At 45.4% G+C, this 88,529-nt stretch carries 85 protein-coding genes, 4 tRNA genes and 2 pseudogenes; 55 read left to right on the top strand and 36 right to left on the bottom strand.

Annotated features, from left to right (window positions below):
* Positions 1–201: 201 nt before the first annotated feature.
* The 5 genes and pseudogenes from A3773_RS14560 to map all read left to right on the top strand — a co-directional run bounded on the left by A3773_RS14560 (position 202) and on the right by map (position 4,164).
* Positions 202–858 carry a hypothetical protein gene (locus A3773_RS14560; RefSeq protein ID WP_067987362.1) on the top strand — a complete coding sequence of 219 codons (657 nt, stop codon included), beginning with the start codon at positions 202–204 and terminating at the stop codon, positions 856–858.
* 85 nt (positions 859–943) lie between these two features.
* A pseudogene (locus A3773_RS14550) lies at positions 944–2,123 on the top strand (IS3 family transposase).
* Positions 2,124–2,213: 90 nt separating this feature from the next.
* Entirely contained in the window at positions 2,214–3,008 is a 795-nt protein-coding gene (locus A3773_RS14545; protein ID WP_067987353.1) for a DODA-type extradiol aromatic ring-opening family dioxygenase, read from the top strand.
* A 183-nt stretch (positions 3,009–3,191) separates the two neighbouring features.
* A complete protein-coding gene (locus A3773_RS14540; RefSeq protein ID WP_067987350.1) occupies positions 3,192–3,398 on the top strand; it encodes a ParD-like family protein in 207 nt (68 codons plus the stop codon).
* Entirely contained in the window at positions 3,391–4,164 is a 774-nt protein-coding gene (map, locus tag A3773_RS14535; RefSeq protein ID WP_067987346.1) for a type I methionyl aminopeptidase, read from the top strand. Before A3773_RS14540 ends, map begins: the two co-directional genes overlap by 8 nt.
* Before the next feature lie 125 nt (positions 4,165–4,289).
* Here the strand turns inward: map and A3773_RS14530 are convergent, their stop codons facing one another.
* The gene (locus A3773_RS14530; protein WP_067987344.1) at positions 4,290–4,589 is read right to left on the bottom strand and encodes a type II toxin-antitoxin system RelE/ParE family toxin; all 300 of its coding nucleotides are present in this window, start codon (positions 4,587–4,589) and stop codon (positions 4,290–4,292) included.
* Between the two features lie 7 nt (positions 4,590–4,596).
* Positions 4,597–4,839, bottom strand: a complete 243-nt coding sequence (locus A3773_RS14525) for a type II toxin-antitoxin system Phd/YefM family antitoxin (RefSeq protein ID WP_067987341.1) — start codon at positions 4,837–4,839, stop codon at positions 4,597–4,599.
* 791 nt (positions 4,840–5,630) lie between these two features.
* Here A3773_RS14525 and A3773_RS14515 point away from each other — a divergent pair.
* From A3773_RS14515 to A3773_RS14495, 5 genes are all read left to right on the top strand, one after another.
* Complete coding sequence (locus A3773_RS14515; RefSeq protein ID WP_067987380.1) at positions 5,631–6,032, top strand: GFA family protein; 402 nt, start codon at positions 5,631–5,633, stop codon at positions 6,030–6,032.
* A gap of 370 nt (positions 6,033–6,402) precedes the next feature.
* A complete protein-coding gene (locus A3773_RS14510) occupies positions 6,403–7,074 on the top strand; it encodes a hypothetical protein (RefSeq protein WP_067987335.1) in 672 nt (223 codons plus the stop codon).
* A gap of 491 nt (positions 7,075–7,565) precedes the next feature.
* The gene (locus tag A3773_RS14505; protein ID WP_067987333.1) at positions 7,566–7,991 is read left to right on the top strand and encodes a hypothetical protein; all 426 of its coding nucleotides are present in this window, start codon (positions 7,566–7,568) and stop codon (positions 7,989–7,991) included.
* A 206-nt stretch (positions 7,992–8,197) separates the two neighbouring features.
* Positions 8,198–9,121 carry a zinc dependent phospholipase C family protein gene (locus A3773_RS14500; RefSeq protein WP_067987330.1) on the top strand — a complete coding sequence of 308 codons (924 nt, stop codon included), beginning with the start codon at positions 8,198–8,200 and terminating at the stop codon, positions 9,119–9,121.
* Positions 9,118–9,516, top strand: a complete 399-nt coding sequence (locus A3773_RS14495) for a hypothetical protein (RefSeq protein WP_067987326.1) — start codon at positions 9,118–9,120, stop codon at positions 9,514–9,516. The genes A3773_RS14500 and A3773_RS14495 overlap by 4 nt, the downstream gene beginning before the upstream one ends.
* Before the next feature lie 132 nt (positions 9,517–9,648).
* On the opposite strand, the gene A3773_RS14490 is transcribed toward A3773_RS14495, so the two are convergent.
* Entirely contained in the window at positions 9,649–11,496 is a 1,848-nt protein-coding gene (locus A3773_RS14490) for a methyl-accepting chemotaxis protein (protein WP_067987324.1), read from the bottom strand.
* 342 nt (positions 11,497–11,838) lie between these two features.
* On the opposite strand from A3773_RS14490, the gene A3773_RS14485 reads away from it, so the two are divergent.
* The 3 genes from A3773_RS14485 (at position 11,839) to A3773_RS14475 (ending at position 14,595) form a co-directional block, all read left to right on the top strand.
* On the top strand, positions 11,839–12,336 hold the full coding sequence (locus tag A3773_RS14485; protein WP_075109586.1) for a YqiA/YcfP family alpha/beta fold hydrolase: 498 nt from the start codon (positions 11,839–11,841) through the stop codon (positions 12,334–12,336).
* Between the two features lie 176 nt (positions 12,337–12,512).
* The gene (locus A3773_RS14480; protein WP_067987318.1) at positions 12,513–13,364 is read left to right on the top strand and encodes a transglutaminase family protein; all 852 of its coding nucleotides are present in this window, start codon (positions 12,513–12,515) and stop codon (positions 13,362–13,364) included.
* 895 nt (positions 13,365–14,259) lie between these two features.
* Complete coding sequence (locus A3773_RS14475) at positions 14,260–14,595, top strand: hypothetical protein (RefSeq protein ID WP_067987314.1); 336 nt, start codon at positions 14,260–14,262, stop codon at positions 14,593–14,595.
* Between the two features lie 72 nt (positions 14,596–14,667).
* Here A3773_RS14475 and A3773_RS14470 read toward each other — a convergent pair whose 3' ends face one another.
* Entirely contained in the window at positions 14,668–15,993 is a 1,326-nt protein-coding gene (locus A3773_RS14470; RefSeq protein WP_067987310.1) for a Na+/H+ antiporter NhaC family protein, read from the bottom strand.
* Positions 15,994–16,475: 482 nt separating this feature from the next.
* Here A3773_RS14470 and A3773_RS14465 point away from each other — a divergent pair, with 482 nt between their 5' ends.
* Entirely contained in the window at positions 16,476–17,270 is a 795-nt protein-coding gene (locus A3773_RS14465; RefSeq protein ID WP_067987307.1) for a transglutaminase domain-containing protein, read from the top strand.
* A 95-nt stretch (positions 17,271–17,365) separates the two neighbouring features.
* Here the strand turns inward: A3773_RS14465 and radD are convergent, their stop codons facing one another.
* The 3 genes from radD to A3773_RS14450 form a co-directional block, all read right to left on the bottom strand.
* Entirely contained in the window at positions 17,366–19,126 is a 1,761-nt protein-coding gene (gene radD / locus A3773_RS14460; RefSeq protein ID WP_067987304.1) for a DNA repair helicase RadD, read from the bottom strand.
* A 128-nt stretch (positions 19,127–19,254) separates the two neighbouring features.
* Positions 19,255–20,409, bottom strand: coding sequence for a DUF5610 domain-containing protein (locus tag A3773_RS14455; protein ID WP_156473542.1), 1,155 nt, complete (start codon positions 20,407–20,409; stop codon positions 19,255–19,257).
* 433 nt (positions 20,410–20,842) lie between these two features.
* The gene (locus tag A3773_RS14450; protein ID WP_067987298.1) at positions 20,843–21,400 is read right to left on the bottom strand and encodes a DUF2058 domain-containing protein; all 558 of its coding nucleotides are present in this window, start codon (positions 21,398–21,400) and stop codon (positions 20,843–20,845) included.
* Positions 21,401–21,580: 180 nt separating this feature from the next.
* On the opposite strand from A3773_RS14450, the gene A3773_RS14445 reads away from it, so the two are divergent.
* Both A3773_RS14445 and A3773_RS14440 read left to right on the top strand, forming a co-directional pair.
* On the top strand, positions 21,581–22,573 hold the full coding sequence (locus tag A3773_RS14445; RefSeq protein ID WP_067987296.1) for a serine/threonine protein kinase: 993 nt from the start codon (positions 21,581–21,583) through the stop codon (positions 22,571–22,573).
* Positions 22,574–22,781: 208 nt separating this feature from the next.
* On the top strand, positions 22,782–24,737 hold the full coding sequence (locus A3773_RS14440; protein WP_067987293.1) for a DNA topoisomerase III: 1,956 nt from the start codon (positions 22,782–22,784) through the stop codon (positions 24,735–24,737).
* Positions 24,738–24,751: 14 nt separating this feature from the next.
* On the opposite strand, the gene A3773_RS14435 is transcribed toward A3773_RS14440, so the two are convergent.
* Positions 24,752–26,098 carry a DASS family sodium-coupled anion symporter gene (locus tag A3773_RS14435; RefSeq protein ID WP_067987290.1) on the bottom strand — a complete coding sequence of 449 codons (1,347 nt, stop codon included), beginning with the start codon at positions 26,096–26,098 and terminating at the stop codon, positions 24,752–24,754.
* Between the two features lie 144 nt (positions 26,099–26,242).
* Between A3773_RS14435 and A3773_RS14430 the strand changes: the two genes are divergently transcribed.
* A complete protein-coding gene (locus A3773_RS14430) occupies positions 26,243–26,398 on the top strand; it encodes a hypothetical protein (protein ID WP_156473541.1) in 156 nt (51 codons plus the stop codon).
* 10 nt (positions 26,399–26,408) lie between these two features.
* Here A3773_RS14430 and A3773_RS14425 read toward each other — a convergent pair whose 3' ends face one another.
* On the bottom strand, positions 26,409–27,581 hold the full coding sequence (locus A3773_RS14425) for a YbfB/YjiJ family MFS transporter (RefSeq protein WP_067987286.1): 1,173 nt from the start codon (positions 27,579–27,581) through the stop codon (positions 26,409–26,411).
* Positions 27,582–27,692: 111 nt separating this feature from the next.
* Here A3773_RS14425 and A3773_RS14420 point away from each other — a divergent pair, with 111 nt between their 5' ends.
* The 3 genes and pseudogenes from A3773_RS14420 (at position 27,693) to rimK (ending at position 30,062) form a co-directional block, all read left to right on the top strand.
* Entirely contained in the window at positions 27,693–28,556 is an 864-nt protein-coding gene (locus tag A3773_RS14420) for a LysR substrate-binding domain-containing protein (protein WP_067987284.1), read from the top strand.
* Positions 28,557–28,637: 81 nt separating this feature from the next.
* Positions 28,638–29,036: pseudogene (locus tag A3773_RS17995) on the top strand (ATP-dependent zinc protease family protein); the annotation flags it as partial.
* Between the two features lie 87 nt (positions 29,037–29,123).
* A complete protein-coding gene (gene rimK, locus A3773_RS14415) occupies positions 29,124–30,062 on the top strand; it encodes a 30S ribosomal protein S6--L-glutamate ligase (protein WP_197462801.1) in 939 nt (312 codons plus the stop codon).
* Here rimK and A3773_RS14410 read toward each other — a convergent pair.
* Positions 30,054–30,944 carry a LysR family transcriptional regulator gene (locus A3773_RS14410; protein WP_067987277.1) on the bottom strand — a complete coding sequence of 297 codons (891 nt, stop codon included), beginning with the start codon at positions 30,942–30,944 and terminating at the stop codon, positions 30,054–30,056. The genes rimK and A3773_RS14410 overlap by 9 nt on opposite strands.
* Positions 30,945–31,001: 57 nt before the next feature.
* Positions 31,002–31,403, bottom strand: coding sequence for a hypothetical protein (locus A3773_RS14405; protein WP_067987275.1), 402 nt, complete (start codon positions 31,401–31,403; stop codon positions 31,002–31,004).
* A gap of 352 nt (positions 31,404–31,755) precedes the next feature.
* Between A3773_RS14405 and A3773_RS14400 the strand changes: the two genes are divergently transcribed.
* Positions 31,756–32,022 (top strand): hypothetical protein, encoded by a 267-nt coding sequence (locus tag A3773_RS14400; protein WP_067987272.1) that lies wholly within the window; start codon positions 31,756–31,758, stop codon positions 32,020–32,022.
* 68 nt (positions 32,023–32,090) lie between these two features.
* Here the strand turns inward: A3773_RS14400 and A3773_RS14395 are convergent, their stop codons facing one another.
* The 8 genes from A3773_RS14395 to arsC all read right to left on the bottom strand — a co-directional run bounded on the left by A3773_RS14395 (position 32,091) and on the right by arsC (position 38,827).
* Positions 32,091–33,680 carry a GDYXXLXY domain-containing protein gene (locus A3773_RS14395; RefSeq protein ID WP_067987270.1) on the bottom strand — a complete coding sequence of 530 codons (1,590 nt, stop codon included), beginning with the start codon at positions 33,678–33,680 and terminating at the stop codon, positions 32,091–32,093.
* Entirely contained in the window at positions 33,673–34,680 is a 1,008-nt protein-coding gene (locus A3773_RS14390; protein ID WP_067987265.1) for a DUF2157 domain-containing protein, read from the bottom strand. Before A3773_RS14390 ends, A3773_RS14395 begins: the two co-directional genes overlap by 8 nt.
* A 153-nt stretch (positions 34,681–34,833) precedes the next feature.
* Complete coding sequence (locus A3773_RS14385) at positions 34,834–35,085, bottom strand: FmdB family zinc ribbon protein (protein ID WP_067987261.1); 252 nt, start codon at positions 35,083–35,085, stop codon at positions 34,834–34,836.
* A 58-nt stretch (positions 35,086–35,143) separates the two neighbouring features.
* On the bottom strand, positions 35,144–35,614 hold the full coding sequence (locus A3773_RS14380) for a nucleoside triphosphate pyrophosphohydrolase family protein (protein ID WP_067987259.1): 471 nt from the start codon (positions 35,612–35,614) through the stop codon (positions 35,144–35,146).
* Positions 35,615–35,671: 57 nt separating this feature from the next.
* Positions 35,672–37,369 carry a SufS family cysteine desulfurase gene (locus A3773_RS14375; protein WP_067987256.1) on the bottom strand — a complete coding sequence of 566 codons (1,698 nt, stop codon included), beginning with the start codon at positions 37,367–37,369 and terminating at the stop codon, positions 35,672–35,674.
* Between the two features lie 39 nt (positions 37,370–37,408).
* A complete protein-coding gene (locus A3773_RS14370; protein ID WP_067987252.1) occupies positions 37,409–37,846 on the bottom strand; it encodes a DUF2069 domain-containing protein in 438 nt (145 codons plus the stop codon).
* 28 nt (positions 37,847–37,874) lie between these two features.
* Positions 37,875–38,474 (bottom strand): NAD(P)H:quinone oxidoreductase, encoded by a 600-nt coding sequence (wrbA, locus tag A3773_RS14365; protein WP_067987249.1) that lies wholly within the window; start codon positions 38,472–38,474, stop codon positions 37,875–37,877.
* A 2-nt stretch (positions 38,475–38,476) separates the two neighbouring features.
* Positions 38,477–38,827: an arsenate reductase (glutaredoxin) gene (gene arsC / locus A3773_RS14360; RefSeq protein ID WP_067987247.1), complete on the bottom strand. Its 351-nt coding sequence runs from the start codon at positions 38,825–38,827 to the stop codon at positions 38,477–38,479.
* Between the two features lie 144 nt (positions 38,828–38,971).
* Between arsC and A3773_RS14355 the strand changes: the two genes are divergently transcribed.
* The 3 genes from A3773_RS14355 (at position 38,972) to A3773_RS14345 (ending at position 41,682) form a co-directional block, all read left to right on the top strand.
* Positions 38,972–40,237, top strand: a complete 1,266-nt coding sequence (locus A3773_RS14355) for a YihY family inner membrane protein (RefSeq protein ID WP_067987244.1) — start codon at positions 38,972–38,974, stop codon at positions 40,235–40,237.
* Between the two features lie 40 nt (positions 40,238–40,277).
* Complete coding sequence (locus tag A3773_RS14350) at positions 40,278–40,553, top strand: acylphosphatase (protein ID WP_067987242.1); 276 nt, start codon at positions 40,278–40,280, stop codon at positions 40,551–40,553.
* Positions 40,554–40,614: 61 nt separating this feature from the next.
* Positions 40,615–41,682: an HDOD domain-containing protein gene (locus tag A3773_RS14345; protein WP_067987239.1), complete on the top strand. Its 1,068-nt coding sequence runs from the start codon at positions 40,615–40,617 to the stop codon at positions 41,680–41,682.
* Positions 41,683–41,743: 61 nt separating this feature from the next.
* Here the strand turns inward: A3773_RS14345 and A3773_RS14340 are convergent, their stop codons facing one another.
* The 4 genes from A3773_RS14340 to A3773_RS14325 form a co-directional block, all read right to left on the bottom strand.
* Positions 41,744–43,468: a proline--tRNA ligase gene (locus tag A3773_RS14340; RefSeq protein WP_067987237.1), complete on the bottom strand. Its 1,725-nt coding sequence runs from the start codon at positions 43,466–43,468 to the stop codon at positions 41,744–41,746.
* 82 nt (positions 43,469–43,550) lie between these two features.
* Entirely contained in the window at positions 43,551–44,390 is an 840-nt protein-coding gene (locus A3773_RS14335) for a mechanosensitive ion channel family protein (RefSeq protein ID WP_067987234.1), read from the bottom strand.
* A 25-nt stretch (positions 44,391–44,415) separates the two neighbouring features.
* The gene (locus A3773_RS14330; RefSeq protein ID WP_067987232.1) at positions 44,416–44,895 is read right to left on the bottom strand and encodes a 2-thiouracil desulfurase family protein; all 480 of its coding nucleotides are present in this window, start codon (positions 44,893–44,895) and stop codon (positions 44,416–44,418) included.
* Positions 44,896–45,132: 237 nt separating this feature from the next.
* Positions 45,133–45,564 carry a MaoC family dehydratase gene (locus tag A3773_RS14325; protein ID WP_067987229.1) on the bottom strand — a complete coding sequence of 144 codons (432 nt, stop codon included), beginning with the start codon at positions 45,562–45,564 and terminating at the stop codon, positions 45,133–45,135.
* A gap of 271 nt (positions 45,565–45,835) precedes the next feature.
* Here A3773_RS14325 and fabV point away from each other — a divergent pair, with 271 nt between their 5' ends.
* The 4 genes from fabV (at position 45,836) to A3773_RS14305 (ending at position 50,501) form a co-directional block, all read left to right on the top strand.
* Positions 45,836–47,029, top strand: coding sequence for an enoyl-ACP reductase FabV (fabV, locus tag A3773_RS14320; RefSeq protein WP_067987226.1), 1,194 nt, complete (start codon positions 45,836–45,838; stop codon positions 47,027–47,029).
* Between the two features lie 116 nt (positions 47,030–47,145).
* On the top strand, positions 47,146–47,883 hold the full coding sequence (locus A3773_RS14315; RefSeq protein WP_082800642.1) for an META domain-containing protein: 738 nt from the start codon (positions 47,146–47,148) through the stop codon (positions 47,881–47,883).
* A 94-nt stretch (positions 47,884–47,977) separates the two neighbouring features.
* Positions 47,978–50,200 (top strand): YgiQ family radical SAM protein, encoded by a 2,223-nt coding sequence (locus tag A3773_RS14310; RefSeq protein ID WP_067987222.1) that lies wholly within the window; start codon positions 47,978–47,980, stop codon positions 50,198–50,200.
* 115 nt (positions 50,201–50,315) lie between these two features.
* Positions 50,316–50,501, top strand: coding sequence for a hypothetical protein (locus tag A3773_RS14305; RefSeq protein ID WP_067987219.1), 186 nt, complete (start codon positions 50,316–50,318; stop codon positions 50,499–50,501).
* Between the two features lie 49 nt (positions 50,502–50,550).
* Here the strand turns inward: A3773_RS14305 and A3773_RS14300 are convergent, their stop codons facing one another.
* The gene (locus A3773_RS14300) at positions 50,551–51,177 is read right to left on the bottom strand and encodes a DUF5610 domain-containing protein (RefSeq protein WP_067987216.1); all 627 of its coding nucleotides are present in this window, start codon (positions 51,175–51,177) and stop codon (positions 50,551–50,553) included.
* Between the two features lie 267 nt (positions 51,178–51,444).
* On the bottom strand, positions 51,445–52,773 hold the full coding sequence (locus A3773_RS14295; RefSeq protein WP_067987211.1) for a diguanylate cyclase domain-containing protein: 1,329 nt from the start codon (positions 52,771–52,773) through the stop codon (positions 51,445–51,447).
* 140 nt (positions 52,774–52,913) lie between these two features.
* Here A3773_RS14295 and A3773_RS14290 point away from each other — a divergent pair, with 140 nt between their 5' ends.
* The gene (locus tag A3773_RS14290; RefSeq protein ID WP_067987207.1) at positions 52,914–53,825 is read left to right on the top strand and encodes a hypothetical protein; all 912 of its coding nucleotides are present in this window, start codon (positions 52,914–52,916) and stop codon (positions 53,823–53,825) included.
* Positions 53,826–53,908: 83 nt separating this feature from the next.
* Positions 53,909–55,294: a cysteine--tRNA ligase gene (cysS, locus tag A3773_RS14285; protein ID WP_067987205.1), complete on the top strand. Its 1,386-nt coding sequence runs from the start codon at positions 53,909–53,911 to the stop codon at positions 55,292–55,294.
* Between the two features lie 56 nt (positions 55,295–55,350).
* On the opposite strand, the gene folD is transcribed toward cysS, so the two are convergent.
* Positions 55,351–56,211, bottom strand: a complete 861-nt coding sequence (folD, locus tag A3773_RS14280; RefSeq protein ID WP_067987202.1) for a bifunctional methylenetetrahydrofolate dehydrogenase/methenyltetrahydrofolate cyclohydrolase FolD — start codon at positions 56,209–56,211, stop codon at positions 55,351–55,353.
* 360 nt (positions 56,212–56,571) lie between these two features.
* Between folD and A3773_RS14275 the strand changes: the two genes are divergently transcribed.
* The 8 genes from A3773_RS14275 (at position 56,572) to A3773_RS14240 (ending at position 62,134) form a co-directional block, all read left to right on the top strand.
* Positions 56,572–56,648: transfer RNA gene (locus A3773_RS14275), tRNA-Arg, on the top strand.
* Between the two features lie 23 nt (positions 56,649–56,671).
* Positions 56,672–56,747, top strand: a tRNA-His gene (locus tag A3773_RS14270).
* 28 nt (positions 56,748–56,775) lie between these two features.
* Positions 56,776–56,860, top strand: a tRNA-Leu gene (locus A3773_RS14265).
* A gap of 67 nt (positions 56,861–56,927) precedes the next feature.
* Positions 56,928–57,012, top strand: a tRNA-Leu gene (locus tag A3773_RS14260).
* A gap of 278 nt (positions 57,013–57,290) precedes the next feature.
* Positions 57,291–58,616 carry a trigger factor gene (tig, locus tag A3773_RS14255; protein WP_067987199.1) on the top strand — a complete coding sequence of 442 codons (1,326 nt, stop codon included), beginning with the start codon at positions 57,291–57,293 and terminating at the stop codon, positions 58,614–58,616.
* 248 nt (positions 58,617–58,864) lie between these two features.
* Complete coding sequence (clpP, locus tag A3773_RS14250; RefSeq protein ID WP_067987193.1) at positions 58,865–59,491, top strand: ATP-dependent Clp endopeptidase proteolytic subunit ClpP; 627 nt, start codon at positions 58,865–58,867, stop codon at positions 59,489–59,491.
* A gap of 130 nt (positions 59,492–59,621) precedes the next feature.
* Positions 59,622–60,911, top strand: coding sequence for an ATP-dependent protease ATP-binding subunit ClpX (gene clpX / locus A3773_RS14245; RefSeq protein WP_067987189.1), 1,290 nt, complete (start codon positions 59,622–59,624; stop codon positions 60,909–60,911).
* Between the two features lie 83 nt (positions 60,912–60,994).
* Positions 60,995–62,134 carry an Hpt domain-containing protein gene (locus A3773_RS14240; protein ID WP_067987186.1) on the top strand — a complete coding sequence of 380 codons (1,140 nt, stop codon included), beginning with the start codon at positions 60,995–60,997 and terminating at the stop codon, positions 62,132–62,134.
* 81 nt (positions 62,135–62,215) lie between these two features.
* Here the strand turns inward: A3773_RS14240 and A3773_RS14235 are convergent, their stop codons facing one another.
* Positions 62,216–63,283: a 3-deoxy-7-phosphoheptulonate synthase gene (locus A3773_RS14235; RefSeq protein WP_067987184.1), complete on the bottom strand. Its 1,068-nt coding sequence runs from the start codon at positions 63,281–63,283 to the stop codon at positions 62,216–62,218.
* Between the two features lie 327 nt (positions 63,284–63,610).
* Between A3773_RS14235 and dsbD the strand changes: the two genes are divergently transcribed.
* From dsbD to A3773_RS14215, 4 genes are all read left to right on the top strand, one after another.
* Positions 63,611–65,485 carry a protein-disulfide reductase DsbD gene (gene dsbD / locus A3773_RS14230; RefSeq protein WP_067987181.1) on the top strand — a complete coding sequence of 625 codons (1,875 nt, stop codon included), beginning with the start codon at positions 63,611–63,613 and terminating at the stop codon, positions 65,483–65,485.
* 98 nt (positions 65,486–65,583) lie between these two features.
* Entirely contained in the window at positions 65,584–65,937 is a 354-nt protein-coding gene (locus A3773_RS14225; protein WP_067987178.1) for a hypothetical protein, read from the top strand.
* A gap of 631 nt (positions 65,938–66,568) precedes the next feature.
* Entirely contained in the window at positions 66,569–67,630 is a 1,062-nt protein-coding gene (locus A3773_RS14220) for an SPM autocatalytic domain-containing protein (RefSeq protein WP_067987176.1), read from the top strand.
* 110 nt (positions 67,631–67,740) lie between these two features.
* Positions 67,741–68,220, top strand: coding sequence for a paraquat-inducible protein A (locus tag A3773_RS14215; RefSeq protein ID WP_075109585.1), 480 nt, complete (start codon positions 67,741–67,743; stop codon positions 68,218–68,220).
* Positions 68,221–68,539: 319 nt separating this feature from the next.
* On the opposite strand, the gene A3773_RS14210 is transcribed toward A3773_RS14215, so the two are convergent.
* Entirely contained in the window at positions 68,540–69,508 is a 969-nt protein-coding gene (locus A3773_RS14210; RefSeq protein WP_067987174.1) for a transposase, read from the bottom strand.
* Between the two features lie 231 nt (positions 69,509–69,739).
* Between A3773_RS14210 and A3773_RS14205 the strand changes: the two genes are divergently transcribed.
* The gene (locus A3773_RS14205) at positions 69,740–70,546 is read left to right on the top strand and encodes an endonuclease (protein ID WP_082800641.1); all 807 of its coding nucleotides are present in this window, start codon (positions 69,740–69,742) and stop codon (positions 70,544–70,546) included.
* Between the two features lie 65 nt (positions 70,547–70,611).
* Positions 70,612–70,779 carry a YqaE/Pmp3 family membrane protein gene (locus tag A3773_RS17610; RefSeq protein WP_075109584.1) on the top strand — a complete coding sequence of 56 codons (168 nt, stop codon included), beginning with the start codon at positions 70,612–70,614 and terminating at the stop codon, positions 70,777–70,779.
* Between the two features lie 42 nt (positions 70,780–70,821).
* Here the strand turns inward: A3773_RS17610 and A3773_RS14200 are convergent, their stop codons facing one another.
* A complete protein-coding gene (locus A3773_RS14200; protein ID WP_067987172.1) occupies positions 70,822–71,475 on the bottom strand; it encodes a pseudouridine synthase in 654 nt (217 codons plus the stop codon).
* Between the two features lie 126 nt (positions 71,476–71,601).
* On the opposite strand from A3773_RS14200, the gene icd reads away from it, so the two are divergent.
* Positions 71,602–72,858, top strand: coding sequence for an NADP-dependent isocitrate dehydrogenase (gene icd, locus A3773_RS14195; RefSeq protein WP_067987168.1), 1,257 nt, complete (start codon positions 71,602–71,604; stop codon positions 72,856–72,858).
* 86 nt (positions 72,859–72,944) lie between these two features.
* Here the strand turns inward: icd and cspD are convergent, their stop codons facing one another.
* A complete protein-coding gene (gene cspD, locus A3773_RS14190) occupies positions 72,945–73,157 on the bottom strand; it encodes a cold shock domain-containing protein CspD (protein WP_067869571.1) in 213 nt (70 codons plus the stop codon).
* A 247-nt stretch (positions 73,158–73,404) separates the two neighbouring features.
* Between cspD and clpS the strand changes: the two genes are divergently transcribed.
* Both clpS and clpA read left to right on the top strand, forming a co-directional pair.
* Positions 73,405–73,755, top strand: a complete 351-nt coding sequence (gene clpS, locus A3773_RS14185) for an ATP-dependent Clp protease adapter ClpS (protein WP_067987367.1) — start codon at positions 73,405–73,407, stop codon at positions 73,753–73,755.
* 12 nt (positions 73,756–73,767) lie between these two features.
* On the top strand, positions 73,768–76,023 hold the full coding sequence (gene clpA, locus A3773_RS14180; RefSeq protein ID WP_067987166.1) for an ATP-dependent Clp protease ATP-binding subunit ClpA: 2,256 nt from the start codon (positions 73,768–73,770) through the stop codon (positions 76,021–76,023).
* 103 nt (positions 76,024–76,126) lie between these two features.
* On the opposite strand, the gene infA is transcribed toward clpA, so the two are convergent.
* The 4 genes from infA to trxB form a co-directional block, all read right to left on the bottom strand.
* Positions 76,127–76,345, bottom strand: a complete 219-nt coding sequence (gene infA / locus A3773_RS14175; RefSeq protein WP_027853708.1) for a translation initiation factor IF-1 — start codon at positions 76,343–76,345, stop codon at positions 76,127–76,129.
* A gap of 136 nt (positions 76,346–76,481) precedes the next feature.
* Positions 76,482–77,198, bottom strand: coding sequence for an arginyltransferase (locus tag A3773_RS14170; RefSeq protein WP_067987163.1), 717 nt, complete (start codon positions 77,196–77,198; stop codon positions 76,482–76,484).
* Positions 77,199–77,201: 3 nt separating this feature from the next.
* Positions 77,202–77,903, bottom strand: a complete 702-nt coding sequence (gene aat, locus A3773_RS14165; RefSeq protein ID WP_067987160.1) for a leucyl/phenylalanyl-tRNA--protein transferase — start codon at positions 77,901–77,903, stop codon at positions 77,202–77,204.
* A 59-nt stretch (positions 77,904–77,962) separates the two neighbouring features.
* The gene (gene trxB / locus A3773_RS14160; protein WP_067987157.1) at positions 77,963–78,919 is read right to left on the bottom strand and encodes a thioredoxin-disulfide reductase; all 957 of its coding nucleotides are present in this window, start codon (positions 78,917–78,919) and stop codon (positions 77,963–77,965) included.
* 309 nt (positions 78,920–79,228) lie between these two features.
* Here trxB and A3773_RS14155 point away from each other — a divergent pair, with 309 nt between their 5' ends.
* Genes A3773_RS14155 through serS form a run of 5 tightly spaced genes read left to right on the top strand, consistent with a single transcriptional unit; the run spans position 79,229 to position 85,536 of the window.
* The gene (locus tag A3773_RS14155; protein ID WP_067987155.1) at positions 79,229–81,814 is read left to right on the top strand and encodes a DNA translocase FtsK; all 2,586 of its coding nucleotides are present in this window, start codon (positions 79,229–79,231) and stop codon (positions 81,812–81,814) included.
* A gap of 31 nt (positions 81,815–81,845) precedes the next feature.
* Positions 81,846–82,499, top strand: coding sequence for an outer membrane lipoprotein periplasmic chaperone LolA (gene lolA / locus A3773_RS14150; protein ID WP_067987152.1), 654 nt, complete (start codon positions 81,846–81,848; stop codon positions 82,497–82,499).
* A gap of 49 nt (positions 82,500–82,548) precedes the next feature.
* Positions 82,549–83,850, top strand: coding sequence for a replication-associated recombination protein A (locus A3773_RS14145; RefSeq protein ID WP_067987365.1), 1,302 nt, complete (start codon positions 82,549–82,551; stop codon positions 83,848–83,850).
* Between the two features lie 11 nt (positions 83,851–83,861).
* Complete coding sequence (gene crcB, locus A3773_RS14140; RefSeq protein ID WP_067987150.1) at positions 83,862–84,233, top strand: fluoride efflux transporter CrcB; 372 nt, start codon at positions 83,862–83,864, stop codon at positions 84,231–84,233.
* Positions 84,234–84,261: 28 nt separating this feature from the next.
* Complete coding sequence (serS, locus tag A3773_RS14135; RefSeq protein ID WP_067987147.1) at positions 84,262–85,536, top strand: serine--tRNA ligase; 1,275 nt, start codon at positions 84,262–84,264, stop codon at positions 85,534–85,536.
* A 225-nt stretch (positions 85,537–85,761) separates the two neighbouring features.
* On the opposite strand, the gene A3773_RS18605 is transcribed toward serS, so the two are convergent.
* A complete protein-coding gene (locus A3773_RS18605) occupies positions 85,762–86,016 on the bottom strand; it encodes a tyrosine-type recombinase/integrase (RefSeq protein WP_269454506.1) in 255 nt (84 codons plus the stop codon).
* Positions 85,959–86,732, bottom strand: a complete 774-nt coding sequence (locus A3773_RS14130) for a phage integrase N-terminal SAM-like domain-containing protein (RefSeq protein WP_156473540.1) — start codon at positions 86,730–86,732, stop codon at positions 85,959–85,961. Before A3773_RS14130 ends, A3773_RS18605 begins: the two co-directional genes overlap by 58 nt.
* Before the next feature lie 251 nt (positions 86,733–86,983).
* Between A3773_RS14130 and A3773_RS14125 the strand changes: the two genes are divergently transcribed.
* From A3773_RS14125 to A3773_RS14115, 3 genes are all read left to right on the top strand, one after another.
* A complete protein-coding gene (locus A3773_RS14125; RefSeq protein ID WP_067987143.1) occupies positions 86,984–87,409 on the top strand; it encodes a DUF1761 domain-containing protein in 426 nt (141 codons plus the stop codon).
* A 104-nt stretch (positions 87,410–87,513) separates the two neighbouring features.
* Complete coding sequence (locus tag A3773_RS14120) at positions 87,514–87,780, top strand: hypothetical protein (protein ID WP_067987140.1); 267 nt, start codon at positions 87,514–87,516, stop codon at positions 87,778–87,780.
* A gap of 94 nt (positions 87,781–87,874) precedes the next feature.
* The gene (locus tag A3773_RS14115; protein WP_067987139.1) at positions 87,875–88,378 is read left to right on the top strand and encodes a hypothetical protein; all 504 of its coding nucleotides are present in this window, start codon (positions 87,875–87,877) and stop codon (positions 88,376–88,378) included.
* Positions 88,379–88,529 lie beyond the last annotated feature (151 nt).

Raw genomic sequence — 88,529 nt, 5'->3', positions numbered from 1 at the left:
GATATAAATCGCTATGGATGGTGACCTTCCTACAGAGGACTTTCACCTCATTAGTTCATGCCCATGCTGGGCGTACACAAGCGGCAGCAGTCGGACTCGGCAAAAGCTGTCACAAATTTTGCTGGCGCAAAATTGGCGCCAGTTTTACCTCGCCGCTGTGCCGGGCGTTATGCCTAACGAAACTTAGTAAGGATACAATGAATGAAAATTTTACTTTCGATTGCTTTTATCTCTTTGTTATATGGGTGCACAGCAGCTGCCCCGGTAAAACCCAAAGAACCAATCCAAGGCTATGTTGAGTTCAATGAAGGAATATCTTTCAGTCTGAAGGATATGCGAACGCCTGAAAGTAAAATGAGAGACCAAGGCTCTAATAACCCTCTTAGTTGTGAGCTTGGAATTTTGCGCTTTGAAGATTCAATAACTATTCCTGACCGCATTACCTACCTCAAAAGCCGGTTAGAGCAAGAAGCGAATAATCTTAATTTAAGCGGTAAAGAAATTGAGATTTTAAAATTTTCTGCAAGCGTAAATACACAAGTTTTCATGAGATCGCGCTCAAAGGGTGTTTCTTTTAGCTCTGACGCAGACGCCATCGTTGCCCAAGAAGTATTCCATTCTTTCATAAGTAAGTACGAGTGCTGGAAAAATGAAGAGGAGATTGGTGGATACGACCTATCTCTTAACACACAATTACAACCTGTAGGAGTAGTAGATTTTAGTGCCAGGGTGGAAGGAAAAGTCTACGATTTCAAAGAGGTATTCGTACCACACTCGGATGAAATGAATCTGCCAATAATTGAAACAGCTATTTTCCGAGCAACCAATACCTTTCTCCAGAAATTGGGCGTGAACTAAATATATTGGGCATAACAAGGAGCTATAGCGGATCGTGAACTTCACCCGATAAAACGGACACCTTAATCTAACGAGGAGTCCAGAAATGCCAAAGTACACCCAGCTAAGAAAAACATGGCAATACAGTAATGAATTCAAAGCTAAGGCGGTCCAATTAACCTACTTAGATGACGTAAAAGTTAAAGATGTCGCAGCAACCTTAGATATCCATCCATTTATGTTATCGCGATGGAGAAAAGAATTTCGAGAAGGGAAAATTGTGGCGGATAAAAGAAAAAAAGTAACTAGCCTCACTAATGAGAAAAAGGAAATGGATCGCCTTAAAATGTTAGAAAAAGAAAATGCGCGCTTAAAGCAGGAGAATGATCTGTTAAAAAAGTGGCAACGGTATCTAGCGGAACAACATCAGAAAGATTTGGATTCATCCAGAGACACGGACGAAAGCTAGGTATTAAGTACTTGTGCAAGTGGTTAGGCGTATCGCGGAGTGGTTATTACGACTGGGCCAAACGTACACCAAGCCCACGGTCCGCTGCGGACTGTAGTTTGATGAAAAAATTACTTACATACATGCTCAAAGCCGCAGGACCTACGGTAGCCCACGTGTTTATAAAGCATTAAAGCAACAAGGGATTAATGTCGGACAAAAGCGTGTGGCACGGCTGATGCGGGAAAGTGGGCTTAAAGGGCGAGTGGTTACAGTTACACGCCGCACACCCAATTTAAGACGTTTTCAGCAAGCCGGGGAAAACCTGCGGCTTAATGCTCCGGCTCCGCAAAAATGTGATGAGCAATGGGTAGCAGACCTCACTTATATAAAAGTAAATAAGCGGTATCAGTATTTAATAACCATTATGGATGTTTATTCTCGCAAAATTTTAGGATGGTCATTATGTGTCACACGAACAGCAGATGATGTATTACCGTTATTAAGACGAGTGATAAGAAAGAGAAAACCAAGGCCCGGTCTAATATTTCATACTGATAGAGGCATTGAGTTTATTGCTAATGTGGTTCAGTCTGAACTTAAAAAGCACGGTTTAGAAAGAAGTCATAACCGTATAGGGCATTGTACAGATAATGCTCATATGGAATCTTTTTATCATAGTCTTAAAGGTGAGATGGTAAGGGGAAGAAAATTTAACAGTACAGGGGAGCTGAGGTCGGCTTTATCATCGTATATTGATGGTTTTTATAATCGATCCAGATTACATTCGGGTATTGGGTATACCAATCCCATAGACTATGAAGCAAGAGCAGCATAGGCGTGTCCGTTTTATCGGGTGAGCATCACCGCGCTAACGCGCGGTAGGTTAGCTTAAACGTTATCAGACAATGATCAGAGGCTATTTTCCATGAGTAATTATCAAGTGCTCTTCCTCTCACATGGTGGCGGACCGATGCCTCTTCTCGGCGATAAGTCACATTTAGAAATGGTTGATTGCTTAAAGAGCATTGCGGGTAAGATTAATGAACCGTCAGCTATTCTTGTTATCAGTGCCCACTGGGAGGAAAACATTCCTACGATAACGGCAGGTAAAAAACCGCCCCTGATTTATGATTATTACGGGTTTCCTGAAGAGTCATATCAAATAGAATATCCCTGCCCGGGTTATCCCGAACTGGCAAAAAATATCTACAGAAAATTAAACCGTGCGGGGATTCAGGCTAATCTGGACAAAAACCGTGGCTTTGATCACGGGCTATTTGTTCCTTTGAAGATCATGTTTCCTGACGCCGATATACCCTGCGTCCAACTTTCACTTCTCAACAACCTGGATCCAGAGCAGCATATAAAGATTGGCGAGTCTCTTCACGATTTGGATTGTGACAATCTTCTGGTTATTGGTTCTGGGTTCTCTTTTCATAATATGAAGCAGTTCTTTGCACCCGAAGCTATCGATTCAAAATTGCAAAATGAATCTTTTGATTCATGGCTCATAGAAACATGCAGCAGCTCAAATATAGACGAAAAAGATCGCAGGCTACGCTTGATTAATTGGGAGAAAGCCCCGGCTGCACGGTTTTGTCATCCAAGAGAAGAGCATTTGTTGCCGCTTCATATTTGTTATGGAATGACGCAGGATAAGTGCAAACAATATTTTCAGCTAGAAATTTTAAATAAAAAATCCAGTATGTATCTATGGTGATTAAACTGCTAACAAAGCGCTGTACCGGATAAACCGGTAAGCGCAGCGTTAAATCCCTCGCTGACCATATTGCCAGTCAGGCATCAGTGATATATGATTTGCATACATATTGCTACATATTGCATACATATTGATACATATCGCATACATATTGTATTCGTTTTGTGTATTAAGGGGGTTGCTATGGGAATTGTTAAGATTGACGACGAACTACATGGAGAGGTTCGCAAGGCGAGTTCAGTTATGGTTCGCTCTATCAATGCTCAGGCTGAGTATTGGATAAAGATTGGCATGCTCGCCGAGGCGAATCCCAGCATGACTTTTTCTGACATTATGCGAGACCAAATGAAGTTGGCCGAAGTAGACCTAAGGAAGGTTGTCGGTGGCTAGCATAAAACTAAAAAGTGCTGAAGAATTAAGTGTAATGCGGGAGTCCGGACGGCTTCTGGCAAGGGTTTTTGATTACCTTGATGGCCGTATCGAAATTGGTGTCTCAACGATGGATATCAACGATTTGGCGGAGAGGTTCATCATTGATCAGCTACATGCTCGACCAGCGAGTAAAGGTCAGTATGGGTATCAGTATGTTCTGAATAGCTCTGTAAATCGCGTTGTATGCCATGGTGTTCCTTCAACCACTCAAAAGCTGAAATCCGGTGATATTATCAACGTTGATATAACGTTGGAGCAGGGCGGATTTATCGCTGACTCGAGCAAAATGTACATGATCGGTAACGTGACTCCGATCGCTAGGCGTTTGGTCGATAAAACCTATGAGGCAATGTGGGAAGGGATCCGAGTTGTAAAGCCTGGCGCGACCCTTGGTGATGTTGGTCATGCCATTCAGAGCCACGCCCATAAACATGGCTATTCTGTTGTTCGCGAGTATTGTGGGCATGGGATTGGGCGAGAAATGCATGAAGAACCACAGGTTCTTCATTATGGTCTGCCCGGTAAAGGTTTGGTTCTGCAGGAAGGGATGGTGTTTACAATAGAACCCATGATTAACCAGGGTAAGGCTAAGGTTAAGTTGAAGAAAGATGGGTGGACCGTCGTCACCAGCGATAAAAAATTATCTGCACAGTGGGAGCATACGGTCGCCGTTACCTCCGATGGTTACGAGGTTCTGACGCTCAGAGCCGAAGAGCGAATTTAACAATCGCAGGGTCGGCGATGGCTTTTTCGTTGCGGCTTCGCCTTCACTGCAAAGGCGCGTGTGCTGCGGGCGTTAGTTTATCAGTCAAAATTATCACCCTAACTCAAAATGCTAGGGTGTGATAATTATCGTAGATGATTTTGCGGCAATTGTGATTGTCCAAGGACCGCAACGACCAAAATAAAACCGTCTTCCTTGGTAAAGTATGCCGTGTGCTTACCAACAGGGAAGTAAAACCCTTTGGGGTAAATGTTATCGCAACTTCGACCAACTTCTGGATTGTCAGCAAGCATTTGAAACCCAGTTAGTAGCGTACCTTTGTAGTGATGCCACTGCATCTCGGAAAAGTTTGTAAGGGTATGATTTTTAATTTTGTGTAAATGAGTCTGTACTAATTTACTTAGTTTATATTTACTCTTGTGCATACTTTACTTACAACGTGTTGAGGAAGTTTTCACCGTCAACTACATTGCCTTGCGCGAGGTCTTGTTTGGCTGACTCGAAGCAATGTTTAAGGTAATCAGCTTTCATTGCTTCTAGCTCTTCAAAATCTTTAATAGACATGACGACTACGGCGTCTTTGCTGTTTTTGCTAATCTTTACTGGCTCACGTTGGGCGCTAAGAAGTAACTCACCAAAATTACGTTTCGCATCATTTGCTGTTAATGTTTGCACGGTTCATCCCCAAATCTGGAATTTATAACAACATTATAGTTGGTCGCACGAAATGATCAATCTAATTAAATCGTGCGATTTTTTTGCGAAAGTTAAACTAACTAAGTGTTTAAGGTAGGTTCGCAACGCTAGGCATTTTCGGTTTGCTTTGAATTTAGTGTTTACAGCACAATGGGTTAGGTGGCAGTGTTGCCACTACTTAATGCGGTATTAGCCAAGAATATGACAACAACGATATCGATCATCTCGCTTTTGCTACTGAGTTTCGTGGTTTTCCTGACTACATTAGTAGAGGTGACTACGTGTACCCAGGGCAGTCTCGATGTTTGGCTTGTATCATTATTCGTGTTCGTGCCAGCAATTGTAGGTCTTTCTAGCGTTGCTCTCATTGGGCGAGCGCGAAGAGCTTTTATACGCTGGTTCACATTGCCTGTGTTATTGGCGCTACCGTTGTCCAGTTATCATGTAGTCCGCTATATTATCGGCATTAATTTAAAAGGTGAGCATCCTTGTAGCATTGCAACGGGAACGGATTTCAAATCTTTTCCTCTGGAGCCATGGGTACCTTATTGGGCCCCCATCCATTTTGCGGCGCTTGCTTTTTGCAGCTGGGTTGTCATCCAATTTTGGTTCGGCAAGAGAAAAGGCTAACAAGGTTATCAACTTGATGCACCATACTCCGCGCCTTTTTGGGGTGGCTACGCCACCTTACCCAAAAAGCCACTCCATATGTGGCACAGATTATCATGGCGTTAGGTGTGTTTCATCTAAAGACCAAGGAGGAGGTTCTGATGACTGATTATGTGGGTTCTTGTCTGTGTGGCACTGTGGGTTTTGAGATAAAGGGTGATTTTGATAGTTTTTACCTGTGTCATTGTCAGCATTGCCAAAAAGATACGGGTTCGGCTCATGCGGCAAACCTATTCTCACGGTCAGCAACATTGGTCTGGCGGTCGGGTGCCGATGCTGTGACGTCCTTTACGCTTCCTGGCAGTCGTCATAACAAAAGCTTTTGTAAGGTCTGTGGTTCAGCACTGCCAAATACTCAGATCGAAGGTTTGCTCGTGGTTCCCGCAGGGTGCTTAGATACTGAAATTTCTATAGCGCCAACAGCGCACATCTTTTTGTCCAGTAGAGCTGCTTGGGATGAGGAGTTAGGGGAAGTACCAAAGTTCGAGGGGCTGCCTGATTGAGCTACTATCACACAGGGAACCAAGGGGCAGGTCTTGTATCGTGCATGTTGGTTACTGGTACTTAACTAGGCCGTATTCTTTTCAGTTGATTATTGTTATTTTTGACAGACTTTCACACGGAGTGTGAATTACGCCACGACCACTAAGAATTGAATTTTCAGGTGTGTTATATCACTTAACGTCCCGTGGTAATGCGCACAATGCAAGGCCTGACCCTTAAGTTATTGCTTTAAGTGTCATATTCAAGACACTAACGCTACGGATACGTCATGAACCCGCTAAGAAGAGATGATAAAGAGAGGAAAAAAGGAAGGCGAGTCAATGCGCTTACCTTAGGTTTATCTTCCAGCGTTGATAAGGGGCTAACTTCATGGAAATAATCCTCATCATCTCTCTGCTTCTCGTATTGACCGGCATATTATTTTTTTTAATTAGGTTAAGTAAGTGGGTTTTACGCAATAAAATGCGGTCGCGTGCATGTTTGGCGTTGTTGGTCGTTGCTCTTGTTGGGCTGAGTGTTCACCACCTCTTTTTTAAAAATATGCAGTTCATACAATCCGAGGTCTATCCTGACCTTTATCTAATAAAGTACCCTGAAAAGGACCAGAAGGTTCTTCATCAAGCCATCCGTGAAAACGTAATAAAACACTTAAACAGTGGGGTTCTACGGGGTAAAAAACTGGCTTATATAAAAGGAAATTCTATTTTCTTTTATAAATATTATAAGGCGTTGCCTTTTAGTATTTTTCAAGATGCAGGTACAGCGTACTTTTTAGAAAATGAAGAAGACCTTGGTGGGTTTGTTACTGAAGAATTGGGGATGTATAGCAAGTACAAGTTGGCTGAATTTTATTATGCTCCCTGTAAAACAGATGGAACTCTGTATTGTGGCGAAATCCGTTATTCCAATGAGGGGGATTTCGTTAAATCTGAGAGCCTTTTCAATCTTGCTATCGCAAGTAAAACAGCTAAAGACGTTAATGCCCATGTTATTAATCCCGCGTTTGACGATCCTACCGGTAGTGATATGTCTACCGATTAATACCGTTGGTCTTTTGCGCACAATGGAAGCAATACCCAATGAAAACGAATGCTAAAAAGATAACCAGACGATCCAATGGATTTTAGACGCCATAGGGCTTAGAGAAACCCGTATAGACACCGCACGCTACCACCTTACTAAAGGGGTTCGGGCTTTCGGCGTTTGAGTACACCGCTGAGGTAACTCGCGAGCGACTTAACGTGATTTATACGCGAGGTATTGAAGCATTATAGGGACGCTTGTAATCTTTTTTGCCTTGGTTGATGATATACCGATCAGATAGATGTCTGACATAGGCCGCTTATGTGTACTGATAATAGGTTTATGTAGATCAGCGGTTAATACCGGCTGGCTTTGTCACGGAAGATGACGATTGAATTCTTTAGTTCCTCCTTCCTTTTCAAGTGATTACATCTGTTTTTAACAAATAGCGGTGTGGGCAGATACACGGACCCCCGTATATACAAATGTTAGGCGTACAAAGGAGCAACATGCCAGATTCAGGAGTCAATTATATTGCATGGTGGGGTGCGATTTTATCAACCTTACTTGCCTGTATAAAAGTTTGGGAAATTTGGAGTAATCGCTTCCGTTTAGATATCGGTCATAACTTTACTTCTGATCCGATTCAAGGCAACGACATCCTTATTAGAAATTTATCTTCGAAACCAATCATTCTGGAATATTGGGAGCTTCACTACTGTTCAAGATGGTGGCTACTTCGTAAATTTGAAGAATTCGAATCACCTGGGCCTGATGCATGTGATTCTAGGATTGAAGCTCATTCAAGTAAAACATTATCCTTTAGAGAACAATATCATTTCAGTTGGAGTGATAAGGCTTTGAAAGGCAGAAGCATTTATATAAAAATATATATTGCAGGACGCAAACCTTTTTATAGAAAAGTATTTGGGTAATGTACGCCTAACAAGTCAATTCAGCAGGACAAAAAACAGTTGGTTTTGCTCCTGCGTCGCTAATTTTAACCAACTGTTTTTTGTCTCTGATTGAGGCGTTAGGCATTCAAGTTACCGACGGACAGTTTCCAAATTGGAAACGAATTTATTGGCCTCAGGTTAAGCCAGTAACATAACGGATACATTATTAATAATAAGGACGAACCATGCCTGGTGCATTTGCACATATTACCGCGGTTAATTTCGCACTCAGTAATGCAAGCCTCAAGAAACTGAACATGCCTAAGAAGGCAAAGTTAATCCTAAGTAGAAATCAAAAGTTTGTTGAGCTGGGCTGTGTTAGCCCTGACTATCCCTATTTGATGTTAGCAAGCCCAACTCAAACGGCGTGGGCAGATAAGATGCATTATGAAAAGGTAGGGGTCTTAATCAAAAAAGCCATTCTACTTGTAAAGGCATTGCTGGGTGAGGAGCAAGAGAAAGCGTTTTCTTGGCTGTGTGGTTTTGTTGCCCATGTTATTACTGATATTACAATCCACCCTGTGATTGAGCTGAGAGTTGGGCCTTATAAGGAGAATGCAAAAGAGCACCGGATCTGTGAGATGAACCAGGACGCACATATCTGGCCAACGCTAAACTTAGGTAAAATCGGCTATGCCGATAGAGTTAGAGGTAATATTGGTGCCTGTAATGATGCTCATAATCCATCGGATTTAGATAAAACCATTACAACGTTATGGGGGCATTGTTTAACGAAGATCTTCCCTGACACAGCAAAGGCTACACCGCCAGATATTAATGGTTGGCATAAAGGTTTTCAGTTCATCGTTGATAACGTCGATGAGGGGTATCGGCTTTTTCCTTTTGCTCGGCATGTTGCGGCGAAACAAGGGTTAGTTTATCCCAGCAAAGATGCCATTGATCCGTCTTATATTAAAGGTTTAAAAACGCCTGTTGGAATCGCCGATTACGATGCCATTTTCGAACGGGCCGTTGAAAACGTGAGGGAATATACCTGCTGTTTGGCTAATGCTGTTTTTGATGGGGGGCGGGTTGATATGTTTTTAAACTGGAATTTAGATACGGGTCTTTGTGAAGACGGAAATTTAACGGCTTGGAATAACGCATGAAACATCTACTCTTTATCATTGTATCTATGCTTATCGTTGGGTGCTCTGCCTCTAATCCCTATAACGATGAGAAAATGTATGACTTAGCCTCTCAATTTAAAGACCTATCGCAAACGGTTGATGGCGCGATTAAATTTGGCGAGGTCACGATTGAAACTGGTCAGCAAGCTTTAGAGCGTGTTTCGGTCGAGCAGCCGGATAAGGTTGCCCCTTTTGCTGAATATGTGATCAAAGTTGAGCTGCAAGGTGATAATGCGGTGCTTCTATTGTGCGATGATAATATTGCCCTGATAGAAGATGCGGGCTGCAATGCCGTACTTGATAAGGTGTATTGGCAAGTGCTTAATCCGAATAGTTGTGTGATCACATTAGATAGTCACCAGCTCTGCAAATAGAGAGTGGGGCGAAAGGCTCTGTGTAATGAGCTCTTTTTTTAACTAATGGCCGTTTTAACTGCGGTGTAGGGTATATCGATTTTATTTATGTTGGTCGATGACGTTTGCTCTAAAGCCTTTCGGTTGCACCGGTTATTGGGCTTTTAAGGGTTTAGGTTCTAAATTGAATTTGTGACAGTGGGCCTCATAACGTGCTTTTAGCTCGGATTCGCCTAATAGATTACCGGGCTCGTCGCGATAGGAGCCGTCGCCATTAAGAGCGCTACCTTGCCATGTCTGTTCAATCGCGGTGCGTTCTCTTTGTTGCTTAAACCAATGGATGAAACGGTTTGCTTGGGCTAATAAGCGATAGCTGGAGGCGCTGCTATTAACGACCATAGTATAGAAAAATGGTCGGGGCGCTAAGTTGCCCGGTATGATTTCAATTTTATCGTACCAAGGGCTTGCTGGGTTTTTACATGCCCAGTAGTAGATGGGTAGATCAATACCAAATGCATCGACAATACCATCGGCAAGGCAGTGGTGTATGCGAGATTGATCGGAGTATGCGATTAGGTTATTCAGCGTGATGCTGCCCCCCGGTTTTTTCTCGTTACTACTCCAGCGGATGCCTAGGTCCTCTAAAATCATCAGGGCTGCAGGGTCGTTGATCACACCGACAACTTTATCTTGTAGATCTTGGATGCTGTTGATTCGATGGTCGCCTTTGCGACGGGCCAAGACCCAAGGTAAGTAGGTATACGCTTCAGAATAGGCAACATTGTCATATTCGGCGGAGGGCGGTAAGGCACTGATAACGATATCGGCGGGTGGTTGGCCGAACTTTTTGCCTGATGTTAGTAGTTCTGTACACATATCCCATGGCGCTTCGATAAATTCGCATTCGACTCCGAGGTAGCGGGCAAATGCGAGTGCATAATCAACATCTAAACCTTTAAGCGGTTCTCCCAGTTTTTCACGGAATGATAAGCCAACAAAACTAGGTTCAATGGCGACGCGTAGTTTGCCTCTACGGAGTACGTCGTCTAATTGGTCATGTCCTGCATCAGCAACTAAGTGTAATTTATTTAACGTTTGATTGATCGCTCTAGAGGCTAGATGGATATCTGTACTATGAATATCGACTTGATCTAGTCCTTTCGACATATCTTCGACAACGTGATTAATCAGCTGGTTTTTATTGCTGATGCGTTGCATTGAGCCGTTGCTCATTTCTAGGGTTTCAAAGATGACCGCAGTATTCTCCATGACGGCACTGAGTTGTGTGGCTATCGAGTTGAATAGCTCGGTTAATTGCTCTGTCGCTGATTGGGTGACTTGGACGAAATTGTCCAATTTTTCGGTATTGGCTGCGCTGATATTACTTAGCTCAGCATTCACTTGAGAGAAGTCGAGCTGTTCGGCTGCTTGATTGGCTTGCTCTGTCGTAACGTTTGCTAAGCGTCTTACTTCATCGGCAACAACAGAAAATCCGCGACCATGTTCACCGGCTCGAGCTGCCTCAATCGAGGCATTAAGTGCTAAAAGGTTAATCCCTTTACCTATCTTAAGAATGCCATCAAGCACCTCGTTTACATTGCTAGATTTATTAGCAAGGGCGCTGCTGATCTCATCTAATGATTGGCTAATTGAGCTGTTTACTTCATCGACTTCTGTTTTGATCTGTTGCTGCAGTGAGCTTACTTGAGCGTTAGAGCTATTTAAGTAATCGTTGGCGACGTTGAGTTCGGTGTCTAACTTTGTGGCTCGCTGGTTAATCTCTGAGAGGAAGTTTTCCTGTGCCTCTAAGGCTCTGAAAATTTGTCGGGAGAGTTGTGCCGTTTGGTTGCTAATCAGTTGTAATGCGCGATAGAAACGCTTTTCATCATCAGAGAAGCGAGGAATGTCGATGGTCTGGGAATCTGGCGCATAGGTAATAGATGCTTGGGTATCCCAAGTTGCGTTCTGTGATCTGCCAAAGAGTTTATTAAATAGTGTCATCGCTCATTCCAAAAGGAACCTAGTAAGCAATGTCTATAAGCAAATCTTGTTCCATATGAATATAAAATTCATATCAGGAATAAAATCGACCTGTTTTCACGATATTATGTCTATTTAGTGAGCGGTTATAGCTCAATAGAGGGGAATAACGTTGAGAGACAGACGATAAGATTGGCTATGGGTGAGTCTCTTTGCACTAGCGTTGTGCTTCGTTTGTTACATAAGTGTGCGTGAAATGCTTTAAGCGTGCCTGTCCCATATAGCCGGTCATATCATGATAGAGTGTGGTCTCTAACAGCGTGCTACCCGCACCACTTCACAGGATAAAAGGGATAAGTGTCTATGAAAGTTTATTTCTCACATGGTAAAGAGAGTGGGCCGTGGGGCAGTAAAATCAAACGATTGGCGGGTATCGCTCAGCAGAAAGGTTACGCTGTCGATAGTATTGATTATTCCGATATTTTAGACCCTGATCTGAGAGTTGAGCGCTTGCTGGGTGTACTGGGTAAAACCGGCGAAGCGTTTGTATTGGTTGGTTCCAGTATGGGCGGTTATGTGTCATTGGTTGCGGCCGAACAGGTAAGCGCACAAGGTGTTTTCTTATTGGCACCTGCGCTATATATTGAGGGCTATCAGCAGCAAAACTATCATCCCCGTGGGTATGTGGAAGTTGTGCATGGTTGGTCGGATGATGTTATTCCCGTCGACAACTCGATTCGCTTTGCCAACGCTGTGGATTGTTCATTGCATCTTATTTCCGGTGATCATCGGCTTAATAGCTCGATTGACGTGGTTGAATCGTTGTTTTCGCAGTTTCTCGTCTCGGTTGACCTGCATTAAGGCTTATTGTATTTGTAAGGCATGCGTCCTGGCCACAATAAGCATCAAGCTTTAATTCACTTTGGGTTGTCTATGAATTGATGTAACGCTTATTTAGGTCGGTGAGTTTTATATGATCTTTTAGGTTGGCTGTAAGGTTCTCTTATGTAAGTTTGAACTGTCATTTTTGGGGCATTATGAAACGTTATAAAATTATTCATCGTACCTACTACAACTATACAGACTGGGTGACCTTGGGCGCGCACCATCTGCTATTGCGACCTCGAGAAGATCATGAACTGCGTATCGAGTCTTTCTCGCTGCAGGTCACGCCCGATGCAAAAATATATTGGCATCGAGATGTAGAAGGTAACTCGGTAGCGATTGCCAATTTTAGCAACCCAACGCAACAATTGACGATCGAAAGCGAGGTGGTGATTCAGCAATATAATGAGTCCCCCTTAGATTTTTTGGTGGCAGATTATGCGATTAATTATCCTTTTTCATATCACGAAAGCGATCAGTTTCTGCTGTCACCTTATCGCGTGCTGCCCGATGAAAACACCCGAATCCTGTTAAACAACTGGATCTTCGATGTTTGGCAAACTGGCGAGGCGGTACAAACCTATACCTTATTGCAGCGGTTGACGGAGACTATCCATAATACCTTGGAGTATAAGGTGAGAGAGGAGCCGGGTGTGCAATCCGCCGAGGAGACCTTATCGCTCGGGTCGGGCTCTTGTCGTGATTTCGCCTTGCTCTTTATGGAAGCGGTTAAGTGCCTCGGTTTTGCGGCGCGATTTGTCAGTGGCTATCTGCATGCGCCGTTGATGTCTAATCAGGTGGGTTCGACCCATGCCTGGGCCGAAGTCTATTTGCCGGGCGGCGGCTGGAAGGGCTTTGATCCAACCATCGGTGATATTGTCGGCACGGATCATATTCCTGTGGCCGTATCACGTTTGGCTGAAGCGGTGCCGCCTATATCTGGCTCATATGCGGGCGCAGCTGAGTCAAAAATGGACGTGGGTGTTTGGGTGAGTGAATGTTAAAACGGTGTAAATTGCTAACAAGGAAAGCGGAGGGGGTTCCATAGGCATTTTCCAGACTTGTCATGATCTCTTTGAGCGCATCTGTTTCATGTTCCGTGGCAGATGAATAAAGAGAGGTGCAAGCGAGCATTATGGTCAAAACAAAGGGGAGTACGCCATTCATTACAATAGTCATTAGTGTCCCTCTTATTGCGCTTCCTTGGTCGTACGTATTGATGGGAATGCGTTGAGTTAAATTTTTCGATCTACCGAAACCACTAATATAAAGACAGAATTGGCGCGGTGGGTACGCTGTTTTAGAATCGATTAATTACCCTTTTTAGGTGATATTACCATTAGTTTTTAATTACTGGGACTGCTTAATTATTGGGACAGGCATGCTTAAATAACCTAACGTTAAGCCCCGCATTCTCTATTAACCTTTCGCTCACTAATTATTGGGACAGGCATGCTTAAATAACCTAACGTTAAGCCCCGCATTCTCTATTAACCTTTCGCTCACAGGCTGGCTTCATGCATTAGGGAGTTCTTGTAGGAAACCCGTCTTTGTCCAAAGGCCGAATTAAAGTCTACCTGGGGTGATATGAGGCTGCACGCTTTATGTAGCTTGTTATCGACTGAATCCAAAAAACAATAACACCGTAGCTTTATTGCTACAGCTGTTATATTCGTTGTGGCGGAAGTGGAACAGACTTCGCGTTACTCTTCTTTTTGTGGGAACTAAACCGTTTTTAGGGTTTATTTGTAACCAATTGATTTAAATAGTGAGAAATAGTCATTATTGGCTACCAGTTTTATTTATGAACGAATTGGCACTGTCCCTGCACCTTCATACCGAAACGCTTTTTACCTTGTAAAAAGGGCAATCGACCATTAACCGTATGCAGGCTGTGTTATGAATATAAAAATAGGAATAGGTTGTTTTTCGGCGCTGATTTTTTCGTTATCTGCTGCTGCAGATTCAGGGGCTGCTTCTACTGAATACAAAGGTGGCTTTTATGATATGGCTGGCTATTTGAACAAGACCGCGGTTGTAGGGTCTGTTCAGTCGAGACAGGAGCCTAGGGTTATTAAGGGAGGGCCATTTGATATGAATGGTTATTTAAACCTCGCTGCTGCCGCTACCTCTTCAACCTTGAGCCATAACAACCCCACTCAGGCTGGCAGCGTAAACCTGCATGCCAACCCAAATTTGCTGTTTGTACCTAGTACCTTAAGCCGCCGTTTGTAGGCGGCTTGCCCCCTACAAGCTCGCTGATTGATCAGACACACCTTAGGCCAAAGGTTAGCCTCCTTAGGGAGGTTAACCGGTACGGGGTTGTGTCGTTGCTGAGTATTTGCCAAAGATAATCGTGCCTATAGCGATAATGGCTAATAACCACGTGTAGTGGATGTTGCCAATAATGATCAGTGGCGAAAGCCCCGCAATGGAGCCTGCTAATAATATTTGGGCGCCATAAGGCAATAGCCCTTGTACTACGCAGGAAAATATATCCATGAGGCAGGCACTACGGCGGGGGTCTACCTGCTGACGTTCGGCAATATCTCTCGCCAAGCTACCGCAGATAATAATGGCAATGGTGTTATTGGCGGTGCAGATGTTTGTGAGTACAACCGCCGCGCTAATGGCGGCTTCACCTGCTTTTGGATTAACGGCAGTATGATCACCTTTAGAGGTGAGTCGCTCGATCTGGCGACCTAAAAACTCTAACCCTCCCTGTGCTTTCATGAGTGCGCCTAGACCACCGATTAGCATCGATAAAATCATGATCTCTTGCATGCCGGTATAGCCTGCATAGATATCTTTGGAGTATTGAGCAATTGAGTAGGTTTCTAGCTCGCTTAGGCCGATGGCGCCGGCAAGTAGAATGCCGCTAAACAGTACCAAAAATACATTAAAGCCGGTGAGTGCCATCGTAAGTACGATCAGATAAGGCAGCACTTTAAGTAGTTGATAATCGGTGCTTTGGTTAATGTTGGCATCGGTTCCCTGCAGGTAGAGCCAGATTAATGTGATGAGTGCGGCGGGCAGGGCGATTTTAAAGTTCATGCGGAATTTGTCGCGCATGTTACACCCTTGGGATCGGGTTGCTGCGATGGTGGTATCTGAGATGATCGATAGGTTGTCCCCAAACATTGCACCCCCGACGACAGCACCGACACAAAGGGGAAGGGATAGATCACTGACCTCTGTTAGTCCTAAGGCGATAGGCGTCATTGCAGCAATGGTCCCCATTGATGTGCCCATTGCGGTGGCGATAAACGCGGTAATAACAAACAGGCCGGGGAGAACAAGTTGTGCAGGAATAAAACTCAGGCCAAAGTTAACCGTTGCATCAACACCGCCGACCGCTTTGGCAACGCTAGCGAAGGCGCCCGCTAGCAGGTAGATAAGGCACATGGTAATAATATTGCTATCACCCACACCTTTGATAAAGGTGTCTAGGCGTGCATTGAGTGCCCCACGGCCAAGCAGTAACGCCAATACAATTGCGGGTAAAATCGCGACGGGCGCGGATATTTGATAGAAGGCGTAATCTACATTAATGGACTGGTAATAGACGCCGCTGCCAATAAATAAGGCAAGAAAGAGTAGCAGAGGGAGTAGTGCGAGCGGGTTAGCTCTCATTTCAGGCTCCAAGATAATGAAACTCGTTACGGATTAGCGTCTGTTAATTAAGCTAACCAGTAAGGAAAAAACCTACGGTTCTTTTGAAATGCAGGTTGATAAATGGATAGGGCGTTACCGGGTAGGGAACCCCACTAAATTTAGAGCAGGATTATACCGATTCTCAGGAGCAGTTCTAAGATTGATTTGCCCTATAAAGGTTGTTTTAGTTATAAGGGGTTTTCTTTTAATAGCTTGAGGAAATAAATATTATTGCGAATAAAATAGCATTACTTGCTCGTCAGCGTTCTATTCGTCTATTTATAAGCGGTTCTAGGCTTTAACGTGCACTTTTCATCCATAGTGCTAGCGGCAGTGGAGGTGATGTGCTAGATATAATTAGGTACTTAAAGAACGAAGGGCGATGTCTAATAGGATCGTGCCGTTGTGAAGCAGTTTAGAGTATAGAATTCCTTTGACTTAACTTTAATCAGGATTTTCTCATGTGGTTACATGTTTCGTGTGTTCTTGACTTCAATATCCCTGTAGCTACCCCCTTTTTACTCATGCTTCGTCCTCGCAGTGGGCGGCAGCAGTGGGTCGCCCGTGAGCAGTATGAGTTTTCACCGAGTGTTATGGCGGTGGAGTTTACCGACCCCTTTGGTAACTTATGTCAACGGGTAGTAGCACCCGCTGGCCCTTTTTCTGTCTATACATCAGTTAATATCGAATGTGCGGATGCCTTCGATGTAGCGCAAGGCGCCCCCTTTGTTGAAGTGCAAAACCTACCTGAAGATACACTGCCATTTCTACTCCCCAGCCGATTTTGTGAGTCGGATCGTTTCATCCAATTAGCGCAATCACTCGTTGTCGGCGTAGCGCCGGGATATGATCAGTGCACGGCTATTATTGATTATATTCGCCAAACACTGCGCTACTCGCCTGGGAGCGGCCAGGAGATCATTAGTGCTTGTGAAGTGAATGAAAAATCAGAAGCGGTTTGCCGGGACATGGCCCATTTAGGTATCGCCTGTTGTCGTGCTTTGTCGATCCCCGCGCGCATGGTTGTTGGTTATCTTGAGGGGCTGGAACCTATGGACCTTCACGCTTGGTTTGAAGCGTATGTCGGAGGGCGCTGGTATGCATTCGATCCGACTCAGACTAGCCGGTATGGTGGACGTGTCGCGATCGCTTATGGTCGCGATGCTGCTGATGTGGCGATCTACAGCCAATTCGGTGATCCAGTGGATCTAATGCGTATGGATATCAGAGTTGAACGTATGTTATCGCCGCTTTAGTGATAGATGGTTAATACACGGCCTAGTCGCTCGCTACCGGGTTCTTTACGTTTCGGTTTAAACCGATAAACGTCGATAGTGGCTGAACGCCTATTTTAAAGCTGGTTTGCTTTACGGTGTCGGCCTTCGTAATCAAAGATCCGTTCTTGAACGCGCCAGTAGTGTTTCTGTTTACGAGCGATGACAAAATCCGGTGCGGTCAGTTGTGGTTCGATGGCGAGTACATCGGCAACACTTTGTAGGGCTTTAGGTGTTTGGGCATTGGCGATACGTTTACCAAATTGCGTGTTAAAGATGGCTTTTTGTGCGGGCTTTGTGAAATCAAAATATTCGTTTAGCTCTTCACCCTCTTCACCGTGATAGGTGACTTTTAAGCGTGCTTGTTCGGTGCTGAGTACCATACCCGAGCAGCGAATCACCATGGCATCTTTGAGCTTTAATGCGTTTTTTAGTTGATCATCGGGATCAATGATCGCCATTTTACAGCGGTGACAGTTGCGTGCGGCTATATCATTTTCCGCATTACAGTGGGGGCACTCCTTAAACCTAAAGCGATAGTCACATTGTTGGGGTTCCTGTTGTATGGTTTGGCTAGGGTCAAATTCGAGCAGGCCTTGGCAGCGACGACCATAATGTTCGATGACGTTTCCTTCTGCGTCGGTTTTTCCCCAGAATATATTGGCAAAACCGCAGCTGGGACAGAATACTTGTACGGGGTCTGTATCGGGATTCGGCTTTTTTTCCCCCACTTCAGGGTGGTGTAGATTAAAATGATTACCCGCATAATCAATCACTAGGCAATCGGTTTTTCCTTCGGCGAGGCGAAGACCCCGGCCCACAATTTGCTGATACAGGCTCACCGATTGGGTTGGGCGTAAGATGGCAATAAAATCTACGTGCGGCGCATCAAACCCTGTGGTTAGAACCGATACATTGACCAGAAATTTTAGTTTTTTCTGCTTAAAGCGTTGTATCAGTTGATCACGCGCTTTGTTGTCGGTAGCCCCTGTAATTAAGGCGGTTTGTGCTGCGGGCAGGTAGCCGCAGATTTCGTTTGCATGCTTTACGGTCGCCGCAAATATCATTACCCCTTGGCGGTTTTCGGCCAGTTCATGTACTTGTTCAATAATGGTTTCTGTAACACGGGGGTGTTTGCCGAGTAATTGATTAACGTCGGTTTCGGCATAGTTGCCAAAGCGGTTAGTCGTAAGGGCGGAGAAGTCATACTGGGTGATCGTGGCATCAACGCAGTTAGGTGGTGTGAGGTAGCCTTTACGGATCATAAAGCTTAACGGCAGTTCGTAGATACAATATTTAAAGGGCTTTGCCTCACTGCTACGTGCGAATCCCCGGTAATGGTATTGGTAGATCCATCCCATCCCCAATCGGTAAGGTGTGGCGGTTAGGCCCAATACTTTTAAGCGGGGGTTGCGCGAACGCAGTTGACCGATAATTTTACCGTATTGGCTGTTTTCATCATCATTTAAGCGGTGGCATTCATCAATAATCAGCAAGGAGTATTCCGTTGAAAAACGGTCAAGGTTTGCTGAGGCCGATTGAATGCTGGCAAAGGTGACTTGTTGGTCGTTTTCTTTGCGCTTTAAGCCCGCTGAAAAAATACCGCCGCTGAGTCCGTAGCTTTCATATTTTGCATGGTTTTGCTCGACCAGTTCTTTAACGTGGGCGAGTACCAGTATTTTTCGTTTTGCGAGGTTGGCTAACTCAGCGATCACTAAGCTCTTTCCTGCACCGGTTGGCAGTACAATGACCGCTGCATCATCGGTTTTACGAAAGTGCTGTAGGGTGGCGTCTACGGCGTCTTGTTGATAGGGGCGGAGCTTAAAAGGGGCGGACATAGGTATTAATCAAATGGCGATGAATATAGGGCCGATCATATCAGCCCTTGCCTATGGATGGGAGGCTAAAAAAAACCGGCCTTAAATAAGACCGGTTTAACGTATAGTGCAGCGATTAAGAAGGGGGGTTAACCGTCTGCGTTGTCCTGACCAAACTGGGTCATAATCTCTTGTAATAAACCGAAGTTATTATCCAGTTTGCTCTGGGATTCTTGGTCAGCATCTTTGTAACGTACATCTTGATGGAGCAGGTTTTCTAATAGGCCAGCGCTGAACAGGTTGCTGTCTTCAAGGAACCCAAGTGCCGGGTTGCTCATGATGCGATCCATATTTTGGATCATCTGACCTAAATGACGTCCATTATCACCCAGTGGGTTATCTAACTGTTGAACTTGCTCGTAAGCAACCGCAGCAGAGTAACTTGCCGACTGGGTCATCGTTACATTTAAGTTCATCAATTGAGACTTGTCCATTTCTAATTCAGCGGCTTGGTTAAACGCATCTTGAACGTCACCGCTGTAAAAATCTTCTGCAATCAGGTTAATGTCTTGCATCAGAGAGGTGAGGGCGTCTAACTCCTCGGTATTGAGGTCGCCCTCTACACTAAAGCTAAAGTTGCTGCTGGCATTACGGTCAACGCCAAAGGATACCGCGCTGGTTTCTCCGTCGGTATAGGCACCAAGAGAGGCGGTAATGCTGGCTTCACTATCAAAGCTGATTGATACCTTGTCGCCTTCTTTCGTCATCACTTCCATTGAGAACGACTCCGCTTTGGCATAACGTTCTGCTGCGGAGATCGATGTTTGGCTGGTCGATGCTGTGGTGTTGGCTGTGGTATTGGTGGGTGCGATACCGGCTAATGCATCAAACGTAAGGTCTTTTGTTTGATCGATCGTGGCTGATATATCATCGGTCAGCATATTGAGATCATTGAGTATCTTGGTGGCTTCTTTAAAGCCTTTTTCAACACCGGATACGGCGGCTTGGTACATGCGATCTAGATCTGCATCAGATGCTCCGCGTGAACGGGCTTGCTCTAACCCTTGAGCAACAAAGTCTGAGATTCTAGCGGCTACTTTTTCGGGTGAGTAATCATTAGCATCGAGACCTTTCATCTCGGCTGCACTCATTCCTGGGATGTTTTCTGCTAGTTTGGTGACTAACTTATCTGCCGCAGATGCAGAACGACCACTGCTGTCTTTGCCATCAGCAAATCCACCGGTCACCAAGGTTTCTTGGCGCACTTGAGAATAGGCTGCTTGACTGCTTAATAAAACTTGCACGGGTAATTCCTCCACAGACAAAAATTAGGCCCCTATGACCCAGATTTGTTTATTTCCATAGCATAGCAATAAACGGGTTATCGACAGTTGTGCGCTTCTCTTTAATACAAACCGAGGTATATGAATTCTTTTCATAAGCCAAGGGGGCCTATATCAGTCGAAAAGCCCCGTTAACATGCCGATTAACAGAAGAGATGTGATGCATAACTGACGATAGTGCTCATCATAAAACAACGTGCACATTATGAATATAGTTCCTAGGCAGGTATAGAGCTATGGGATTATGGGAGGTTAGTGAAGTTGATAGGGGGAGTTAGGGCGGCAGGTAAGCACCGTAAGTAAAAATCGGTGGTAGACAGTATTGTTGATCTTGTTGCTACGCTGTCTATACAACGGGGTGTATAGACAGCGGTTTGCTATTCAGCGCTGCCTGTTACCACATGAGGTCGTCAGGTATTTTGTAATCCGCATAAGGGTCGTCTTCATCCGGCTCTTCTTCAGGTTGAACACGGATAACATAGTCAGGAATGCGCTGCTCAATTTTTTCTGCAAACTTATCTGGAATTAAGTAAAACTTTTCATCTAAGGTTGCAATGGCGACTTGCCCACGAATTAATTGTGCTTGCAGGTCGCTTGTAACGTACATGGTTTTAACTTTTTTATCGTAAACAAAGTTATATGTGAGCTCTGCGTTATCGGGCAGGTTGATCTGTTGCTGCATGATCATTTGTCGGCACTGGGCTTCAATCTCTCGATTCTGGCGCTCTTCATCGCGCTGTAGATTGAGTAAGCGGTCGCGCTCTTGCTTCTCTTTTCGTTGCTGTTCGAGCGCCTGCTGTTTAGCTGCTTTTTCATCAACCACTGCTTGGCCGGATTTGCGGGCTTTATTGGCTTGTTTCTTTTGCTTTTTCTTTTCTGAATCGGCCTTTTTCGCTTTCTTCTGATCAACAAGGCCGATGTTTAGTAGTTGGTCTTTCAGTGAACCTGCCATAACAATCTCTTAGTACTCAATATAGATATTGCGAAACTATATCAAAAACTGATCATAGCGCCTGCATTTAATCGTTTTTAATGTGGTAAATCGTATTAAAAAATAGCGCTTTAATGGCTTGCAGGCCTTCAGGCTTAAACGTAATCTTCAGTAACTCTATAATTTATAGTTGGAAATTCCATGTCTGAGCATGATACGAGCCACCCCTTTGAGCGATTGACGCCTGCGTTTTTGATGGATGCTGTAGAGACACAAGGTTTTTGGTGTGATGGTCGGACATTTCCATTAAACAGCTATGAAAACCGTGTTTATCAGGTCGGCATCGAGGAAAAAGAGCCACTGATTGCTAAGTTCTATCGACCTAACCGTTGGCGTCGTGAGCAGATTTTAGAAGAGCATGAATTCTGTTTTGAATTGGCCGAGCAGGAACTGCCAATTGTTACCCCTTTAGTCAATGAGGCGGGGCAGACGTTGTTTGATTATCAAGGGTTTATGTTTTCACTTTTTCCTCGGCGTGGGGGACATGCGCCTGAACTGGACAATATGGATAACCTGTTTGTATTAGGTCGACTACTTGGCCGTATGCATCGGGTGGGGGCGGTTAAACCTTTTGCCCATCGCCCCGAGATTACGACGCAAAATTTTGGTTATGACAGTGTTGAATTTATTCGCGATAGATTTATTCCTGCGGACCTTAAACCTGCCTATGAATCTGTATCGGCGGACCTGCTGCAAGCGATTGATGAAATTACCCAGCAGTGCGGTGAGATAAAGAAAATTCGTGTTCATGGGGATTGTCATACGGGCAATATGTTGTGGCGTGATGATGCGCCTCACTTTGTTGATTTCGATGACGCGCGTATGGCTCCGGCTATGCAGGATATCTGGATGCTCCTATCGGGTGATCGTTTTGAGCAGACAGCTCAGTTGTCTGAAATTGTGGACGGGTATAATGAATTTAATGAGTTTAGACATACCGAGCTTCGTCTAATTGAGGTACTGCGTAGTTTGAGAATTATGCACTATAGCGCGTGGTTGGCTAAACGCTGGGAAGACCCGGCGTTTCCCCATAGCTTTAGTTGGTTTAACACGGAGCGGTATTGGGGTGAGCACATTTTAGAATTAAGAGAGCAGATGGCGATGCTTGATCAAGCACCGTTGAAGCTATGTTAATTTTTCTTCATTGATATGATCGTTGATAACGACACCGTTGCGGTCTGTGCTTTTGCTGTTGTCATAGGGACGCCCCGCCTGAATGATCAGCAGGTTACTATCTAAGGTTTTTATTTACCCTCAAGTCCTATCCTAGACGGTTTTTTACTGGATTGCGGGGCTAAATTCCTATACTGTTGATTACTGTTTTTATATACAGTTCTTTTCGATGATTTTATATATTGCTGAAAAACCAAGCCTCGGCCGCGCCATCGCGGATGTATTGCCTAAGCCTCACAAAAAAGAGGAAGGGTGTATTCGCGCTGCTAATGGAGACGTTGTCAGTTGGTGCTTTGGGCATTTGCTCGAACTGGCTGAGCCTGATCAATATGACCCGCTCTATAAGCAGTGGCGTTTAGAGCACCTGCCCATTGTTCCCGATAATTGGCAGATGCAACCTAAGCCTAAAACGCGTAAACAGATCGCGTTACTGCGTAAATTAACTAAAGAAGCGGATCAAATTGTCCACGCGGGTGATCCTGATCGTGAAGGCCAACTTTTAGTTGATGAAGTGATTGATTATTTAAAGGTGCCAAAGCAGAAACGCACAGCGATTAAACGTTGCTTGATCAGTGATTTAAACCCTAAATCGGTTAAACGTTCCCTGCAGCAATTACGCGATAATAGTGAATTTATTCCCTTAGCAACCTCGGCTTTAGCCCGTAGCCGTGCCGACTGGCTTTATGGTATTAACCTGACCCGTGCCTATACATTACAAGGGCGGCAGGCGGGTTATAACGGTGTTTTATCGGTAGGCCGCGTTCAAACGCCTATTCTGGGGTTAGTGGTTAGACGTGACCTTGAGATTGAGTCGTTTAAATCTAAACCTTTTTATGAGGTACTTGCCCATTTAAAAACCGAGCAGGGTGAAGGGTTTACGGCTAAATGGCAGCCAAGCGCCGCCTGTGATAAATGGCGCGATGAGGAGGGGCGTGTCCTTTCAAAGGCGCTCGCTGAAAATGTCGTTTCTCGTATTAGTGGCCAAACGGCTTATGTTAAAGATATAGAGAAAAAACCGAAAAAAGCCACACCCCCTCTGCCTTATAATCTTTCAGCCTTACAGATTGATGCCAATAAACGGTTTGGTTTAAGTGCACAGCAAGTACTGGATACCTGTCAGGCTCTTTACGAAAAGCATAAGCTATTAACCTACCCGCGTTCAGATTGTCGCTACCTCCCCGAAGATCATCGTGCTGAGGCGCCTCAGATCGCGGCTAAAATCCAGGCCCATTGCCCTCATTTTTCAGCGTACCACACTGAGTTCGACTTCAGCCGTAAAAGCAAAGCGTGGAATGATAAAAAGGTCGAAGCGCATCATGCGATCATCCCCACTGACCGACAGCTCGATTTAACTAAACTAAGCCGAGCCGAACAACAGGTTTATGAGCTGGTGGGGCGGCAGTATTTGGCACAATTTATGAGCGATCATCATTACGCCGAAACGCGTGTTGATGTTGTGATTGCGGGAGGGGACTTTAAAGCAACGGCTAAGCAAATTTTGTCTTGGGGCTGGAAAGCCCTGTATCAAAAAAGCCAAAGCCGCTCACATGATCAAGCCAAGGTGGCTAGCGACGATAATGAGGTGTGTTTGCCCGCACTGGCTAAACAACAGGCACTCCACTGTATCAAGGGTGAATTGTTAGATAAGTTGACTCAACCCCCTAAACCGTTCACTGATGCCACGCTGCTTTCAGCAATGACCGGCATCGCACGTTTTGTTGAAGACCCTGCGATAAAAAAGATTCTAAAAGAGACCGATGGGTTGGGGACGGAGGCAACGCGGGCAGGTATTTTAGAACTGCTTTTTAAGCGTCAGTTTTTGGTTCGGCAGAATAAAACGATTCGCAGTACGGAAACAGGGAGAGCATTGATCTGCAGCTTACCCGATCGTGCCAGTAAACCGGATATGACAGCGCAGTGGGAAGCCTCATTGGACGCCATTAGCCAGCAACAACTCAACTATCAGGCGTTTATGCAGCCCTTAACCGATGTGTTGGGTGACATGATCAACCAGGCAAAAGTGCTGGATACCTCTCTGCTTAAACGTATAAAGCAAAAACCCGCTGCGGCCTTTAAAAGGAAGACACGCAAGCGGGTTTCAAAGCCTAAAATGGCTAAAGGTTAAGTTGTAAATTTAACTTACATACCGGCCCAAAACAGCTTAGCGTACGCGGTGATCACCGCGATGCAGCCTAGGTTTATCCAAATACCAACGCGCATCATCTCCCGTTGCTGAATAAAGCCCGAGCCAAATACAATCGCATTAGGCGGCGTTGCAACCGGTAGCATAAACGCACATGAGGCTGAAATAGCGATAACCGTAGAAAGTATGATGGGTGACATCCCTAAGCTTTCTGCAATGGCGGCAAAGACCGGTATTAAAAGAGCGGCACTGGCTGTATTACTCGCAAATTCTGTCAGTATCACCACAAAAGCGACGATACTTAATAGAGCAAGTAAGGAGCTGGCGGTGTGTAGGAAATCGCCAATAGTGTGAGCGAGAAAGACACTGGTGCCGGTCGCTTTAAGCACAGCACTTAGGCATAAACCGCCACCAAATAGTAATAAAACACTCCAATCTGTTGTCTGTTCAATCTGTTTCCACTCAACAACGCCGAAAAAAGCTAACAGAATAATGGCAGCAATCGCGATGAGACTATCAAAACTAGACAGACCACCGAGTAACGCATTAAGCGGGCCACTAAAGATCCAGCACAACACGGTAAATAGAAAAATACCGAGTGTTGTTATGCGAGAAGAGGTTAATACAAAGGGGTCATGTTCTACGCTAAAACGGTGTTTAAGGTTTGGTCGCAAGGCCAAATATAAAATACCAATGGCCAGCGGTAATAAAATCACAGTTAAGGGCGCTGCGAGCTTCATCCAACCGATAAAGTTGAGCCCTGTTTGTGCGGCGGCAATAGCATTTGGGGGGCTACCCACTAAGGTTGCGATACCACCAATACTGGCGCAATAGGCGACCCCAAGTAAAACAAAGACATAGGTGTGACGCTCTTTTATGGGATCTAGCTGGCGCAGTATGCCGAGGACTAGGGGAAGCATCATGGCAGTCGTCGCAGTGTTACTGATCCACATGGATAGCATGGCGGTTACAACAAAGATAAGGAGTACCGCAACACTGAGTCGGTTCCTAGCGATATCAAGTACCTTACTCGCGATCGCTTTATCGAGGCCTTGTGCGTTGAGGGCCGCAGCCAGTGCAAAACCGCCGAGAAACAAGAAGATAATAGGATTCGCAAAATTCCCTAGTGCTTGTTTGGCGTCAAATACGTCAAGGGCGACCGCTAATATAGGAACGAGCAGCGCGGTGATACTGACGTGTAACGCTTCAGTTAGCCAGAGAATGGCAATAAATAGCAGAATGCTCAGGCCTTTTACAACGGAGGGTTCAAAGGGTAAAAATGCCATCATTAATGCAAATAATAGGACATTGCCCAACACGATGAGATGCTTATGGTTAATCATTGATTGAGTATCTTTTGTTGTTATCAGGCACTGAGTGGCAAGAGCACCGCCCTGATGTGAATGGTTGCTGTTAGCGTGTGTCGATTAAATCGGCGACAGTATAAAAGGATCGGTGGGATTCACAAAGAGGGGAAGGTCATTATTATGGATAGGGATCAAATAAACGCTAAAAATGAGAGAAATCTGTACGATTATTCTCGCCCTGATGCAGTGCCCGTGCTTGAAGGTCTATTGCTGGATGGGACTTTACCGGTGCAAGCCCCATGGGCGAAAAAAGCCGGCGCTTTCCCACCCCTGTAAGCCTATGGTTTTAGACCGCATCCCGCTCCGTAAGCATCAAGACCGTTGATATGATCGCACCGAGTAGAACCATGGCCGCCGCGATCCATAAGCCTAAATTGTAGTCACCTAAACGTTCAGCTAAATTGCCGGTAATTGCAGGGGCGATGATTTGTGCGACACCATAGGTTAAGGTCATTTTACCCATAAGTTTTGCCGGTTTTGTTGGGTAAAAGCGGCCAGCCATGGTGAGTACTAAGCTCACAATTCCGATAAACGTGCCGCCAAAAAGTACGGCACTTATGATAACGGCTGCGGCTGAATCGGTAAGCGCGGGAAGGATAATGCCTAATATTTGTATGAGATAAGCGATGAGCAGAGCGGTTAACACGCCTAGCTGTCGAGCGATTAAGTCCCAGATAATACATGCCGGTGCAGCAGCTAAACCAACAATAAGGAAAACAATGGGGCCTAGCCCTTGTAGTGCTTCCTGCCTATCAACAATGGCGACAATAAACGTGGCGCTGATAACATAACCGTATCCCGCGCAAAAGTAGGCGGATAGCATGAGGAAAAGAAAACGTCTGCTGGGAGGATTATCCACCATTTCAGCGCCTGAAATAGTCGTACCTGAGGTGTCAGGGCGTGGAAGCCAAGCCCACGCAGGGATCGCCAAGAGTACGCCTAGACCGGCGAACAACCACCAGAGCTCTTGCCAGTTAAGCGTTAGATCCATTAATGCCACAACGGAGGAGCAGAAGACAATACCTAAGCCCATGCCGGCAAAATGAATCCCGAGTTCACTGCGAAAGTTGTGCCTAATGAGCCAGTTTAAGATTAAACCTGAACCAATCAATAGTCCCGCTGCACTGGTTAGCCCTGCGAAAAAACGCATGATTCCCCAGATGATGACATTGTCAGTGACAGCCATACCTGCGGTTGTGAGGATGGCAACAATAAGCCCCAACCTATAGAGTTTGTCTTTTAATACTAAGTCACTGATTGAGGCGGCGATAAAAGCGCCAGCCATATATCCCATATAATTAAAGGTCGCTAACCAGCCACCAATGGCATCACCAATCCCTGCTTGTGCTTGCATGATCGGTAGCATAGGGGTGTAAGAAAAACGTGCAACGCCAAGCATCAGCATCAAACTAAAGATGCCAGCAACGAGTACTTTATATTTTTGTAATTGAGTCGTCATAGTATTGGGTTCATAAATAACTGGTGCTGAGAAGATTAACTCGCTTAAACTATCACTACAAATGAATTAATAAGAATAGTTTGTTCGGTTTTAGAGAAGAGTGGCAGGATTATGGAATTAATCTCATTAAAGACATTTAAAACAGTTGCAGAGCAAGGTGGTGTGTTAGCGGCTTCACGCTTATTGCATACGGTACAGTCTAATATTACCGCTCGGATTAAGCGTCTGGAAGAGGAGCTGGGTTCTGAGTTGTTCTATCGTAAAGGGCGAGGCTTAGAGTTAACGCCTACGGGTCATACCTTGTTGGAGTATGCCAATAAACTGCTTCACCTTGAGCAGCAGGCGTGTATGGCGGTTAAGCAGGTGGGTGAGTCAGTCGGTGAGATTAGAATTGGCTCAATGGAGTCGTTTGCAGCCACTCGAATGCCTGGGCTTATACAAATGCTGCGTAAAGCGCATCCTAAGTTGCTGCCGAGAATAACGACCGAGACCAGCAGTGAGCTGATTCAACATATACTGAACTACCGGTTGGACTGTGCGTTTGTGGGCGGGCCGATTGAACATGAGCAGTTGATCTGCCAGCAGGTGTTGGTGGAGGAGTTGGTGCTTGTGTCGGCAAAAAACATGGAGGTTCCTGATTCATTAATCCTTTTCCGTGAAGGTTGTGCGTATCGTGAAAGAGCGCTGGATTGGCTAAAAGCGAACGGCCGTATCGATACCGAAATTATGAACATGGGGACGCAGGAGGGCATTTTAGGCTGCGTTGCCGTTGGGCTTGGGTTCACATTAGTACCGCGCAAAGTGGTTGAAGAATCACGTTATGTGAATGATCTGACTATGGTGCTTTTAGCACCGGAATATAGTCAGGTTCCGACCTTATTAGTGACCCATAAAGATGCGGCACCGATGTCAGGTATTCACACGTTGCTGGGTTTATTTAAAGATGACCTTCCCGAATGGGAATCGGCAGCCTAATATTAGTATTTATTGCTTGCACCTAGGGCGCGTTCAAGTTTCAATGGCGCAAATTTTTTATGGTACTTTTCGGGTATTGGTATGGGACTTAGTAAACTATTAGTTGGTGCTGAAGAGTGGTGTCGTTTTCCCGACTTAGCGTTGCCTGCTGTTAAGGCACGCGTCGACTCGGGCGCAAAAACATCCTCGTTGCATGCGTTTAATATTCAGCCTTTTAAACGGGGTGGTGTACCTTGGGTTCGTTTTAATATCTGCCCGATACAAGATAACCGTAAAACCTTGGTGTCCTGTGAAGCTCCGGTTCATGATCGTCGAAAGGTTAAAAGCTCAAGCGGTACATCAGAAACCCGGTATGTCATTAAGACAACCTTAGGTATTGCTGATTCTAGCTGGGAAGTGGAAGTCACCTTAACAAACCGCGATGCCATGGGGTATCGCATGCTGTTAGGCCGTGAGGCGATGTCGGGTCGTATTCTGGTGGATCCTGAAGGGCGTATGCTGCTAGGTGGATTGTCCGATACTGAGCTTAAAGCTCTCTATCAAACTAAAAAGCCGTCAGTGGGCGGTTTGAAGATCGGTTTGCTGGCCAGTAATCCTAATTTGTACAGTAACCGACGTATTATTGAAGCGGGTGAACAGCTCGGTCATGAAATGGTGTTTTTAAATATTAAGCACTGTTACATGAAGATGGATGCGGAAGAGCCTGAAGTTCATTACCGCGGTGGGCGTGTTCTCGATGATTTAGATGCGGTTATTCCACGTATTAGGCCGAGTATGACCTTTTATGGTTGCGCATTAACACGTCAATTCGCTTCCATGGGGGTTTATTGCCTGAATACCGCGGCGGCGATTACACAATCACGAGATAAGCTGCACTCTTTACAGTTGCTGTTTGAAAATAATATTGATATTCCAATTACGGGCTTTGCGAATTCGCCATTAGAAACGGATGACCTTATTAGCATGGTGGGTGGTGCACCGCTTATTGTTAAACTGTTGGAGGGCACGCAGGGTAAAGGCGTGGTACTGGCAGAAACCAATAAGGCTGCAGACAGTGTTATCAATGCTTTTAAAAGCTTGAATGCAGATATTCTGGTACAGGAGTTCATTAAAGAAGCGCAAGGTAAAGATGTTCGTTGCTTTGTGGTCGATGGCAAAGTGGTATCAGCGATTCAGCGTGAAGCGGAACCGGGCGAGTTTAGGGCCAATATTCATCAAGGGGGTACGGCGAGCGTGATTCGTCCAACACCTGATGAGAAACGGATCGCTATTAAAGCGGCGAAATGTATGGGCTTAAGTGTGGCGGGTGTCGATATTATCCGATCCGCTAAAGGACCGTTGCTGCTAGAGGTGAACTCATCTCCTGGATTAGAGGGGATTGAAGGTGCAACGGGGAAAGATATTGCCCGGATGATGATTCAGGCGATCGAGAAAAAGTTGCAGTGGCAGCAAGGTGATACGCTGTCTACAGCGAAGAGCGAGGTTAAGAGCAGTTCGCTAACTTAACCAAGGATGCTCTTTAAGGCTTTCAATCATAAAGTCTATAAATAGGCGTACTTTAGGGTTTAAATGCCGTCTACTTGGGTAGAGGGCATGTATGCTCACACTTGGTGCTTGATAGTCGGAGAGCACCTCCTTTATCAGTCCCGCTTCAAGGTCATCTACACAGAAGGTGACCGGCAAGCGGGCAATTCCTAAGTTTTTGATCAGTAGCTCTCGGCAAAAACTGATGCTATTTGCGCGAACCTTAAAGTTTGTTGGAACCGGTTTGCCACCGTTCCAATTATTAAAGCCCCAGCCTTGATCGGATAGAGCGCCGCCTAAGCAGTGATGGGTAAGTAGGTCATTAGGGGTTTTAGGTTCGCCCTGTTCTTGTAAATAACCTGTTCCCGCATACAGTTTGATATTTACATCTGCGATTTTTCGTCCAATTAAGCTGGAGTCGGTTAGCTCACCGACCCTTAATGCGAGATCGATACCCTCTTCAACTAAATCCACCAAACGGGAACTCAGTTCAATGTCGATCTGAATGAGGGGATACATCTTCATGAAACCGGCGATGACGTCGTTCATGATAAAAATGCCCATTTCAGGGGGCATTGTGATGCGTAAGCGCCCTTTAGGAACCGCTTGTTTAGATACGACACGATCTTCAACGGCTTCCAGCTCATCGAGAAGCGGTTGGCAGCGTTGAAACAGGTCTTGTCCCTCTGAGGTGAGGCTTAGCTTGCGGGTTGTTCTTTGTAGAAGCCTTACGCCCAGTTCATCTTCGAGCTGAGCGATACGCCTACTGATCGTTGATTTTTGTATACCTAGTTTATCGGCTGCCGCGGTAAAACTGTTATGTTCAATTACACGGATAAACAGCCGTACATCATTTAGGTTCATAATGATTCTATAAGATCAGTAAAGAAAGGGGCAAAACAACCAAGCTAAAAACGAGACTTAGGAGCAGTTACCACGGGTTGTTAAAACAACAGAGGGTGTTGTAGTTTTAACAGCTTCGAAACTCATATCTGTTTTGTTGATGGTCAACGTAGTGGTGTCCATACCGCCCATTATAGGGTCTTTTGCGGTTCGGCTTAATGTAACTGTGCTGTCGCTTTGTTCAACATTAAAACCGCTTACACCATTGATGCTGCCCGATGCGCCGGAGATGAGAATTTCATACTTGCAGTGGCTTTCTGGGCAGTTTCGAGTGCCAGGCGTTTTCATGAAAGGGGCGGTGAATATAGCGTGAGTATAGGTGCATTGATAACGGCTATCGTCTGCATGAGCAGCCATGGGTAATAATGAAAAAACAGACAGTCCAGCACTCGCTATAATCAATTTTAATGTACGGTTCATATTCCTTCCCCTTAAATTTCCTTGTATGAGTTTAGGCCAATTTTTTGATCGCTTAAACCTTTTTTTGTTGAGTTTTGTTTTTATCGAATGGTTAAGTTACGCCTTGTTTATATGAGTAAATCTTAAGTTGTGTTTTTTTGTAGATCTATATTGCTCAATATTTGTCCATTTTCATCTCGCATATTCACCATGGAATGGTTAATATGCAGCCACTGACGATCATCAGGGTACGCTCTGAGGATAGACAAGTAGTATTCCTGAGCTGGATATACCGGCTGCAGTCAGGCTGCGTAGCTCAATATTTATTATTTTGGCGCTTCTGGCGCTTCTACTTATCAAGGAGTCACCGGTTATGAAAAAGCAATTGATTACAACCGCACTTGCGGCGATGTTAGTTCTTGCTCCTACATTTGCAGCCCATGCAGATGATGCGGCTGCAGATCGTGTACAAGTGCGTAAGCTTGTTTCCGTTCAGGAGCGCGCTGCGCATCGTACTGAATTGAAAAATGCTAAATCTCCCGAAGAGCGTGAAACTATCAGATCTGAGTACCGTGCATTAATTCAGCAACGTGCTGATGAAAAAGGCATTACGCTACCTGAAAACTTTAAGGCAGACTAAGCCCTAATACGCCGGGGAACGGATCTTTCTCTGTTCCCCAGCTTTCGTGGTTGCTTACACGTCTGTTATTAGGGACTATTTGTACCTAGTAGAGTGTATTGGTCGTCGCGCAGTCCTACCAGTAGCATCTCCCCAGTAGGGCTTACCTTGAATTCACCGTACCGCGCTTTCTCATAGATTTTGGCACTACCTTCTTGGAAGAAGAACGCGTTAGTGGCAAATTTTAAGACACCATCACGGATCCTATAGTGCAGTTTGTGCTGTTGAGGCGATAACTCAGTATCCGGGTTGAGTGTAATAAACTGAGCGACATTGTGTTGATCGAGCTGCACAATGGCAAACCCATCTACGGATTCACTGTCGCCGACCGCGTACTGAATTGTTTGACTCATTGTATAACGAAGTCGCATGTAATCCCCCTGCATCAGTGAACGTGGATCAACTGGCGCCAGTTTGAGTAATACGCTTTGCCCTTCGCGAATTAACGATTCCTTTTGATAAATATTGATATTGATACAGGCTAATACGATTAAAATGGTGGCTAAGGCGATCCATTTTTTCCCCTTCACCGGTGCGCTGTTTGCTGGGTCTAAGGTAGGTTGAGCCTTGCTGAAGTAATGCAGGGCTCCGACAACCGTCAGGCAGACTGCGCCGATGGAGAGTAGATAGATCGATTTAACCAGCAGTGTTTCCGATAGGCTGTAGTAGTACCAAGATATAAAGCTGATTAAGGCAAGGATGCCTAACGCCATTAAGATAAGGCGTTGTCTAAAGAAGCCGATCAGCAGAATTAAGAGGGCACTGCTAACACCTGCAATATTAAACGATAGCCCGAGTAGCATGAGGGTTGCGATAACGGCGATAGAGCCAGATGGCGAGGCCAGTTTGATTTTCTGTTCTGACAGAATAGCAAAGACAAGATAGACACATGTGCCCGCCAGTACCAGGCTCCCAATCAAGGGGCTGTATTGTTGTAAAAAACCCACCTCTGCTCTAGAGAGATAGTGTGATAGTTCATGTTGGAAGAGGAAATGTCCGCTAAATTGCAGAAGTGAGATCGCAAGACCGAAGCTGATAGGCAGTAGATGTGAACGGTATTTATACCAGTGTTCTTCTTTGATCCAAATCAAGGTGAAAAGCGCTGCGGCGAGTGCGCTATCTAAGCCAAAAATTCCCTGTTGGTTTAAGCCCCAAAAGAGCGCAACCATGGCGAACCAGCTACTGAAAACTCGATGCAGGAAGTTCGGCATAACCAAGGCCAGAGCCCCTTGAAATAAGGCTAAGATCAAAAATGCGGAGGAATCTGAAATCGAAAAAACGGTGAAAATTCCCCAAGCCACCATAAACTGGCCGCACAAGCTTATAGCTAAACCGAGCTGCTCTAAAAAAGGGGTTTTATCATTACGAAAGATAAAATACGCGGCAGTACAGCAGACAAGGCCGCAGAGGGCCAATAGCACTTGGTTATCGTAGATAAATAAGCTACCAATAATGGTGCCGACAAAAGCGAGTAAAAACAGCGCGGCTATCCAACCGGCAAAACCCTGCATTGTTTTTATATACCAAGGGCTTAAATCTAATTCGTTTTCCGGATAGTCAGCGCGGGTCAGGTTATTTCTCTGTAATTCAAGCCATAGCTCATTCCCAGAATTACGCATCGTGATGCTCCTTATCGCTCGCGATTGGCTGATCGGCTGCATGTTCTTTACTTAGTTTTTTTAACCAGATGCCCGCCGATGAAGAGAGCCCGATAATAAATATTGCGATAATTAAGAAGGCGTCGCTCTCTAATGCATCATTAAATATATAAATTAATAAGCTACTCGCAATAACAATAGTGCTGGTTACACAGCCAGAAATAATGAAAAGGTCGAAGAGGCGGTAGCGGTAGTAGAGATAGGTGCAGAGGATCCAGACTAAATAGCAAGGGAGCCCCCATTGTAGTGTGGCCTCATCAAATATTGCCCAAATCGCCAACCATGTTGCGGCTATGCCGGACGCTAATAAGCAGGTTTGAACGACCAAACGGTTATCTAAACAGCGTGTTTTACCCTGTTGAAGTACTTCAAAGGCGATGGCTAATAACGTATTGAATAGCAGGAAAAGGCCCACTAAATCGTCATAGTGCAGCAGAATGCCAAAGACACCGCGGAAATCATAATAGTAGAGATAACAGGATAAATTGATTAAGAGGACCCACAGGAGCCACAACGTGCTGGCGCGGTTGATGACGGCAATGGGGGTCATAAATAAAGCCCAAATGGCAAACAGCTGCCAAGGGTCAGCTCCCGTTTGGTAAACTTGTCCACTTAACGCAAGCAGGGCGCCGATCAACATTACCATAAGGAAAGCGATGGCGGTGCTTGGTAGCGTGAACGGTTTGAGCTTGGTATAGACCAGGGTGATGACCACGAGAGTGGTTTGCACTAAAGCGAATTTAACGAGGTTGCTCATCTCATCCCAGTTAAATGCAAAGAAAAATAAAGTCCCCGCCGCCAGAGCGATAACACCCAGCCATAGAAAAAGGTTTTTTATAAACTGAAACCATTGCTGGTTATCGGGGTTTGCATGGGAGAGTGAGAGGGCGGCATCTACGTCATCAGGGCTGATGTAGCCTTGCTCGGCCCAATGGAGTATATGTTGGCGTTTTGAGTTCATAAACGGGCTTCCTGCCGATCAGTGTAAGAAAATTAAACAGGTTTGTTGCGAGTGTAACAATCTATGGCGTGCTTTTCTGCCGACGCGGTCCTTTTCGACGGATGAGTGGTGATAACAACGACTCAGGTGGAGGGGAGCGCTTTTGTGCGCTCGCTACTCACAGCCGCCGCTTGGGCAGTCCCCACCGTGGGCGCAGGGCCGTGTGTCTGGGGTGTTAAGCGTGTGGCTTTTAATGATCCCCGCCGCAGTCAACAGTTTAGTGACTTTGCTTTCTGGGGGGATATTCAGCAAGCTAATATTGGCTAACTGACAGAGTTCACCCCAGTTTTTTGGGGTGAGGGCCATGGTATGTTTAACTTCAATCACATCACCTGTAGCTTCAATGCGGTAATCGTAGGTAGGCATCCGTTAATCCTAATGTAAAGTAATGCTCATGAACGGGCGTGTGCGTTAATCCGTTGTGTTAGTCGAGTACCGGTTCATGCCAGTTAGTGTTTTTTAAGAATTTGTGAGCTGGGTAGAACTTACCATCACTGCCGGTTTGGTCTTTTGTGGATTTTACATAGGCTTCTGGAAGTTCACCGCCGGCATAAACATCTAGGCCTTTTTCATCTCGGTAGAAGGCAAGCGTTTTGTCGATCTCTGCTTGGGTTTTACATAGCTTTGATAAGTTGCTTGCTTGGACCGCTGCCATATCTTTATCAGCATCGATGCCCATAATATGTGCCATACCGTATGTTACGACAAGGATATCAGCAACCGCGTCACGGATCTCAGACATATCTTTGTTTTCAATGCCCTCAACAAGCTCGGCAAGTTCTTCTTGAATAAGGTGGAGTTGCTTTGCTGATTTCTCCCAGTTTGGGTTTTGCATATCCCCTTTTTCGTTGCCGAAAACCGTATTAAGGTAGGATACATCAGTAAAATTGCTCATCTCTACTCCATTGCTGTTATTTAATGTAATTAAAATAGTTGAATCATTAAAGCGTGTTTATGACGTTAAGCTATCTTCAGCTATTTGATAAATTTTATCTACTATCGCCCGAATGCCGTTGCCTCTCGATGGGCTTAAATGACGCTGCAAGGCGAGTTGATTAAAAATCGATTCGATATCGGTCGCTTGGATCTCTTGGGCGGTCTTATTATCAAATAGATCAAGAATTAAGGCGAGTAGGCCACGAATAATACGTGCGTCTGAATCAGCCCTGAGCCGTATCGTTTCTCCTTGCTGGCATTCGTAGACTAGCCAAGTATTACTTTCGCAGCCTTTCACTAAGTGTGCATCAGATTTTAATGTCTCTGGCAGGTGGGCGAGTTGTTTACCTTGCAGCATGATTTCACGATAACGGGCGTTCCAGCCATTTAATGCCAGTAGCTTGTCATGTAGCGAGGTCTGGGCGCTTAGCTGCGACCTGTCATCGTCTGTTTGTGGTTGATGAGTGGGGATCGATACTTGCTGGGCGTGACTGATCCTATCTAACGCCTCGACTAAACGGTTGACCTCGTCGCGGGTGTTATAAAAAGCAAATGACGCACGGGTTGTGCCGGCTAAGTTCAGTGCTTGCATAAGTGGCATGGCGCAGTGATGGCCTGTGCGAACGGCGATCCCTTGTTGGTCGAGAATGTAACCAATATCCTGTTGGTGCTGATCGGCTAATGTAAAGGAGAGAAGGCTCACCGATTTTTCAGGCGAGCCTATACGTTGCCAGCCCTTGATCTGTGAGCAGCCATCCAATGCTAGGTTAAACAGGTGAGCTTCATGTTGTTCAAGCAGACGCCTATCTTGTGCTTGTAGCCACTTGATCGCTGTTGCAAAGCCGATAGCTCCACTAATATTCGGTGTACCCGCTTCAAATTTAAAAGGCAGGTCGTTAAAGGTTGTCTCTGTAAAACTGACCTTGGCTATCATCTCGCCACCGGCCTGCCATGGGGGCATTGATTCTAAAAGCGCCTGTTTTGCATACAAAACACCGATGCCGGTAGGGGCATAGAGTTTGTGGGCAGAGAACACGTAAAAGTCAGCGTCTAAGTCGGTTACATCAACGTTAAAGTGGGGCAGTGCTTGTGCACCATCGATCAGTGCTAAAGCCCCTGCAGCATGTGCTAATGCGATAATCTGTTTAACCGGATTAATGGTGCCTATGGCGTTAGAAACGTGAGTCACGGCGACTAAGCGGGTTTTAGTGGAAAGTAATCGCTTATAGGCTGCTAGATCAAGATCACCGTTATCCTGCAGAGGGATGACGTTGATCACCGCCCCTGTGCGTTGTGCTAATAACTGCCAAGGGACAATGTTAGCGTGATGTTCAAGTGTGCTCAGGATAATTTCGTCGCCGGGTCTAAGAGTGCTACCCCAGCTATGGGCGATGAGATTAATGGACTCTGTTGTACCGCGGGTCCAGATAACCTCTTTGCTATGACCTGCATTGATAAACTGTGCGAGGGTTTCTCGGGCTTGCTCAAATTGCAGTGTGGCCTCGGCGCTTAATGTATGACTCGCGCGGTGAACATTGCTGTTCGTCATTGTGTAATAACGGTTGAGGCTATCAATAACCCTCTGCGGCTTTTGTGTGGTGGCCGCATTATCTAAATAGACAAGAGGCGAGTTGTTCGCCTGCTGGTCTAAAATCGGAAATTGTTTGCGCACTTGCTGTAAGGCTTGTTGTTCAGCGCGATACTGAGCTGTCATAGGGGTCTACATATTTACCGAGTGAGTGACGGGCTGGGTCTAATTGTCCGAGTCATCGGCGTTTGCTTGTTGTGCCGCTGATCTATGCGCTAACTGTTTGTTGTAGCGGCTCTGCCAGCGTGCATACATCATTGAGCTGGTGAACAGCGTGCCGACTAACAGTGAGTAACCTAGCCCATAGATAAACGTATTGGGGTTGGTTGCAGCTAAGACCGACTGGATAAACGGCAGTAGTAAAACGAAACATAGCCAAGCATGGCCACGGGGATTGCCGGTGATGATGACGTGAATAAATACGAGTAAGGGGAGCATATGGATTAGGCTGATCACCCACGGATTAGCGGTGGGTACGGGGATTAAAAAAACATGCCATAAGATAAACCAGCCCAAGAGGGTGACATAACTTGATACGGTCACTATTCGGCCAAAACGGGCTTTAGCAGCGTAGTTATGATCGTCAGGTATATATGCTTTCAAAAGAGAGTTCTCAATGTAGTCGTTAGGTTTACAGTTTAGGGTGGAGCTTACGTGCGAGTTGGCCAAGGCGTTTGCCTTGCGCGACACAGAGTGATAACTCATTATCATCAAGTGGGCGGTTATCTTGGCCTGAAACATGAGTCGCCCCGTAGGGAGTGCCGCCGGTTGTCGTTTTTAGCAGGGCGGATTCACTGTAGGGTAAACCGGCTAAAATCATGCCGTGGTGGAGCAATGGAATCATCATAGAAAGCAGCGTAGTTTCTTGTCCGCCATGTAGGCTTGAGCTGGCGCTAAATACTGCGGCCGGTTTATCAATTAATGCCCCCGACAGCCATAACGCACTGGTGCCATCGATAAAGTACTTTAAGGGGGCTGCCATATTACCAAATCGAGTTGGGCTGCCTAAGGCAAGACCTGCGCATTCCTCGAGGTCCTGCTCAGTACAATAGAGGGCGCCTTCATCAGGGATGCTGGGCTCTGTCGCTTCACATACGGTTGATATGGCGGGGACTGTACGTAACCGTGCTTCTATACCCGCTTGTTCGACTCCGCGTGCAATCGAGTGCGCCATTGTGCGTGTTGCGCCATGACGGCTGTAATACAGCACCAATACATAAGGCTGTGACATGTTTACAGAATGTCCAAAACAGACTCAGGCGGGCGCCCAATACGCGCTTTGTCGCCTTTAATGACAATTGGGCGCTCAATGAGTTTGGGAACCTTTGTCATGATGTTTATAATCTGTGCTTCTGATAGCGCGCTATCATCTAAGCCATTCTCTTTAAACTCGGGTTCTTTTGTTCTTAATAGATCACGTGCAGATAGCCCAAGCTGTGCTAACACTTGTGTTAGTTCATCCGCTGAAGGGGCATCGTCAAGGTATTTACGGATTTCGGGTTGAACGCCATGCTCTTCTAACAGGGCTAAGGTTTGGCGAGATTTGGAGCAACGTGGGTTGTGGTAGATAATTACTTCACTCATTGTGCTATACCGTACTTATTAATTATTAATCAATCCGTGTCAAAATAGGTGATTGATTGAAGATGTTAGGTTACTTTGCATCATTGTATACGGCTATAAGGTAGATTTCATTTTGTATTTTTTGGCACTGTTTGAAGGAGTGTTATGAACAGATTGTTTAACCATCCCTATCTACTGTTTTTGAGGTATCTCTTTACACAGTTTCGACATAACCAAGGGGTTTTAAATTCGGCGGCGTTAACCTACACCACGCTTTTTGCCGTAGTGCCCTTAATGACAGTGTCTTATGCCATGCTGGCGGCGGTACCTTCGTTTCAGGGCGTTGGACAGGAGTTACAAGGCTGGGTGTTCCAGAACTTTGTGCCGACGACCGGGGCTGTGGTGCAAGATTACTTAACTGATTTTTCCTCTCAGGCGCGTAAATTAACAGCGGTGGGTATTGGTGTCTTAGCGGTAACATCCATCATGATGATGAAAAATATTGAAGCTGCATTTAACCGGATCTGGCGTGTATCGGAACCACGTAAAGGCTTATCCAGCTTTTTACTTTATTGGGCTATTTTAAGCTTAGGCCCGATTTTAATTGGGTTAGGCTTGTTGCTGACCTCTTACATTGCGTCCCTGCCTTTTATTTCGTCAGCCACGGAGTTGGTGGGCAAAGGGCGTTTATTGAGTTTGCTCCCGATGCTATTTTCTGCTGCTGCCTTTACGCTTATTTATGTGGCCGTACCTAACTGTCGGGTTCCCTTTAAAAGTGCGCTGCTAGGTGGTGTGGTGGTAGCGCTGCTGTTTGAGTCGGCTAAGCGTGGCTTTACGGCGTTTGTTACCCAGTTCCCCTCGTATGAGCTTATTTATGGCGCCTTTGCGGCGGTCCCGCTGTTTCTTCTTTGGATATTTATCAGTTGGGTAATCATTTTGATGGGAGCTGAACTGACCCGTTGTATTACTGTGTACCGGCCGATGGATAAAGGTAAAACGATACCGCACTTATACACGGTTGTTGCTGTATTGCATCGATTGTGGAAAGCGCAGAATCGGGGCGAAGCGGTGACGGATCAGTGTTTATTGCAAGAGGTTGATACCTTAGATCAGGGGCGTTGGGATACCTACCTAACTTTGTTAGTTGAGGAGGGGATTGTTAAACGGAGTGATCAAGGTGAATATCTATTGAGCCGGAGTATGTCGAGCTTATCGCTGTATGAGCTTAATGACCTGTTGCCTTGGCCAACCCCCGCACCGTTGAGTACATCGTCTGTGGTGGCGTGGGAGCGTGAGCTGGAACAGCGTTTAAGTGATGTACATGCGGTTGAAAAGGATACGTTGAGTGTGTGTTTAGAGCAGTTGTTTTCAAAGGGTCTATCGGATGCAACGGATGATCAGGGATCGGATAAGCGTACAGAAACACGGTAGTGAATAGCCAAGGGTCTTAGATCGTAAATTTGGGGGATATATGGCAAAGATTTGTCTTCATGCATATGTGATAGGTCGTGTGCAGGGTGTGTGGTTTAGAAAGTCGACTCAAGCGCAGGCGGAATCATTAGGATTAAGCGGCTGGGTTAGAAACTTGCCTGATTTTAGCGTTGAGTTAAAAGTGTCAGGTGAAGAGTTAGCGGTCAGACAGTTGGAAGCGTGGCTGAGTCAAGGCCCTGAATTGGCGGTAGTGGCGGAGGTTAAGAGTAAAGTGATTCCAGCGGAGGAATTACCGTTTCCTTTTGTGATTGTATAAATTAAGTGAAATGGACAGGATGCTTTAGGTAGCGGTGAGCGGGTAAACCGAGGATAGGTATATGTTTGAGCGATTGAAGGGCTTTTTTCGCGGGAAAGGTAAAAAGGTAGCGTCGCCGATCGATAAAAAGGGTAGCACGGATCGACCATCTGGCGGTCAGACCCATGCGCAAGAGACACCCGCCTTCGATCCAGCGGCCAATGAGCAGTATGGCCACCAGTCGTTGGATAATGCTCGGGAACTTAGCTTAACGTTTATTAGTAGCTTGCTCGGGGTTAGGGCGCTCGATAATGAGGACTCTAAAGCACAAGAGCGTTTATTAAGAGCGTCCCTCGATGAGGCGCTGATAGGGCTAAGTGACGAGTCGATTCCTAAGCTGTCAAAAACAGCATTAGCGCTGATGGCGGATCTGCTGGACCCTAATATGCTACAAAGTAAAGTGGTTACGGCGATTCAAGCGGACCCAGCATTGGCGGGAAAGGTCATATCAATTGCGAACTCGCCGTTGTTTATTTCGCCTGATATGGAGATTAAAGACCTGAACCACGCACTTAGTATTTTGGGCGTTGAGCGTTTAAAAAGTGTGGTTATGTCGTCGCTGGTGGCGGATAAGTTTGAGGTGAATAGCTATTATTTTGATACGTTTGGTAAGGCGTTATGGCTTCATTCATCTGAGGTTGCTTCCAACGCACGCCGTTTGGCTGAAAAGCTCGGTGCCAATCCTAACTTGTCCTATTTCGTTGGTTTAATTCACGATATAGGTAAGTTAATGATCTTTAAAACCTTAGTTGAACTGCATAGCAATGAAAAAATAGAACCCCACCCCCAAGTCTTTAGCCGGTTATTAAATGATTACTCCCATGCGTTAACGCGTCAGGCATGTGAATTTTGGGCGCTTCCAGCGAGTTGGTACCAGCCTATATTGGAATGTCAGACCGCTGAGCCAGGCGACTTAAAACGACCTGAATCTATCGCGCTGTTTTTAGGGAATCGCTTTGCGGAGTTGCATAGTCTGCATCGGGCGGGAGAGATTACTGATTTCGAGCTGGTATGGCGGTTAACTGAAATAGGTTCCAGTATTAATGAGTATCACTGCTTATATCCCGAGGAAGAAAAGCCTGCGGATTGATCACTAAAAACGGGCCAATTGGCCCGTTTTTGTTGTCATCGCGTTAGTTGCTGACGCTGACTCAGAGGTTAATGCGCTCAGCAAGAAGGGACATAAGGTCTTCGACCTTCACATCCTGTTTATCTGTGTCACGACGCCCTTTATATTCAAGGGTACCCGCTTCTAAGCCGCGTGGCGAAATAACAACACGGTGGGGAATACCCATTAGGTCCATGTCCGCAAACTTCACGCCAGGGCTTGTCTTTTTATCACGGTCATCAAGAATGACATCATACCCAGCGCGTTGAAGGTCTTGATACATCTGATCAGTTAAGGCTTTTACCTCATCGGACTTATCATATTGAAGAGGGATAAGCGCAATGTGGAACGGCGCAATGCTTTCTGGCCAGATAATGCCGCTCTCGTCATGGTTTTGCTCAATGGTTGCAGCAATAACACGTGAGACACCGATGCCGTAACAGCCCATATCCATCACGACGGACTTGCCGTTTTGATCAAGTACTTTGGCTTCGAGTGCTTCCGAGTATTTTTGACCTAGCTGGAAGATGTGGCCCACTTCGATGCCGCGTTTAATTTCGATAGAACCTTCACCGCATGGGCTAGGGTCGCCTTCGATCACGTTACGGATATCCGCTACTTGAGGAAGCTCTACATCACGATTCCAGTTGATACCGAAGTAATGTTTACCTTCTATATTCGCGCCTGCGCTAAAATCAGATGTTTTCGCGACAGTACGGTCGGCAATCACAGGGATCGTTAATCCGACTGGGCCTAAGGAACCGGGGCCTGCACCGATAAGGTCACGAATCTGCGCTTCGTCGGCAAACGCTAATGGTTCTGCTACTTCAGGTAGTTTTTCTGCTTTGATCTCGTTGAGTTCGTGGTCACCACGAACAAGGAGCGCAACAAAGTCGGCTTCGCACTGCTCAGAGGCGACAACAAACAGTGTCTTGACTGTTTTTTCAATCGCAACATCAAACTGCGTAACCAGTTCATCAATGGTTTTAGCGTTAGGTGTATCGACTAATGTCATTTCGAGAGTTGGCGCGGCAAGGTCACCTTCAGGCGAGAGTGCTTCAGCCAGTTCTACATTGGCTGCATAATCACTAACGTTGGAAAAGGCGATATCATCTTCGCCAGATTCCGCTAACACATGGAACTCGTGGGATGTTGCACCGCCAATAGAGCCTGTATCCGCTAATACTGGACGGAAATTTAAACCTAAGCGGTTAAATATCGCGCTATAGGTTTGGTACATTAGGTCATACGTTTGTTGTAACGATTCGGTACCTACATGGAAAGAGTAGGCATCTTTCATGATAAATTCGCGTGAGCGCATCACACCGAAACGTGGACGTATCTCATCACGGAACTTTGTCTGGATCTGATAAAAGTTAGCCGGTAGCTGCTTGTAGCTTTTGATTTCACGGCGGATAAGGTCGGTAATAACCTCTTCGTGGGTAGGGCCTACACAAAACTCGCGATTATGACGGTCTTTAACGCGTAATAATTCAGGGCCGTACATCTCCCAGCGACCTGATTCTTCCCAAAGTTCGGCGGGTTGAATAGCGGGCATGAGTACTTCCATCGCACCAGACTTGTCCATCTCTTCTCGCACGATTCGTTCCACTTTCCGTAGGGCGCGTAGTCCCAGCGGTAACCAGCTGTATAAGCCTGAAGCAACTTTTCGAATCATACCTGCGCGTAGCATTAGCTGATGGCTAATAACTTCTGCGTCAGATGGCGTTTCCTTAACCGTGGAAATGAGATATTGGCTTGTGCGCATATTATTACTCAATCAAAGAATTCATTAAAAAACGAGGCACATTGTAGGTGCCAGTGATTGAACTGCCAAGTAAAAATGAAAGTTATGGGGCTGCGTGGGTCAAAGTGACTTCCCGCTGCGGGAACGGAATGACTATTTTTCCGTCTTGTAATGCGTTGAATACCGCTAAATTAACTTGGTACTGAACTTGAAAATAACGCTCAGTAGGGACCCAATAACGGTAGCCTATATTGATAGATGAATCGGCGAAGGCTTCAACGCCAACTTGAGGCGCAGGGGTACGTGGGATCTCATCAAATTGTGAAAGGGCATTATTGATTATCTCAATCGCTTTTTCCGGCACACATTGATAACTGATGCCCACCGATGACTCGACAACCTTGTACTGAAAGGAGTTGACGATAACCTCGCCAACAATGTGTTTGTTGGGGATTGTGATCACCTCCCCATCTTCAGTATCGAGGATAGTGTAGGCCAAACGTATTTCTTTAACTATTCCGGATATCTCATTGATACTAATGGTATTTCCTACTACGAAAGGGCGCGTGATTATAATGGTGAAGCCAGCGCCATAATTGGAGAAGACCCCTTGTAACGCGAGACCTAAACTTAATGAGATCGCACCGATGGCGGCAACAAATGGCGCAACGCTAATGCCAAATTTACCAAGGCACACGATAAGCACCATTGCGATCAAAAAGAGCTTAACGCAGCTCGATATGAATAGACTTAAGGTGACATCAACATTCTTTTTTTGACACAGGCGGAGGACCATTTTCCCTATCCAGCGGGCGACAAAAAGCCCTAGAAGGAAAATGATAATGGCGCCAATCACTTGAAAACTGTAGTTGACGAAAAACTCGATAACCATGTTGCTGAGCTTTGTAATTGTTTCTAGCTCATTCTGAAGTTCTTGCTCCATTATCACTCTCTGCGGATAAGTATTATTAGGCGGTTATTCTTTCTGAATCTTCGATAAAAGCAAAGAGTTCGGGTAATTGTTTTTCGTTAAAAACAGGAATTCCGTTTCTTAATAGCTCGGCTGCAGCAACACCCGCACCATCGGTTAAGGTGTTTGTGAAGTTACCATCATAGATTTGGTTATTACCACAAGAGGGGCTTTTTGCTTTCATTAATGCACAGACGACCCCTTCTCTTTGAGCGACTTCGAGAGTTTTTTCAGCCCCCCTTAAAAATTGTGGCGTTACATCTAATCCCTCTTTGGTAGTGATTAGAATCGGGAACTTGCATTGGGTTTCCGCCGGTGGGCGCGGGGTGGCCAGTCCGCCTGATATTTCTGGGCAGATCGGGACTAAACGCCCCTCTTTATGCCAGCGTTTTAAGATAGGGTGGTTAATCAAATGGTGTCCGCCATCAAAGCGAACCTTTTGACCAAGCATGCACGCACTAATAAGAATTCGTTTCATATCCATATATCTTGTTGTTATTTTTTGCGCACATTCTACGGCACGAAAAAAACTTATCAATGAACTTAAGTATGAATTAGAAGATTGATTTGATGCAGGTCAGCTCTCAAAGGGGCGGGTATTGTATTTTGCTGGGGGCTGTTTTAAAGGGCGTAAAGGACACTGTGGCGGGGCTACGGTCGCAATAACCAAAGTGAAGCACCCTCGCTAAAGGGTGCTTTATGGCCTACCTATCGGCTAGGCTTCGCGTTTATCAACCATGAAGGTTGCGCTACCTGTTGCGACGACGGTATCGCCCACATGGACCTCTGTTTTGCATTTAACACGTTTGCGGCGAGTATCAATCTCTTCAACCGTTAGTATGGCCTTGGCGGTGTCACCGATAAAAACGGGGGCCTTAAACTTGATCTGTTGGTCGATATAAATCGCGCCAGGTCCAGGCAGTTTTGTGCCAGCAACGGTTGATATCAGTGCCGCACTAAACATGCCGTGCACAATACGTTTTCCAAACATGGTAGTTTTGGCGTATTCATCGTTGATGTGTACCGGGTTTGTATCGCCAGAGATGCCGGCAAACAAGCAAACATCGGCATCGGTAATCGTTTTGGCAAATGAGTCGTTCATTCCTACTTCTAGGTCTTCTAAGTAGTAGCCATGTAAATTGGACATCGGGCAATTCCTTAAATAAGCATCGATAAATAGTGTGATAATAACGAATATTACGGATGAATAGCTAATGGAAAAGCGTTGCCGTAACAATTCGATAGAATTAAACCGCTTCGGTCTTCCGTTCTGTGGTGTCTTGGATTTTAGATGATAAATATGACAGCTGTTGTGGTTTCTCTCCCTGTCGTGAGAGGGAGAGGGTGCTGTAAATTTGACGTCAATTCATGTATCTTATCAGTCAACTTTATTTAATGGATTTGAGACCCGTTTACGCATGATTATCAAACCAAAAATTCGCGGTTTTATTTGTACTACTACACACCCAGAAGGCTGTGCAGCCAACGTTCGTGAGCAGATTGCTTATACAAAAAGCAAAGGTGAAATTAATAACGGACCTAAACGTGTTCTTGTTATTGGTGCATCGAGTGGTTACGGCCTGTCATCTCGCATTGCAGCAGCATTTGGTTCAGGTGCGGCGACTATCGGTGTGTTTTTTGAAAAGCCAGGCACTGAGCGTAAGACCGGCACTGCCGGTTGGTACAACTCCGCCGCTTTTGATGCCGAAGCTAAAGCCGCAGGTTTGTACTCAAAAAGCTTGAACGGCGATGCTTTTTCCCATGAGGCTAAAGCAAAAACAATCGAATTGATTAAAGAGGAGATGAAGCAAGTTGACTTAGTTGTTTATTCGCTTGCATCCCCTGTACGAAAAATGCCAGATACGGGTGATGTTGTTCGCTCTTGCCTTAAGCCTATAGGTAAGCCTTACCAGTCGACGGCCATTGATACGAATAAAGATGTCATTATTAGCACGGAAGTTGAGCCTGCGACACAGGAAGAGATCGACGCCACTGTAACGGTTATGGGGGGTGAAGATTGGGAGCTATGGATTAATGCACTTGATGATGCCGGTGTATTGGCTGAAGGCTGTAAATCTGTTGCGTACTCCTATATAGGGTCTGATATTACATGGCCTATCTATTGGGATGGTGCGTTAGGTAAAGCGAAGCAAGATCTTGACCGTGCTGCGGCGGCGATTGACACTAAGCTTAAAGCGAAAGGCGGGCAGGGTAACATTGGCGTACTTAAGTCGGTTGTTACCCAAGCCAGTTCAGCGATTCCTGTTATGCCGTTATATTTGGCAATGTGCTTTAAGGTGATGCGCGAGCAAGGGTTGCATGAAGGTTGTATGGAGCAAGTTCAGCGCCTATTTGCTACCGGCCTTTATGGTGAATCCGTTGTGATGGATGAAAGCAACCGATTCCGCATGGATGATTGGGAGCTTAAAGATGAGGTTCAGAATGCATGTCGTGAAATATGGCCGCAAGTGACGACAGAGAATTTGTTTGAGTTGACTGATTATCAGTTATATAAAGATGAATTCTTAAAGTTGTTTGGCTTTGGTGTCGACGGTATCGATTATGAGGCTGATGTATCACCATTGGTTGAGTTTGACGTAAGCGATATCTAACTCAATTGATTAGTTGCCAGATAGTAGTCATATGCTACTATTTGGCTACTGGTTTTATTTAGCATTAGCTTAATTCTACTTTTATCCTTTTTTTTTGCTTCAAACGGAATTGAAGAATGCGTTTTAAATCGCTCGTCTTAGTGTCTGTTGTTTCCTCTTTCATCCTGTCTGGATGCGAGTCTCGTCCCTCTATGCTAGGTGTGGATGATCGCGTGGTTGTGATTGAATCTCCTATGTTATCTCATTTGCCCGACTCAACTAAAATTGATGTATCGTTAATTCGTAGTGATGGCTCTGTCCAGCATGATGGGATTGATGCGATTAACTACTTCCCTTATCACTATGAGATTCCGGTTATCGAGGGAGAGCCGGTGACGAGCGTGAGTATTAGCGTGAGTGTTGATGCTGATAAGGTGTTAGTTGGTGAGAATAAGCAGTTTTCGGCAGCTAATCGGCAGCTGGTGTTGCAGGCGGTGAAGGGTGTCTCTTTAAGGAATACCTATTGGAAAGCGGAAGACCTTTCTGGTCGCGGTATTCCGCCTACCGTTGAGACAACGTTAGCGTTTAATAATGAAAATTTATTATCAGGTAATGCCGGTTGTAATTTGTACCGCAGCGTCTACAGCTCAGCTTCTGTTTTTATTGAGATTGATAAGCCGATACTAACAAGACGACGTTGCTCGAGTCCTGTTATGTATCACGAAAATCGTTACCTTGTGTTACTGACTTCAGCAGAGCGTTTCTCTATTGATGAGGAAGGGGATCTGTCTATTTATGTTGCTGAACGCGAAAAACCGCTTAAATTCTCCCCATTAACCTACCAAGATGCTCGGCTTTCCATGGATCTCAAGTAAAGTTTGCATATGTGAGCGGTTTTCACTGGGAGTTGCCCCCTGTTTCTGAGAAAATGGAGTTTCTTAGTCACTTATTCTGGTCTGTACCTCCTATATGAGTCAAATCAAAGCCCCAGATCTCTTTTCGTATCCAAAATACTGGGCCGAATGCTATGCCCCCGCACCTTTCCTTCCCACAACACGGGAGGAAATGGAGCAGCTTGGCTGGGACAGCTGTGATGTCATTATTATCTCAGGGGATGCTTACGTCGATCACCCAAGTTTTGGTATGGCGGTCATGGGGCGTCTCTTAGAAGCTCAAGGCTTTAGGGTGGGTATTATTACGCAGCCTAACTGGACGAGTGCGGATGATTTTAAAGCACTCGGGCAGCCCAATCTCTATTTTGGTATTACCGCCGGCAACATGGACTCGCTTATTAACCGTTATACAGCGGATAAGCGTATGCGTCATGATGATGCTTATACTGCTGGCGGGATGGGGGGTAAGCGCCCCGATCGCGCAGTGATCGTTTATAGTCAGCGCTGTAAAGAAGCCTACAGAGATACCCCGGTTGTATTGGGTGGCATTGAGGCCAGTCTTCGACGAATTGCTCAGTATGATTATTGGAGTGACAAAGTGCGTCGTTCTGTGTTGATGGATGCGACGGCAGATATATTGCTTTACGGTAATGCTGAAAGGGCGATTGTTGAATTAACGCATCGCTTGGCGAATGGCGAATCGATCGAAAGTATTCGAGATTTGCGTGGCACAACCATTCTCTCTTCCTCTATTCCTGCCGATTACATTGAAGTGGATTCCACCCGTATAGATTGGCCTGGTTACATAGAAGACCTGCCGAACCCTTATGAATATAAGGATGTGGCTACCTGTGATAAAAAAGACAGTGGTGAGGCTGAGGTTCAGCCTTTACGTATCATCCCTGCGCCGTTAAAGGGTAAAGCGCGCTTGCCGGATGAGGCCTATATACGCTTGCCTTCGTTTGAAAAAGTCTCGAAGGATCCTGCGCTTTATGCCCATGCTTCGCGTGTTCTTCACCAAGAATCAAACCCTCATAACGCGCGTATCTTAGTACAGAAACATGGTAATCGTGAGTTGTGGGTTAATCCACCACCGATTCCGTTGACGACTGCTGAAATGGATCAAGTGTTTGGGCTGCCGTATCAGCGTATCCCTCATCCCCGTTATGGTCAGGAGAAAATTCCGGCCTACGATATGATTAAGTTCTCCATTAATATTATGCGAGGCTGTTTTGGTGGCTGTACGTTCTGTTCAATTACCGAGCATGAAGGGCGTATTATTCAGAGCCGGTCCCATGAGTCGGTGATCAATGAGATTGAGGAGATACGAGATAAAGTGCCCGGTTTTACAGGGGCTATTTCGGATTTAGGCGGGCCAACCTCTAATATGTACCACCTCAACTGCAATGATCCTGAGATTCAGTCGTCGTGTCGTAAGCTCTCCTGTGTTTACCCAGTTATCTGCAAAAATTTAGATACGGACCACAGTCCGACAACACAGCTGTACCGAAAAGCACGTAAGGTTGAAGGGGTGCATACTGTATCAATCTCATCGGGCTTGCGTTATGACTTAGCGGTAGAAGACCCTGAGTATGTACGTGAGTTGGTGACTTACCATGTGGGGGGCTATCTTAAGATTGCGCCTGAGCATAGTGAGGAAGGTACGCTCTCCATGATGATGAAACCTGGCATGGGGACCTATGACGCCTTTAAAAAGATGTTTGAGCGTTTTTCCCGTGAAGCGGGTAAAAAGCAATACCTGATCCCCTATTTTATAGCCGCCCATCCCGGTTGTGAGGATGAGGATATGGTTAATTTGGCGCAGTGGCTTAAGCGTAATGAGTTTAAAGTTGATCAGGTGCAAACGTTTTACCCCTCTCCGATGTCATTAGCGACGGCGATGTATTATTCGGATAAAAATCCGCTTAAGAAAGTGACGTATAAAAGTGAAAAGCTTTATACGCCCAAGAATGACGATCAACGAAAAATACAAAAAGCGTTACTGCGATACCATGATCCAGTTAACTGGCCTTTGTTACGCCAGAAGCTGCCTGAAATGGGGTTTGCTCATCTGATTGGTGAGGGTAAAAATAGTTTAGTGCCTGCGGAGGAGACCGCTACGAGGCACCTATCAGGTGCTAAAACAGCGAAGGCTAAAGCGGGAACTAAGCAGGCTAAAAGAATCGCCTCTTCGGCCAGTAAGCGTTCTGCTGACTCGGCAGCAAAGGGTAAAAACCTTAAAAGCTCGAAGTTTACTAAGCCTAAGCGTAAGCAGCAGCGCTCTTTAAAGCCGAAATAGATAAGTTAAAAAAGATCTGTTCAAATTGATGGCGGTTGTTAAAATGTAACTGCCGTCGTTATTTTCGTTAATAGCGTATTTAATATAGAGCAGGTCTACCAGAGGAGGGCGCCACATGGCAGCTACCGATAAAGTACATCCTAAATTCATAGAAGCGATGGAGAAACTATCGGCCATGAGTGAAGATGAGAGGCTTTCCGAGCAAAACAAAGACCTATTTGAGCAAGCGATGAACTATGCGCCGCTTGATATTCAGCCTAAGTTAGTGGCTATTCGTAAAAAGTATGATGAGCTCCATTAGTATCAAAAGTCACAGTGCTGCACCTTGCGCGGCACTGTGATTTTATTGCTTAGCTTCGTAGTCGGTCTAATAGCGCTTCATCTAGCAAATGATCAGCTTCCAACATTAATTCATAGTCGCTTTCAGCTTCTGCTTCATCGTAAAGGCTGTAGCCAAAGCTCTGGCAGTATTCGTCCAGTCCTTGGTGTAGTTGTTCATCGATTAAATCTATCTTCCAAGCAATACGCTCTTCTAATAGTTGCTTACTGTCGAGTTTCTCTTTGGTTTCGGCGAGGCCGTTGCTGATCCCTTCTTTAACCAAATTTAAAAAACAATCGAGAGCGGGAGATTCGTCTAGCTCTGGGTGATGCTCAAGGAAGGGGGTGAAGAGGTTGGTGGCAGCGGCAAGGATGGTAGCAGAAAGCATGTCAGGGGTTGTTGTATCGTCCTCCATCTCGTAGTGAATATCTAATGGGGCGTAGGCGAGTTCAGCCTCGAATATTTTATTTAGGTTACTGAAGATTAAGCGGTAGATGAGGGCATAGGCATAGGCTTTTCTCGACTGTGCGGAAAGTGGATGGTTGTTTGAGAGTCTTTTAATAATGCTAGGGGTGAATGTGGTATTTGCCAGACTGCCTGTATATGAGTGTAAGCAGTGAGGTTGGGTGCTTTTGCTATAGCTGCTGTTTACAGTCATCACTACCTCCTGAAGTTGTACGCTTTCTAGGTTAAGTATTGACCATCTGATCAATGGCTGACTGATTTATATTCAATTCAAACCGCGGATCACTTTAAAAAATTCAGCTTTGTCTGAGGAGGCCTTGCCTCGTGTCTTTTTTTTGTCTTAAAAGTGGGTGGTAAAATCCATCTATTTCAATGGGTTAGTGTTTATTGGGCAGGTGAAGTTGGCAGGGCGGTGGTGGTTAATCCGTGTTGCGAATTAAGGGGCGCGTGTACAAATAGGTTATTTATAGAGGTAATAACCGTTGCCGCCTAAGGATTTGGCTGCATACATAGCTTTATCAGCATTGCTAATTAACTTATCAGCATCACTTCCGTGTTCTGGATAAACGGCGATTCCGGCGCTGGCGCCAATGCTGACATTAATATTATCAATCACAAAGGCTTGTCGTATGGAGGTGATGATCTTTTGCGCCACAATGACCGCTCCCTCAATCGACGGGGTCTCCTCGAGTAAGACTGAAAACTCATCGCCGCCCTGACGTGAGACCGTATCTACTTTGCGCACGGCCTCTTTGATAACCTGGGCTGCGTGAATGAGGACCTTATCGCCAAAAGGGTGGCCGTAAGTGTCGTTTAATGGTTTAAATTCATTAAGATCGAGATAGATAACCGCGCAGCGCGTATTGTTTCGATTAGATTGATGGATGCTTTGGCTGACGCGGTCCAGGAAGAGCGCGCGATTTGCGAGGCCGGTTAAAGCATCATGAAAGGCTAAAAACTCGAGTTTTTCCTGGGTTTGTTTTTGCTCGGTATTATCAACGAACTGGCCAATATAGTGGGTGATCTCGCCAGTGTTTGAGCGAATAACCGAGATTTTGACTTTTTCGTTGTACAGTTGCCCATTCCTTTTACGGTTCCACGTTTCACCTTCCCAGCAACCATGGTAATGCAGCTGGTGTTTAATGCTTTCCATGAACTCAGTGGCAAGCCAGTTTGCATTAATGATTGAGGCGGGTGAGCCAATGATCTCGCTGGCGGAAAAACCAGTAATGCGTATAAACGCAGGGTTAACTAACGTGATTTTAAATTCTGCATCAGTAATGATAACCGCTTCATTACTGTGTTTTATGGCATGGGCAGCTAAGTCTTTATGTGATGTTTCGTTAGGACTCAGGTTCTTGCGCTGTTTTATCAAGCCGATGATGCCGGTGACTTGGTTCGACTTGTTTTTTAGCGGCGATTTACTGACCCAGTATGTTTTTGTTGCGGTGGAGTGCAGGTAGATATTATCTAACTCGACTGTCTCTTTCTCGTGAAAGACGAGGGCATCAGAATCGGCTAATTGATCTTGGATAAACTTTGGGAACAGTTGTCGATCGGTCCGTCCCTTTATGGTCGCAACGGGAACGCCAATCAGTTCTGCGTATGCGTTATTTGCGTAAAGGTATTCTCCGCGTCGATTTTTAATCCACGCAGGGTAGGGCAGGGCTTCCAATAGCGTCAGCTGCTGAGTAGGCACCGATTGGCTATCGGTTAAGGGCGCAGGGGCGCCAATTTTTGGGTAAAATGTGCTGTCAGCATCCATGTTTTTTTGTGTTTCCTTCTCCATGCTTTGCGATACCCTGTTCTTTTTATAATCAGCGGTAGCGAATCCTTGCAGTTTTTTATACAAAGGTCTAGTGCTTAATCGTTCAATTTAACAAAATGATCCGACTTAATGATCTCCGTTTGGTTTACTCAGGGTGTTGTATGAGCATATTAAAAGGCGCCAAGCGCGCTTTTCTTTCGTTGTCCATTATGATGGCCGGTTGTGCACCGTTTGATGGGGAGCCGCAGGCGCCGTTAGTTGAAGGCGATATTACACGCGTATCCTGGCCTACGGTCGTGCAGGAAACATCAGGTCTTGCCCTGTATGCTGGCCTCAATTGGACCGTTAACGATAGTGGCGGTGATGCGGTTGTTTATGGGATCAATGATCAGCATGCAATTGCAAAGCAAATAACCATCCGTGGTGCAAAAAATGTCGACTGGGAATCCTTGGCCCAAGATGATAAATACTTATATATAGCCGACTGCGGCAATAATAGGGCAAGGCGCGCGGTTGTACAGATCTATAAAGTTGCATGGACCTCGCTGTTAGCGGTGGACCATGAGGGTAGTGTTGAGGCGTTGCGTATGAATATCCGTTATGCCGACTTTCCTGCGTTAGGGCCCCGTAAAAATCACCGCTTTGATTGTGAGGCGTTGACCGTTGTTGATGACGCACTGTGGCTGTTTACTAAAAACTGGAACAACGAGAAAACTAATCTGTATCGCTTAGATAAGTCTGCGGCAGATCAAACGGTTAGCTCTGAACAGGTTTATGAGGTTGATGGCCTGATCACTGGCGCCGACTTTGATCCACTGTCGCGGCGCTTAGTTTTGCTGGGGTATGATAAAAACTTAATCTTTGGGCAGTCATTTATCTGGCTGATACCGGTTGAACAGCAGCTGCTCTGGGATAGAGCGAGACGAATCAAGTTGTACCCTTATGCGCAATGGGAAGCGATTGCTTGGAATCCGTTAGGGGATAGCAACGAGTTGATTTTAACCAGTGAAAAAAGTCCCTTGTTAGATGTCAGCATCGGGCGTTTAAAAATCCAACCTGACCTTGGTTTATAGATAAGGATCGCCTCGCAGATGAAAACGAATTCATCTACAATACGCTTCCTCTATAAGCCGTTGAATTAAATAAGTTACGAATCATGCTGCAGATCTACAACACGTTAAGTAAAGAAAAAGCCCCCTTTGTGCCTCTTAATGAGGGAAAAATAAAAATGTATGTGTGTGGGATTACGGTTTATGACTTTTGTCATATCGGTCATGCGCGCGTGATGGTGGCGTTTGATGTGATCACCCGTTATCTGCGTTCCCAGGGGTGGGATGTTGATTATGTGCGCAATATTACCGACGTTGACGACAAAATTATCAAACGTGCTGCTGAGAATGGCGAAAGCCCTGAGCAGTTAACGCAGCGTATGATCGCAGCTATGCATGAAGATGAGGCTAAATTATCGGTTTTACGTCCGAGCCAAGAGCCACGTGCGACTGCACATATTGATGACATTATCGCCCTTGTTGCGACACTGATTGAAAAGGGATTTGCTTATCCGGCCTCAAATGGTGATGTTTATTACCGGGTTGAAAAGTTTGCCAGTTACGGAAAGCTGACCAATAAAAACATTGATGAGCTGCGCTCAGGTGCGCGTGTTGGTGTTGAAGCGGCGAAAGAAAGCCCGTTGGATTTTGTCTTATGGAAAGCGGCAAAAGAGGGTGAAGTGAGTTGGGATTCGCCTTGGGGTAAAGGGCGTCCTGGGTGGCATATTGAATGCTCCGCTATGTCTAAGTGCTGCTTAGGCGATACCTTTGATATTCATGGGGGCGGGCCAGACCTTCCTTTCCCTCACCATGAAAATGAGATAGCACAATCTGAGGCGGCTAATGGCTGTACCTATGTGAACACATGGATGCATGCGGGTCCTGTGCGGGTTAACTCAGAAAAAATGTCTAAATCCTTAGGCAACTTCTTTACCATTCGTGATGTGCTAGAAAAGTATAACGCAGAGGTTGTGCGTTTCTTTCTTGCCCGGGTGCATTATCGTACCTACATCGATTACAGCGAAGATAGCTTAAAAGAAGCACGGGTAATGCTCGAGCGTTTCTATCAGGCGCTGAGAGGGGTAGAGATTAATGATACGGTCATTGAAAACGACTTTGATGCCCGTTTCGTTGAGGCGATGGATGATGACTTCAATACACCTAAAGCTATATCAGTTCTTTTTGAGTTGGTAAATGAATTAAACAAAGCCTCCCGTGAAGGTACACCTGATGCCGGTATGTTGGCGGCTCAGCTTAAACGCTTAGGTGGTATTCTGGGTTTACTTCAACAGGATCCTGCTGCGTTTTTGAAAGGTGAGGATAAAGAAGGTGAGTTGAGCAGTAATGAGATCGAGACGCTTATTCAGCAACGGGCAGAGGCTAAAAAAGCCAAAAACTTTGCTGAATCGGATCGTATTCGTGATGAATTATCTGCGCAAGGGGTTATCTTGAAAGATACGCGCGAAGGGACAACATGGTTCCGCGAAAGTTAAGCGTGTAACCGGATAAAAAGGCAGCGTTTAGCTGCCTTTTTTGTTTATGGCGTGGACTAGGTCAACGCGTCCTGTTTGTTAGCTGCTTCGAGCGTGTTTTCCATAAGCGTTGCCACCGTCATAGGGCCTACGCCGCCGGGTACGGGGGTGATAAAGCCCGCGCGTTTTTCAGCTTCATCAAAGCCAACGTCGCCCACTAATCGGCCATCATCTAAACGGTTGATACCGACGTCGATAACGGTCGCACCCTCTTTAATCCATTCCCCTTTGACGAGATTAGGGATACCTACGCCGACAATGACTAAGTCTGCACGGCGTACATGAGCCTCAAGGTCTCGGGTAAAGCGGTGGGTGGTTGTTACTGTGCAGCCGGCGAGAAGTAGTTCCAGCCCCATTGGGCGGCCCACAATGTTAGATGCGCCAACGACAACCGCTTCCATGCCATGAAGGTCCTGCTGGGTCGATGCGAGTAGCGTCATAACACCTTTAGGGGTGCAGGGGCGTAATACCGGCATACGTTGCGCCAAACGTCCTAGGTTGAATGCGTGGAAGCCATCGACATCTTTTTCTGGACGAATGCGTTCGAGTATTTCATTTGCATCTAGATGGTCAGGTAAAGGTAGCTGCACCAAAATGCCGTTGCAGCTCGCATCTTCATTAAGCTCATCTACAAGTTCAAGTAGTGCCTGCTGTGTTGTTTCTATAGGGAGGTCGTATGAACGGGATTCAAAACCGACCTCTTTGCAGGCGTTTTTCTTGTGGCGTACATAAACTTGTGAGGCTGGATCCATGCCCACAAGAATGACGGCTAAACAAGGAGCTTTTTTCCCGTCATTTAAACGTTGCTGCACACCGGCAGCAACTTTTTGACGTACTTCAGCGGCAATTTTTTTGCCATCAATTATCTGTGCGCTCATTAAAGGGAGGTTCCTTTAGTAAAAAATATAACTGGCACAATTCTCTCATGGTTAGGATTTAGCTCCAAGCGCCTTTTGGTAATTAGATTGGGAAAATAAAACGATAAAAATCGCATTTCTTCCTTATGAAATAAGTAGTTGATGGTTTTTTGTGAAAGGAGGGTGGTTTTTTGTACGTAAAATAACCGTCTCTGCACATAAGTTGAGCAATCTAACTCATTTATTTTCTTGGATAAAAAAAGGGTTGACGCTGAAATTAGAGCTGTATATTATTCGCACCTCCTTAAGACGAGGCACTTAAAAACAGCTTACAAATGTTGTTTCTAAATGATGAATTATTAAGGACTGACGATGAGTCGGGCGCCTATAGCTCAACTGGATAGAGCAACGCCCTTCTAAGGCGTAGGTTCCAGGTTCGAGTCCTGGTGGGCGTACCATTGTCAGTATAGAGAATATTATGGTGGGCATAGCTCAGTTGGTAGAGCTCCGGATTGTGATTCCGGCGGTCGTGGGTTCGAGCCCCATTGTCCACCCCATTACATAGAGAAAAGAAGTACCGTATATGCGGACGTGGTGGAATTGGTAGACACGCCAGATTTAGGTTCTGGTGCAGCAATGTGTGAGAGTTCGAGTCTCTCCGTCCGCACCATTTACGATACTTTGATGATGATTAGTTTTAGCGAAAAATTCGCTGTATAATAAGCGAAACACAGTGCGCGGACGTGGTGGAATTGGTAGACACGCCAGATTTAGGTTCTGGTGCCGCAAGGTGTGAGAGTTCGAGTCTCTCCGTCCGCACCATTTTTATTTACCTTTCTTTTTCTTATATCCCTCTGCATTAAATTCATTTCTGTTATAAATCATAAACCCCTTCTGTTTCTGTCTTTACCTAATTGTTTTTTACTTTCTTTAAATTATTTTGCTCTCAAACTTGACTAATTAGCCCCGTTGCCGGAAAATTTCGCGCTTTGATTTCACTCGGGCTCGCCGAGTACTGTGCAGATCAAGCGGCGCTATGAATGATTCGTCGGTCTGTTGAAGATTATTGATACAAGCATTTTTTATTTGTGAGGCATTACATGCAAGTTTCCGTTGAAACGACTTCTGGCCTAGAGCGTCTGATGACGATTTCCGTCCCAGCAGAGCGCATCGATCAGGATGTTACTAAGCGCATCCAGCAGACAGCACGTACAGTTAAAATCGATGGTTTCCGCCCAGGCAAAGTACCTGTCAAAGTTGTTAAACAGCGTTATGGTAAAGGTATTCGTGAAGAGGTTTTGGGTCAGGTAGTTCAAGAGAGCTTCTACCAGGCACTTCAGCAGGAAGAGATTAATCCAGCGGGCACACCGTCAATTGATTTCAAAAAAGATGTTGAAGGTGAAAACCTAGAGTACACCGCTAAATTTGAAGTGTACCCATCGATTGAACTAGCAGACTTCTCTTCAGTTGAAATTGAAAAGAAAAGTGCTGAAGTAACAGATGCCGACCTTGATCATATGATTGAGACGTTGCGTAAGCAGCAAGCTGATTGGGTTGAAGTTGAGCGTGAAGCTAAACTAGAAGACCGTGTACGCATCGATTTTGAAGGTTTTGTCGATGGCGAAGCTTTTGATGGTGGTAAAGGCGAAGGCATGGACCTAGTCCTAGGCTCAAACACAATGATTCCTGGTTTTGAAGCAGGTTTGGTTGGCGCAAAAGCCGGTGATGAAGTTGAAGTTAAGGTTACGTTCCCTGAATCTTACCAAGCAGAAAACTTGCAAGGTAAAGATGCAGTATTCAAGGTTAAGGTTGCAAGCGTATCTGAACAGGTTCTAGCTGAGCTTAACGAAGAGTTCTTCTCTAAGTTTGGTCTTGAAGACAAAACTGAAGAAGCGTTCCGTGTTGAAGTAGGTAAAAACATGGCACGTGAGCTGAAGCAAGCACTTAAGATGAAACTTAAGGACCAAGTGTTCAGCAAATTACTAGAACTTAATGCGATTGATGTACCTTCTGCGTTAGTTGATGGTGAAATTGATAACTTGCGCCGTCAGGCCGTTATGCAGTTTGCTGGCCCTGATTCAGATATGGATCCAAGTGCTTTACCAAAAGAGATGTTTACAGACCAAGCGGATCGCCGTGTTAAAATTGGTTTGTTGATGCAAGAGGTCATCAAGGTTAACGAACTTGAAGCGGATGAAGCGCGTGTTCGTGAAACGCTTGAAGAGATGGCTGAAACTTATCAGGATCCTCAGCAAGTTATCGATTGGTACATGGGTAACGAAGAGATGCTAGGCCAGATTAAAGGGCTTGTTCTTGAAGAGCAGGTTGTAGATCAATTGCTTGCAGCAGCTAAAGTAGCTGACGTAACTGTAAGCTATGAAGATGCAATCAAGCCTGAACAGCCAGCAGCGCCAGAAGCTGAATAATCTCTATTTAAGCTAAATAGATTTTAAAACGACAGTTCGTTTGTGCGGCTGTCGTTTTTTTATTTACGCCTAATTAATTCTTCTAAGTGCTTTATTTCTCGGTTTTATTTATTCGTTTGTTTTGTTTTCTGTTACCGCATATAGATAAAAGTAATAAATTTCATCTATATGATCGGTTTCTTAGGCCGAATTAACGTAGTATTATCGAGAGCTTGGTTTTAAAAATGTTTCCGTTTAAGGAGTGATAGATGACGGATTTTGGAAAGGGTGGTGCTGATATCCTAAGCAGTCTTGTTCCTATGGTTGTTGAACAATCTGCACGTGGTGAACGAGCCTATGATATCTATTCCCGTCTCTTAAAAGAGCGTGTGATCTTTTTAGTAGGTCCTGTAGAAGATCATATGGCAAATCTAGTGGTAGCGCAGTTGCTATTCCTAGAAGCGGAAAACCCAGATAAAGATATCCATCTGTATATTAATTCACCGGGCGGCTCCGTTACTGCAGGTATGTCTATTTATGACACGATGCAGTTTATCAAACCGGATGTAAGTACGATGTGTTTGGGACAGGCGGCAAGTATGGGTGCCTTCCTATTGACCGGTGGCGCTAAAGGCAAGCGTTTTGCGTTGCCAAACTCTCGCGTGATGATTCATCAGCCTTTAGGTGGTTATCAAGGGCAAGCTACAGATATTGAGATTCATACAAAAGAGATTCTTAGTATTCGTAATAAGTTAAATACATTATTGGCTGAGCACTCAGGTCAGGATCTTGAGACTATCGCACGTGATACGGATCGCGATAACTTTATGGACCCATATGCTGCCAAAGAATACGGCTTGATTGATGAAGTATTGGATCGTCGAAACACGGACTGATAAGTAGGCGTTAATATTTTTACTATACTCAAACCATAATCGATCTCTCGCTTTCCGCCTACGCGTTGAAAGCGTCGGTGGTTTGACCATATTGAGTATAAGTCCGAACTAGAATAAACGAGGAAGTCGAATGACCGACGAAATCAAAGGTAATGACGGTGATGATAGCGGCAAGCTGCTGTACTGTTCTTTTTGTGGTAAAAGCCAAGATGAAGTACGGAAACTGATCGCCGGACCATCTGTTTTTATCTGTGACGAATGTGTTGATTTATGTAACGACATTATTCGTGAAGAGATTCAGGATGCGGAGCCACAAGAAGAAAGTGATCATCTACCTACGCCGGCTGAATTAAGTGCTGCGTTAGATGAGTATGTTATTGGTCAAGATCGCGCTAAAAAAGTATTAGCGGTAGCGGTTTATAACCACTACAAACGTCTTCGTTTCCAGAAAAATAGCAAATCAGATGTAGAGCTGAGTAAAAGTAACATTCTGCTTATTGGCCCGACAGGGAGTGGTAAAACACTCCTAGCGCAAACCTTAGCACGTCTGTTGAATGTACCTTTTACCATTGCTGATGCTACGACGCTAACCGAAGCGGGTTATGTTGGTGAAGATGTTGAAAACATCATTCAAAAACTGCTTCAGAAGTGTGAATACGATGTTGAAAAAGCACAGCTTGGTATCGTATATATTGATGAGATTGACAAAATTTCACGCAAGTCAGATAACCCATCGATCACACGTGACGTGTCCGGTGAAGGTGTTCAGCAAGCGTTATTGAAACTGATTGAAGGTACGGTTGCCTCTGTACCGCCACAAGGTGGGCGTAAGCATCCACAACAGGAGTTTTTGCAGGTTGATACCTCAAACATTCTGTTTATTTGTGGTGGCGCATTTGCCGGCCTTGAAAACATCATCCGTGATCGTTCTGAGAAAGGCTCGATTGGTTTCAGTGCTATCGTTAAAGGCAAAGACGAAGAGAAAACAGTTTCAGATAGCTTATTAGAGCTTGAGGCTGAAGATCTTGTTAAGTATGGCCTTATTCCTGAGTTCGTTGGTCGTTTGCCGATGATTGCGACCTTAGGTGAGCTTGATGAATCTGCGTTGATTCAGATTTTGACTGAGCCTAAAAACAGTCTGACTAAGCAGTACGCTGCTCTGTTTGATATGGAAGGTGCTGAAGTCGATTTCCGCCAATCAGCGTTAGATGCGATTGCTAAAAAAGCATTAGAGCGTAAAACGGGTGCCCGTGGCTTACGCTCAATCATGGAAGCAACGCTGCTAGATATTATGTATCAGCTGCCATCCATGGAAAATGTGAGCAAAGTCGTGATTGATGAGGGTGTTATTGAAGGTGATAACGATCCTATTCTGATTTATGAAAACACAGATCAAGCAAAAGCGATGCCTGACGAATAATTGTGCTTTTATATTTCGTTTAAAAGGATAGCTTTGCTATCCTTTTTTTATGCCTGCTTTTTTAATAATCTGAATGGTATCTAATGACAGCACCTACGATCGACACGTTTAAGAGCCTTGATCTAGAGCTTCAGCGCGAGTTCTATAGCTGTTTTAAAGAGGCGATGGAGGAGCTTGAACGTTGTTTTAGCGTGCTAGATCAGCAATATGACCAAGAGGTGATTAATGAGATGTTTCGTGCCGTTCATTCGGTTAAAGGAAACTCTCAGATGGTGTTTCTGGATGGTATTGCCGATGTATGTCATAGATTAGAGGACTTGGTCGACCAGATTAGAAAAGGGACCTGTTTATATACCCCGCCCCAGGGCGAATTTATGACCTTTGTCTTTGCACGTCTAGAGCAGTTGATCGCTGAGGTTATGTCAACGGGGTCTACGTCCGATATCCATGTGGAGGTCCTGCTTAAAGCGGTAACGCATGTTTGTGATGCACCTATGTCTATGCGTGATCGGGTGATACAAACCACCTTAGAGAGCTTGTCAGGGATTTTAACCGGCAGTTCCGGCTCCAGCACCCAAGTACTTGAGCGTTTAGCGCAGCAAGTAACCCCGGTTGAGGTTGAATCTATTCCCGCACCCAAAGATAGGTTTGATGCTTTAGTCTTTATGGCCTTGGTGGCAAAGCAGGTTAGAGGGCAATCGATTCAGCAGCCGGGAGATCAAGATAAGTTATTGGGCTTGTGCTTTAAGCTTAATGAGCTGATGGCGAAGCCGGTAGCGGATGATCAGTTAAGGGCGGCGTTTTATTTTCAAGCATTGGGCGCGCGTTTTGTGTCATCGCCTGTATTTGATATACCACTGAGGTGTGAGCCTTGGGAAAAAGCTAAAGCGTTAGAGCAGTTAACGTTCGCGTCCGGTTTTTTACGCTTATCAGATCAATGGTGTGAGGCCGCGGATATTGTTGAACAGAGCCATGAGCGTTATGACGGGCTTGGCCCTTTAGGTTTAACCGCAGAGCAAATTAACAAAGGGAGCATGATCATTGCGTTGATTCGTTATTATCAGCAGTGTTTTCATAAAGCAAAAAAAGATCAAAAAACGAAAATAGCCGTCTCAAAAGCGCTGGGCCGAATTAACAGTGAAAAGGGTTATCGATTCTCGCCTGAGGTTGTCACGCTGTTTAATCAGATGGTACATGGTGACTTGCTAGGGGGTAGCTGGTAGACGTGAGGTTATGCGTAGGTTAGGTCTAAATGATAAAAATGCGCACCCAGTTAGCTGAATGCGCACTTTCTAAACCGATGCTTATCGGTTAGGTAAAATGTTAGCGAGTTTTTCATGCATGCCGACTAAGCACTTTTCGGTGCTATCCCAGTCAATACAGCCATCGGTCACTGATACGCCGTAGACAAGATCGTCTAAATTCTCAGGAATGGATTGATTACCCCAACCGAGGTTGCTCTCAATCATCAAACCAACAATTGATTTGTTGCCTTCAAGAATCTGATTAGCCGCGTTTTCTGCAACTAAAGGCTGCAATGCAGGGTCTTTACTTGAGTTTTCATGGCTGCAGTCAATCATAATGTTATTGGCAAGGCCGGCTTTTTCTAATGCTTGCTCGCAAAGGGAGACATTAACTGAATCATAGTTAGGTTTTCCGCCGCCACCACGCAGAACAACGTGACCATACTGATTGCCTTTAGTGTGAACAATCGATACCTGACCTTCAGCGTTGATCCCTAAAAAGCGGTGGGGCGCGCTAACTGACTTAAGTGCGTTGGTTGCAACGCTTAAGCCACCATCGGTTCCGTTTTTAAAGCCAACAGCACAGGATAAGCCTGATGACATCTCACGGTGTGTTTGTGACTCTGTTGTACGGGCACCGATTGCCGACCACGCAATAAGATCCTGAATGTATTGTGGTGAGATAGGGTCTAAGGCTTCAGTCGCTAAAGGTAGGCCCATTTCCGATAGATCGATAAGCAGTTTGCGTGCAATATGCAGACCTTCTTCAATCTCGAACGAATCATTTAGATGAGGATCGTTGATTAACCCTTTCCAGCCAACCGTGGTACGTGGCTTTTCAAAATAGACGCGCATAACCAAATACAAAGAGTCTTTAACCTGCTCCTGAAGTGCGACAAGTTTTTTACCGTACTCAAGCGCTGCTTCGGTGTCATGTATTGAGCAAGGACCCACTACAACAAAAAGGCGAGGGTCTTTGCGATCAAGAATGTCACGAATGACAGATCGGCCAGTAAGTACAGCAGACGCCGCTTTTTCTGAAATAGGCATCTCTGCTTTTAAAACGTCCGGAGAGATTAGGACGGTATTTGATTGGATATTTAAATCGTCAACGCGTATATCGGTCATTATCACTTTTCCTGCTATAGAGAGCCTAATATCCATAATAAAGTGTCAGAATTGTTGGCTGTCTAAAATCTTTGTAAATGTGTCGCCTTTTTTACCATAAACACACTACGGTTATAAGTGTGAATAAGGCCTATTCTGCATCTAAATGCATAACAATTGACGATTGGAGGGGTAATCGGGGAATGTGTCCCTAGGATTAGCCATGATACACTTCGGCTTTAACGGATTTAGGTCGTTTATTTAACCTTTTATGTCAGGTTTTAGAACTCAATTAAATAAACGTGGTCTATACAGCTATTGAATTTTTATCGGGACAATAGGCGCTAAATGGGAATCTCAGTCTTTCATTTATTTAAACGAAGCACGTTCACACAGTTCATATTTATCTTACTACTCAGTATGACGCAGTCGGTGAATGCGGGGCTTTTTGATGCTAACCCATTTTCTGAAAAAGGGCCTTTAGAGGTCGAAAAGGCGTTTGTCTTTGGTCAGATTCAAGAGGGTAATCGACTTAATCTGTATTGGGATATTCCTGATAACTATTATCTTTACCGTGACAGAATAGAGTTAAAAAGCGGTGCAAATACCCGCATTCTGACACGGCAGAACAGTCCGGCAGAGCAGAAAGATGACCCGCTGTTTGGTCAAGTTTGGGTGTACCATAACCGTGCTGAAGTTAACGTTGACCTTGCCAGTACCAGTGAGCTAAATGTCGATGACACTTTAACCGTTACCTACCAAGGGTGTTGGGAGGGTGGGATTTGCTATCCACCTGTGACCAAAGAGGTCGCGGTTGTCGGGATTCAGCCGGCGCCAGCGCAACCCGAGACACCGACGATAGATCCCGATAACACTGTTGCACCGGATACGGGGGCGGCTATCAATGCTACTTCAACAACACCGGTTGTATTGAGTGAGCAAGACCAGTTTGCGCAGATGCTGAGTCAAGGCAACCTGTTTGTTACCTTAGGTGCGTTCTTTATCGCGGGATTAGCATTATCTTTTACCCCCTGTGTTTTCCCGATGATCCCCATTCTTTCCAGTATTATTGCTGGCCAAGGACAAAAGGTGACTGCCGCGAAAGGCTTGTCGTTGTCCGTTGTTTATGTGCTGGCGGTCTCTGTGACATATACCTTGGCCGGTATTTTTGCAGGGCTGTTTGGCGAAAACCTGCAAGCCTTATTTCAAAACCCTTGGATCATTAGTACGTTTAGTTTTATTTTTGTCCTCCTGTCACTGTCGATGTTTGGATTTTATGAGCTGCAGCTGCCTAACAGTGTACAAAGCAAGCTGAGCCAAGCGAGTAATAGTCAAAAAGGGGGCACCATCGCCGGCGTGGCGATTATGGGACTGTTGTCCGCCTTGATTGTGGGGCCTTGTATGGCGGCCCCGTTAGCGGGTGCTTTAATCTACATCGGCCAAACGGGGGATCCTGTCTTAGGTGGGAGCGCGCTGTTTAGTATGAGCCTTGGTATGGGTGTGCCGCTTATTCTGGTTGGAACCTCGGCCGGTAAACTGTTACCCCATGCAGGACTTTGGATGGATAAGGTTAAAGCGGTATTTGGGGGGTTGTTATTACTTCTCGCCATCTGGATGCTAGACCGTATCGTGCCAACCGTTGTGACTATGTGGCTAACGGCGTTGGTTCTGATTGTCTCGGCTGTTTATTTGGGCGTGCTATCTAACTCAACAAAAGAAACCGCAAAACTACAGCTGGCCAAGGGGCTAGGGATCGTCATTTTGCTTTATGCCATTGCCTTAATGGCTGGTGCGTTGGCGGGGGGGAATAGTTTGATCTATCCACTCAAGGCGTTTGCGGGCTCAAGCGCACAAGCACCGCAGACATTGGCGTTTATTAAGGTCTTCACGCCTGAACAATTAACGGCAGAACTGGCGGATGCCCATGCTAAGCAGCAACCGGTGATGTTAGATTTTTATGCGGATTGGTGTGTGGCTTGTGTTGAGCTTGATGTGGTGACATTTTCCGACCCTTCCGTTCAACAATCCTTAAGCGCCTTTAAAGTAATTAAAGTGGATGTCACTAAAAATGACGAACCAGCAAAAGCGTTAAACAAAACCTACAATATTATAGGGCCTCCCGCGTTAGTTTTTTACGACAGGTCAGGACAGATTATGTTGCATAAGACTTTAATAGGGGTTGTCGAACCTAGCGACTTTATAGATCATATCAGAGAGATCTAATTTAAATCGCTCTTTCACCTGTGATAGCACGCTTGTTAAAGGAAGAGGGCTCGGGTTACCTAAAACAATAATTACAGATGTGTAAAGGAGGTTGATATATGTCCAATGACGTTAAAGGGATCTGCCGACATACCTTAGTGACTTTAGCCGGCGCAGCCTGTTTAACCTTGTCTCCCAGTTTGCTAGCGGGTGATGCGGCCAACGGTGAAGCGCTTTATCACGAGGTTGAAATCGAGAGAACCATCCGTGGTGAAGCTTACTCTGATGCCAACTGTGAAACCTGTCATGACCCATCGCTTTATATGAGTGAGCAACGTAAAGTAACCACCTTTGCAAAATTAGAAGCCTTTGTTGAAGGCTGTAATACCAACTTAGATGTGGGCTGGTTCCCTGAAGATGTTGCGGATGTAGCCAGTTACTTGAATAAAGAATATTACAAATTTGAGGAATAACCCTCACGGATGGATTTTGTAAACCCTTTACTATAGTCGCGTTCAGCGGCTTTTTTTGTCCTTTTTTAAGTCCTCCCCAAGTAGGGTTAGGCCATACAGCGCACGTGATCATAAAATTTATAGATAATGTAACCCCCGCCATAAACGGCCCGCTTTTTGCTAAATCTGATATTACGTATTTTTAATTTCTCTAAGTTTTTGCTAATTGTCCGGACGAAATGAACAACTAAATAGGTACGGTTACGTATTGTGTTTGTTGGGCCATCGTTCAGCACAGGTAGAAATCACGGGGGATAGGGCGATATGAGGTGTATCTACTGATTAAGTTTTAAGTGTTTATTGAATAACAAAACAGCTTTCATCTATGGAAATTTTTCTCAGCCAACGGGCTGGGGTATGTGAATCGTTGCCGTAAATTACAGGCCGGTTTTAGCTAACTAAGGCAATTAATTTCCGCTAAGCAAACTAAAAACATTTTGTTTTTGTTTTATACAAAAATAGGTTTTTTGCGCGCTGAAGAAAGTAAGTGGTCGTTCTTTTTTTAGAATGGCACAGGTTTTTATACGTCAAAAAAGAGGTAACCGTTCTCGACAAGGTTTTTCTATTTACCCTTAAGGTTATGGAGATAAGAATGATTATTCAAACCAGTACTGTGCACATGAGTGCCGAACATGAAAAAACAGAATCCATTGAGATAACAAAAACAATGGATATTGATGCCTTTAAGACGGGGTTCTTTAAGCAGTTTGAAGAGGCCCAATCCTTAGTGAAGGATTCGAATGAAGGGCAGAGCAACTCAATCCTTGTCATGACAGAGCAAGGGATGCAGTTCAGAACATCAAATGATAAAAATGACCTCGAACAACAGCGCGAGATGATACGCGCCCAGTTGTTTGAGAGCTTAATGAAAGTTATCAACCCAAAGTATCGTGATTCAGGTCTGCCCACTACTATTGACCTGCCGGCCACCGCATCAACGGTGAGTGATTCACAAAATACCAATACGCAGGTGCCTTTGCAGCGCTCACCGGTCAACCTGCTCATGTCATTTAAAGTCTCGGAAACTATTGAGGAGTACGAATGCTCAAGTTTCTCCAGCTGCGGTAAAGTCACAACAGCCGATGGAAAAGAGATTGAGTTTGATCTCAGTCTACAGATGGAGCGCAGCTACTCAGCGACACGTGAGTTTGAGATGACAAAGTCGGTAGAATTTACTGATCCACTCATTGTTAATTTTGACGGTAACTCGGCTGACCTATCGGATGAAAAATTTGAATTCGACCTTGATGCAGACGGGGATATGGAGCTGATTAGTTACTTGTCTAGCGGGGGAATGCTAGCCATTGATAATAATGAGGATGGAATCATCAATGATGGCACCGAATTATTTGGTGCACTAAGTGGTAATGGCTTTGCTGATTTAGCGCAGTTTGATGAAGATGGTAATAATTATATCGATGAAGCAGATTCCATCTATGATGACCTACTGTTGTGGACTAAAACTGAAGAGGTTGATTCTCTTGTGTCGGTGGCAGAGCAGGGCATAGGCGCGATCTATCTAGGTTCAACCCAAACCCCATTTGATATTAAAGGCGCAGATAATCAGCAGAATGGGCGCGTTACTGCGAGTGGCTTTTATCTTAATGAAACCGGCGAGGTAGGCACCATTCAACAGGTGGATATGGCGGTTTAACCGAGAGTAATCAATCATAGGGGGAATGTTTTCCCTTATGATTGATTCAGTCCACATCGTGCTAATTAAGGTATAATCCTCTTTTTATTTAGACGCTTAGACCTCTCTTTATGCAGCCAACGCGCCCACAAAATACTCTTTTCCTACGATTATTGCTGTTACTTGCCACACTGCTTCTACTTGTGGGGTTATTTTCGCCTATGCTGACGATGAGCCAGTTCTATTTTTTTGAAAGCTCTTTTTCGGTTATGGGAGGCTTAGCTAGCTTAATTACCGAAGGGCAGTATTTTATTGCGATCGTTATTTTCATCTTTAGCATAATCGCGCCGATTGCCAAAGTGGCGTTTCTTTTTGTGAGCTTAAGGCCGGAACGGGCATGTTCACCTAAGCAAAAGCATTATTTGCGACTGATGCATGATTATGGCCGTTGGGCGATGCTCGATGTGTTTGTTGTTGCGGTACTGATCATGACGGTTAAGCTTGGTGCGGTTGCCTCCATTGAGGTCCACTGGGGCTTGTACGTATTTGCCTGTGCTGTGATGCTCATTATGTACCTAACCCATAAAGTGGTGAATCTATTTAAGGCTTAAGCTTGATGGAGCCTGATAGCAGCACCAGCTTACTTAACTGCCTGGCTACGCTTTGATCATATAAGCCGGGAAGGCGCTATTCCTCCAAACGAGGACAGGCACCCTTTTTATTCGGCACCCTTTTTATTCAGGGACAGGCGCTCTTTAAAAATAAAAGAGTGCACCTTTCATCGGGGGTATGTGTTGAGGATTTTTGGGTGATCGGGTATTCGGCTGTTGTCGTAACTGGGCTATAGCCCCGTATTTGGTGTTTTTAGGTCGGCCGGTAGGCTCAGCGGGGAGCTGATGCTTTGATTGTTACTTCAGAATAAAGGGTGGGTTAGGCGGCTTGTCTGACTCGTCGTTTTCTAGCGAATTTTTTCGAGTAATGTTGTTCAAACTGAGTCGCATTCTCAAGCCAGTTTTCGCTATCTAATCCCAGCCTTTCAAGTATCGGTGGTAAGTGAATGGATATAGCCCCGTGTTTATCTTCGCGTATAATCCGGCCTGTCATATCAACCAGTGTTAAATAATCTTTTAAGCTGAATAAAGTGCCTTGCTTATCGTTGGCTTTGGCGGCTCCTTCAAAGTGAAGTAGGGGTTTAATGGATGATTGGAGGTGCTGTAGTGCTAACGGTGCCTTTTGATCGTGAATGGCTGATTTGGGATCGAATGTGGGTTTAATCCGTTCTTTGATACTGGTGTGTTCTGAGTCTTCGGGTGTGTTTGCCATCTTCACACGTATAGGGTTTAGATCAACATAGGCCATACAGGAAAGTAGGGCCTCTTCCGTTAATAGGGCCTGAGATTTAAAACGAGACTCCCAGAAGTGTCCCGTGCATTTATCTTCTAAATTCGCTTGGCGAGCAATCGGTTCGTTTAGGCATTTCATAAACCAACTAAGGCTCGTTAGCCGTGAGCGGTAGACCGATATTATCTCATCTGCCGCTTTACGCTCTGCTTGGCTAAGTGCCTTGCCGGATAGCCATCGCTGAATAAGTAGCGGGCCTTTAAATAAACTCAGCCAGCGTGTAACAACCTCTGTTGCTGACCATGACTCCGCCTCACTGGGGTTGAGCTTTACTACCAGATGGTGGTGGTTCGACATGACTGCATAAGCGCAGATGTCGATAGTGAAAATAGACGATAAAATGCGTATACGGTCTTCAATCCATTGGCGCCGGTGTTCGTAGTTTTTGCCGGTGGTGGGATCGGACCCACATAAAAATGAACGGCGTACACAGCGGGAAACGACATGGTAGTAGGGGGTGTCTTGAGCAGACACGAGTTCCTTTCTTGGGCGAGTCATCGGTAAATCCTTTTATCGATGGTTAGCTTGGTTAAGTGTTGTTAGTCAGATTTATCTTAGGATTGGGATGGTTTTTTGTCAATTTAAGAGTGCCTGTCCCTGAATGGAAAGGGGGATTGTTCAGTTTAGGTTTAGCTTTAACCTATTAAAATATAAACAAATTTAGCAGGATGCTTTGAAGCGTTAGACGCTTTATGTCCGGCATTGGATGCCAAATCATATGGAAACCCAATGTCGCAGTATTTAAGAAGTGATGTTAAACACGGCATCAAAAACTCGCGTGTTAACTATTTGATGCTTTTATGTTTGCTTCCCGCTATCGCTTCTGCTGAACATCCGAGCTCTTTTTCGAAATCAAAAAAACTCTTAACCACGATCTATAAAGGTCATGCGTTAACCTTTTACTGCGGATGTACTTATCAGCGTCAAGGGAAAAAGTTGATTCCAGACCTTCCCAGCTGCGGTTATCAGCCCCGAAAAAATGCGACAAGGGCTCAACGTATTGAGTGGGAGCATGTGATGCCTGCATGGGCGTTTGGGCATCAACTCCAGTGCTGGCAAGCAGGGGGGAGAAAAGCCTGTAAGAAGAATAAACAGTTTAAAAGGATGGAGTCGGACTTACATAACCTCGTCCCTGCCATCGGAGAGGTCAATGGTGATCGTTCCAACTACAGCTTTGCTTCGTTGAGCGGTGAGCCTAGAGTTTATGGGTATTGCGACATGGAGATAGATTTTAAAGCGCGAAAGGTTGAACCCGCTGATTCTGTTCGAGGCGATATCGCACGTACCTATTTTTACATGCGTGATCAGTATGATATTAAGCTGAGCAAAAAGCAGACACAGCTTTTTACCGCATGGCATAAGCTGGATCCGGTCGATGAGTGGGAGGTTGCGCGTAATAACTTAATAAAAGATGTGCAGGGGAATGCTAACCCATATGTTGAAGGGCGGGGTGTGTTGCTTGAACAGGGCGTACCGCTTGAGTCAGATGATGACCGCTTACTCAGTGCGGTTAAAAAGTTGCTGAGTTTAAATTGAAGGAACGTTTACGGGGTTGTTAGTCGTATTCTTCCATTGTTGGATCTGTTTTTAGGAGAGCGTAAGTGAATATTTTAAATTTAATTTTAGCTATTTTGTTGCCGCCTTTAGGCGCATTTTTTCAAGTTGGTGTTACTAAGCACCTTGTGATTAATATTATCCTGTGTTTGTGTGGCTGGTTGCCCGGCGTGATTCATGCCGTGTGGTTAGTTGTGAGCAATAAAAAAGGCTAATTTCCCCATAGTATTGGGTTGGTTAAAAAAGGCGTCCTGTTATTAGGGCGCCTTTCTTTTGCGTCCGTGTTTGCTAGGCGTGATACGACGAGGTTGCTTTTGATGTGGGTGTCGGCGTTTTCTATTTGTCTCTGGGCGGCTCTCATCCAGGACAAATTGGACCTCTGTTTCTAAACACTGCCCTGGTTGCAATTGATCAAGTGTATAGGGGCCAATGCTATAGCGAATTAAACGGAGTGTGGGAAATCCCACAGCTGCGGTCATTCTTCTAACCTGTCGGTTTTTGCCTTCAGTAATTTTCAGCTCAACCCAGCTGGTTGGAATGTTTTTTCGCTCCCTAATGCGCGGGACTCTGTCCCATACGTCGGGTTCATCCATGCGCTTGGCTTGTGCAGGGCGGGTGAGACCATCTTTCAGCGTGACCCCTTCGGATAGCTGTTTAAGTGCCTCATCCGTTATAGCCCCCTCGACTTGTGCCCAATAGGTCTTCTCTAACTTAAACTTAGGGTTGGCCAGTTGGTGCTGTAACTGTCCATTGTCAGTCAAAATCAATAGCCCTTCGGAGTCATAATCTAATCGTCCTGCGGCATAGAAACCCGGTTTATCGATGTAGGCGGCTAACGTGGCTTTGTCATCATCACTGGTGAACTGGGTTAATACTTGAAAGGGCTTGTTAAATAATAAGATTTTAGACATTAAATTATTCTATGAAATTGAGTGATTAATCTGAGGTTTAAAGCTGATCTATACTAAAAGGCATAGATACTTAAATCGATTACAGTCGTTATTCTACAGAACCGAAAAGGCTGAAGGGAGTTTATTATGGATTACCTAAAGATTTCTGTTCCTGCGGGTGACAAAATTACCGTCAATGCCGATAAAACACTCAATGTGCCAGCGAGGCCAATCATCCCTTACATTATGGGGGATGGAATAGGTATTGATATTACCCCCGTCATGATCAATGTCGTCAATGCGGCCGTTAGCAAAGCGTACCAAGACGCCAGATCGATCGCATGGATGGAAATTTATGCGGGAGAGAAAGCAACATCGCTATACGGCAAAGACACGTGGTTACCTGACGAAACCTTAACCGCATTTAACGACTTTCTTATCGGGATTAAAGGCCCGCTGACGACGCCAGTGAGTGGTGGTATACGTTCATTAAATGTCGCCCTTAGGCAGGCGCTCGACCTGTATGTTTGTCAACGGCCGATTCGATGGTTTAAAGGTGTACCCAGCCCTGTAAGAAACCCTGAAGAGGTTGATATGGTGGTGTATCGAGAAAACTCAGAGGACATCTATGCGGGTATCGAGTGGGAGGCGGGTAGTGATAAAGCCAAAAAAATTATTAACTTCCTTAAGACGGAGATGGGCGTTACTCGCATCCGGTTTGATGAAAACTGTGGTATCGGTATCAAACCGGTCTCTGAACAGGGAACCAAACGCTTAGTTCGACAAGCGCTGCGTTACTGTATTGATCATGATCGCCGTTCCCTAACCTTAGTGCATAAGGGGAATATCATGAAATTTACCGAGGGCGCTTTTAAAACATGGGGGTACGAAGTCGCACAACAAGAGTTTGGGGCGACACTGTGGCAGGGCGGGCCATGGTTTAGTGTGACAAATCCTAAAACACAGAAAGAGATTATCATTAAAGATGTTATTGCGGATGCCATGTTGCAGCAGGTGCTACTAAGGCCATCGGAATATGATGTGATAGCGACCTTGAATTTAAACGGGGATTACTTATCAGATGCTCTCGCTGCTGAGGTGGGAGGCATCGGCATTGCCCCAGGGGCTAATTTATCCGATACGGTTGCTATCTTTGAAGCAACCCATGGGACGGCGCCTAAATATGCGGGCCAAAACAAGGTTAATCCCGGTTCTATTATTTTGTCGGCCGAAATGATGCTACGGCACATGGGCTGGACTGAAGCCGCTGATCTGATTATTAAGGGGATTACCGGAGCGATTGCAGCGAAAACCGTAACCTATGACTTTGAACGTTTGATGGAGGGGGCGGAATGCCTAAGTTGTAGCGCCTTTGGGGATGCCATTACCCGTCATATGTCGTGAGTCGGGGCATAGCCGCACCGTGCATAAAAAAACCAGCACAAGGCTGGTTTTTTATCACAATAAAGATGCAAAGCACCGTTTATTATTTATTGCGTTTCTAAGGGCTTAATTTGAACTGCATGTGTTCCTTTAGGACCCGGCTGTGTATCAAACTCGACTTTTTGTCCGGCTTTAAGGCTTTTGTATCCATCTACTTCAATAGCAGAATAATGGGCAAAGAGATCCTCATTATGTTCGTCGGATAAAATAAATCCGTACCCCTTCGAATTGTTGAACCACTTTACTTTCCCTGTCTGCATAACTAACTCCCGTATCCAATGCTACATTTGGATTGTTAACCTGAACGTACAACTTTATAACTGCTAAAATAACGTTCAACGCTATAATAGTAGCTAAAGAGTGTTTCCTAGTGCTTGCAGGCACAACGAGGATATGACCTAATCCTGCTATAGTGAATTATAGCACCCCCTTGAGAATGTGTGACAGGTGTTCATTCACTGTTCAGTAGTTAATTGTAGTGCAAAATTAGAAGATATATAGATGTGTATGAAAATTGAACAAAATATGCCACGAATGTCTAATGAAGAGCAGGGCTCTGAAAACGATCACGGCTTAGCGACGCAAGAAGCTAAGCCCGAGGTTAAAAAACCGTCCATGTACCGCGTGGTCTTGATGAATGATGATTATACGCCGATGGATTTTGTCGTAGCGGTCCTAATAATGTTTTTTAATATGGACCAAGAAAAAGCTACACAAGTGATGTTATCGGTGCATACTCAAGGTAAAGGTGTATGTGGGATCTTTACAAAAGATATAGCTGACACAAAAGCAGCTATAGTTAATCAGTATGCAAGAGACAATAGTCACCCACTACTTTGTGAAGTCGAGAAAGTCTGAAGAGGAACCGTCATGTTAAACCGAGAACTCGAAGACACGCTCAGCGCAGCTTTCCAGGCGGCGAAAGAGAAACGACATGAATTTATAACCGTCGAGCATCTTTTACTGGCGTTGTTGGAAAATTATGAGGCGCACCAAGTACTCGCTGCTTGTGGTGCTAATTTTGATGGTATTCGAAAAAATCTAGCTGATTTTATCGAAGAAACGACCCCTTTATTATCCGACACCCTACCTGATCTAGATACTCAGCCAACCCTTGGGTTTCAGCGAGTGCTTCAGCGGGCGGTGTTCCATGTACAATCATCGGGTAAAAATGAAGTCACGGGGGCTAATGTTCTCGTCGCCATTTTTAGCGAGCAAGAGAGTCAAGCGGTTTACATCCTGCAACAACACGGGATTGAGCGTATTGATACCGTAAATTTCATCGCGCATGGCATTTCAAAAATGTCAGAGCAGGAGCATGACCAATCAGCGACACCCCTTGAAGACGATTCTGTCGAACAAAAAGAGGATAGCCCGTTAAGAAAGTATGCGGTTAACCTGAATGTAGAAGCAGAAAAAGGCCTGATTGATCCGTTGGTTGGCCGTGATGCAGAAGTCGAACGGGTGGTGCAGATATTGTCCCGTCGTCGTAAAAACAACCCCTTGCTGGTGGGTGAAGCGGGTGTAGGTAAAACCGCTATTGCCGAAGGCTTGGCTAAGCTTATTGTTGAAAGCAAAGTCCCTGAAGTCATCAAAGAGTCGGTCGTTTATTCATTGGACCTCGGCGCGTTGTTAGCGGGCACCAAGTATCGCGGTGACTTTGAGAAGCGTTTAAAAGGCCTCTTGAACGAGATCAAAGAGCTGCCTAAAGCCATATTATTTATTGATGAGATCCATACGATCATTGGTGCAGGTGCTGCGTCAGGTGGATCGATGGATGCGTCAAACCTGCTTAAACCTCTGCTTAGTTCGGGACAGATTCGTTGCATCGGTTCGACCACGTTCCAAGAGTTTCGCGGTATTTTTGAAAAAGACCGTGCCCTTGCACGTCGTTTTCAGAAAGTGGATGTACTTGAGCCAAGTATCGATGACACCTACGCTATATTGCGAGGGTTAAAGCAGCGTTTTGAAGAACATCATGAGCTAACCTATAGCGATGAGGCCCTTAAGGCCGCAGCAGAGCTTGCTGGGCGCTATATTAATGATAAGCATATGCCAGACAAGGCCATTGATGTCATTGATGAAGCAGGGGCATATCAGCGCCTCCTGCCGGAAGAGCTGCGTAAAAAGGTGATTGAGGTTGAGGATGTCGAAGCGATCGTAGCAAAAATTGCGCGCATCCCACCTAAAAGTGTTTCCGCCTCCGATAAAAGCCAGCTGGCGAAACTGGATAGCAATCTTAAAATGGTGGTGTTGGGGCAAGATGAAGCGATCGATACGCTGGCCTCTGCTATCAAACTATCCCGTGCAGGGCTAAAAGAGCCGGATAAGCCGGTTGGTAGCTTCTTGTTTGCCGGTCCTACCGGTGTTGGTAAAACCGAGGTTACACAGCAACTGGCGAGAGTGATGGGCATAGAGCTTGTGCGTTTTGACATGTCAGAGTACATGGAGAGGCATACGGTTTCACGCTTGATCGGTGCTCCACCGGGTTATGTAGGTTATGACCAAGGCGGGTTGTTGACGGAGGCGGTTACTAAGTCGCCACACTGTGTATTGTTGCTGGATGAGATAGAAAAAGCCCATCCTGAAGTCTTTAATTTGCTGTTACAGGTTATGGATAACGGAACATTAACGGATAACAACGGCCGCAAGGCTGATTTCCGTAATGTTATCTTAGTGATGACGACCAATGCGGGTGCTCAAGATATGAGTCGTGCATCGATTGGTTTCACTAAACAAAACCATGCTACGGATGGTATGGAAGCGATTAAGAAAATGTTTACACCTGAATTCCGTAACCGCTTGGACGGCATCATTCAATTTAAACCGCTGGATGCCAATATTATTAAAGGCGTAGTGGATAAGTTCTTTGCTGAGCTTCAGGTGCAGTTAGAGGATAAACGTGTTGTCCTTCACCTTACTGATGCGGCCCGTACGTGGTTTGCTGAAAAAGGATACGATGAGCACATGGGTGCACGACCGATGAAACGTTTGATTCAGGAAAAACTGAAGAAACCGTTAGCTGAAATGATCCTGTTTGGCGAGCTGGCTGAAGAGGGAGGTGAAGTAGAGATCGGCGTGGACGCAGAAGGTGAGATCAGCGTTGAGGTGACAAGCTGCGTTTAAACGCTAGCTAATAACAAAAATGGCAGCCCATAGGCTGCCATTTTTTTATGCTTACCTCGGCTAGCTTAGCGTTTGCTTAAGCGGTGCCGGAAAGACGCAATGATTAACGTGCGCGATAAACGATACGGCCCTTGCTTAGGTCGTAAGGTGTTAATTCAACTTTAACTTTATCGCCTGTCAGGATGCGGATGTAGTTTTTGCGCATCTTACCTGAGATGTGTGCCGTTACAACGTGACCGTTTTCCAGCTCAACACGGAACATAGTGTTCGGTAGCGTGTCGACCACGGTGCCTTCCATTTCAATGCTATCTTCTTTAGCCATCAATTCTTTACCTTGTTGAGAGAGGCTCCAGATATCTTATCTGGACCTAATAATTGCGCGGTATTGTGCCTGAAATTCACTTTTATATCAAAGGGAAATCAACATATATGTGGTTTAAATTAGACTTTAGCGGTGACTATTCGGGTTGAATTAAGGTCCATTGCCCCTCTAAGAGCAGCTCAAAGGGCTTAAATGCAATCTTATAACTCATTTTTTTGCAGTCTTTTACCCAGTAACCAAGGTATAGATAATTGAGGTTTTTTTGTTGGCAAAATTGTAATTGCCACAAAATACAATAAGTACCTAAGCTGCGTTTGGGTTGTGAGGGATCAAAGAAGGTGTATATGGCCGAGAGTCCCTGTTTTAGGGTATCAACAACACTGAGTGCAGTCAGAACGCCGTCGGGGTTTCTAAACTCGATAAATTGCGTGTGCTCTTCGCCCTCAACAAGGAAGGAGTTAAATTGCTCGGCGCTGGCCGGGTACATATCCCCATCTTGATGACGCTTATTGATGTAACGGGCGTATAACGAATAATACTCGTCGGTAAACGCAGGCTTTTTAAGTGTCGCGGTTAAATCTTTGTTTTTATTTAGAATTCTTTTTTGGCTTTTGCTAAACGAGTAAATGGCGAGGGGGATTCGGACCGATATGCACGCGTTGCAACCATCGCAATGGGGGCGGTACACATGTTTTCCGCTACGCCTAAAACCCAGATCAGATAGTTGGCTATACGTTGCTTGATCCAATTGGACTTGGGGATCAACAAACAGCGTTTTTGCTATTTTCTGTGCTAAATAGCTGCAATCGTGCTCAGGGGTTGCGTAAAAATGTAATGTCCTGAGGTTGCTCACCTGTTACTCCACTTGGTCTTCTGTGGCACCGAACTGCCAATGGGTTTGGCCGGTCTGATCTAAGTATCGATCAAGGTAGACTTGAAACCGATCTCTGCTTATTTCAGTCGCACCCAGTGAAAATAGATGCTCATTACTTACTTGGCAATCAATTAAAGCATAGTCCCACTTTTTAAGTTGTTCGACCATTTTTATAAATGCGATCTTAGACGCATCTTTTACTTTACTGAACATGGATTCGCCAAAAAATAGCTTTCCGATCGCAAGCCCGTAGAGGCCACCGACTAACTCATTATCAATATAGACTTCAACGGAATGGGCTAACCCTCGTTTATGCAACGCACAGTAAGCGGTTTTCATCTCATCGGTGATCCATGTCCCGTCAGCACCTTTACGTGGCGCAGAGCAGGCCTCAATCACAGCTTCGAAATTGCGGTTAAACTCAACATTATAGTCTGTTTTATTCAGCCGTTTACGCATACTGCGTGAAATATGCAGTTGATCGGGGATCAAGACACAGCGAGGGTCGGGGCTCCACCATAAAATGGGCTCACCAGGGCTATACCAAGGGAAAATGCCTGCGCGATATGCACTCACTAAGCGTGCTTGACTTAAATCACCCCCAGCCGCTAATAGGCCGTTAGGTTCATCAATGGCTTGATCGATAGGGGGGAATTTGTCTGTGGGGTGCAGCCAAGGAATCATAATATTTTTATAAAAGCGCGGAGTTAAGCGCTAGGCTTAGGCTCCGCAGCATTTTTAGATTACTTGACGAGATCGTCAAGGTAACGTTCAGCATCCAGTGCCGCCATGCAGCCGAAGCCTGCAGATGTAATTGCTTGGCGATAGATATGATCACACACATCGCCTGCGGCAAAGACACCTTCAATACTGGTTTGTGTTGCATTGCCAGTAAGACCAGACTGTATTTTCAGATAGCCGTCTTTCATCTCTAGCTGGCCGTCAAAAATATCAGTATTTGGCTTATGGCCAATCGCGATAAATACACCTGCAACATCTATCTCTTGAGCTTCGTCGCCGTCTGTACTCTTAATGCGTAAGCCAGTTACACCGGAGTCATCACCTAATACTTCGTCTAAAGTGTGGTTCCAGATGATATTAATGTTGCCGTTTTCAGCGCGCTCAAGCAGTTTGTCCTGCAAGATCTTTTCTGAACGTAAGCTGTCACGGCGATGAATAAGGGTTACTTCAGCCGCAATGTTTGACAAGTAAAGTGCTTCTTCAACGGCGGTATTCCCCCCCCCAATAACCGCAACTTTCTGGCCCTTATAAAAGAAACCATCACAGGTTGCGCAGGCTGATACACCCCGTCCGGCAAAGGCTTCTTCCGATGGAAGGCCAAGGTACTGAGCGGATGCGCCGGTACAGATAATCAAAGCATCACACGTGTATTCACCCATATCGCCTTTTAAGCGGAAAGGGCGGTTTTTTAGATCCGTTTCATTAATATGATCAAAAAGAATCTGCGTATCAAAACGCTCAGCATGTTGTTGCATACGTTGCATGAGCTCTGGGCCTTGCACGCCATCAACATCTCCTGGCCAGTTATCAACATCCGTTGTGGTGGTCAACTGTCCACCCGCTTGCATGCCAGTAATAATAACGGGCTTAAGGTTAGCGCGGGCAGCGTATACGGCGGCAGTGTAGCCGGCTGGGCCGCTACCGAGAATAATAAGTTTGTGGTGTTGTATTTCGCTCATGGTAATAAGAAAAAGATCCGTTAGTGAAATAGATTAAAAGACAATGGGGGGGATTGAATAGAAATTCAACCCGCACCCTTTAATTTTACAGTGATGCTAGTAAAAAAATCAGCGAGGGACGCATGGTGTGGACGCGATCCAATTAAACGGATGCTATCCCTCTGGGGATCGCTTGTAAATAAAACCTTATCGCAGCGGTTAATGGGTGGAAGAATGAATCATAAACTTCGTCCCATCAAACGTTAGTCATAGTGTAAATTATGTTATTGTTAGCACTCGATTTTCTACAGATATTATGGAGCTTTACCGTTGAGCGCGACCGATAACGGACAACGTTTAAGTTTGACTGCACTGTTGGCAAGAATTAGCCGTGAATCCAGCCTGATTGTGATCATTGCGATCAGTGTCTTTTTGCTTATCTCTCTATTTGGTTTTGACCCAAGGGATTCCGGCTGGTCTCACTTGGGATACCAACCTGACGTTAGGAATTTTGCTGGCCCTGCAGGTGCGTGGGTGGCTGACCTCTTTTTATCAGGGTTTGGACTCAGTGCTTTTATTATTCCTTTTTTAATTGTCTATCCCTCTATACGTTTTATATTGCATAAAGATCAAAGTGTGATGGATGTTGTGCCGTTCTTTATCGTCAGGGCAACGGGAGCGGTCTTACTCATCGCCTCGTTCAGTGCGTTGTGCGCTACCCACCTTACTAATGATGGACTTGAGTATCCCTTTAGTTCAGGTGGCGTTTTGGGTGAAGCCTTATCCGATTGGTCCGTTGCATGGTTAAGTGTCGTGGGTAGCTCTGTCGTACTGTTTGCGCTATTTCTGTTTGGTCTGACCCTGCTGCTCGAAATGGGGTGGGGCGCCATGCTGGAGCGTATCGGTAAAAAAATGGTTGATCGCAGCCAAAAAGTACTGCCTGCAACCAGCTCTCTTAAGCGGGATTTTGCTGAAGATGATCAGCAGGAGGCGGATGCCTTACTTACCGCTTCATACCGTCGTGACCCCCCAGCACAAGATTATGTGCCGCCTATTATTACCGAGCGGGTTGAGCCTACTTATGCGGTCTCTAACCGTACTGATGTCAATGTTGATGATCAACGTACACCAGGGGGTGATGATATTCCGGTTGTCCGACCTATCAGCCAACCTGTAGATACACAGCCCGCAGCGGCTAAACCAGCAGCGACTAAACCAGCAGCGGCTAGGGCTCCCGATCCGACACCGTGGGCTGACGCTACGCCTGATGTGAGCCCGCTCACCCCAGCAGTGGCTCCAGTGGTTGAGGCGCAGAAATCACAAGTGAAAATTGTGCCGCTGTCTGAAGCCCATAAACCTATGCAGGACGATGAACTCGGTTTAGAACACAAGGCTGAGCCTAAACGTAAAGCAAAACGTAAAATGCCACCGCTGGAACTACTCGATCCGCCTGAATTAAATACCAATACAGGCTATTCGTTAGACGAGATTGAGCAGATGTCCCGTCTACTGGAAAGTAAACTAAAAGATTTTGGTGTGGTTGCCGAAGTGGTTGAAGTGAACCCCGGCCCCGTTATTACGCGATTTGAGATTCAACCCGCACCGGGTGTGAAAGCCAGTAAAATCACCAACCTAGCAAAAGACCTTGCCCGCTCAATGGCGGTTAGCAGTGTTCGTGTTGTTGAGGTGATTCCCGGCAAGTCAGTGGTGGGTATTGAGATCCCTAATGAATCACGCTTAACGGTTCATTTGAGTGAAGTCTTAAGCTCTAAGCCGTACCAATCGGCATCATCAAAAGTGACCATTGGTTTAGGTAATGATATTGCGGGCAACCCTGTGGTGGCCAACCTCGCAAAAATGCCTCACCTATTGGTTGCGGGTACTACCGGTTCCGGTAAATCTGTTGGCGTTAACGCTATGATTCTTTCGTTACTGTTTAAAGCAACACCTGAAGAGGTGAGGTTGATTCTGGTTGACCCGAAAATGCTTGAACTCTCCATTTATGAAGGGATTCCCCACCTACTTACACCCGTTATTACGGACATGAAAGATGCGGCGTCGGGCTTACGCTGGTGCGTCGGAGAGATGGAGCGTCGTTACCGTGTCATGGCCAAAATGGGCGTTCGTAATTTAGCCGGTTTTAACGATAAAATTGAAGAAGCGCGTAAACAGGGTAAGCCGTTATTAGATCCTCTGTGGAATGCGGAAGAGAATGGCGAGCCTTTTGGCACGCCCGCGCCCGAGCTAGAACCTCTGCCGTATATCGTTGTTGTTATTGATGAGTTTGCCGACATGATGATGATCGTCGGCAAAAAAGTGGAAGAGCTGATCGCCCGTATTGCGCAAAAAGCGCGTGCGGCGGGTATTCACTTGATCTTAGCAACACAACGTCCATCGGTTGACGTCATTACCGGTTTGATTAAAGCGAACATTCCAACCCGTATCGCTTTCCAAGTATCGTCCCGGATCGATTCACGTACCATCTTAGATCAGTCGGGTGCCGAGCACCTGTTAGGCTGGGGTGACATGCTTTATCTGCCCGCAGGCACCAGTTTACCTAACCGTGTACATGGGGCCTTTGTGAGTGATGATGAAGTACACCGGGTCGTTGAAGCATGGAAAAAACTAGGTCAGCCGGATTACATTACTGAGATAACCCAAGGGGATAGCGTTTCAGACGGCGGAGGTTCAGGTTCATTATTCGATGATGAACAAGACCCGCTTTATGATGAGGCGGTCGCATTTGTATTGGAAACCCGTAAAGCCTCTATTTCGAGTGTGCAGCGTCGATTGAAAATTGGTTATAACCGAGCAGCACGTATGGTAGAAGCAATGGAAGCAGCAGGTGTTGTGAGTACAGCGGGTAGCAATGGTCAGCGAGAAGTGCTGGCCCCATCACCCAATGGTGAGATGTAATTCACTGTTTAACCAATAAGGTTCATTGTTCATGCGTTTAGTATCCTTAACAAAAAAGATCTTAGTGACAACGGTATTAGGTAGCAGCTTATTTTGCTCATCGCTTGCTTTAGCGGCGACAGGTGCCGAAAAACTAACGGAGCTTTTAGCCAGTTACGACGGTTTTTCTGCACAGTTTCAACAAGTAACCCTGTCGGATAATGGGCGTGAAGCACAAAAAACGGAGGGCAGTGTTTTGTTGTCTAAGCCCAACCGTTTTAGATGGGAAACGCAGCAGCCTTTTCCGCAAGAGATCGTGTCAGATGGTCAATTTATCTGGATCTATGACCCCGACTTAGAGCAGGTAACACAACGCTCTGCGGCGACTCAGCAGGAGAGCGCCCCCGCATTAATATTAAATGGGCAAATAGAGCAGCTGCAAAAAACCTATAATATTCGCTTGATGGACGATACGGGGGATGAGCAATTATTTGACCTGACCCCGTTATCCGATCAACATAGTTTTAGCCGTATCCGTTTAGCCTTTTCAGGGCAAGTGATCTCTGAACTCATGCTAGTCGACTCCTTAGGTCAGCGGACCTCGGTTGTATTTTCAGATCAGCAGCTAAATCCAGCGTTTTCAGCGGATAGCTTCTTTTTTCGTATCCCAAAAGATACTGATGTCATTGTAGATATTGAGGAATAGAGTGGATCTTTTTTCCCAAACACCCGCCTATGAACCCCTAGCGGCAAAAATGCGGCCGCAGACCTTAACTGAATATTACGGTCAAGAGCATCTGCTAGGGCAGGGGAAACCCTTACGCACCGCGTTAGAACAAGGTTCGGCTCACTCAATGATATTTTGGGGGCCACCAGGGGTAGGGAAAACCACCTTAGCTAAACTCATCGCCCATCACGTAGATGCGCACTTTATTACGCTTTCAGCGGTGCTTTCGGGTGTTAAAGATATCCGTATAGCCGTTGAACAAGCTAAGCAAAACGCGGCTCAAACTGGCCGTAAAACCATCTTGTTTATTGATGAAGTTCACCGTTTTAACAAATCTCAACAAGATGCCTTTTTGCCTTACATTGAAGATGGCACCATTATTTTTGTTGGCGCGACCACCGAAAACCCCTCCTTTGAACTGAATAATGCACTTCTATCCCGCGCCCGTGTTTATCTGTTACGGCCACTTGATGAACGGGATATTCTGGAAGTGATTCAGCGTGGCATACAGGATAAAGAGAAAGGCCTAGGTCAGCGTAATTTAATGATCTCTAAAGAGATGATGAATCGATTAGCGCAGGCTGCCGATGGTGACGCGAGGCGCTCGCTTAATCTGCTTGAAATCGCCGCAGATCTGGCGGAAAAACAAGCGGATGGCACCGAACTCATTGATGAAAACGTGCTCGAAGAGGTCCTGCGTTCGAGTGGCCGCCGCTATGACAAACAAGGGGATCTGTTTTACGACATGATCTCTGCTTTCCATAAATCAGTTCGTGGCTCCTCCCCCGATGGTGCGCTTTATTGGTACTGCCGTATGTTGGATGGCGGCTGTGATCCGCTTTATATCGCCCGTCGCTTAGTTGCGATTGCCTCAGAAGATATAGGCAATGCAGACCCAAGAGCGATGCAAGTCGCCTTATCGGCTTGGGACGCGTTTGAACGGGTAGGGCCTGCCGAAGGGGAAAGGGCCATCGCCCAAGCGGCGGTATATTGTGCCTCGGCACCTAAAAGTAATGCCCTTTACCAAGCCTTCAACCAGTGCCTTAATGATGTAAAATCACAACCCAGTTATGAAGTACCGGTTCACTTGCGTAATGCGCCGACCAGTCTAATGAAAGATATGGGCTATGGCGCTGAATACCGTTATGCTCATAACGAACCGGATGCCTACGCGGCGGGTGAAAACTACCTACCGCCAGAAATTGCCGAGCAACAATGGTACTATCCAGAAGCGCGTGGTTTAGAAGTAAAAATTGGTGAAAAACTGCGCCATCTGAAAAACCTAGATCAACAGAGCCCTCAGCAGCGATACGCTGAGGAGAGTAAGTAGGAGCGTTTCATATGCAGCATCTCTTCGCCATTGCGATAGGTGGGGCGGCAGGTGCCTTAGGCCGTTATTGGGTGAGTGGTCTCCTTAATAATGCCGAACATCGACTTCCCTATGGGACACTTACCTGTAATGTTGTGGGTTCATTTTTAATGGGTATCTTATTTGTACTCATATTGGAAAAAGCCAAACTTAGTGCCGAGCTTCGACCTCTGTTAATGGTCGGATTTATGGGTGCGTTTACAACTTTTTCCACTTTTTCACTGGAAACAGTCGCAATGCTGCAGGAAGGGCATGTTATCTCTGCAGTGATTTATATATTATTAAGCGTTCTACTGTGTCTGGTTGCTTTATATGGCGGCCTTTCCTTAACTCGCTTGTTTTAATCGTTCTAAAAAGGTGTTTTAAAAGCTCATGCTTGACGCGAAATATGTCCGTGCAAACCCCGAAGACGTTGCACAGTTATTAAAGAAAAAGGGTTACGAATTCCCAGTCGATCAGTTTGTTGAACTGGAGAACCAGCGTAAGCAATTGCAGGTCGATACCGAAAACCTGCAAAACGAGCGAAACACACGATCCAAAGGGATCGGTAAAGCGAAAGCGGCGGGTGAAGATATTCAACCGTTACTAGCAGAAGTTGCTGACCTAGGGCAGAAGCTTGATGCTGCCAAAGCTGACTTGAACACAGTACAAGCTAAGCTTGATGACTTACTTTACGGCGTACCCAATATACCCTGCGATAAAGTGCCAGAAGGCGCGGATGAAGATGACAACGTCGAGATTCGTCGTTGGGGCACACCACGGACGTTTGATTTTGAACCTCAAGATCACGTTGCCTTAGGTGAAAAAAGCGGTGAATTAGACTTTGAAGTCGCAGCAAAACTAACCGGTTCACGTTTTTCTGTTATGACCGGTAAACTCGCTCGCCTACACCGTGCACTGATCCAGTTTATGTTAGATACACAAACCGAAGAACACGGTTATACCGAAGCGTATGTCCCCTACATGGTTAATGCGGATAGCCTTCGCGGCACAGGCCAGCTACCTAAATTTGGTGAAGACCTATTTAAAGTACCCTTTGGCGAGCGTGAATATTACCTTATTCCTACCGCCGAAGTGCCTGTCACCAACCTTGTACGCGATGAAATTGTCGAAGCCGATCAGTTGCCTCTTCGCTTTACCGCACACACCCCTTGTTTCCGTTCAGAAGCGGGCGCATCTGGTAAAGATACGCGCGGTTTGATCCGACAGCATCAGTTTGAAAAAGTAGAGATGGTGCAAATTGTAGAACCCTCTAAATCTTGGGAAACCCTGGATCAGATGACCGGTCATGCGGAAGCGATTCTACAAAAACTTAACCTACCATACCGTGTTGTCACCCTTTGTGGTGGTGACCTTGGGTTTAGTGCTGCGCAAACCAATGATATCGAAGTCTGGTTGCCAGGGCAGGATAAATACCGTGAGATCTCATCCATCTCTAACATGACGGATTTCCAAGCACGTCGCCTGCAAGCGCGCTGGAGAAACCCAGAAACAGGCAAGCCGGAACTGGTCCATACCTTAAATGGTTCAGGTTTAGCGGTAGGCCGTACCTTACTGGCTGTGATGGAAAACTACCAAACAGCAGACGGTAACATCGCTATACCTGAGGCCCTACAGTCCTACATGGGCGGTAAAACAGAGATCTAATACTCTCGCTCAGGATAAATAAAAAACACGCCCAAGGGCGTGTTTTTTTGTTTAAGCGCATAAAGCCTAAATGCTCGCTTTTAAATTGTCGGCGATTGCTTGTGAGTGAGAAGGTGACGATACAGAATATCCCCCCATAAATGCTTGTTTTGCTTCTTAGGCTAGGTTTCAAATGTAAGAAAATCAAAAAGATAGATAGTGTCTGAGTAGACACACTGATGCGTTCTATAAATCACCCAGTGGACTAATCACTGCGTGGCCCCCTCGGTTGAGTACATGGGTGTAGATCTCTGTAGTACGTACATCTGAATGGCCTAACTGTTCTTGAACTGTCCTTATATCCGCGCCACGTTCTAAAAGATGGGTAGCGAAGCTGTGACGTAGACTGTGGCAAGAGGCGGGTTTACTGATTTGGCTTAGGTTTACAGCGCGTTTGAAAGCACGCTGCAGGCTTCTATCATGAATATGGTGTCGGCGAATTGCATTATTTTCACGTTTGTCGATACTCCGCTCTTTCGCCGGGAAAAGATACTGCCAGCCAAATTCGAATGGGGCATTGGATATTTTTTTGAAAGCGCATAGGGTAGGTAAACTCCACCCCAGTGGTTCGAATTTTTATCTTCCTGATAATACACGTGACAAAGCTCTAGTTGCCTATGTAGATCGGCAAGGCATGCCTCTGAAAGTGTAGTAACTCGGTTCTTCCTGCCTTTGCCATCATTCACTGTGACTGTTAGTCGTTCAAAATCGACATCCTTAACTCTGAGTCGGCACACTTCCATCACGCGTAAACCTGAGCCATACATCATTTTGGCGCAGGTAAGATATTCCCCCTGAAGATAGCTAAAAATAAGTCTAATCTCGGCTTTGCTTAATACAATAGGAAGTTTTGAGGGGGTTTTAGCGCGGTGGAAATCACCTAATTCCAGTGCTGAAGCATCCCAGCCAAGGACGCGCTTATATAAATACATCAGTGCATTTAAAGCCGTTTTCTGTGTAGATGGCGTAACTTTTTGTTTAAGGGCTAAATATTCCAAGTATTGAATAATGTGGTCGGTCGTAAGATTGTTTGGGTGTACTCGATTATGGAAGCGGATGTAGTTGAGAATCCAATAAATATAAGTTTTTTCAGTACGTTTGCTGTAATGGCGGGCGCGTAAGTGATCACGTATTGACTGTATAAATGGGGAAGACATAGCACATCCTTATGCTGTTTTTATATACAGTATTCCATCCGTTTGGCCTTTATGCAAGGATAGTAGGACAATTGTGTAATTTTCTCCATGGATGAGAAATCCTCGAGCAAGGAAAGCTAATGAAATTCAATACCTCACAATACTTTTTTAATATCCTTTCTTGGAGATATATGACAACTTGTCGTGTTTAATCGCGACAACCTGTCATATATTTAGCTGTTAGGCTACTCAGAATAAAGCCGAGGAAATATATGAATCTTATCGCAGAATTACAAAACCTAAACTACATAGCTGTAGCAATCGCAACGATTGCAAGCTATATACTTGGCTTTGCTTGGTATCACTGGGCTATTTTCGGTAAAGCATGGGCAAATGCTTTAGGTCTCACTAAAGAGGAAGCCGACAATACCGAGGGTCTTGGTGGAGCTTTTGCTATATCTTTAGTTTCAGGGCTAACAAAAACTATATTTGTCGCTTTGCTTATGTCTGCAATCAATATATCTGGTGTTCTAAACGGAGCATTTTTTGGGGCAGTAATTGCAGTTGTATTTACTGTCACATCATTAGGTTATTACAATGGTTTTGCACGTACACCTTCAAAATTAACATTGATAAATTCAGCGCATAGCGTTGTTGAGCTTGCTTTAATTGGTGCAATTGTTGGTGTATTTGTTTAACAAAATTAGCCTAACAAGGCCAGCCAGAGGGAAGCCAAAACCGCCGCTTCGCTCTGGTTTTGTCTCCCCTGCTGGAGGCGTTATAAGGCAATAAAGATCTAGCAATGGGACTAATCGAAGCAATCCTATTAGGCATTCAATTCAAAAGGCTACAGAAGCCTTTGGTCTTCTTTTCAATGCTTATAGGTTTCATTCTGTTCAGTATATTTGGTCTTAGTATTTTGTGGGCAGTTGTAAGTAGTTTAGTTACTACAGAAAAAGAAATTACTTTGCAGCTGCTCGGTGCAAGTACCGGTCTAGCTGCATTCGCTTTTTTATTTTTCGGCCTTGCATGGATATGTGGTTATTTCATAAAAAGGTGTTTCCAGTAATGCCCTATAACAAGGCCATCAAAAATCGCCCTACGGGCTGGACGTCGCATGCGCTCCGCCCTTTATGGCGGCGTTAGATACATCTGGTAGACCTATGGACATTGAACAAGAAATTGCATCGTGGAACGGAAAGTCAGCTGATGACATTAAGGCGATATATGATGCTCACCATGCAGAGAGTAATTTTTCTGACAAAATTATTGCTCTTTCATTTTCGGAAGCTTGTGAAAAAGGAGCCACTTGGTTGTTAAAGGCATGGCTTGAGGCAGGAAATAAGTTGGAAAACTCCCAGATTGCAAAAATATATGGTTCACTCGAACAATTGGAACACTGGGAGGCCAAGTTACACGTGCTTCAAAGCATTCCCTTTATGTCAATTGCCGATGCTGAGAGTAGTAATGTATATAAATTCTTGAGGCTCACTCTTACTGATCAAAATAAATTCGTACGCGCTTGGTCATATAACGGGTTTTATGAGTTAAGTAGGCAGCATTCAAAGTACATCGATGAGACTAAACAATATTTCGAGATGGCCATGCGTGATGAGGCTCCATCGGTAAAGGCGCGGATTCGAAATATCATGAAGAAAGGTTTCTAATCGGGTAGCCGAGGGTCTCTAACCCTCAGCCCCCACAACACCCTGCATGCGGATCCGCACAGGGCGTTTCACTAAGAATGGTGAAGCTTGATCCATCCATCGCGCAATTCATAAAGCCCCTGAGATTTTAAGTAAGCATTGGATAATGCCT

This window comes from Neptuniibacter pectenicola (assembly GCF_001597735.1).
GTDB classification, from domain to species: Bacteria; Pseudomonadota; Gammaproteobacteria; order Pseudomonadales; family Balneatricaceae; genus Neptuniibacter; species Neptuniibacter pectenicola.
Note: the sequence above shows the minus strand (reverse complement) of the source record. Positions and strands in the feature narration are given on the sequence as shown.

What these genes read in the sequence shown, in the direction of transcription:
- A3773_RS14560 (WP_067987362.1), top strand. Translation starts at nt 202, where the DNA reads ATGAAAATTTTACTTTCGATTGCTTTTATCTCTTTGTTATATGGGTGC.
- A3773_RS14545 (WP_067987353.1), top strand. Translation starts at nt 2,214, where the DNA reads ATGAGTAATTATCAAGTGCTCTTCCTCTCACATGGTGGCGGACCGATG.
- A3773_RS14540 (WP_067987350.1), top strand. Translation starts at nt 3,192, where the DNA reads ATGGGAATTGTTAAGATTGACGACGAACTACATGGAGAGGTTCGCAAG.
- A3773_RS14530 (WP_067987344.1), bottom strand. Translation starts at nt 4,589, where the DNA reads ATGCACAAGAGTAAATATAAACTAAGTAAATTAGTACAGACTCATTTA.
- A3773_RS14515 (WP_067987380.1), top strand. Translation starts at nt 5,631, where the DNA reads ATGACTGATTATGTGGGTTCTTGTCTGTGTGGCACTGTGGGTTTTGAG.
- A3773_RS14510 (WP_067987335.1), top strand. Translation starts at nt 6,403, where the DNA reads ATGGAAATAATCCTCATCATCTCTCTGCTTCTCGTATTGACCGGCATA.
- A3773_RS14505 (WP_067987333.1), top strand. Translation starts at nt 7,566, where the DNA reads ATGCCAGATTCAGGAGTCAATTATATTGCATGGTGGGGTGCGATTTTA.
- A3773_RS14500 (WP_067987330.1), top strand. Translation starts at nt 8,198, where the DNA reads ATGCCTGGTGCATTTGCACATATTACCGCGGTTAATTTCGCACTCAGT.
- A3773_RS14495 (WP_067987326.1), top strand. Translation starts at nt 9,118, where the DNA reads ATGAAACATCTACTCTTTATCATTGTATCTATGCTTATCGTTGGGTGC.
- A3773_RS14490 (WP_067987324.1), bottom strand. Translation starts at nt 11,496, where the DNA reads ATGACACTATTTAATAAACTCTTTGGCAGATCACAGAACGCAACTTGG.
- A3773_RS14485 (WP_075109586.1), top strand. Translation starts at nt 11,839, where the DNA reads ATGAAAGTTTATTTCTCACATGGTAAAGAGAGTGGGCCGTGGGGCAGT.
- A3773_RS14480 (WP_067987318.1), top strand. Translation starts at nt 12,513, where the DNA reads ATGAAACGTTATAAAATTATTCATCGTACCTACTACAACTATACAGAC.
- A3773_RS14475 (WP_067987314.1), top strand. Translation starts at nt 14,260, where the DNA reads ATGAATATAAAAATAGGAATAGGTTGTTTTTCGGCGCTGATTTTTTCG.
- A3773_RS14470 (WP_067987310.1), bottom strand. Translation starts at nt 15,993, where the DNA reads ATGAGAGCTAACCCGCTCGCACTACTCCCTCTGCTACTCTTTCTTGCC.
- A3773_RS14465 (WP_067987307.1), top strand. Translation starts at nt 16,476, where the DNA reads ATGTGGTTACATGTTTCGTGTGTTCTTGACTTCAATATCCCTGTAGCT.
- radD (WP_067987304.1), bottom strand. Translation starts at nt 19,126, where the DNA reads ATGTCCGCCCCTTTTAAGCTCCGCCCCTATCAACAAGACGCCGTAGAC.
- A3773_RS14450 (WP_067987298.1), bottom strand. Translation starts at nt 21,400, where the DNA reads ATGGCAGGTTCACTGAAAGACCAACTACTAAACATCGGCCTTGTTGAT.
- A3773_RS14445 (WP_067987296.1), top strand. Translation starts at nt 21,581, where the DNA reads ATGTCTGAGCATGATACGAGCCACCCCTTTGAGCGATTGACGCCTGCG.
- A3773_RS14440 (WP_067987293.1), top strand. Translation starts at nt 22,782, where the DNA reads ATGATTTTATATATTGCTGAAAAACCAAGCCTCGGCCGCGCCATCGCG.
- A3773_RS14435 (WP_067987290.1), bottom strand. Translation starts at nt 26,098, where the DNA reads ATGATTAACCATAAGCATCTCATCGTGTTGGGCAATGTCCTATTATTT.
- A3773_RS14430 (WP_156473541.1), top strand. Translation starts at nt 26,243, where the DNA reads ATGGATAGGGATCAAATAAACGCTAAAAATGAGAGAAATCTGTACGAT.
- A3773_RS14425 (WP_067987286.1), bottom strand. Translation starts at nt 27,581, where the DNA reads ATGACGACTCAATTACAAAAATATAAAGTACTCGTTGCTGGCATCTTT.
- A3773_RS14420 (WP_067987284.1), top strand. Translation starts at nt 27,693, where the DNA reads ATGGAATTAATCTCATTAAAGACATTTAAAACAGTTGCAGAGCAAGGT.
- A3773_RS14410 (WP_067987277.1), bottom strand. Translation starts at nt 30,944, where the DNA reads ATGAACCTAAATGATGTACGGCTGTTTATCCGTGTAATTGAACATAAC.
- A3773_RS14405 (WP_067987275.1), bottom strand. Translation starts at nt 31,403, where the DNA reads ATGAACCGTACATTAAAATTGATTATAGCGAGTGCTGGACTGTCTGTT.
- A3773_RS14400 (WP_067987272.1), top strand. Translation starts at nt 31,756, where the DNA reads ATGAAAAAGCAATTGATTACAACCGCACTTGCGGCGATGTTAGTTCTT.
- A3773_RS14395 (WP_067987270.1), bottom strand. Translation starts at nt 33,680, where the DNA reads ATGCGTAATTCTGGGAATGAGCTATGGCTTGAATTACAGAGAAATAAC.
- A3773_RS14390 (WP_067987265.1), bottom strand. Translation starts at nt 34,680, where the DNA reads ATGAACTCAAAACGCCAACATATACTCCATTGGGCCGAGCAAGGCTAC.
- A3773_RS14385 (WP_067987261.1), bottom strand. Translation starts at nt 35,085, where the DNA reads ATGCCTACCTACGATTACCGCATTGAAGCTACAGGTGATGTGATTGAA.
- A3773_RS14380 (WP_067987259.1), bottom strand. Translation starts at nt 35,614, where the DNA reads ATGAGCAATTTTACTGATGTATCCTACCTTAATACGGTTTTCGGCAAC.
- A3773_RS14375 (WP_067987256.1), bottom strand. Translation starts at nt 37,369, where the DNA reads ATGACAGCTCAGTATCGCGCTGAACAACAAGCCTTACAGCAAGTGCGC.
- wrbA (WP_067987249.1), bottom strand. Translation starts at nt 38,474, where the DNA reads ATGTCACAGCCTTATGTATTGGTGCTGTATTACAGCCGTCATGGCGCA.
- arsC (WP_067987247.1), bottom strand. Translation starts at nt 38,827, where the DNA reads ATGAGTGAAGTAATTATCTACCACAACCCACGTTGCTCCAAATCTCGC.
- A3773_RS14355 (WP_067987244.1), top strand. Translation starts at nt 38,972, where the DNA reads ATGAACAGATTGTTTAACCATCCCTATCTACTGTTTTTGAGGTATCTC.
- A3773_RS14350 (WP_067987242.1), top strand. Translation starts at nt 40,278, where the DNA reads ATGGCAAAGATTTGTCTTCATGCATATGTGATAGGTCGTGTGCAGGGT.
- A3773_RS14345 (WP_067987239.1), top strand. Translation starts at nt 40,615, where the DNA reads ATGTTTGAGCGATTGAAGGGCTTTTTTCGCGGGAAAGGTAAAAAGGTA.
- A3773_RS14340 (WP_067987237.1), bottom strand. Translation starts at nt 43,468, where the DNA reads ATGCGCACAAGCCAATATCTCATTTCCACGGTTAAGGAAACGCCATCT.
- A3773_RS14335 (WP_067987234.1), bottom strand. Translation starts at nt 44,390, where the DNA reads ATGGAGCAAGAACTTCAGAATGAGCTAGAAACAATTACAAAGCTCAGC.
- A3773_RS14330 (WP_067987232.1), bottom strand. Translation starts at nt 44,895, where the DNA reads ATGAAACGAATTCTTATTAGTGCGTGCATGCTTGGTCAAAAGGTTCGC.
- A3773_RS14325 (WP_067987229.1), bottom strand. Translation starts at nt 45,564, where the DNA reads ATGTCCAATTTACATGGCTACTACTTAGAAGACCTAGAAGTAGGAATG.
- fabV (WP_067987226.1), top strand. Translation starts at nt 45,836, where the DNA reads ATGATTATCAAACCAAAAATTCGCGGTTTTATTTGTACTACTACACAC.
- A3773_RS14315 (WP_082800642.1), top strand. Translation starts at nt 47,146, where the DNA reads ATGCGTTTTAAATCGCTCGTCTTAGTGTCTGTTGTTTCCTCTTTCATC.
- A3773_RS14310 (WP_067987222.1), top strand. Translation starts at nt 47,978, where the DNA reads ATGAGTCAAATCAAAGCCCCAGATCTCTTTTCGTATCCAAAATACTGG.
- A3773_RS14305 (WP_067987219.1), top strand. Translation starts at nt 50,316, where the DNA reads ATGGCAGCTACCGATAAAGTACATCCTAAATTCATAGAAGCGATGGAG.
- A3773_RS14300 (WP_067987216.1), bottom strand. Translation starts at nt 51,177, where the DNA reads ATGACTGTAAACAGCAGCTATAGCAAAAGCACCCAACCTCACTGCTTA.
- A3773_RS14295 (WP_067987211.1), bottom strand. Translation starts at nt 52,773, where the DNA reads ATGGAGAAGGAAACACAAAAAAACATGGATGCTGACAGCACATTTTAC.
- A3773_RS14290 (WP_067987207.1), top strand. Translation starts at nt 52,914, where the DNA reads ATGAGCATATTAAAAGGCGCCAAGCGCGCTTTTCTTTCGTTGTCCATT.
- cysS (WP_067987205.1), top strand. Translation starts at nt 53,909, where the DNA reads ATGCTGCAGATCTACAACACGTTAAGTAAAGAAAAAGCCCCCTTTGTG.
- folD (WP_067987202.1), bottom strand. Translation starts at nt 56,211, where the DNA reads ATGAGCGCACAGATAATTGATGGCAAAAAAATTGCCGCTGAAGTACGT.
- tig (WP_067987199.1), top strand. Translation starts at nt 57,291, where the DNA reads ATGCAAGTTTCCGTTGAAACGACTTCTGGCCTAGAGCGTCTGATGACG.
- clpP (WP_067987193.1), top strand. Translation starts at nt 58,865, where the DNA reads ATGACGGATTTTGGAAAGGGTGGTGCTGATATCCTAAGCAGTCTTGTT.
- clpX (WP_067987189.1), top strand. Translation starts at nt 59,622, where the DNA reads ATGACCGACGAAATCAAAGGTAATGACGGTGATGATAGCGGCAAGCTG.
- A3773_RS14240 (WP_067987186.1), top strand. Translation starts at nt 60,995, where the DNA reads ATGACAGCACCTACGATCGACACGTTTAAGAGCCTTGATCTAGAGCTT.
- A3773_RS14235 (WP_067987184.1), bottom strand. Translation starts at nt 63,283, where the DNA reads ATGACCGATATACGCGTTGACGATTTAAATATCCAATCAAATACCGTC.
- dsbD (WP_067987181.1), top strand. Translation starts at nt 63,611, where the DNA reads ATGGGAATCTCAGTCTTTCATTTATTTAAACGAAGCACGTTCACACAG.
- A3773_RS14225 (WP_067987178.1), top strand. Translation starts at nt 65,584, where the DNA reads ATGTCCAATGACGTTAAAGGGATCTGCCGACATACCTTAGTGACTTTA.
- A3773_RS14220 (WP_067987176.1), top strand. Translation starts at nt 66,569, where the DNA reads ATGATTATTCAAACCAGTACTGTGCACATGAGTGCCGAACATGAAAAA.
- A3773_RS14215 (WP_075109585.1), top strand. Translation starts at nt 67,741, where the DNA reads ATGCAGCCAACGCGCCCACAAAATACTCTTTTCCTACGATTATTGCTG.
- A3773_RS14210 (WP_067987174.1), bottom strand. Translation starts at nt 69,508, where the DNA reads ATGACTCGCCCAAGAAAGGAACTCGTGTCTGCTCAAGACACCCCCTAC.
- A3773_RS14205 (WP_082800641.1), top strand. Translation starts at nt 69,740, where the DNA reads ATGTCGCAGTATTTAAGAAGTGATGTTAAACACGGCATCAAAAACTCG.
- A3773_RS14200 (WP_067987172.1), bottom strand. Translation starts at nt 71,475, where the DNA reads ATGTCTAAAATCTTATTATTTAACAAGCCCTTTCAAGTATTAACCCAG.
- icd (WP_067987168.1), top strand. Translation starts at nt 71,602, where the DNA reads ATGGATTACCTAAAGATTTCTGTTCCTGCGGGTGACAAAATTACCGTC.
- cspD (WP_067869571.1), bottom strand. Translation starts at nt 73,157, where the DNA reads ATGCAGACAGGGAAAGTAAAGTGGTTCAACAATTCGAAGGGGTACGGA.
- clpS (WP_067987367.1), top strand. Translation starts at nt 73,405, where the DNA reads ATGAAAATTGAACAAAATATGCCACGAATGTCTAATGAAGAGCAGGGC.
- clpA (WP_067987166.1), top strand. Translation starts at nt 73,768, where the DNA reads ATGTTAAACCGAGAACTCGAAGACACGCTCAGCGCAGCTTTCCAGGCG.
- infA (WP_027853708.1), bottom strand. Translation starts at nt 76,345, where the DNA reads ATGGCTAAAGAAGATAGCATTGAAATGGAAGGCACCGTGGTCGACACG.
- aat (WP_067987160.1), bottom strand. Translation starts at nt 77,903, where the DNA reads ATGATTCCTTGGCTGCACCCCACAGACAAATTCCCCCCTATCGATCAA.
- trxB (WP_067987157.1), bottom strand. Translation starts at nt 78,919, where the DNA reads ATGAGCGAAATACAACACCACAAACTTATTATTCTCGGTAGCGGCCCA.
- lolA (WP_067987152.1), top strand. Translation starts at nt 81,846, where the DNA reads ATGCGTTTAGTATCCTTAACAAAAAAGATCTTAGTGACAACGGTATTA.
- A3773_RS14145 (WP_067987365.1), top strand. Translation starts at nt 82,549, where the DNA reads ATGCGGCCGCAGACCTTAACTGAATATTACGGTCAAGAGCATCTGCTA.
- crcB (WP_067987150.1), top strand. Translation starts at nt 83,862, where the DNA reads ATGCAGCATCTCTTCGCCATTGCGATAGGTGGGGCGGCAGGTGCCTTA.
- serS (WP_067987147.1), top strand. Translation starts at nt 84,262, where the DNA reads ATGCTTGACGCGAAATATGTCCGTGCAAACCCCGAAGACGTTGCACAG.
- A3773_RS14130 (WP_156473540.1), bottom strand. Translation starts at nt 86,732, where the DNA reads ATGTCTTCCCCATTTATACAGTCAATACGTGATCACTTACGCGCCCGC.
- A3773_RS14125 (WP_067987143.1), top strand. Translation starts at nt 86,984, where the DNA reads ATGAATCTTATCGCAGAATTACAAAACCTAAACTACATAGCTGTAGCA.
- A3773_RS14120 (WP_067987140.1), top strand. Translation starts at nt 87,514, where the DNA reads ATGGGACTAATCGAAGCAATCCTATTAGGCATTCAATTCAAAAGGCTA.
- A3773_RS14115 (WP_067987139.1), top strand. Translation starts at nt 87,875, where the DNA reads ATGGACATTGAACAAGAAATTGCATCGTGGAACGGAAAGTCAGCTGAT.